The sequence below is a fragment of the Nonomuraea sp. CX421 genome (genome assembly GCF_059358955.1).
Genome location: NZ_JCADBK010000008.1, coordinates 112,406 through 226,450 on the forward strand (window position 1 = coordinate 112,406; position 114,045 = coordinate 226,450).

General features: G+C 72.3%; 101 protein-coding genes and 1 riboswitch (1 of these 102 running past the window's edge). Of the genes, 57 read left to right on the top strand and 44 right to left on the bottom strand.

All coding sequences use genetic code 11. The annotated features are described in order from the left end of the window. Window positions 1–145: 145 nt before the first annotated feature. The gene (locus AC5L3X_RS17105; protein ID WP_189126915.1) at window positions 146–460 is read right to left on the bottom strand and encodes a DUF3099 domain-containing protein; all 315 of its coding nucleotides are present in this window, start codon (window positions 458–460) and stop codon (window positions 146–148) included. Window positions 461–558: 98 nt separating this feature from the next. Here AC5L3X_RS17105 and AC5L3X_RS17110 point away from each other — a divergent pair, with 98 nt between their 5' ends. Continuing rightward, window positions 559–771, top strand: a complete 213-nt coding sequence (locus AC5L3X_RS17110; protein ID WP_189126916.1) for a dodecin — start codon at window positions 559–561, stop codon at window positions 769–771. A 67-nt stretch (window positions 772–838) separates the two neighbouring features. Beyond that, a complete protein-coding gene (locus AC5L3X_RS17115; RefSeq protein WP_494857935.1) occupies window positions 839–1,861 on the top strand; it encodes a linear amide C-N hydrolase in 1,023 nt (340 codons plus the stop codon). On the opposite strand, the gene AC5L3X_RS17120 is transcribed toward AC5L3X_RS17115, so the two are convergent. Then, the gene (locus AC5L3X_RS17120; RefSeq protein WP_494858203.1) at window positions 1,845–3,200 is read right to left on the bottom strand and encodes a metallopeptidase TldD-related protein; all 1,356 of its coding nucleotides are present in this window, start codon (window positions 3,198–3,200) and stop codon (window positions 1,845–1,847) included. The two genes, AC5L3X_RS17115 and AC5L3X_RS17120, sit on opposite strands and share 17 nt — an antisense overlap. 44 nt (window positions 3,201–3,244) lie before the next feature. Further along, window positions 3,245–4,738: a TldD/PmbA family protein gene (locus AC5L3X_RS17125; protein ID WP_494857936.1), complete on the bottom strand. Its 1,494-nt coding sequence runs from the start codon at window positions 4,736–4,738 to the stop codon at window positions 3,245–3,247. Between the two features lie 77 nt (window positions 4,739–4,815). On the opposite strand from AC5L3X_RS17125, the gene fabG reads away from it, so the two are divergent. Together fabG and fabI are read left to right on the top strand one after the other, a co-directional pair. After that, window positions 4,816–5,511, top strand: coding sequence for a 3-oxoacyl-ACP reductase FabG (fabG, locus tag AC5L3X_RS17130; RefSeq protein WP_189126919.1), 696 nt, complete (start codon window positions 4,816–4,818; stop codon window positions 5,509–5,511). 1 nt (window position 5,512) lies between these two features. Beyond that, a complete protein-coding gene (gene fabI, locus AC5L3X_RS17135) occupies window positions 5,513–6,277 on the top strand; it encodes an enoyl-ACP reductase FabI (RefSeq protein ID WP_189126920.1) in 765 nt (254 codons plus the stop codon). A gap of 69 nt (window positions 6,278–6,346) precedes the next feature. Here fabI and AC5L3X_RS17140 read toward each other — a convergent pair whose 3' ends face one another. Together AC5L3X_RS17140 and AC5L3X_RS17145 are read right to left on the bottom strand one after the other, a co-directional pair. Next, entirely contained in the window at window positions 6,347–7,195 is an 849-nt protein-coding gene (locus AC5L3X_RS17140) for a hypothetical protein (protein WP_494857938.1), read from the bottom strand. Between the two features lie 129 nt (window positions 7,196–7,324). Beyond that, complete coding sequence (locus tag AC5L3X_RS17145; RefSeq protein WP_494857939.1) at window positions 7,325–8,272, bottom strand: aldo/keto reductase; 948 nt, start codon at window positions 8,270–8,272, stop codon at window positions 7,325–7,327. Between the two features lie 64 nt (window positions 8,273–8,336). Between AC5L3X_RS17145 and AC5L3X_RS17150 the strand changes: the two genes are divergently transcribed. Genes AC5L3X_RS17150 through mshC form a run of 5 tightly spaced genes read left to right on the top strand, consistent with a single transcriptional unit; the run spans window position 8,337 to window position 12,250 of the window. Continuing rightward, entirely contained in the window at window positions 8,337–9,023 is a 687-nt protein-coding gene (locus AC5L3X_RS17150; protein WP_494857940.1) for a histidine phosphatase family protein, read from the top strand. Between the two features lie 9 nt (window positions 9,024–9,032). Then, entirely contained in the window at window positions 9,033–9,581 is a 549-nt protein-coding gene (locus tag AC5L3X_RS17155; RefSeq protein WP_189126924.1) for a DUF3090 domain-containing protein, read from the top strand. Further along, window positions 9,578–10,342 carry an SCO1664 family protein gene (locus AC5L3X_RS17160; RefSeq protein WP_189126925.1) on the top strand — a complete coding sequence of 255 codons (765 nt, stop codon included), beginning with the start codon at window positions 9,578–9,580 and terminating at the stop codon, window positions 10,340–10,342. Before AC5L3X_RS17155 ends, AC5L3X_RS17160 begins: the two co-directional genes overlap by 4 nt. 23 nt (window positions 10,343–10,365) lie before the next feature. Beyond that, window positions 10,366–11,016 (top strand): NRDE family protein, encoded by a 651-nt coding sequence (locus AC5L3X_RS17165; RefSeq protein ID WP_494857942.1) that lies wholly within the window; start codon window positions 10,366–10,368, stop codon window positions 11,014–11,016. A gap of 10 nt (window positions 11,017–11,026) precedes the next feature. Next, on the top strand, window positions 11,027–12,250 hold the full coding sequence (gene mshC / locus AC5L3X_RS17170; protein WP_494857943.1) for a cysteine--1-D-myo-inosityl 2-amino-2-deoxy-alpha-D-glucopyranoside ligase: 1,224 nt from the start codon (window positions 11,027–11,029) through the stop codon (window positions 12,248–12,250). A gap of 22 nt (window positions 12,251–12,272) precedes the next feature. Here mshC and AC5L3X_RS17175 read toward each other — a convergent pair whose 3' ends face one another. From AC5L3X_RS17175 to AC5L3X_RS17220, 10 genes are read right to left on the bottom strand one after another with little or no spacing between them, the layout of a single operon-like run. After that, on the bottom strand, window positions 12,273–12,812 hold the full coding sequence (locus AC5L3X_RS17175) for a cysteine hydrolase family protein (protein WP_494857944.1): 540 nt from the start codon (window positions 12,810–12,812) through the stop codon (window positions 12,273–12,275). A gap of 23 nt (window positions 12,813–12,835) precedes the next feature. Then, complete coding sequence (locus AC5L3X_RS17180) at window positions 12,836–13,798, bottom strand: UDP-glucuronic acid decarboxylase family protein (RefSeq protein ID WP_494857945.1); 963 nt, start codon at window positions 13,796–13,798, stop codon at window positions 12,836–12,838. Continuing rightward, window positions 13,795–14,667, bottom strand: a complete 873-nt coding sequence (locus AC5L3X_RS17185; protein WP_494857946.1) for a glycosyltransferase family 9 protein — start codon at window positions 14,665–14,667, stop codon at window positions 13,795–13,797. The genes AC5L3X_RS17180 and AC5L3X_RS17185 overlap by 4 nt, the downstream gene beginning before the upstream one ends. Next, the gene (locus tag AC5L3X_RS17190; protein ID WP_494857947.1) at window positions 14,658–15,332 is read right to left on the bottom strand and encodes an SDR family oxidoreductase; all 675 of its coding nucleotides are present in this window, start codon (window positions 15,330–15,332) and stop codon (window positions 14,658–14,660) included. The genes AC5L3X_RS17185 and AC5L3X_RS17190 overlap by 10 nt, the downstream gene beginning before the upstream one ends. A 47-nt stretch (window positions 15,333–15,379) precedes the next feature. Next, the gene (locus AC5L3X_RS17195; protein ID WP_494857949.1) at window positions 15,380–16,711 is read right to left on the bottom strand and encodes a PfkB family carbohydrate kinase; all 1,332 of its coding nucleotides are present in this window, start codon (window positions 16,709–16,711) and stop codon (window positions 15,380–15,382) included. Next, window positions 16,711–17,259 (bottom strand): D-sedoheptulose-7-phosphate isomerase, encoded by a 549-nt coding sequence (locus AC5L3X_RS17200; RefSeq protein ID WP_494857951.1) that lies wholly within the window; start codon window positions 17,257–17,259, stop codon window positions 16,711–16,713. The genes AC5L3X_RS17195 and AC5L3X_RS17200 overlap by 1 nt, the downstream gene beginning before the upstream one ends. Before the next feature lies 1 nt (window position 17,260). Then, a complete protein-coding gene (locus AC5L3X_RS17205) occupies window positions 17,261–18,448 on the bottom strand; it encodes a glycosyltransferase (RefSeq protein ID WP_494857952.1) in 1,188 nt (395 codons plus the stop codon). Then, entirely contained in the window at window positions 18,445–19,545 is a 1,101-nt protein-coding gene (locus AC5L3X_RS17210) for a glycosyltransferase family 9 protein (RefSeq protein ID WP_494857954.1), read from the bottom strand. The genes AC5L3X_RS17205 and AC5L3X_RS17210 overlap by 4 nt, the downstream gene beginning before the upstream one ends. Then, on the bottom strand, window positions 19,542–20,570 hold the full coding sequence (locus AC5L3X_RS17215; RefSeq protein ID WP_494858204.1) for a glycosyltransferase family 2 protein: 1,029 nt from the start codon (window positions 20,568–20,570) through the stop codon (window positions 19,542–19,544). The genes AC5L3X_RS17210 and AC5L3X_RS17215 overlap by 4 nt, the downstream gene beginning before the upstream one ends. A gap of 5 nt (window positions 20,571–20,575) precedes the next feature. Then, on the bottom strand, window positions 20,576–22,207 hold the full coding sequence (locus AC5L3X_RS17220) for a carbamoyltransferase family protein (protein WP_494857956.1): 1,632 nt from the start codon (window positions 22,205–22,207) through the stop codon (window positions 20,576–20,578). Window positions 22,208–22,378: 171 nt separating this feature from the next. On the opposite strand from AC5L3X_RS17220, the gene AC5L3X_RS17225 reads away from it, so the two are divergent. From AC5L3X_RS17225 to AC5L3X_RS17235, 3 genes are read left to right on the top strand one after another with little or no spacing between them, the layout of a single operon-like run. Next, complete coding sequence (locus AC5L3X_RS17225; RefSeq protein ID WP_494857957.1) at window positions 22,379–22,987, top strand: D-glycero-alpha-D-manno-heptose-1,7-bisphosphate 7-phosphatase; 609 nt, start codon at window positions 22,379–22,381, stop codon at window positions 22,985–22,987. Then, on the top strand, window positions 22,984–23,904 hold the full coding sequence (locus AC5L3X_RS17230) for a glycosyltransferase (protein ID WP_494857959.1): 921 nt from the start codon (window positions 22,984–22,986) through the stop codon (window positions 23,902–23,904). The genes AC5L3X_RS17225 and AC5L3X_RS17230 overlap by 4 nt, the downstream gene beginning before the upstream one ends. Window positions 23,905–23,934: 30 nt before the next feature. Further along, window positions 23,935–24,243 (top strand): WhiB family transcriptional regulator, encoded by a 309-nt coding sequence (locus tag AC5L3X_RS17235; RefSeq protein ID WP_308016003.1) that lies wholly within the window; start codon window positions 23,935–23,937, stop codon window positions 24,241–24,243. On the opposite strand, the gene AC5L3X_RS17240 is transcribed toward AC5L3X_RS17235, so the two are convergent. Further along, complete coding sequence (locus AC5L3X_RS17240; protein ID WP_494857961.1) at window positions 24,186–24,671, bottom strand: peptide deformylase; 486 nt, start codon at window positions 24,669–24,671, stop codon at window positions 24,186–24,188. The genes AC5L3X_RS17235 and AC5L3X_RS17240 overlap by 58 nt on opposite strands. Window positions 24,672–24,912: 241 nt before the next feature. Between AC5L3X_RS17240 and AC5L3X_RS17245 the strand changes: the two genes are divergently transcribed. Both AC5L3X_RS17245 and AC5L3X_RS17250 read left to right on the top strand, forming a co-directional pair. Next, window positions 24,913–26,124 carry a uroporphyrinogen-III synthase gene (locus AC5L3X_RS17245; RefSeq protein WP_494858205.1) on the top strand — a complete coding sequence of 404 codons (1,212 nt, stop codon included), beginning with the start codon at window positions 24,913–24,915 and terminating at the stop codon, window positions 26,122–26,124. Continuing rightward, window positions 26,121–26,861, top strand: coding sequence for a sirohydrochlorin chelatase (locus AC5L3X_RS17250; protein WP_494857963.1), 741 nt, complete (start codon window positions 26,121–26,123; stop codon window positions 26,859–26,861). Before AC5L3X_RS17245 ends, AC5L3X_RS17250 begins: the two co-directional genes overlap by 4 nt. Before the next feature lie 137 nt (window positions 26,862–26,998). Here AC5L3X_RS17250 and AC5L3X_RS17255 read toward each other — a convergent pair whose 3' ends face one another. From AC5L3X_RS17255 to AC5L3X_RS17265, 3 genes are all read right to left on the bottom strand, one after another. Next, window positions 26,999–27,559: a hypothetical protein gene (locus AC5L3X_RS17255; protein ID WP_494857965.1), complete on the bottom strand. Its 561-nt coding sequence runs from the start codon at window positions 27,557–27,559 to the stop codon at window positions 26,999–27,001. A gap of 158 nt (window positions 27,560–27,717) precedes the next feature. Beyond that, on the bottom strand, window positions 27,718–28,572 hold the full coding sequence (locus AC5L3X_RS17260) for a PAC2 family protein (RefSeq protein WP_189126941.1): 855 nt from the start codon (window positions 28,570–28,572) through the stop codon (window positions 27,718–27,720). Window positions 28,573–28,646: 74 nt separating this feature from the next. Continuing rightward, window positions 28,647–29,108, bottom strand: coding sequence for a universal stress protein (locus AC5L3X_RS17265; protein ID WP_263648561.1), 462 nt, complete (start codon window positions 29,106–29,108; stop codon window positions 28,647–28,649). Between the two features lie 76 nt (window positions 29,109–29,184). On the opposite strand from AC5L3X_RS17265, the gene metH reads away from it, so the two are divergent. The 8 genes from metH to AC5L3X_RS17305 all read left to right on the top strand — a co-directional run bounded on the left by metH (window position 29,185) and on the right by AC5L3X_RS17305 (window position 40,120). Beyond that, the gene (gene metH, locus AC5L3X_RS17270) at window positions 29,185–32,649 is read left to right on the top strand and encodes a methionine synthase (protein WP_189126942.1); all 3,465 of its coding nucleotides are present in this window, start codon (window positions 29,185–29,187) and stop codon (window positions 32,647–32,649) included. A 74-nt stretch (window positions 32,650–32,723) separates the two neighbouring features. Beyond that, window positions 32,724–33,371 (top strand): HAD family hydrolase, encoded by a 648-nt coding sequence (locus AC5L3X_RS17275; protein ID WP_494857967.1) that lies wholly within the window; start codon window positions 32,724–32,726, stop codon window positions 33,369–33,371. A 98-nt stretch (window positions 33,372–33,469) separates the two neighbouring features. Continuing rightward, window positions 33,470–33,949 (top strand): cellulose synthase, encoded by a 480-nt coding sequence (locus AC5L3X_RS17280; RefSeq protein ID WP_494857969.1) that lies wholly within the window; start codon window positions 33,470–33,472, stop codon window positions 33,947–33,949. Between the two features lie 222 nt (window positions 33,950–34,171). Then, complete coding sequence (locus tag AC5L3X_RS17285; protein WP_189128374.1) at window positions 34,172–35,164, top strand: ABC transporter permease; 993 nt, start codon at window positions 34,172–34,174, stop codon at window positions 35,162–35,164. Window positions 35,165–35,213: 49 nt separating this feature from the next. Continuing rightward, window positions 35,214–36,977, top strand: a complete 1,764-nt coding sequence (locus tag AC5L3X_RS17290) for an ABC transporter substrate-binding protein (RefSeq protein WP_494857970.1) — start codon at window positions 35,214–35,216, stop codon at window positions 36,975–36,977. 85 nt (window positions 36,978–37,062) lie between these two features. After that, the gene (locus AC5L3X_RS17295) at window positions 37,063–38,076 is read left to right on the top strand and encodes an ABC transporter permease (protein ID WP_189128376.1); all 1,014 of its coding nucleotides are present in this window, start codon (window positions 37,063–37,065) and stop codon (window positions 38,074–38,076) included. After that, complete coding sequence (locus AC5L3X_RS17300; protein WP_494857972.1) at window positions 38,073–39,098, top strand: ABC transporter ATP-binding protein; 1,026 nt, start codon at window positions 38,073–38,075, stop codon at window positions 39,096–39,098. The genes AC5L3X_RS17295 and AC5L3X_RS17300 overlap by 4 nt, the downstream gene beginning before the upstream one ends. Then, window positions 39,095–40,120: an ABC transporter ATP-binding protein gene (locus tag AC5L3X_RS17305; protein WP_494857974.1), complete on the top strand. Its 1,026-nt coding sequence runs from the start codon at window positions 39,095–39,097 to the stop codon at window positions 40,118–40,120. The genes AC5L3X_RS17300 and AC5L3X_RS17305 overlap by 4 nt, the downstream gene beginning before the upstream one ends. Window positions 40,121–40,163: 43 nt before the next feature. On the opposite strand, the gene AC5L3X_RS17310 is transcribed toward AC5L3X_RS17305, so the two are convergent. The 3 genes from AC5L3X_RS17310 to AC5L3X_RS17320 are packed head-to-tail and all read right to left on the bottom strand — an operon-like array spanning window position 40,164 to window position 42,945. Next, window positions 40,164–40,856, bottom strand: coding sequence for a response regulator (locus tag AC5L3X_RS17310; RefSeq protein ID WP_494857975.1), 693 nt, complete (start codon window positions 40,854–40,856; stop codon window positions 40,164–40,166). After that, window positions 40,853–42,025, bottom strand: coding sequence for a sensor histidine kinase (locus AC5L3X_RS17315; RefSeq protein WP_494857976.1), 1,173 nt, complete (start codon window positions 42,023–42,025; stop codon window positions 40,853–40,855). Before AC5L3X_RS17315 ends, AC5L3X_RS17310 begins: the two co-directional genes overlap by 4 nt. A gap of 59 nt (window positions 42,026–42,084) precedes the next feature. Continuing rightward, entirely contained in the window at window positions 42,085–42,945 is an 861-nt protein-coding gene (locus AC5L3X_RS17320; protein WP_189128381.1) for a RecB family exonuclease, read from the bottom strand. A gap of 114 nt (window positions 42,946–43,059) precedes the next feature. On the opposite strand from AC5L3X_RS17320, the gene AC5L3X_RS17325 reads away from it, so the two are divergent. Further along, the gene (locus tag AC5L3X_RS17325; protein ID WP_225263645.1) at window positions 43,060–44,196 is read left to right on the top strand and encodes a site-2 protease family protein; all 1,137 of its coding nucleotides are present in this window, start codon (window positions 43,060–43,062) and stop codon (window positions 44,194–44,196) included. 363 nt (window positions 44,197–44,559) lie between these two features. Continuing rightward, window positions 44,560–46,035, top strand: a complete 1,476-nt coding sequence (locus tag AC5L3X_RS17330) for an FHA domain-containing protein (protein ID WP_494857978.1) — start codon at window positions 44,560–44,562, stop codon at window positions 46,033–46,035. 697 nt (window positions 46,036–46,732) lie between these two features. Here the strand turns inward: AC5L3X_RS17330 and AC5L3X_RS17335 are convergent. Both AC5L3X_RS17335 and AC5L3X_RS17340 read right to left on the bottom strand, forming a co-directional pair. Next, a complete protein-coding gene (locus AC5L3X_RS17335) occupies window positions 46,733–47,230 on the bottom strand; it encodes a hypothetical protein (protein ID WP_189128383.1) in 498 nt (165 codons plus the stop codon). Between the two features lie 150 nt (window positions 47,231–47,380). Beyond that, on the bottom strand, window positions 47,381–48,472 hold the full coding sequence (locus tag AC5L3X_RS17340; RefSeq protein ID WP_494857980.1) for a GNAT family N-acetyltransferase: 1,092 nt from the start codon (window positions 48,470–48,472) through the stop codon (window positions 47,381–47,383). A gap of 55 nt (window positions 48,473–48,527) precedes the next feature. On the opposite strand from AC5L3X_RS17340, the gene AC5L3X_RS17345 reads away from it, so the two are divergent. Further along, entirely contained in the window at window positions 48,528–49,388 is an 861-nt protein-coding gene (locus tag AC5L3X_RS17345; RefSeq protein WP_189128385.1) for a tRNA (adenine-N1)-methyltransferase, read from the top strand. Between the two features lie 204 nt (window positions 49,389–49,592). After that, complete coding sequence (arc, locus tag AC5L3X_RS17350) at window positions 49,593–51,356, top strand: proteasome ATPase (RefSeq protein WP_189128386.1); 1,764 nt, start codon at window positions 49,593–49,595, stop codon at window positions 51,354–51,356. Window positions 51,357–51,476: 120 nt separating this feature from the next. On the opposite strand, the gene AC5L3X_RS17355 is transcribed toward arc, so the two are convergent. Next, a complete protein-coding gene (locus AC5L3X_RS17355; protein ID WP_494857982.1) occupies window positions 51,477–52,256 on the bottom strand; it encodes a serine hydrolase in 780 nt (259 codons plus the stop codon). Window positions 52,257–52,371: 115 nt separating this feature from the next. Between AC5L3X_RS17355 and AC5L3X_RS17360 the strand changes: the two genes are divergently transcribed. Together AC5L3X_RS17360 and dop are read left to right on the top strand one after the other, a co-directional pair. Then, window positions 52,372–53,490: an acyltransferase family protein gene (locus AC5L3X_RS17360; RefSeq protein ID WP_189128388.1), complete on the top strand. Its 1,119-nt coding sequence runs from the start codon at window positions 52,372–52,374 to the stop codon at window positions 53,488–53,490. Window positions 53,491–53,690: 200 nt separating this feature from the next. Next, window positions 53,691–55,205, top strand: coding sequence for a depupylase/deamidase Dop (gene dop / locus AC5L3X_RS17365; protein WP_263648477.1), 1,515 nt, complete (start codon window positions 53,691–53,693; stop codon window positions 55,203–55,205). Between the two features lie 68 nt (window positions 55,206–55,273). Here dop and AC5L3X_RS17370 read toward each other — a convergent pair whose 3' ends face one another. Beyond that, complete coding sequence (locus AC5L3X_RS17370) at window positions 55,274–55,678, bottom strand: hypothetical protein (protein WP_189128389.1); 405 nt, start codon at window positions 55,676–55,678, stop codon at window positions 55,274–55,276. Between the two features lie 148 nt (window positions 55,679–55,826). On the opposite strand from AC5L3X_RS17370, the gene AC5L3X_RS17375 reads away from it, so the two are divergent. Further along, a complete protein-coding gene (locus AC5L3X_RS17375; RefSeq protein WP_189128390.1) occupies window positions 55,827–56,036 on the top strand; it encodes a ubiquitin-like protein Pup in 210 nt (69 codons plus the stop codon). An 89-nt stretch (window positions 56,037–56,125) separates the two neighbouring features. Here AC5L3X_RS17375 and AC5L3X_RS17380 read toward each other — a convergent pair whose 3' ends face one another. The 5 genes from AC5L3X_RS17380 to AC5L3X_RS17400 are packed head-to-tail and all read right to left on the bottom strand — an operon-like array spanning window position 56,126 to window position 61,324. Continuing rightward, window positions 56,126–57,184 (bottom strand): DNA polymerase IV, encoded by a 1,059-nt coding sequence (locus AC5L3X_RS17380; protein WP_494857985.1) that lies wholly within the window; start codon window positions 57,182–57,184, stop codon window positions 56,126–56,128. A 16-nt stretch (window positions 57,185–57,200) separates the two neighbouring features. Next, on the bottom strand, window positions 57,201–58,247 hold the full coding sequence (locus AC5L3X_RS17385; protein ID WP_494857987.1) for an ABC transporter ATP-binding protein: 1,047 nt from the start codon (window positions 58,245–58,247) through the stop codon (window positions 57,201–57,203). Further along, window positions 58,244–59,062: a carbohydrate ABC transporter permease gene (locus tag AC5L3X_RS17390; RefSeq protein WP_494857989.1), complete on the bottom strand. Its 819-nt coding sequence runs from the start codon at window positions 59,060–59,062 to the stop codon at window positions 58,244–58,246. Before AC5L3X_RS17390 ends, AC5L3X_RS17385 begins: the two co-directional genes overlap by 4 nt. Next, window positions 59,059–59,970 carry a carbohydrate ABC transporter permease gene (locus tag AC5L3X_RS17395; protein WP_494857991.1) on the bottom strand — a complete coding sequence of 304 codons (912 nt, stop codon included), beginning with the start codon at window positions 59,968–59,970 and terminating at the stop codon, window positions 59,059–59,061. Before AC5L3X_RS17395 ends, AC5L3X_RS17390 begins: the two co-directional genes overlap by 4 nt. Continuing rightward, complete coding sequence (locus AC5L3X_RS17400) at window positions 59,957–61,324, bottom strand: extracellular solute-binding protein (protein ID WP_494857993.1); 1,368 nt, start codon at window positions 61,322–61,324, stop codon at window positions 59,957–59,959. Before AC5L3X_RS17400 ends, AC5L3X_RS17395 begins: the two co-directional genes overlap by 14 nt. Window positions 61,325–61,542: 218 nt before the next feature. Between AC5L3X_RS17400 and prcB the strand changes: the two genes are divergently transcribed. The 8 genes from prcB to AC5L3X_RS17440 all read left to right on the top strand — a co-directional run bounded on the left by prcB (window position 61,543) and on the right by AC5L3X_RS17440 (window position 68,779). Next, window positions 61,543–62,391, top strand: a complete 849-nt coding sequence (gene prcB, locus AC5L3X_RS17405) for a proteasome subunit beta (protein WP_189128396.1) — start codon at window positions 61,543–61,545, stop codon at window positions 62,389–62,391. Between the two features lie 20 nt (window positions 62,392–62,411). Beyond that, window positions 62,412–63,251: a proteasome subunit alpha gene (prcA, locus tag AC5L3X_RS17410; RefSeq protein ID WP_494857995.1), complete on the top strand. Its 840-nt coding sequence runs from the start codon at window positions 62,412–62,414 to the stop codon at window positions 63,249–63,251. A gap of 220 nt (window positions 63,252–63,471) precedes the next feature. Continuing rightward, a complete protein-coding gene (locus AC5L3X_RS17415; protein ID WP_225263691.1) occupies window positions 63,472–63,990 on the top strand; it encodes a hypothetical protein in 519 nt (172 codons plus the stop codon). A 154-nt stretch (window positions 63,991–64,144) separates the two neighbouring features. Then, entirely contained in the window at window positions 64,145–65,503 is a 1,359-nt protein-coding gene (gene pafA / locus AC5L3X_RS17420; RefSeq protein WP_189128398.1) for a Pup--protein ligase, read from the top strand. A 74-nt stretch (window positions 65,504–65,577) separates the two neighbouring features. Further along, window positions 65,578–66,510 (top strand): FKBP-type peptidyl-prolyl cis-trans isomerase, encoded by a 933-nt coding sequence (locus AC5L3X_RS17425; protein ID WP_189128399.1) that lies wholly within the window; start codon window positions 65,578–65,580, stop codon window positions 66,508–66,510. 175 nt (window positions 66,511–66,685) lie between these two features. Further along, a complete protein-coding gene (locus AC5L3X_RS17430; RefSeq protein WP_494857998.1) occupies window positions 66,686–67,582 on the top strand; it encodes an FKBP-type peptidyl-prolyl cis-trans isomerase in 897 nt (298 codons plus the stop codon). A gap of 39 nt (window positions 67,583–67,621) precedes the next feature. Next, a complete protein-coding gene (locus AC5L3X_RS17435; protein ID WP_494857999.1) occupies window positions 67,622–68,266 on the top strand; it encodes a helix-turn-helix transcriptional regulator in 645 nt (214 codons plus the stop codon). A 21-nt stretch (window positions 68,267–68,287) separates the two neighbouring features. After that, window positions 68,288–68,779, top strand: a complete 492-nt coding sequence (locus AC5L3X_RS17440; RefSeq protein WP_494858001.1) for a DUF3291 domain-containing protein — start codon at window positions 68,288–68,290, stop codon at window positions 68,777–68,779. On the opposite strand, the gene AC5L3X_RS17445 is transcribed toward AC5L3X_RS17440, so the two are convergent. Continuing rightward, a complete protein-coding gene (locus AC5L3X_RS17445) occupies window positions 68,725–69,807 on the bottom strand; it encodes a DUF3866 family protein (RefSeq protein ID WP_494858002.1) in 1,083 nt (360 codons plus the stop codon). The genes AC5L3X_RS17440 and AC5L3X_RS17445 overlap by 55 nt on opposite strands. Before the next feature lie 37 nt (window positions 69,808–69,844). Here AC5L3X_RS17445 and AC5L3X_RS17450 point away from each other — a divergent pair, with 37 nt between their 5' ends. The 8 genes from AC5L3X_RS17450 to AC5L3X_RS17485 all read left to right on the top strand — a co-directional run bounded on the left by AC5L3X_RS17450 (window position 69,845) and on the right by AC5L3X_RS17485 (window position 77,306). Beyond that, on the top strand, window positions 69,845–70,792 hold the full coding sequence (locus AC5L3X_RS17450; protein WP_189128402.1) for a helix-turn-helix transcriptional regulator: 948 nt from the start codon (window positions 69,845–69,847) through the stop codon (window positions 70,790–70,792). After that, entirely contained in the window at window positions 70,789–71,754 is a 966-nt protein-coding gene (locus tag AC5L3X_RS17455) for a helix-turn-helix transcriptional regulator (RefSeq protein WP_494858004.1), read from the top strand. Before AC5L3X_RS17450 ends, AC5L3X_RS17455 begins: the two co-directional genes overlap by 4 nt. Next, window positions 71,751–71,918: a hypothetical protein gene (locus AC5L3X_RS17460; protein WP_494858006.1), complete on the top strand. Its 168-nt coding sequence runs from the start codon at window positions 71,751–71,753 to the stop codon at window positions 71,916–71,918. The genes AC5L3X_RS17455 and AC5L3X_RS17460 overlap by 4 nt, the downstream gene beginning before the upstream one ends. A gap of 63 nt (window positions 71,919–71,981) precedes the next feature. Beyond that, a complete protein-coding gene (gene tatA, locus AC5L3X_RS17465; protein ID WP_189128405.1) occupies window positions 71,982–72,329 on the top strand; it encodes a Sec-independent protein translocase subunit TatA in 348 nt (115 codons plus the stop codon). A gap of 31 nt (window positions 72,330–72,360) precedes the next feature. Then, window positions 72,361–73,218, top strand: a complete 858-nt coding sequence (gene tatC / locus AC5L3X_RS17470; RefSeq protein WP_494858008.1) for a twin-arginine translocase subunit TatC — start codon at window positions 72,361–72,363, stop codon at window positions 73,216–73,218. A 17-nt stretch (window positions 73,219–73,235) separates the two neighbouring features. Then, a complete protein-coding gene (locus tag AC5L3X_RS17475) occupies window positions 73,236–74,120 on the top strand; it encodes a YegS/Rv2252/BmrU family lipid kinase (RefSeq protein ID WP_494858010.1) in 885 nt (294 codons plus the stop codon). Between the two features lie 96 nt (window positions 74,121–74,216). Continuing rightward, complete coding sequence (locus AC5L3X_RS17480) at window positions 74,217–76,940, top strand: DEAD/DEAH box helicase (RefSeq protein ID WP_189128408.1); 2,724 nt, start codon at window positions 74,217–74,219, stop codon at window positions 76,938–76,940. Between the two features lie 195 nt (window positions 76,941–77,135). Continuing rightward, window positions 77,136–77,306, top strand: coding sequence for a hypothetical protein (locus AC5L3X_RS17485; protein WP_189128409.1), 171 nt, complete (start codon window positions 77,136–77,138; stop codon window positions 77,304–77,306). Between the two features lie 61 nt (window positions 77,307–77,367). Here AC5L3X_RS17485 and AC5L3X_RS17490 read toward each other — a convergent pair whose 3' ends face one another. The 3 genes from AC5L3X_RS17490 to AC5L3X_RS17500 are packed head-to-tail and all read right to left on the bottom strand — an operon-like array spanning window position 77,368 to window position 80,927. Next, window positions 77,368–78,792: an RNB domain-containing ribonuclease gene (locus AC5L3X_RS17490; RefSeq protein WP_494858012.1), complete on the bottom strand. Its 1,425-nt coding sequence runs from the start codon at window positions 78,790–78,792 to the stop codon at window positions 77,368–77,370. Between the two features lie 21 nt (window positions 78,793–78,813). Further along, window positions 78,814–79,707, bottom strand: coding sequence for a 5'-3' exonuclease (locus AC5L3X_RS17495; protein ID WP_494858206.1), 894 nt, complete (start codon window positions 79,705–79,707; stop codon window positions 78,814–78,816). A gap of 47 nt (window positions 79,708–79,754) precedes the next feature. Then, entirely contained in the window at window positions 79,755–80,927 is a 1,173-nt protein-coding gene (locus AC5L3X_RS17500; protein WP_494858014.1) for a PP2C family protein-serine/threonine phosphatase, read from the bottom strand. Window positions 80,928–81,148: 221 nt separating this feature from the next. Here AC5L3X_RS17500 and AC5L3X_RS17505 point away from each other — a divergent pair, with 221 nt between their 5' ends. Continuing rightward, complete coding sequence (locus tag AC5L3X_RS17505) at window positions 81,149–82,258, top strand: M24 family metallopeptidase (RefSeq protein ID WP_494858016.1); 1,110 nt, start codon at window positions 81,149–81,151, stop codon at window positions 82,256–82,258. A gap of 44 nt (window positions 82,259–82,302) precedes the next feature. After that, on the top strand, window positions 82,303–83,448 hold the full coding sequence (locus tag AC5L3X_RS17510) for an acyl-CoA dehydrogenase family protein (RefSeq protein ID WP_494858018.1): 1,146 nt from the start codon (window positions 82,303–82,305) through the stop codon (window positions 83,446–83,448). A 9-nt stretch (window positions 83,449–83,457) separates the two neighbouring features. Here the strand turns inward: AC5L3X_RS17510 and AC5L3X_RS17515 are convergent, their stop codons facing one another. Together AC5L3X_RS17515 and AC5L3X_RS17520 are read right to left on the bottom strand one after the other, a co-directional pair. Next, window positions 83,458–83,994, bottom strand: coding sequence for an O-acetyl-ADP-ribose deacetylase (locus AC5L3X_RS17515; protein ID WP_494858020.1), 537 nt, complete (start codon window positions 83,992–83,994; stop codon window positions 83,458–83,460). Further along, window positions 83,991–84,857: a tetratricopeptide repeat protein gene (locus AC5L3X_RS17520; protein ID WP_494858022.1), complete on the bottom strand. Its 867-nt coding sequence runs from the start codon at window positions 84,855–84,857 to the stop codon at window positions 83,991–83,993. The genes AC5L3X_RS17515 and AC5L3X_RS17520 overlap by 4 nt, the downstream gene beginning before the upstream one ends. Before the next feature lie 414 nt (window positions 84,858–85,271). On the opposite strand from AC5L3X_RS17520, the gene fxsT reads away from it, so the two are divergent. Next, window positions 85,272–87,815, top strand: coding sequence for an FxSxx-COOH system tetratricopeptide repeat protein (fxsT, locus tag AC5L3X_RS17525; protein WP_494858023.1), 2,544 nt, complete (start codon window positions 85,272–85,274; stop codon window positions 87,813–87,815). On the opposite strand, the gene AC5L3X_RS17530 is transcribed toward fxsT, so the two are convergent. The 4 genes from AC5L3X_RS17530 to AC5L3X_RS17545 form a co-directional block, all read right to left on the bottom strand. Then, on the bottom strand, window positions 87,807–88,766 hold the full coding sequence (locus AC5L3X_RS17530; RefSeq protein WP_494858025.1) for an aKG-HExxH-type peptide beta-hydroxylase: 960 nt from the start codon (window positions 88,764–88,766) through the stop codon (window positions 87,807–87,809). The two genes, fxsT and AC5L3X_RS17530, sit on opposite strands and share 9 nt — an antisense overlap. A gap of 241 nt (window positions 88,767–89,007) precedes the next feature. Next, the gene (locus AC5L3X_RS17535; protein WP_494858027.1) at window positions 89,008–93,192 is read right to left on the bottom strand and encodes an AAA family ATPase; all 4,185 of its coding nucleotides are present in this window, start codon (window positions 93,190–93,192) and stop codon (window positions 89,008–89,010) included. A gap of 8 nt (window positions 93,193–93,200) precedes the next feature. Next, on the bottom strand, window positions 93,201–94,016 hold the full coding sequence (locus tag AC5L3X_RS17540; RefSeq protein WP_494858028.1) for a lipase family protein: 816 nt from the start codon (window positions 94,014–94,016) through the stop codon (window positions 93,201–93,203). A gap of 59 nt (window positions 94,017–94,075) precedes the next feature. Further along, window positions 94,076–94,435 (bottom strand): hypothetical protein, encoded by a 360-nt coding sequence (locus tag AC5L3X_RS17545; RefSeq protein ID WP_494858030.1) that lies wholly within the window; start codon window positions 94,433–94,435, stop codon window positions 94,076–94,078. Window positions 94,436–94,724: 289 nt separating this feature from the next. Between AC5L3X_RS17545 and AC5L3X_RS17550 the strand changes: the two genes are divergently transcribed. Next, on the top strand, window positions 94,725–97,631 hold the full coding sequence (locus AC5L3X_RS17550) for a helix-turn-helix transcriptional regulator (protein WP_494858032.1): 2,907 nt from the start codon (window positions 94,725–94,727) through the stop codon (window positions 97,629–97,631). An 81-nt stretch (window positions 97,632–97,712) separates the two neighbouring features. Here the strand turns inward: AC5L3X_RS17550 and AC5L3X_RS17555 are convergent, their stop codons facing one another. From AC5L3X_RS17555 to AC5L3X_RS17565, 3 genes are all read right to left on the bottom strand, one after another. Then, window positions 97,713–98,153, bottom strand: a complete 441-nt coding sequence (locus tag AC5L3X_RS17555) for a hypothetical protein (protein ID WP_494858034.1) — start codon at window positions 98,151–98,153, stop codon at window positions 97,713–97,715. A gap of 5 nt (window positions 98,154–98,158) precedes the next feature. Continuing rightward, window positions 98,159–98,740, bottom strand: coding sequence for an RNA polymerase sigma factor (locus AC5L3X_RS17560; RefSeq protein ID WP_189128423.1), 582 nt, complete (start codon window positions 98,738–98,740; stop codon window positions 98,159–98,161). Window positions 98,741–98,817: 77 nt separating this feature from the next. Further along, entirely contained in the window at window positions 98,818–100,170 is a 1,353-nt protein-coding gene (locus AC5L3X_RS17565; protein ID WP_494858036.1) for a S8/S53 family peptidase, read from the bottom strand. A 189-nt stretch (window positions 100,171–100,359) separates the two neighbouring features. On the opposite strand from AC5L3X_RS17565, the gene AC5L3X_RS17570 reads away from it, so the two are divergent. The 8 genes from AC5L3X_RS17570 to lnt form a co-directional block, all read left to right on the top strand. Next, the gene (locus AC5L3X_RS17570) at window positions 100,360–102,969 is read left to right on the top strand and encodes a CHAT domain-containing protein (protein WP_494858038.1); all 2,610 of its coding nucleotides are present in this window, start codon (window positions 100,360–100,362) and stop codon (window positions 102,967–102,969) included. A 175-nt stretch (window positions 102,970–103,144) separates the two neighbouring features. Further along, a complete protein-coding gene (locus AC5L3X_RS17575) occupies window positions 103,145–103,996 on the top strand; it encodes a terpene synthase family protein (protein WP_494858040.1) in 852 nt (283 codons plus the stop codon). A gap of 124 nt (window positions 103,997–104,120) precedes the next feature. After that, window positions 104,121–104,326: riboswitch (cobalamin riboswitch) on the top strand. A 128-nt stretch (window positions 104,327–104,454) separates the two neighbouring features. Further along, a complete protein-coding gene (locus tag AC5L3X_RS17580; RefSeq protein WP_494858042.1) occupies window positions 104,455–106,848 on the top strand; it encodes a ribonucleoside-diphosphate reductase subunit alpha in 2,394 nt (797 codons plus the stop codon). Next, a complete protein-coding gene (locus tag AC5L3X_RS17585) occupies window positions 106,845–107,870 on the top strand; it encodes a ribonucleotide-diphosphate reductase subunit beta (protein WP_494858044.1) in 1,026 nt (341 codons plus the stop codon). The genes AC5L3X_RS17580 and AC5L3X_RS17585 overlap by 4 nt, the downstream gene beginning before the upstream one ends. Before the next feature lie 307 nt (window positions 107,871–108,177). Beyond that, a complete protein-coding gene (locus tag AC5L3X_RS17590) occupies window positions 108,178–108,774 on the top strand; it encodes a GTP-binding protein (RefSeq protein ID WP_494858046.1) in 597 nt (198 codons plus the stop codon). Window positions 108,775–108,797: 23 nt separating this feature from the next. Further along, window positions 108,798–109,274: an Lrp/AsnC family transcriptional regulator gene (locus AC5L3X_RS17595; RefSeq protein ID WP_494858048.1), complete on the top strand. Its 477-nt coding sequence runs from the start codon at window positions 108,798–108,800 to the stop codon at window positions 109,272–109,274. 249 nt (window positions 109,275–109,523) lie between these two features. Further along, the gene (locus tag AC5L3X_RS17600) at window positions 109,524–111,833 is read left to right on the top strand and encodes a HelD family protein (protein ID WP_494858050.1); all 2,310 of its coding nucleotides are present in this window, start codon (window positions 109,524–109,526) and stop codon (window positions 111,831–111,833) included. A gap of 664 nt (window positions 111,834–112,497) precedes the next feature. Next, window positions 112,498–114,045, top strand: the 5' portion of a protein-coding gene (gene lnt, locus AC5L3X_RS17605) for an apolipoprotein N-acyltransferase (RefSeq protein ID WP_494858052.1). The gene runs 141 nt beyond the window's last position; only the first 1,548 of its 1,689 coding nucleotides appear in the window; its start codon is at window positions 112,498–112,500; its stop codon lies beyond the right edge, outside the window.

Genomic DNA, 114,045 nt, shown 5'->3' on the forward strand with positions numbered 1-114,045 from the left:
GGGTGGTTACGGGGGCAAACCACCCGGCGTCGCTTCATCGGCGTTCCGACGGGGGCCCGGAACGCCGGCACCAGCACTCCGACGGGGGACCGGAGCGCTTGGCTAAAGCGTACACCTACAACCCATGGGATGCGTCAAGACTTAGTCACGACCCGATCTCGCGTCGGTGCCTTGGTATCTCGCTTTGGTTAGCTTCGGGTGTCTGAAAGGTGGGAGGTGGCACGTCCGCGCCCCTCTCATTGGCCCCGATTACGGCTATGTATGGCAAAAAGACGGCGCCCGCGATGAACAGCAGCCGATAGGGCCACGGCACCGGCACCACCACCGCCAGGATCAGGCAGAGCGTGCGGATCCCCATCTTGATGAGGTAGCTGATCTCTCGACGGTGGATGTCCGCAGTCAGCGAGGGTCTGGCGTCGGTGACCTGGTGGACGTCCTTCTTGCTGTGCCACCACTTCATACCCTTCACGCTAGACCTCCGACGGGCGTGCTGTGACCGCCTGCCGGACGGGCGGCGCGAGTCATGCGATCATGGCCTTCTAGTAAGGAGATGGGGAGATGACGGATCGAACGTACCGGGTCACCGAGATAGTCGGGACGTCGGGGGAGAGCGTTGACCAGGCCATCCGCAACGGCATCAGGCGCGCCTCCGAGACGCTGCGTCACCTCGACTGGTTCGAGGTGACCGAGGTTCGCGGGCACATCGACGCGGGCGAGGTCGCCCACTTCCAGGTGGGCATGAAGGTGGGCTTCCGCCTCGAGGACTCCTGAGCTTCCCGTTCCGTCACGATTGCGTGCGCCCCATGACAAGCCCGGAGCGGCACGCCACACTGCGCCTATGCGCAGCCGTACCGCGGGGATCCTGTCGGCGCTCGTCCTGACCCTGCTCGCCGCCTGCACGGCCGCCCCGCCGCCCCGGCCGGCGTCAGGGCCGTCGGGATCGGCGTCGGGATCGGCGGCAGAGCCGGAGCCGCGCCCCATCCTGCGTCAGAGCGCCGCGGAGGCGGCCGGCACGGTGGCGAGCCTGCGCCGGCTCGACGGCCTGCCGCTGTACGAGATGACCTTCCACGGCGGCTACGACGCCGAGGCGCCGCTCACCGAGCAGGAGCTGGCCCGCCGCGACGACGCCTTCGCCTGCTCGCTGTTCCTGCGCGGCACCGAGTTCGGCCGCAACTTCGACTGGGACCCCAACCCGGCCATGGTGGTGCACGCCCGCCCGCCGGGCGGCCACGCCTCCCTGTCGATCTCCGACGTCTCCTACGTCCTCGGCGGTCAGCGGACTCCGGACCTCGACGATCCCGGCGACCGGCGACGGCTGGCGCACGCCGTGCTGGTCCCGTTCGACGGCATGAACGACAAGGGCCTGGCGGTCGGCCTGGCCCAGACGCCCGACGCTCAGCTGCCCGCCCAGGCACCCGGCCGTCCCGTCGTCGGCAGCGCGCGGATCATGCGGCTCCTGCTCGACCGGGCCGCCACCGTGGAGGAGGCCGTCGCCCTCATGCGCCGCTACGACGTCGACTTCTCCGGCGGGCCGCAGGTCCACTACCTGATCGGCGACCGCTCGGGACGGTCGGTCGTCGTCGAGTACGGCGACGGCCGGCTGAACGTCATCGACGACCGCGTGCTCACCAACATCACGATGACCGGCGCTAGCCGCGACACCCGCCTGGCCGACCCCCGCTACCGCGCGCTGACCGAGGGCATCGGCACCGAAGCCGACGCCCTCGGCCTGCTGCGCCAGGTGGCGCAGCCGCACACCCGCTGGTCGGTCGTCTACGACCTGAGGGCCGGCACCGCGAAGCTCGTCCCCGGCCAGCGCTGGGACCGGGTGATCAAGCTGGCGATCAGCTCGCCTGGCTGACCGTCGACATGTTGAAGTCGGGCACCCGCACGGGCGGCATGACCGCACGGGTCCAGTAGTCGTTCCACTCGCGAGGCAGCGTCTGCCCGGCGGCGCCGACCTCGGTCAGCCGGCCGAGCAGGTCGACCGGGCTCTCGTTGAACCTGAAGTTGTTGACCTCGCCCACCACCTCGCCGTGCTCGACCAGGTAGACGCCGTCGCGGGTGAGACCGGTCAGCAGCAGGGTCTGCGGGTCGACCTCGCGGATGTACCACAGGCAGGTCAGCAGCAGGCCGCGCTCGGTGGAGGCGATCATCTCCTCCAGCGTCCGGCCGTCGCCGGGCCCCCGCATGATCAGGTTGTCGATCGACGGCGTCACGGGCAGCCCGCTGAGCTCGGCCGAGTAGCGGGTCTGCAGCAGCGCCTCCAGCCTGCCGTCCCTGACCCAGTCGGTCGGGGTCAGCGGCAACCCGTTGTCGAACACGGAGGTCTCGCGGCCGGAGGCGTGCGCGATCACGAACGGCGCGCACTCGATGCCCGGCGCGGACGGGTCGCCGGACAGCGTCACCGGCAGATCGCCCAGTTGCTCGCCCACCCGGGTGCCGCCGCCCGGCCTGGCGAACACCGAGCGGCCGTCGAGCGCGTCACGGGCCCCCGACGACCAGAACAGGTAGATCATCAGGTCGGCCATCGCGCTCGGCGGCAGCAGCGTCTCGTAACGGCCGGCCGGCAGGTCGACGCGGTTCTTGGCCCAGTCGAGCCGCTGCGCCAGCGACGAGTCGAGCGCCGCCACGTCGACGTCGGCGAAGTCGCGCGTCGCCACGCCCGTCCAGGCCGAGCGCTTCAGGTCGGCCGACTTGGCGTTGAGCTCCAGCCGCCCGGTCGGCTGGTCGTGACGCAGCCGCAGCCCGGCGGACGTGCCGAGGAAGGTCGTCGTGCGCGAGTGCTCGGCGAAGCCGTAGAGCTTGCGCCCGCCCGCCTCGGCGGCGGCGAACGCGTCGCCCAGCGCGGGCGCGAAGCGCTCGAACACGCCGATGTCGGTGGGCGTCACCCGCTCGCCCCACGAAGGGCTCGCCGGCACCCCCTCGACCAGGGGCCGGGCGTCCTCGGCGGGCTGAGCCTCACGCGCGGCCCGATCGGCCGTGGCGACCACGTCGGCGAGCCCGCCGGGTCGTACGGAGGCGCGGGAGACCACGCCGACCCCCTCGCCCACGATCGAGATCACGGTCAGCTGCGAGGACCGGGCGACACCGTTGGTGGTGAGCGTGTTGCCCGCGAACCGCAGGTTGGCCGTGGACCCCTCGTCGGCGAGCACCACACACCCGTCGGCCGTGGAGAGCTCCAGGGCCCGCTCCACCATCTCCTGGGGGGAGGCCTCGGCGCCCCCCGTCAATCCGCGCTCGCTCACTTGCCGCCCTCCTGCACCGTGTTGAGGATCCGGACGTCGCGGAACAGCCCCGAGGGGCAGCCGTGGCTGACCGGCGCGATCTGGCCGGGCTGGCCCTTGCCGCAGTTGAAGGCCCCGCCGAGGACGTAGGTCTGCGGCCCGCCGACCGCCTCCATGGACTGCCAGAAGTCCGTCGTGGTCGCCTGGTAGGCGAAGTCGCGCACCTGCCCGGCCAGCCGGCCGTGTGAGATGCGGTAGGCCCGCTGGCCGGTGAACTGGAAGTTGTGGCGCTGCATGTCGATCGACCAGCTCTTGTCGCCGACGATGTAGAGGCCCCGCTCGACGCGTGAGATCAGCTCCTCGGTGGACGGCCCGCCGGGCGCCGCGGCCAGCGAGACGTTGGCCATGCGCTGGATCGGCATGTGGCCGGGGGAGTCGGCGAACGCGCAGCCGTTGGACCGGCCGAACCCCTTCATCAGCGCCATCCGCCGGTCGAGCTGGTAGCCGGTCAGGACGCCGTCGCGGACGATGTCGAAGCTCTGCCCCCGCACGCCCTCGTCGTCGAACCCGACCGTCGCCAGGCCGTGCTCGACCGTGCGGTCACCGGTCACGTTCATCACCGGCGAGCCGTAGACGAGCTCGCCCAGCTGGTCGAAGGTGGCGAAGCTGGTGCCGGCGTAGGCGGCCTCGTAGCCGAGGGCCCGGTCGAGTTCGGTGGCGTGGCCGATCGACTCGTGGATGGTCAGCCACAGGTTGGACGGGTGGATCACCAGGTCGTGGTCGCCCGCCTCGACCGACGGCGCCGCCAGCTTCTCCGCCAGCAGCTCGGGCAGCTGGGCCAGCTCGGCCTGCCAGTCCCAGCCCGTGCCGGTCAGGTACTCGTACCCCCGGCCCACCGGCGGCGCGATCGTCGACATGTCGTCGAAGCCGCCGTCGGTCGCCTTCATCGCGTTGAGCGTCGGGTGCACCCGCACCCGCTGCTGGGTGGTGACCGTGCCGGCCGTGTCGGCGTAGAACTTCTGCTCCTTGACCTGGAGCAGCCGCGCCGAGACGTGGTCGGCGCCCTTGAGCAGCCCGGCCGACCAGTCGGCCAGCAGCGTCACCTTGTCGGCCGACGGCACCGAGAACGGGTCGACGTCGTAGGAGGAGACCCACGTGACGTCGGCGTGCACCGGCTCGGGCGCCAGCTCGATCGGCTCCCGGTTGATGGGAGCGCTCACCTCCGCCACCCGCACCGCCTGAGCGGCCACCTCCGCGGCGGCCTCCGGGGTTAGGTGGATGCCCGCGGCGAACCCCCAGGTGCCGTTCTTGACGACACGCACCGCGTAGCCCAGGTCGTCGGCGTCCATGGCGCCTTCGAGCCGGGTGTCGTAGAGGCTGAGCGTCTCGGCTCTGACGCGTTCCAGCCGGAAGTCGGCATGCCCGGCGCCCAGGTCACGAGCTCTTTGCAGGGCGGCGTCCGCCAGCTGCCGCAGCGGCAGCTCCAGGAATTCGGGATCGATCTGGCGCATGTCCACGATCCTAACCCTGTGATCTTGTATCACCCGGATAAGCGGATACTCACCGGTAGGGGATAGCGTCATGTGTCATGGCACGCTCAGTACTCGTCACCGGGGGCAATCGCGGCATAGGCCTCGCGATCGCCCGTGAACTCGCCGCGAACGGCGACGCCGTCGCGGTCACCTACCGATCCGGAGAGCCTCCCGAGGGGTTGTTCGGCGTCCGGTGCGACGTGACCAGCATGGCCGACGTCGAGGCCGCGTTCGACAAGGTCGAGGCGGAGCAGGGTCCGGTCGAGGTCCTCGTCTCCAACGCCGGCATCACCAAGGACACCCTGCTGGCGATGATGAAGGAAGAGACCTTCACCGACGTCGTCGACGCCAACCTGACCGGCGCCTACCGAGTCGCCAAGCGGGCCATCAGGCCCATGATGAAGCTCAAGCGCGGGCGGGTCATCCTGGTGTCCTCCGTCATCGCGATGCTCGGCCAGGCGGGCCAGACCAACTACGCCGCCTCCAAGGCCGGGCTGATCGGCTTCGCCCGCTCCATGGCCCGCGAGTACGGCTCGCGCGGCATCACCGTCAACGTCGTCTCACCCGGGTTCGTGGCCACCGACATGACGGCCGACCTCGACACCGAGGCGATCACGAAGAACATCCCGCTGGGGCGGCAGGCGTCGCCGAGCGAGGTCGCGCGCGTCGTACGCTTCCTGGCGAGCGACGACGCCTCCTACATCACCGGGGCCGTGATCCCCGTCGACGGCGGACTTGGAATGGGGCACTGACGTGGGCATTCTCGAAGGCAAGCGGATCCTGGTGACCGGCGTGCTGACCGACGCCTCGATCGCGTTCTCGGTCGCCAGGCTGGCCCAGGAGGAGGGCGCCACCGTGGTGCTCACCGGGTTCGGCCGGCTGAGCCTGGTCGAGCGCATCGCCAAGCGGCTGCCCGAGCCGGCGCCGGTGCTGGAGCTCGACGTCCAGGACACCGACCAGCTCGACACCCTGGCCTCCCGGGTCGGCGAGCACGTCGGGGGCCTCGACGGCGTCGTCCACTCGATCGGGTTCGCCCCGCAGACCGCCCTCGGCGGCAACTTCCTCAACACCTCGTGGGACGACGTCGCGACCGCCCTGCACGTGTCCACCTTCTCCTTCAAGTCACTGGCCGTCGCCTGCCTGCCGCTGATGAAGGAGGGGGGCGCGGTCGTCGGCCTCGACTTCGACGCCAGCAAGGCATGGCCGGTCTACGACTGGATGGGCGTGGCCAAGGCCGGCCTGGAGTCGGCGTCCCGCTACCTCGCGCGCGATCTCGGCAAGCAGGGCATCAGGGTCAACCTGGTGGCCGCGGGGCCGCTGCGCACGATGGCGGCCAAGTCGATCCCGGGCTTCAAGGAGTTCGAGGAGAGCTGGCCGTCCAGGGCCCCGCTCGGCTGGGACCTGGCCGACACGGTCCCGGCCGCGAAGGCGTGCGTGGCGTTGATGTCCGACTGGTTCCCGGCCACCACGGGCGAGATCGTCCACGTCGACGGCGGCGTGCACGCGATCGGCGGCTGATCTCCGCGGCCCTGCCGTGCCGTTCGCCTGCGCGCGGGGCGCCTCGGGTCAGCGCCTGAGGCCGGTCCGTCAGGCCAGGCGGTGCCGGCCACCGGCCGTGTGGGCCGGTTCGAACGGGATCGAGGCGGGCCGGGCGCCGCGCTGGCGGCGCTGCTGCACGATGCGGGTGGCGGCGATGGCCGAGAGCAGGAGCGCGATCGTCAGCCCGGTGCCGGCCACGTCGGAGGCCGGGCTGCTCGGCCGCACCACCCGCTGGCGCAGCGGCTCCGACAGCTCCCGCGCGAACGGATGCGGCCACAGCAGGTCGATGCGCGCGTCGTCGGTGTCGACTGTCGGCTCGTCGGCGACCGGATCCTCACGCTCCGGCAAGCTGGTGTCCATCAGGTAGGGCTCGCTCTGCGGCGGCGTGGGCCCCGTGGTGGGCGCCGGAGTCGGCGCCGCGGCGTCGTCCCGGTCCTGCTCGCGCGCCCGCTTGTCGGCGCTCTCGGTGGGCTCCGGAGCCGGCTCGGACTCTTTTGGCGTCGCCTTCGGGGCCTCGGCTTCGTCGGCCTGCCCGTCGCAGGCCAGCACCGGCAGGCAGACCTCGCCCAGCGTCTCGGGCAGCAGTGTGCCGCGCTGCGACGGCTCGGGCGTGCTCTCGCGCGACGGGGCGGTGGTGGGCGCCACCTCGCCCACGGTGCCGAGCACCTTGCCGGTGGTGTCGTTGAGGCCCTTGGTGACCGGTTTGAGCGTGTCGCCGGTGAGGGTGTCGACGGTGCCGGTCACGACGCCGACGACGTCGCACAGGCCGTCGGTCACGCCGCCGAGCAGGCCGCCTCCGCTTGGGCAGTCGGCGGCCGTGGCCGCCGGGGCCGTCAGCGGGATCGCCGCCAGCGTCATCACCAGAACGCCGGCCGAGATCGCGGTCCTGCTCCCCATCAGTCCCCTTCCGCTTCACGCCTCGAGGGAAATCTTTACGGACATCGGCGACGAGAGGCAGGTGTTTCCCGCGAAAGTTGCGATTTGGTATCGACTAGTGATACGCGAGCGCCCCTCTCGTTCCACCCCTCAGTCGATCGAGGAGACGTCGTCCAGCGCCTCGCGGATCTCCCTGGGCAGCACGACGTCCTCGGCGGGCAGCGCTCCGGCCAGCTGGGCGTGGGTGCGGGCACCGACGATCGCCGAGGTCACGCCCGGCTGGTCGCGCACCCACGACAGGGCGACCGCCATCGGCGACACCCCGAGCCCGTCGGCGGCCGTCACGACGGACTCGACCACCCGGCGGCTGCGCTCGTCGAGGTAGGGCCGGACGAACTCGGCGAAGTGCGGCGTCGCGGCCCGCGAGTCGGCCGGGATGCCCGTACGGTACTTGCCGGTCAGCACGCCCCGGCCCAGCGGCGACCAGGCCAGCACGCCCGCGCCCACGTGCTGGGCGGCCGGCAGCAGCTCGCGCTCGGGCTCGCGGGCCAGCAGCGAGTATTCGACCTGGGCGGAGGTGATCGGGATCCGGCCGGGGATCGCCCGCTGGGAGACGCCGGCGGCGGCCAGCTGCCAGCCGGTGTAGTCGCAGACGCCCGCGTAGACGGCGCGGCCGGAGGAGACGATCGCGTCGAGCGCGGCCAGCGTCTCCTCCAGGGGCACCTCGTCGTCATAGGTGTGCAGCTGCCACAGGTCGACGTAGTCGAGGCCGAGCCGGTTGAGGGAGTCGTCGACCGCGGCGATCAGGTGGCGCCGGGAGGCGTCGCGGGGCCTGCGGGCGGCCGGCGTCACCACCGCCTTGGTGGAGATCACCAGCTCCGAGCGGGGGAACGAGTCGCGCAGCATCCGGCCGAGCACCCGCTCGGCGTCGCCGCCGGTGTAGACGTCGGCCGTGTCGACGAGGGTGCCGCCGGCGTCCATGAACGCCCGGAGCTGAGCCGACGCCTCGTCGGCGTCGGTATCACGCCCCCAGGTCATCGTGCCGAGCCCGAGACGTGACACCGACAGGCCGCTACGGCCGACATAGCGTTGCTGCATGATCCGGCCAGGTTACCGCCCGGGCCGCTGGAACGCCGTGATCCACGCCTGCGACACTTGGTGCGTGACCACCCTCCTGCTCGCCCGCCACGGGCTCACCGCGCTCACCGGACCCGTCCTGGCCGGCCGTACCCCGGGGGTGCACCTCAACGACGCCGGCCGGGCGCAGGCCGAGGCGCTGGCCCGGCGCATCGCGGGAGTCCGGCTCGACGCCGTCGTCTCCAGCCCGCTCGAACGCTGCCAGGAGACCGCGCGGCCCATCGCCGCCGGGCGTGGGATGGAGGTGCTGACCGACGAGCGGTTCGTCGAGTGCGGCTACGGCGACTGGACCGGACGGCCGCTGGCCGAGCTGGCCAAGGAGCCGCTGTGGCAGGTGGTGCAGGCGCACCCGAGCGCGGCGACCTTCCCGGCGGGGGAGTCGCTGGCCGCCATGCAGCAGCGGGCGGTCGCCGCGGTGCGTGACTGGAACGAGCGCGTGGGGGAGAAGGGTGTCTACCTGGCCTGCAGTCACGGTGATGTGATCAAGGCGATCGTCGCCGATGCCCTGGGTCTCCATCTCGATCAGTTTCAGCGGATAACCGCCGATCCTGCGGCTCTCACTGTGATTCGCTATAGCCCCTTGCGTCCCTTTGTTCACCGACTTAACGATATGGGGGAATTGCGGCTCCCCGAGGATTCGGAGGAGAAAGACGGGGGAGAAAACATCACCGGGAGCGATGCCGCCGTCGGCGGCGGGCCCGGAACCACGTAAGGTCAGGCTATGCCGGTCTTCGACTACGACCCACCAGAGAGGTTCGTGGCCGGTGCCCTGGGGCAACCGGGCGCACGGGCGTTCTTTCTGCAGGCCAGAGCCGAGGGCAGACTGACCACGGTCGCGCTGGAGAAGCTTCAGGTCGCCGCGCTGGCGGGCAGGCTCGACGAGCTGCTCGACGAGGTCCTGCGGCGCAGCGGCGGCACCGCGCACGTGCCCGCCCTCGCGCCCGCCGACCTGTCCGACGACGCCCCCCTCGACGTGCCGCTCGCCGAGGACTTCCGGGTCGGCACCATGGCGCTGGCCTGGGACCCCGAGACGTCCCAGGTGGTCATCGAGGCGCAGGAGATCATCGACGAGGACGACGTGGAGCCGGAGGAGCCGGCGGTGCTCCGGGTGCGCATCAGCGCCGGGGCCGCGCGGGCGTTCACCCGGCGGGCCCTCGACCTCGTCGCCGCCGGCCGGCCGCCCTGCCCCCTGTGCGCGCAGCCGCTCGACGCCGAGGGCCACGTGTGCGTCCGGCTCAACGGCTACCGCGGGGGTGAGGTGGCATCATGAGCGCCTCGGAGAGCGAGCCCGCCGTCCGGCCGTCATCCCCGTCGGCCATGGAGGCCGACGGGGCCCTCACGCTGCTCCGCGACGGCCGCCTGGAGGTGGCCGGCCGGCTGGTCGAGGCCACCAATATGACCCTCTACTGCTCGGTCACGCTGGCCGGGCGCACGGCCGCCTGCGTCTACAAGCCCGTACGTGGCGAGCGCCCCCTGTGGGACTTCCCCGACGGCACCCTGGCCGCCCGTGAGGTGGCGGCGTTCGAGGTGTCCCAGGCGACCGGCTGGCAGATCGTGCCGCCGACGGTCTACCGTGACGGCCCGTTCGGGCCCGGCATGTGCCAGCTGTGGATCGACACCCAGCGCGAGATCGACCTGACCCGGCTGATCCGCAGCCGCAACCCGGTGGTGCGCCGGATGGCGGTCTTCGACGCCGTGGTCAACAACGCCGACCGCAAGGGCGGTCACCTGCTGCCGCTGCCCACCGGCCATGTCTACGGGGTCGACCACGGCGTCTGCTTCGCCGTCGAGGACAAACTCCGCACCGTGCTCTGGCAGTGGCGGGGCAAGCCGCTGGCGCGTGAGGCCGTGGCCGTGCTCGCCAAGCTGGAGCGCGACATCGAGTCGGGCGCGCTGGGGCGCAGGCTGCGCGAGCTGCTGTCGCTCGCCGAGGTCGAGGCCACCTGGCACCGGGTCAGGCGGTTGATCAACACCGGGGTGCATCCGTCCCCGTCCGAGGACTGGCCTGCCATCCCCTGGCCGCCCATCTGAGTCGGTTTACTACTCTTTGGCATATGTGCACGCTGATCGTGAAGACGGGGCGACCGCTGACCCTGATGGGCGTACGTGATGAGTTCACCGACCGGCCATGGGAGGGTCCGGGCGAGCACTGGCCCGAGTATCCCGGCGTGATCGGCGGCCGCGACCTCAAGGCGGGCGGCACCTGGCTGGCCGTCCACCCGGCGGCCCGCCGCGCCGCCGCACTGCTCAACGGGCGGGGCCAGGCCGCTCCCGAGACCACCAAGATCTCCCGGGGCGACCTGGCGCTCCGAGCCGTCACGACCGGCGACATGCCGCGCGTGGAGCTCGCCAGCTACGACCCCTTCCACCTGGTGCTCGCCGAGCCGTCCGGGGCCCGGGTGTTCAGCTGGGACGGCGTCCGGCTCAGCGTGGCCGGCCTGGCGGAGGGCACCAGCATGGTGGTCAACACCGGGGTCGACCCCTCCAGCGAGCGGGTGGCCGGGTTCCTGCCCAGGTTCGAGAGCAGCTCCGACTGGCGCGAGCTGCTCGCCGGCGACCCCTCCGACGACCCCGGCGCGCTCCTCGTCCGGCACGAACTACCCGACGGCCGGGTCTTCGCGTCCCTGTCGGTCATGACGGTCGAGCTGGACCCGGGCGGGGTGACGTACGACTTCACGGACTTGACCGCTGATCCGGACAGATAGGCTCAAAGCTATGAGATCGTGGTCTGCCCCGAAGGTTCCCAGGCTTCCCGGCGAGAGCGTCCCGCTGCGACTCCACGACACCGCTGCGCGACAGGTACGGCAGACCGATCCCGGGCCCACCGCCAGGATGTACGTCTGCGGCATCACCCCCTACGACGCCACCCACCTCGGCCACGCCAACACCTACCTCGCCTTCGACCTGGTCGGCAGGGTCTGGCGCGACGCCGGGCACGACGTGCACTACACGCAGAACACCACCGACGTCGACGACCCGCTGCTGGAGCGGGCCCAGCGGACCGGGGTCGACTGGCGCGAGCTGGCCGAGCGGGAGACCGAGCTGTTCCGCGCCGACATGGAGGCGCTGCGCGTCCTGCCCCCGCGCGAGTACATCGGCGTCACCGAGGTCGTCGGCCAGATCGCCGGCCTGATCGAGAAGCTGGCGGCCAAGGGCGTCACCTACGCGCTCGACGGCGACGTCTACTTCAGCTCGGCCGACGCGCCCAAGTTCGGCCAGGTGTCCGGCTACGACGAGGAGCTGATGCTCACCCTGTTCGCCGAGCGAGGGGGCGACCCCGACCGGCCGGGCAAGCGCAACCCGCTCGACTGGCTGCTGTGGCGGGCCGAACGACCGGGGGAGCCGGCCTGGGAGTCGCCGTTCGGCAGAGGGCGGCCCGGCTGGCACATCGAGTGCACCGGGATCGCGCTCGAGCAGCTGGGCCCCGGGTTCGACGTCGCGGGGGGCGGCTCCGACCTGATCTTCCCCCACCACGAGTGCGGCGCGTCCGAAGGGCACGCCGCCACCGGCGAATGGCCGTTCGCCAAGTTCTACACGCACGCCGGCATGGTCGCGCTCGACGGCGAGAAGATGTCGAAGTCCAAGGGCAACCTGGTGTTCGTGTCCAGGCTGCGGGTCGAGCACGACCCGATGGCGGTCCGGCTCGTGCTGCTGGCCCACCACTACCGCGCCGACTGGGAGTACTTTCCCGGGCAGCTGACCGAGGCCGAGCAGCGGCTGGGCCGCTGGCGCGCGGCCGTGGCGCTGCCCGCCGCCCCGCCCGCCGGCGACCTGCTGGCGGCGGTGCGCGAAAGGCTGGCCGACGACCTCGACGCGCCCGGCGCGCTGGCCGCGATCGACGCCTGGGCCGAACGGGCGCTCGGCCAGGGCGGCGATGACGCGAGCGCGCCCGGCCTGGTCCGCGACCTGGCCGACGCCCTGCTCGGCGTCGCGCTCTGACCCGGCTCCCGCGGCCCTGCCGCTAGATCAGGCAGCGGCGGGCGGGGACGATCTCGGCCGACATGTTGCGCTCCATCATGCGCAGCGCGGCCCGGCCGAGATCGCCGTGGATGGGCGCGACACAGTCCGGCGGCACCATGATGCCGAACTGCCGGACGTAGGCGTCGAGCGCGCTGTAGAACACGCACTGCTCGGTCACCTGCCCGGTCAGGAGCACGGTGCCGACGTCCATCTGGCGCAGCAGATACTCCAGGGCCGTGCCGTAGAACGCGCTGTGGCGCACCTTCGGCAGGAACGCGCAGTCGTCCGGCGGCGCGACCGGCTCGACCAGGTCGGGGCGGCGCCCCTTCATGGCCCTGGACACCAGGTCCTCGCGGGTGGCCGCGAAGTCGCCGTGGTTGTCGTTGACGTAGATCAGCTCCACGTCGTCGCGCCGGTGGGCCCGGCCGATCAGCTCGGCGAGCCGCGGGACGATCGGCTCGACCCCCTGTTCGAGCTGCTCGGCGTCCTCGTGCTGGTACGGATTGAGCATGTCGATCACGATCATGGCGATCTTCGGCATGACGGTAACCCCCGGCTCCGGGCTCAGGCGCCCATCCGTTCCAGCCGGTCGTACCCGGACAGCTCCGTCGAGAACCAGTCGATGGTACGGCGCAGCCCCTCGGCGACCGGGACCTCGGCCCGCCAGCCCAGCCGCTCGGCGGCCAGCGTGGTGTCGGGCCTGCGCACCATGGGGTCGTCGGCGGGGCGGCCGACGAACTCGATCCGCGAGGACGACCCGGTCAGCTCCTTGATCAGCCTGGCCAGCTCCAGCATGGTCAGCTCGTCCGGGTTGCCGATGTTGACCGGGCCGGCGAAGTCGCTGCGGGCCATGGCGAGGATCCCCGACACCGTGTCGTCCACGTAGCAGACGGACCGGGTCTGCGAGCCGTCGCCGGTGACCGTGATCGGCTCGCCCGTCAGCGCCTGCCTGATGAAGGTGGGGATCGCGCGGCCGTCGTAGGGCCGCATGCGCGGGCCGTAGGTGTTGAAGATCCGCACGATGCCCGTGTCGGTGGCGCGCGAGTGGCGGTAGGCCGTGGTCAGCGACTCGGCGAAGCGCTTGGCCTCGTCGTACACGCTGCGCGGGCCGACCGGGTTGACGTTGCCCCAGTACGACTCCCGCTGCGGGTGTTCCAGCGGGTCGCCGTACACCTCGCTGGTGGAGGCCAGGACGAACCGGGCGCCCTTCTCCCTGGCCAAACCCAGCGCGTGCAGCGTGCCGACGCTGCCCACCCGGAGCGTCTCGATCGGATAGCGCAGGTAGTCGGTGGGCGAGGCGGCCGAGGCGAAGTGCAACACCAGGTCGAGCCGGTCGGGCACGTGCACGTAGCCGGTCAGGTCGCACTCGATGATCCGGAACGCCGGCCGGTCGATCAGATGCTCCACATTACGTGGCCCGCCGGTGAGGAAGCTGTCCATGCAGACCACGTCCATCCCGGCGTCCAGCAGGCGTTCACACAGGTAGGAGCCGAGGAATCCGGCTCCTCCGGTAACCAGCGCCTTCATGTGATGACCTCCAGTGCGGCGTCGACGACTTCGGAGACTTCGATCTTCAGCAGGCCCGGGTCGGGCCGGTCGCCGTGCGGGTCGCCGCTGGACCCGGCCCACAGCGCGACGTGCCGCCGATCCGGCGGCGGCCCCCAGAGCGCGGGGGAGACCGGGCCGAACAGCACCACCGACGGGACGCGGAAGGCGGTGGCCAGGTGCGCGACGCCGGTGTCGCCGCATACCACCAGTCTGGCCCCGCTGACCAGGTCGATCAGCCCGGCCAGGTCGGTGCGCCCGGCCAGCGCCCGGCCGGCGGGCAGCCCCGCCAGCTCGGCGACCTCCCGGGCCAGCGGCACCTCGCCGGGGCCACCGGTGACGACTACGTCGTCCAGCGCGGCCGCGACCCGTGCGAACCGGCCGGGAGGCCAGCGGCGCGCGGCGCGGGAGGCGCCGGGGTGAACGATCACCGGGCCCTTCCGGTCGGACTCGCCCAGCGTCAGGTCGGCCGGGTCGGCCTCGATGCCGTACCACCCGAGCAGGTCGCACCAGCGCCGCACCTCGTGCACGTCGTCCCGCCACGGCGGGCCGGGACCGTGGCTGAGCAGCCGCGCGGGACGGGTCCGGCGCAGCGCCTCGACGCTCTGCGGGCCACGGCCGTGCAGGTTGACCGCGATGTCCGGCCGGTCGAACGGGACGGGCCCCGGCCCCGATACGTCGAGCTGCTCGTCCACCGCCCCGATCAGCGGCAGCAGCGCGCCGAGCGAGGCGGGGGCGGCGAGGGTGATCCGGTGACGCGGGAAGGCCCGCCTCAGCGCCCGCAGCGCGGGCACGGCCGTGAGCAGGTCGCCGAGGCCCAGCCCGCGCAGCGCCACCAGCTCTAGGGCCATGACGTCTCCGTCGACGGGCAGACGACGAGCTCCCTGACCTCGCAGCCGGCGGGCTGGCCGAGCGCGAACAGCACGGTCCGGGCCACGTCGGCCGGATCGTTCAGCCCCGCCTCGGGGCCCGGCCGGTACTGCTCGGCCCGGCCGTCGAAGAACGCCGTCCGCATGCCGCCGGGGATCAGCAGGGTCACGCCGACCTGCCCGCGCAGCTCGATCGCCAGCGCCCGGGTGAAGCCGACGACACCGGACTTGGACGCGCTGTAGGCGGTGGCGTCGCTGAGCGGACGCAGCCCGAGGGTCGAGGCGCAGGTGACCACCTTGCCGCGCGAACTCCTCAGGTACGGCAGGGCCGCCCGGACGACCGAGGCGGTGCCGAGCAGGTTGACCAGGACGACGCGGTCCCAGTCGGCGGCGGGCACGTCCTCCAGCCGTCCGCAGGCGTCGATGCCGGCGGCGGTCACCACGGCGTCCAGCCCTCCGGCCCGCTCGGCCAGGTCACGGACGGCCCGTTCGGCCTGCGCCCGGTCGGCCAGGTCCGCGATCGCGTGCTCGAAGCCCTGGCCGGGCTCGCGCACGTCGACGACGAGCGGCCGCCAGCCTTCCTTCTGCACCGCCTCGGCCGTGGCCAGGCCGAGTCCGGAGGCCCCGCCGGTGATCAGTACGTTCATCGGATGTCCTTTACTGGAGTCCCCCGCCTTCGGGCGTGGGGAGGAAGTCAACGGATCTCTCTGATCAGGTTGGTCGTGGATCGTCCCGGCAGGCTGCTCAGCACGACGGTCTCCGCGCCCAGCCTGCCGAGGACCTCGGATTCGGGCAGCGAGCAGGCCGCGTAGTCGCCGCCCTTGACCCACACGTCGGGGCGGAGCCGTTCGATGGCCGCGGCGGGGGTGTCCTCGTCGAACACCAGCACCGCGTCCACGCAGCCGAGCGCGGAGAGCACCTCGACCCGGTCGCGCACGTCCACGACCGGCCTGCTCGGGCCCTTGAGCCTGCGCACGGACTCGTCGGAGTTGACGCACACGACGAGCGCGTCGCCCAGTGCCCTGGCCCGCCGCAGCAGGCTCACGTGCCCCGCGTGCAGCAGGTCGAAGCAGCCCCCGGTGGCGATCAGCCGCCCGCCGTACGCGCGGGTGAGCTCGGCCACCTCGAACGCGGTGCGCGGCCGGTCGCCCAGCTCCTGCTCGGTGATCTTGACGCCGGCCGCGCCGCCGCGTTCGACGAACCTCGACGCCTCGCCCACGCCGACGGTCACCGCCTGCTCGACATCGGCGCCGTCGCGCAGCGCCAGCGCCGCGGCACCGGCCAGCCGGTCGCCGGCGCCGCACACGTCCTGGCCGCAGGACAGCACCGGCGCGGGCACCCTGGTGAGCGGGCCACCCTGCCGGGCCAGGGCGGCGCCGCGCACCCCGAGGGTGACGGCCACCGCCTCGGCGCGCAGGGACCGCAGCAGCCGGCGGGCCGCCTGGTCGGGGCTTTCGTGCGGGTCGGCGCACAGCCGCCGCGCCTCCGCCTCGCTCGGCGTCACCAGGGCGCACCCGGGCACCGGCTTCTCGCCCCGGGGATGCGGGTCCCACACGATCGGGACCCGCACGTCGCGCAGCAGGTCGCGCAGCACCCAGGCGGTGCCCCTGCCGTAGTCGGAGACCAGCACCGCGCCCGCCCGGCGGATCGCCTCGGCCGCGTCCGTTCCCGGGGCGTGCCCGGCCCTGCCGTCGCCGCTGTCGATCCTGACCAGCGTCTGGCCCCGCGCCCGGACCCGGGTCTTGCGCACCGTGTCGCCGCACAGCGGCAGCCGGACCAGGGCGGCCTCGCCCGACAGCAGCCCGCACAGGCGGCGGCCCGGCTCGTCGTCGCCGATGGCGGTGATCAGCACCACCTCGGCGCCGTCGCGGGCCGCCAGCAGCGCCGCCAGGCCGGCGCCTCCGGGACGGGCCTGCTCGGCGCAGACGTCCACGACCGGGACCGGCGCGTCCGGGCACAGGCGTTCGGTCTCGCCCTCGACGTCCACGTCCAGCAAGGTGTCGCCGATGACGACGAGCGGTCCCATCAGAGCGCCTCCTCGACGGCGTCGCACAGCAGGTGGACCATCGCGAGGTGCACCTCCTGGACGGTGGCGGCGTCGGCGGCCGGCACGGCCACCGCCTCGTCGCAGAGCCCGGCCAGCCGGTTGGGCGCGGGGCCGGTCAGCCCCCAGGCGAGCAGCCCGCCCTCCCGCGCGGCCCACGCCGCGGCGAGCACGTTGGCACTGCGGCCGCTGGTCGACAGGCAGACCAGCACGTCACCGGCGCGGCCGTGCGCGCGCACCTGCCGGGCGTAGACCTCCTCGGCGCCGTAGTCGTTGGCGATCGCCGTCATGGACGAGGTGTCGGCGTGCAGCGCGATCGCGGCATACGGCCGCCGATCGGCCCGGAACCTGCCGACGAGCTCGGCCGTCAGATGCTGGGCCTCCGCCGCGGAACCGCCGTTGCCGCAGGCCAGCAGCCTGCCTCCGGCGTTCAGGATCCCCGCGAGCTTGGCGCCCCACGCGCGCACGACGGCCGAGTGGTCGTCCACCTGCGAAAGGGCGGTCCACAGCTTCTCCAGATGGGCGTCCACGTCAACCTCCCAGTGCGGCGAGCCGGCAGAGCCTGCCGTCGATCACCCGCGTGTACACGGACTCGGTCTGCTCGGCCACGCTCGGCCAGCCGTACCTCTCGCGGGCCCGGCGCAGGCCCGCGGCGCCGAGCGCCCGGCGCCGATCCGGGTGACCGAGCACGTCCTCCAGCGCCCTGGCCAGCGCCCGCGGGCGGCGAGCCGGCACCAGCAGCCCGCAGCCCGCCACCGTGTCCAGATGGCCGCCGACGGCGGAGGCCACGACCGGCACCCCGCACGCCATCGCCTCGATCGCGACCATGCCGAACGGCTCGTACCAGGGCACCGTGACGACGACGTCGGCCGACCGCAGCAGGGCCGGCACCTGCTCGCGCGGCACGCTGCCCATCAGGCGCACCCGGTCGCCGAGCCCGAGGCGGGCGGCCAGCTCGCGCAGCCGCGCCGCCTCCTCGCCGTCGCGCCGGCCGCCCGCGATCAGCAGCTCGGCCGCGGGCAGCCGGCGCATGGCCTGCACGATCGTGTCGACGCCCTTGCGCGGCACCTGGCGGCCGATGCTGAGCACCCGAGGGCGCGAGGAGCGCGCCGCCACCGGGCCGTCCGGGCGGAAGGTGTCCAGGTCGACGCCGCACGGCACCACCATGATCCGCTGCTCGGGCACGCCGATCGCGCGCAGTTCCCCGACCTCGTCACCACACGTGGCCAGCACCGCGTCGGCCCGCCGGCCGATCTCCCGCTCGGTGTCCAGGCGGTGCGGCGGGCTCGTGTCGGCGCCGCCCTGCCAGCGCCGCTTGACGGTGCCGAGCGCGTGGTACGTCAGCACCACGGGCACGTCCCCGGCGGCGAGCAGCGCCGCCTGCCCGCTCATCCAGAAGTGCGCGTGCACGATGTCCGGCCGGTCGGCCGCCCACCGCCCGGCCAGGCGCTCGGCGAACTCCGGCATGTACGGCGACAGCTCGTCCTTGGGAACGGGCGCGGCCGGCCCTGCCTTGACGTACTCGACGGTCACGCCCGGGGCCATGGCGACCTCGTCGGGCCGGTCCGGATCGGAGCGGCGGGTGTGCACGACGACCCGGTGCCCGCGCCCGGCCAGCGCCACGGCCAGCGCCGCGACGTGGACGTTCTGGCCGCCCGCGTCGACGCCGCCGATCGCGGCGAGGGGGTCCGCGTGTTCCGATACCAGAGCGATCTTCACTGGCTCAGCTCCCTTACCGCCTTGACGACCTCTTCACTGGTCACTCGGGTCAGACATGGGTGCCCCGGCACCGGGCACACGCGTGCCCTGGATCCCCGGCAGGGCGCGTCCTGGTCGCCCAGCAGCACGCTCGGCACGCCGTACGGAGCCCACCGGGCGGCGGGGACGACCGGCGCGAACAGGCTCACCACCGGTGTCCCCACGGCGGCGGCCAGGTGCGCGGGACCGGTGTTCCCGGCCACCAGCACGGCGGCGCCGTCGATCACGGCGGCGAGCTCGGCCAGCGTGGTCCGCCCGCCCAGGTCCAGGGCCGCGCCGCCGGCGACGTGGGCGGTGAGGGCCCGCTCGGTGCCGGTCACGACGACCCGGTGGCCGTCGGCGGCCAGCTCCCGGACCGCCTGCCGGGCCCGGCCGGCGGGCCACGTCCTGGCGGGCGCGGACGCCCCGGGATGTACGACGACGTAGTCTCCGCCGCCGATCCCGAACCGGCCCGCGTCCGGCAGCGGGCGCCGGACGGCGAGCCTCCCGTCGTCCCTGGCGGGCAGGACGAACCCCGCGGCCCGGGCCAGGCCCAGCATCCGCTCGGCCTCCGGCACGTCGCGGCTCTCGTCGACCAGGTGCCGGACGTCCAGCAGCGAGCCCGGGTAGTCTTCGCTGATCGCGGCGATCCGCCGCACCCCGGCCAGGCGCAGCAGCATCGCCAGGGGCAGCGCCGACTGGTGGAACGAGGTCAGGATCACCGCCTCGTCCGTCCCCCTGACCAGCCGGACCAGTTCGGTGACGCTCTTTGCGGAGACGGGCGGCGGCCGGTGGTCGATCCACGGCGCCCGCCACTCGATCACCCGGTCGACGCCGGGCAGCAACTCGGCGGCGGGCCTGCCGTTGGGCCCGGCCAGCATCGTCACCTCGCGCGCGTGCGCCCGCACGGCCCGTACGGCCGGCCCGGCGAGCAGCACGTCGCCCACGTCGTCCAGCCGGGCCACCAGCACCCGCCCCCGGCCGTCGCCCGGGAGCCGTCCGGCCGGACCCGGCGCCGGCGCGCCGCACCCGGCCGCCGGTAGGGAGCCGGGTATCACCGCCCGCGTGTCCTCGGTCATCGGCGAGCCCTCCATTCGCCCCGCAACCGGTGCGCGCACGCGACCGGCGGGATCAGCGCGCTGGTGACCGCCATGCGCAGCACCTCTCGCGGCGTGCGCGGCCCCGGCGCGATCCGGGCCCAGGCGAACTCGGCGGTCAGCGCCGCCCACCCGGCCAGCGCTCCCGCCGCCGCCCGCCTCAGGGGCCCCGTCCGTCCCCGCGGTCCCGGGCGTCCGGGCCGTGACGGCCGGGGCGCGACGACGCCCGCGCGGGACCGTACGACGGGATCCGGCCGGTGAACGGCGGCCAGGGCGAGGGCGGTGGCGGCGAGTCCGAGGGCGGCGAGCCCGAGAGCGGTGGTGAGCGCGTGACGGCGCAGGCGGCCCCGCGCGCCGCCGATCGCCTCGCGCCAGGCCGGGCCGTGCAGCCGCCGCATCAGCGCGTCGTCGGCGTTGCCGCGCTGGAACCGCACGCTCGCCCAGAACCCGTCGTTCCGCACCGGGTGCACCGTCACCCGGCGGCCCCGGACCAGCCGATGCCCCGCCCGGGTCAGCCGCAGGGCCAGGTCGGAGTCCTCCCGGTAGGCCCGGGGGAACCGCTCGTCGAACCCGCCGGCCCGGTCCAGCGCGTCCCGGCGGTAAGCCATGTCGGCGGTGATCCACGCGGCGCCCGCGAGCCCGGCGGTGTTGCGCTCGGCGTCCGTCGGCCGCCGGTCGCCGGGCAGCGGCACCTCGATCCGGCCCTGGCTGCCCGCCACGTCGGCGGGCAGGCCGCCGAGATCCTGCAGCGCGGTCTCGTACCAGCCAGGCCGGGGGACCACGTCGTCGTCGAGGAAGGCCACCCACGGCGTGCGGGCCGCCCGCCAGCCGGCGTTGCGCGCGGCGGCGGGACCGCGGCCCCCCGACCGGACGACCCGCACGCGCGCGGGCAGCGGGAGCGCCGCCCCGCCGGCCGGACGGTCGTCCACCACGATGACCGGGACGTCCGGCGGCAGCGCGGCGAGCGTGGCGCCCAGGCTGCGGCGGCCTATCGTGGGAACCACCACGGTGATCAAGAGGCGAACACCTCGCCGCGCCGCACCAGGTAGGGCCCCAGTGCCAGCACCTCCACGGGGGAGGAGCCGAAGCACTCCAGCGCGTCGCGGGGATCGTCCACGATGGGACGCCCCGCGGTGTTGAGGCTGGTGTTGACCAGCACGGGCAGCCCGGTCCTCGCCTCGAACGCCGCCAGCACGCGCGCCAGCAGGGGATCCGTCCCGGCCGACACCGTCTGGACGCGCGCCGTCCCGTCGACGTGCACCACCGCCGGGATGCGGTCGCGCCACTCGGGGTGCACGTCGTGCACGAACAGCATGTACGGCGAGGGCAGCGGCCCCCGGCCGAAGATCCCGGCGGCGCGCGTGTCGAGCACCATCGGCGCGATCGGCCTGAACTGCTCGCGCCCCTTCACGTCGTTGAGCCGTTCGGTGTTGCGCGCGTGCCCCGGATGCGCCAGGAGCGACCGGCGCCCCAGGGCCCGGGGGCCGTACTCGGAACGCCCCTGGAACCAGGCCACGATGCGGTCGGCGGCCAGCTCGGCGGCCACGGCGGCGGCCAGGTCGGGCGGCCGTGTGTACGGCACCCGCGCCACGTCCAGCCAGGCGCCGAGCTCCTCGTCGGTGAACCCGCGGCCCAGGTCGGCGCCCGGCATGGGCGCGGCCCGCTCCCCCCAGGCCTGCGCGAGGTGCAGCGCCCCGCCCAGCGCGGTGCCCGAGTCGCCCGCGGCCGGTTGCACCCAGACCTCGTCGAACGGCCCCTCGTCGATCAGCCGGGTGTTGGCCACGCAGTTGAGCGCCACCCCGCCGGCCAGCGCCAGCCGGCGCTCGCCGGTGCGCTCGTGCAGCCAGCGGACCAGGTCCAGCAGCACCTCCTCCAGCCGCGCCTGCACGCTCGCGGCGAGGTCGGCGTGGTCGGCGGTCCACGGCGTGCCCGGGGGCAGCGCCTTGGCGAAGCCGTTCCAGTCGATCGGCTCGACCCGGAAGCCGCCGTCACCGGTCGCGCGGACGAGCTCGCGGAGCGCTTCGAGATGCCGCGGCCTGCCGTAGGAGGCCATCGCCATCACCTTGTACTCGTCGCTCGACCGCAGAAATCCCAGGTGTTCGGTCACCTCCTCGTACATCAGGCCCAGCGAGTGCGGCAGCTCCTGCGCGGCCAGCACCTCCAGCTCGCCGTCGCGGTAGCGCCCGGCCAGGTGCGACACGTTCTCGCCGCGCCCGTCGCAGACGAGCACCGCGCAGTCCCGGTACGGCGAGGCGAGCCCGGCCGAGGCGGCGTGCGCCACGTGGTGCGGCACGAACCGCACCCGGGCTGGATCCAGCCCGGGCAGCGCCGTGGCCAGGAAGTTCGGCGCCCGCAGCGCGTACGTGGTGCGCAGGTCCTCCCAGACGCCCTCGTGCCGGCCGGTCACCAGGGCCGGGTCGTAGGAGTAGGCCACCGCGTCGAGGTCCTCGGGAGCCAGACCGGCCTCGCGCAGGCACCAGGCCGCGGCCTGCTCGGGCAGCTCCCACGCGGCGAAGGCGAGCGGCCGCTTGCCGTGCTTGCGGCGGCTGAAGCGCTCCTCCTCCGCGGCGGCGACCACCCGGCCGTCGGCCACCAGGGCCGCGGCAGGGTCGTGGAAGATCGCGTTGATACCGAGAAATCTCATCTTCAGCCCCCCAAGTATCTGAGAGAACGGCTACCTAGAGAAGCGGCCTCCAAACATCAAGGGGTATCTGAGCTGCGCAAACAGGCTGCTGTGGCGAGGCTGGTCACCGTACGTGGCTGTTTGCCGGTCCGGCCCCCGGGTAGCTGGCGGGCAGCTCGACGGAGGTGAGAGGTGTTCGAACAACGACGTCCCGGGGCCGTGCTCTTCGATCGTGACGGGACCTTGATCAGGGACGTCCCGTACAACGGAGATCCGGACCGGGTGGAGCCCATGCCAGGGGCGATCGACGCGCTGGTGCGGCTGCGCCGGGCCGACGTGCCGGTCGCCGTGGTCACCAACCAGTCCGGCGTGGCCAGGGGACTGCTCACGCCGGACGAGATGGACCAGGTCAACGCCAAGGTGGAGGAACTGCTCGGCCCGTTCGACGCGTGGGCGATCTGCGTTCACGACGACGGCGACGGCTGCACCTGTCGCAAACCCGCGCCCGGCCTGCTGATCAGGGCGGCCGCCGTGCTGGACGTCAGCCCGCGCGACTGCGTGGTCGTGGGCGACATCGGCAGGGACATGGAGGCCGCCAGGGCCGCCGGCGCGCGCGGGATCCTGGTGCCCACTCGGCAGACGCTGCCAGAGGAGATCCAGGACGCGCCGGAGGTGGCCGAGGATCTGACGGAAGCCGTGGACCGGGTGCTGAAGGACGCCCGCCACGAGGGCGGCGCCTTCCAGGGAGCCGTGGCCGGCTCGGCGCTCCGCGTCGGGGGGGCCGACTGGAGCCGCTGGTGAGGATCCTGCTCTGGCACGTGCACGGCTCCTGGACCGACGCGTTCGTGCGCGGCGGCCATGAGTACGTCCTGCCGCTCGTGCCCGGCCGGGGGCCCGACGGGCGCGGCAGGGCCCGGACCTACGACTGGCCCGCGAACGCCCGCGAGGTGCCCTGGGACCGGCTGCGCGGCGAGCCGCTCGACGTCGTCGTCTACCAGCGGCCTGAGGAACTGGAGCTGGCCCGCGGCTGGCTCGGCCGCGACCTGCCGGGCGTCTACGTGGAGCACAACACCCCGGCCGGCGACGTGCCCCGGACCCGGCATCCGCTCGCCGGCCGCGACGACATCACGCTGGTGCACGTCACCCACTTCAACGAGCTGTTCTACGACAACGGCCGGGCACCCACCCGGGTGATCGAGCACGGCGTCCCCGACCCCGGCCCCCTCTACACCGGCGAGCTGCCCCGGGCGGGGGTCGTGGTCAACGAACCGGTCCGGCGGGCCCGGGTGGCGGGGACCGACCTGCTGCCGCGGTTCGCCGCCGAGGTGCCGCTCGACGTGTTCGGCATGCGGGTGACCGGCCTGCCGTACGGCACGTACGAGGATCCGCCGCGGCACGTCATGCACGCGGAGCTGGCCCGGCGGCGCGTCTACCTGCACCCTTACCGATGGACGTCGCTCGGGCTGGCGCTCGTCGAAGCGATGACGCTCGGCATGCCGGTGGTCGCGCTGGCGGCCACGGAGGCCGTCGAGGCGGTCCCGCCGGAGGCGGGCGTGCTCTCGACCAGGGTGGACACGCTGGTCCGCGCGCTCGGCGAGTTCGCCGGAGATCCGGAGCACGCCGCGCGGGCGGGCAAGGCGGCCCGGACCGCCGCGCTGGCCCGTTACGGGCTGGACAGGTTTCTGGCCGACTGGGATCGGCTGTTCGACCAGGTATGACCACGTATCGCGTGGGTAGGCGTGGTGAGCATGATGATGTTCGACTGGTCACGCGCGGCCGCCTGCCTGACCCTGGACCCGGAGCTGTTCTTCCCGATCTCGACGGAAGGCCTGGGCCACGAGCAGGTGGAACGCGCCAAGACGATATGCCAGGGCTGCCCGGTGCGACAGCCCTGCCTCGACTACGCCATCAGCACCGGCCAGGCGTACGGCGTCTGGGGCGGCACCGATCCGTCACAGCGCCGCGCGCTCGCCGCGAATCCGGCCGCGCGGGGTCACGGTCAGCCCGGAGGCAGGGCGGCGGCCAGGAAACGCTCGCGTTCGCCCGCCTCGAGGTGATCGCTGAACAGCACGCCGTCGAGGTGGTCGTTCTCGTGCTGCAGCACCCTGGCGAGCACGCCCATCGCGCGCACGACCACGGGTTTGCCGAACATGTCGCGGCCACGCGCCGTGACCAGGTAGGAGCGTTCCAGTGGCCACCACACGCCCGGAGCCGACAGACAGGCCTCGTCGGCGGTGACGCGCCGCTCCGACAGCTCCAGTCTCGGGTTGACCAGGTGACCCGACCTGCCCTCGTAGGAGTAGGCGAGCACGCGCAGCGGCACCCCGATCTGCGGGGCGGCCAGGCCGGCGCGGCCGGCCCCGGCGCGGATGGTCGCGGTCAGGGCCTTCACCAGCCCCCGCAGCTCACGGTCGAAGTCACGCACCGGCTCGGACACCGAGCGGAGCACAGGGTCGTCGAACATACGGATGGGCCGGACTGCCACCGCAACTCCCCGATTCGTCACGCCGTCCTCCGCAGGATTCCCGCCCCTCCGATGATCAATCCCATGGGCTGGGCGATGTAGCACAGCGGTAACAGGAGAGACCCGTCGGCGAAACGGCGTGAAAGCACTATCTCAGGGTGATCTCACTTCGGATTCACGTGCGTGTGATGCCTGGCCGGGTGCTCGGGGCCCGGCCGGACGCACCGGCCCAGCCGATCCACCTGGAGGTGTCCGCGTGAGCGTGCTCCCCCCTGAGGACTTCACCCCGCCGTACGATCCCGCCGGCACGGGGCCGCGAGATCCCGCCGCCGAACGCCGGCACGAGACCGCGCCCGACGCGCTGTCCGGGTTCACCATCGGCGTCACCGCGACCCGCAGGCGCGAGGAGTTCGGCGCGCTCCTCGAACGGCGCGGCGCCCGCGTCGTGAGCGCTCCGGCGATCCGGCTGGTGCCGCTCGCCGAGGACTCCGGCCTGCTGGCCGCCACCCAGGCCACCCTGTCGGGGCCCGTCGACGACGTGGTGGTCACCACGGGCGTGGGCTTTCGCGGCTGGATGGCCGCCGCCGAGGGCTGGGGCCTGTCCGCCGACCTCGGCGTCCATCTGTCGCGAGCCCGCATCCTCACCCGGGGTCCCAAGGCCAGGGGCGCGGTGCGCGCCGCCGGGCTGGACGACCACTGGACCCCGGCCACCGACTCGTGCCTGGAGGTCAAGCAGCACCTGCTGGCCCAGGACCTGCGCGGCCGTCGCATCGCGGTGCAACTGCACGGTGAGCCGCTGACCGAGTTCGTCGGCGACCTGCGGGAGGCCGGCGCCGAGGTGATCGAGATCCCGGTCTACCGGTGGCTGCCCTACCGCGACATCGCGCCGCTGCGCCGCCTCATCACCCAGACGATCTCCGGAGCCGTCGACGCCGTCGCCTTCACCAGCGCGCCCGCCGTGCACGCCATGCTCGGCGCCGCCCGCGCCGAGAACCTGGAGGAGCCGCTCCTGGCCGCGTTCGGCGGCCGGGTGGTGGCCGCCTGCGTCGGCCCGGTCACGGCCGACCCGCTGACCTCGCGCGGCGTACGGACCCTGCAGCCCGAACGGGCCAGGCTCGGCGCGCTGGCCCGCGCGCTGGCCAGACACCTGCCCGAGCACGGCGTGACCCGGGTGGTCGCGGGCGGGCACCGGCTGGAGATCCGCGGCCACGCGGTGGTGGTCGACGGCGAGCTCCGGCCGCTGCCGCCCGCGCCGATGTCGGTGCTCAAGCGGCTGGCCGACAAGCCCGGTCACGTGGTGTCCAGAGCCGAGCTGCGTACCGTCCTGCCGGGCAGCCTGGCCAGGGACTCCGCCGAGCACGCGGTCGAGATGGCCATCACCCGGCTGCGCCGCGCCCTCGGCGCCGGGGGAGTCGTCGAGACGGTCGTCAAGCGCGGCTACCGGCTCGCCTGCTCGCACGAGGCGGGCCTGTGACGCCGGCGCTCGTCCTGGCCGCCCACGGCACGCGCAGCGAGGCGGGGGAGCGGGCCCTGTCAGACCTGGCCGGCGCGGTGCGCGCGGTCCGCCCGCGGCAGCGCGTCGAGCTGGCTTACTTGGAGATCAGCAGGCCGCTGCTCGCCGACGTCCTGTCCGCCACGCCCGGCCGCGCCGTCCTCGGCTCGACCGTCTGCGCCGTGCCCGGTCCGGTCGTCGTGGTGCCCCTCCTCCTCACGGGCGGCTACCACGTGCACGCCGACCTGCCCGGCGTGATCGCCGAGCACCGCCCCGACGCGCTCGTCGCCCCGCCACTGGGGCCGCACCGGCTGCTCACCACGGCGCTGGCCCGGGGGCTGGCCCGCGCCGGGCTGCGGTCCACGGACGCGGTCGTCCTCGGCGCGGCGGGCTCGTCCAACCCCTCGGCGCTGGCCGACGTGCGGGCGGCGGCCCACCGGCTGGCCGTACGGCTGGCGCGGCCGGTCACGGCGGCGTTCGCCTCGGCGGGCGCCCCCTCGCTGGACGAGGCGCTGGAGCGGGTCAGGCAGGGCCCGGCCGGCCGGGTGGCCGTCGCCTCCTACCTGCTGGCCCCCGGCTTCTTCCACGACCGGCTCGTCGCGGCCGGCGCAGACCTGGTGAGCGAACCCCTGGGCACGGACCCGGACGTGGCGGCCCTGGTCTGGAGGCGCTTCGACGAGACGGCGGCGGCCCTGGCCGGACGGGCGGTGAGCGCCTGACGGGCCGGTCGGCGGGCCTGGCGGCGCCGTCGTGACCGGCCGCCCGGCGAGCCCGGCGGCGCCGCAGTGACCGGCCGCCCGGCGGCGTCGCCCGGGACCGGTGCGCGGACGGGCCGCGCGGGAGCCGTACGGGAGGGTCAGGCCGGTTGCCCGCCGGGCTCCAGGCGCAGCTCGCGGACGATCTGCTCCGCCGCCGCGTCGGGCGGCGGGACCGCCTCGTCGCCCACGAACATCGCGATGTAGGCGTGGTGGAAGCAGCCCGCGAGCAGCAGCCGGGCGGTCGCCACCGGGTCCACGCCGGCCACCACCCGGCCGGCGCGCTGCTCCGCCTCCAAGTAGGAGGCCAGCGGGACGATCTCCGCCATCGGCCCGAGCCCGTGGTCGCGCAGCGCCTCACGGAACCGCACGGTCACGTTGGGCGAGGTGAAGGCGGGCAGCGCGGCCGACTGCACCTCCCCGTAGTAGTCGATGCCCGCCCGCACGATGGGGATCAGGTTGTCGGCCACCCGGTCCTGGCCCACCCGGTGGGTCAGGTCGTGCAGGACGCTGAGCCAGAAGGGGAGGCGATACTGCAGGAGCGCGAGGAAGTGGTCCACCGACCCGCCCGGGCGCTCGTTCCTGACGGACAGAGCCATCTCCAGGACACGCCGCCTGGCGTCCTGGCTTCGCTGGTGCGGATCTACGTGGGAGGTCGCCATGAGTTGGCCTAACGGTGCGCAGTCACACGGGCAGGGGCGTCACGGGGTCGGCGAAGGTCCGCCTTCAGGAGGCGGATAGGGGTCCCAACTTGGTGCAAGTTTGTACGGTCCCCGATTATTACCCTTAACTCGTGAAAAATCCGTCAATTGGCGGCAAGTCAGCTGTCAGTGTCGGTGTCCCGGTGCCTCAGGTAGCGCTCGAACTCGGCCGCGATCGCGTCGCCACTGGCCTCGGGCAGCTCGGCGGCGTCCTTGCGTTCCTCGAGCTCCTTGACGTACTCGGCCACCTCGCTGTCCTGCGAGGCGAGCTCGTCGACGCCGCGCTCCCACGCGCGGGCCTCCTCGTCGAGATCGCCGAGCGGCATCGGGATCTCCAGCACGTCCTCCAGGCGGCGCAGCAGGGCCACCGTGGCCTTGGGGTTGGGCGGCTGCGCCACGTAGTGGGGGACCGAGGCCCACAGCGAGATCGCGCTGAGGCCGGCCTCGCCGAAGGCGTGCTGCAGCACGCCCACGATGCCCGTCGGGCCCTCGTAGCGGCTGAGCTCCAGGTTGGTCGAGCGGGCCAGGCCCTCGTCGGTGGCGCCGCCGATGACCGGCACCGGACGGGTGTGCGGGGAGTCGTTGAGCAGGGCGCCCAGCATGACCGCGAACTCGACGCCCAGCTCGCGGCAGACCTCGATGATGTCGGCGCAGAACGAGCGCCAGCGCATGTTGGGCTCGATGCCGCGCAGCAGCACCACGTCGTGATCGAGGCCGGGCGGGCGGGCGCGCAGCAGCCGCGTGGTCGGCCAGATGATCGACCTCGTCAGCCCGTCGCCCATCTCCACGACCGGGCGGGTGACCTGGAAGTCGTAGTAGTCGTCCGGATCGAGTGCCACCAGGGGCTCGGCCTTCCAGGCGGACTCGAGATGGGCGATCACACCGCTCGAAGCCTCGCCCGCGTCGTTCCACCCCTCGAACGCGGCAATCAGCACCGGATCGACGAGCTCGGGGAGCCCTTCGAGCTCGATCACGTGTCGCCTCCTGTCTCCTCCGTCGCGCTAAGCCTATGCGGTGAGGAGGCGCTCATGTCACGCGGTGACGACGATCAGTGGCGCCCGCCGGACGTGGTGTGGACGATCAGCACGTCACAGGCCGCGCGGTGGGTCACCGCGGACGGCACCGAGCCGATCAGCCGGCCCGCCAGGCTGTTGAGCCCGCGGTTGCCGACGACGAGCAGATCCGCGTGCCGGCGGCCGGCCAGCGAGATCAGCACGTCGACCGGATCGCCCTCCTCGGCCGCGAGGACGATGTCGGTCGCTCCGGCCGCCACGGCGTGTTCGCGGGCCGCGCGCAGCGCGTCGTCGGCCGGTGTGGAGCCGTTGATCTTGTAGGCGAGCTCGCCGAGCCGTTCGGCCGCGGCCGAACGCTCGCTCTCCCTCATCGGAAGGTACGCGCAGGCCAGGACGAGGGTGGCGCCGGTCGCCCCGGCCAGGGACGCGGCGGCGCGGACGGCGCGGAAGGAGGAGGCGGAACCGTCGGTGCCGACCAGGACGGTGCGATAGGCCATCAGAACCCCAATTGGACGTGATGTTCAATTGACTGTCGGCAGAATAGCGTTCCCGGGCAGCCGTTAGGCTTGGCGCATGAGCAGCCGTCCCTCGTTCCGCGAAGTCCTGTCCCAGCGCGTGGTTGTCGCCGACGGGGCCATGGGGACGATGTTGCAGGCCCAGGACCCCACCATGGACGACTTCCAGGGGCACGAGGGCTGCAACGAGGTGCTCAACGTCACCCGGCCCGACATCGTGGGCGGCGTCCACGACGCCTACTTCGCGGTGGGCGTCGACTGCGTGGAGACCAACACCTTCGGCGCCAACCTCGCCGCGCTCGCCGAATACGACATCGGCGAGCGGGTCTTCGAATACTCCGAGGCCGGCGCCCGCATCGCCCGGGAGCGCGCCGACCACTGGTCGACCCCCGACCGGCCGCGCTTCGTGCTCGGCTCGATGGGCCCCGGCACCAAGCTGCCCACCCTGGGCCACCTGCCCTACGTCAGCCTGCGCGACGCCTACCGCGACAACGCGGCCGGCCTGATCGCGGGCGGCGCCGACGCACTGATCATCGAGACCTGCCAGGACCTGCTCCAGGTCAAGGCCGCCGTCATCGGCGCCAAGCGGGCCATCGAGGCGGCCGGCCGCGACGTGCCGATCATCGCCCAGGTGACCATCGAGACCAACGGCGCGATGCTGCTCGGCTCCGAGATCGGCGCCGCGCTCACCGCGATCGAGCCGCTCGGCGTCGACCTGATCGGCCTCAACTGCGCCACCGGCCCCGCCGAGATGAGCGAGCACCTGCGCTATCTGGCGCGCCACTCCAGGCTGGGGCTGTCCTGCATGCCCAACGCCGGTCTGCCGGTGCTGACCTCCGACGGCGCCTACTACCCGCTCAGCCCCGGTGAGCTGGCCGGCGCCCACGAGACCTTCACCCGCGACTACGGCCTGTCCCTGGTCGGCGGCTGCTGCGGCACCACGCCCGAGCACCTGCGCCAGGTCGTCGAGCGGGTGCACGGCAAGGAGCCCGTGGCCCGCCGCCCGCACCCCGAGCCGGGCGCCTCCTCGCTCTACCAGACCGTCCCGTTCCGCCAGGACACCTCCTACCTGGCGATCGGTGAGCGCTGCAACACCAACGGCTCCAAGGCCTTCCGCGAGGCCATGCTCGAAGGCCGCTGGGACGACTGCGTCGAGATGGCCCGCGAGCAGGCGCGCGGCGGCGCGCACCTGCTCGACCTGTGCGTCGACTACGTCGGCCGTGACGGCGTGGCCGACATGAAGGAGCTGGCATTCCGCCTGGCCACCGCCTCCACCCTGCCGATCATGCTCGACTCGACCGAGTCCGAGGTGCTGCGGGCCGGCCTGGAGATGCTCGGCGGACGCGCGGTGGTCAACTCGGTCAACTTCGAGGACGGCCGAGGTCCGGGGTCCCGCTTCCACAAGACGATGACCGCCGTCCGCGAGCACGGCGCCGCGGTCGTCGTCATGTGCATCGACGAGGACGGCCAGGCCCGCACGGCCGAGGAGAAGGTCCGCATCGCCGGCGAGACCATCGACGCCCTGGTGGCCGACTGGGGCATGAAGGTGCCCGACATCATCGTCGACTGCCTCACCTTCACCATCGCCACCGGCATGGAGGAGAGCCGCCGCGACGGCCTGGAGACCATCGAGGGCATCCGCCGGCTCAAGCGGCGCTATCCCGAGGTGCAGACCACGCTCGGCCTGTCCAACATCTCCTTCGGCATCAGCCCGGCCGCGCGCATCGTGCTCAACTCGGTGTTCCTCAACGAGTGCGTCAACGCCGGGCTCGACTCGGCCATCGTGCACGCCTCCAAGATCCTGCCGATGTCGCGCATCCCCGACGAGCAGCGCCAGGTCGCGCTCGACATGATCTACGACCGGCGGCGCGAGGGCTACGACCCGCTGCAGCGCTTCATCGACCTGTTCGAGGGCGTCGACGTCGCCGCCCTGCGCGGCGGCAAGGCCGCGGAGCTGGCGGCGCTGCCGCTGTGGGAGCGGCTCAAGCGGCGCGTCATCGACGGCGAGAAGAAGGGCCTGGAGGCCGACCTCGACGCCGCGCTGGAGCAGCGGCCCGCCCTTGAGATCATCAACGACGTGCTGCTCGACGGCATGAAGACCGTGGGCGAGCTGTTCGGCTCCGGGCAGATGCAGTTGCCGTTCGTGCTGCAGTCGGCCGAGGTGATGAAGACCGCGGTCGCCTACCTCGAGCCCCACATGGACCGGGTCGAGGGCGAGACCAAGGGCCGCATCGTGCTGGCCACGGTCAAGGGCGACGTGCACGACATCGGCAAGAACCTCGTCGACATCATCCTGTCCAACAACGGCTACGACGTCGTCAACCTCGGCATCAAGCAGCCGGTCTCGGCCATCCTGGAGGCGGCCGACGACCAGAAGGCCGACGTCATCGGCATGTCCGGGCTGCTGGTCAAGTCGACGGTCGTCATGAAGGAGAACCTCGAGGAGATGAACTCCCGGGGCATCGCCGAGCACTACCCCGTGCTGCTCGGCGGCGCCGCGCTCACCCGCGCCTACGTCGAGCAGGACCTGGCCGAGCTGTTCCGGGGCGAGGTCCGCTACGCCCGGGACGCGTTCGAGGGCCTGCGGCTGATGGACTCGTTCATGGCGGTCAAGCGCGGCGTCGAGGGGGCGACGCTGCCGCCGCTGCGCGAGCGCCGCGTCAAGCCGGGCGCGGTGCTGCGGCGCACCCCGGTCGAGGAGTTGCCGGCCCGTTCCGACGTGGCCGCCGACAACCCGGTGCCGGTGGCGCCGTTCCACGGTGACCGCATCGTCAAGGGCATCTCGCTCAACGAGTACGCCGCCTTCCTCGACGAGCGCGCCCTGTTCCTCGGCCAGTGGGGGCTCAAGCCGACCAGGGGCGGCAGCGGGCCCGACTACGACGAGCTGGTCGAGACCGAGGGCCGGCCGCGGCTGCGGATGTGGCTCGACCGCATCCAGACCGAGGGCCTGCTGGAGGCGGCCGTCGTCTACGGCTACTTCCCGTGTGTCAGCGACGGCGACTCGCTCGTCATCCTCGACGAGGCGGGCGGCGAGCGCACCCGCTTCACCTTCCCGCGTCAGCGGCGTGACCGCCACCTGTGCCTGTCCGACTTCTTCCGGGCCAAGGACTCCGGCGAGGTCGATGTGGTCGGCTTCCAGGTGGCCACGATGGGCGGCAAGGTCGCCGAGGCCACGGCCGAGCTGTTCGCCAAGGACGCCTACCGCGACTATCTCGAGCTCCACGGCCTGTCGGTGCAGCTGACCGAGGCGCTGGCCGAATACTGGCACGCCCGGGTCCGCTCCGAGTGGGGGATCGGCGGCGACGAGTCGCTCGACGACATGCTCAAGGTCAACGTCCGAGGCTGCCGCTACTCCTTCGGCTACCCTGCCTGCCCCAACCTCGAGGACCAGGTCCAGCTGTTCCAGCTGCTGGAGCCCGAGCGCATCGGGGTCACCCTGTCGGAGGAGTTCCAGCTGCACCCCGAGCAGGCGACCTCCGCCCTGGTCGCGCACCATCCTGAGGCCAAGTACTTCAACGTCTGACCGCCTCGACGGCCCCCGGCTCCCGGCCGGGGGCTTTCGCGACGGCGCTCACGGGACAACCGATCGGGGGATGCATGGAAGCGGTCTTCTTCGACATGGACGGGCTGCTGGTCGACACCGAGAAGGTGTGGCTGGAGATCGAGACCGCCGTGATGGGGCGGCTCGGGAGCGAGTGGACCCCCGAGCACCAGGTCCAGCTCGTCGGCGGCTCGATGGAGCGCACGGTCGCGTACATGCTGGCCGTGTCCGGCTCGTCGGTCGCCCCCGAGACGCTGCGCGAATGGATGATCGAGGGCATGGTGGAGCGGTTGTCCGGCGGTGTGAGGATCATGCCGGGCGCGGCCGAGCTGCTCGACGCCCTGCGCGACGACGGCGTCCCGGTCGCGCTGGTCACCTCGTCGCTCCGGGAGATCGCCGACGCCGTGCTCAAGGACGTCGGCCGTGACCGCTTCGACCTCGTCGTCACGGCCGACGACGTCACCCGCACCAAGCCGCACCCCGAGCCCTACCTGACCGCCGCGGGGCTGCTGGACGTGCGGCCGGCCCGCTGCGTGGTGCTGGAGGATTCACCCAACGGCGTCGCCGCGGCCACGGCGGCGGGCTGCGCGGTGGTCGCGGTGCCCAGCCTGCTGCCGATCGACCCGGCGCCGGGGCGGCTGGTCGTCTCCTCGCTCGCGTCCGTCGGGATCCCTCACCTGCGCACCCTGATCGGCGGCGCCTGAACGCGTCCCCTAGGGGACAAGTGGTCCCAGCGGAGGAGCTGCCCGGCCGGCCACGCGTGCCAGGATGGAGGCGTAGTCGAAACGAGGGACGTGCCGGAATGACTTTCGATCAGATCGCGTGGTTGCCGCTGTGCATCGGTGTGACCATCGCGGGGTTGGCGCTCAGCTTCCTGGCGTTCCGGCGCAGGGGAGCGGCGGCGGGGCTGAGGACGACGGCGTGGGCGCTGCTGCCGCTGGCCGCCTATCTCACCGGGGCCTTGAGCAGCCTGTGGACCGTGGGCGCCACTCTCGTCGGGTTCGTCACGGGTCTCGTCTTCAATCCGCTCGTGTGGTCGGGCGTCGCGCTGACGGGGCTGTCGGTGGTGCTGTTCGTGGTGTCCGGGGTGCTGCGCGGCAGGAGCGCGGCCAAGGGCGCCGGGCCGGCCAAGGCCAAGGAGGCCCCGCGCGCGCCCGAGGGCGCGGCGGCTCCGAAGGGGACCGCGACGGGCAAGCCTGCGGTGGAAGCCCCCAAGAAGCGAACGAATGATGATGACTTCTCCGACATCGAGGAGATCCTTCGACGCCGAGGTATCGGTTGAATGGGCTTGTGTCACGATTCTGGGACATAACCGGAACTGGTCGTAGACATTCACATCAAGATCGATACGAATGAGTTTCGCGTCAATCACGTTTGAGCCACATAGCGGTCTGAGGGGCTAGTCAGCGCAGCTCAGGCCATACATCCTGCCTCCTGGGGTCGCGATCCGCGGCCCACTCAGACGACCCGGCCAACGTCGTCCGCAATCAGGGGGCAATCAGGCATGACCGCACCGCTAGACGTATCCGGCTCCGCGGCTGAAGCACATCCGGAAGCCGTGCTCGTGGGAGCGGGCAAGGCCATCCAGGGGCGCTCGCTCACCCGGATCGCCTGGATGCGGTTGCGGCGAGACAAGCTCGCGATGGCGGGCGGGATCACCGTGATCCTGCTGATCCTCGTGGCGATTTTCTCCACGCCGATCATCGCCGCCTTCGGGCACCCGCCGCTGGAGTTCCACCAGGACCAGATCGACCAGAGCACGCTCCTGCCCAAGGGCGCCTTCGGCGCCATGGGCGGAGAGTTCCTGCTCGGCATCGAGCCGGTCAACGGACGCGACGTGTTCAGCCGCATCGTGGCCGGCGCCGGCATCTCGCTGCTGATCGGCTTCCTGGCGACGATCCTGTCGGTGGTCATCGGCACCACGCTCGGCGTGATCGCCGGCTACTTCGGTGGCTGGGTCGACCAGCTGATCGGCCGGATCATGGACGTCTTCCTCGCCTTCCCGCTGCTGGTCTTCGCCATCGCGCTGGCGGGAGTCATCCCCGACAAGGGGTTCGGGTTGGAGGGCAACTCCCTGCGGATCGCGATGCTGATCTTCATCATCGGATTCTTCAGCTGGCCCTACATCGGCCGCATCGTCCGTGGCCAGACACTCTCGTTGCGCGAGCGCGAGTTCGTCGACGCCGCGCGGAGCCTCGGCGCCCGCAACGGCTACATCCTGTTCCGTGAGATCCTGCCCAACCTGATGGCGCCCATCCTCGTCTACGCGACGTTGCTGATCCCCACCAACATCCTGTTCGAGGCCGGACTCTCCTTCCTGGGCGTCGGCATCAACCCGCCGACCCCCACCTGGGGCGGCATGCTCTCGGAGGCGGTGCGCTTCTACACCCTGCCGCACTTCGTGATCTTCCCTGGTCTGGCGATCTTCATCACCGTTCTCGCCTTCAACCTGTTCGGCGACGGGTTGAGGGACGCCTTCGACCCTCGGGCGCACTGACCTTCGCCAACGCTCCATCCCCCAACTCCACTGATCAAGGGGTTAGTAAATGAGAAGGAAATCCGCACTGGCGGCGGCCGCGACCGCGGCCCTCGCCCTGGTGCTCTCCGCCTGCGGCGGAGGTGGCGGCACAACTCAGCAACCCGCCCAATCCGCGTCGGGCGGTGCCGCCGAACCGGCGTTCAACGCCGGTCTGACCTCGGTGTTCAACCCTTCGACCAAGAAGGGAGGCACGCTGAAGGCGGCCCACTCCGCCGACTGGGACAGCCTCGACCCGGGCGACACCTACTACGGCTACTCGTTCAACTTCGGCCGGTTCTACTGGCGGACGCTGACGACGTACAAGACCGGTCCCGGCCCCGAGGGCAACACGGTCGTGCCCGACCTCGCCGAAGGACTGGGCGAGGCCAGCGACGGCGGCAAGACCTGGACGTACAAGCTCAGGAGCGGCCTGAAGTTCGAGGACGGCACGCCGATCACGGCCAAGGACGTGGCCTACGCGGTGGCGCGCAGCTTCGACAAGGAGACCTTCCCGCACGGCCCGTCCTACCTCAACGAGCTGCTGGCCTGGCCGAAGGACTTCAAGGGCGTCTACAAGACCCCCGACGTCGACTACAGCGCGGCCGTCGAGGCGAAGGACGACCTGACGGTCGTCTTCCACCTGAACAAGGCGTTCTCGTCGATGGACTACGTCGTCCAGATGCCGATGACCGCTCCGGTGCCCAAGGACAAGGACACGGGCGCCAAGTACAAGGAGAAGGTCGTCTCCTCCGGCCCGTACAAGTTCGAGTCGAACGAGATCGGCAAGAAGTTCGCGCTGGTCCGCAACGACCAGTGGGACCCGGCCACCGACCCCAACCGGCCCGCGCTGCCGGACCGGATCGAGGTCCAGCTCAACGTCAACGCCGATGACCTGGACAACCAGCTCATCGCGGGCAACATCCACCTGGACATCCCCGGCACCGGCATGCAGCCGGCGGCCCTGGGCAAGGTCCTGCCCGACCCCGCCCTGAAGGCGCGGACGGACAACCCGATCATCCCCAGGCTCTGGTACGTCTCGGTCATCCCGGACAACCCGCCGCTGGACAACATCGAGTGCCGCAAGGCCGTGATGTACGCCGCGGACCGGGTCGCCAACCAGACCGCCTACGGAGGCGAGCTGGCCGGTGGCGAGATCGCGACCAACGTGATGCCGCCGCCCATCGTCGGCCAGGAGAAGTTCGACCTGTACGCCTCCGAGGGCAACAAGGGCGACGTGGCCAAGGCCAAGGAGGCGCTCGCCGCCTGTGGCCAGCCGAACGGTTTCTCCACCACGATGACCTTCCGTGCCGACCGTCCGCGTGAGAAGGCGCTGGCCGAGGCGATGGAGCAGGCGCTGGCCAAGGTCGGCATCAAGCTGACGCTCAAGGGCTTCCCGGGATCCAGCTACTTCTCCGACTACGCCGGCAACACCGCGTACGTGAAGAAGAACGGTGTCGGCCTGGCCGCCCACGGCTGGGGCTCGGACTGGCCCGACGGATACGGCTTCATGCAGGCCATCGTCGACAGCCGCACCATCCGCCCCGCCGGCAACTACAACCTCAGCGTCAAGAACCCCGAGGTCGACAAGCTCATCGACCAGGCCTCGGCCGAGCTCGACGCCACCGCCCGCGCCAAGCTGTGGGTCGACGTCGACAAGAAGGTCATGGAGGACGCCTCCATCCTGCCGGTCGTGTGGGCCAAGTCGCTGCTCATGCGCGGCAAGGGCGTGACGAACGTCGCCTACAACGAGGGCCAGAGCATGTTCGACTACGTGCTGCTCGGCGTCGAGTGACCAGGCGAGGGTCGGGGATCTAGCGAAGGCAGGTGAAGGCAGGGATGGCCTGCCCGGCGACGGGCAGGCCATCCGGCCGGAAGCGGTGTTCACATACATCATCAGGCGTCTGATAGGCGCGGTCGCGATGCTGATCGTCGTCAGCATGGTCACCTTCGGCATCTTCTTCGTCGTCCCCCAGTGGGCCGGCGCCACGCCGGAGGCCATGGCCTCGCGCTACGTCGGCCGCGCGGCCACTCCGGAGACCGTGCACCTGGTCGCCGAGCGGCTGGGCTTCAACGATCCGGTGGTCGTGCAGTACGGCCGGTTCCTCAAGGGTCTGTTCACCGGCGCGGAGTACGACTACGGAGCCGGGGTCGAGCAGTGCCCGGCGCCGTGTTTCGGCTACTCCTTCATCAGCGGCCAGCCGGTATGGCCGGACCTGGTCGACCGCATCCCGGTGACCTTCGCTCTGGCCCTCGGCGCGGCCTTCATCTGGGTGGTGGCCGGCGTGAGCGTGGGCGTGGTGTCCGCGTTGCGCCGGGGCAGCTTCTTCGACCGGGTGGCGATGGGCACCGCGCTGGCCGGCGTGTCACTGCCCATCTTCTTCACCGGCATGGTCTCGCTGGTGGTCTTCAGCTACGGCCTGGGCTGGACACCACCAGGCGGCGCGTGGACCGACCTGTCGGAGAATCCCGCCCAGTGGGCCTACAACCTGCTGCTTCCCTGGATCACACTGGCGTTCCTGTTCGCGGCCGGCTATGCGCGGCTGACCCGAGCCGGGATGCTGGAGACCATGGGCGAGGACTACATCCGCACCGCCCGGGCCAAGGGCATGCGGGAGCGTGACGTCGTGGTCAAGCACGGCCTGCGGGCGGCGCTGACTCCGATCCTCACCCTGTTCGGCATCGACTTCGGCCTGCTGATCGGCGGCGCCGTGCTCACCGAGACGACCTACACTCTGCCAGGGCTCGGCCAGTTCGCCATCCTGGCCATCAGAAACCAGGACCTGCCCCAGGTCATGGGTGTGGTCCTGATCGCCGCCTGTTTCGTGGTGCTGGCGAATCTGATCGTCGACCTCCTGTACGCGTGGGTCGACCCGAGGGTGAGGTTGTCGTGAGCTTTCTGGACGTCAAGGACCTGAAGATCCACTTCCCCACCGACGACGGGCTGGTCAGGGCCGTCGACGGCCTGTCGTTCAGCCTCGAACGCGGTGAGACCCTGGGCATCGTGGGCGAGTCGGGCTCGGGCAAGAGCGTGACCAGCCTCGGCCTGCTCGGCCTGCACAAGGGCGGCCGGGCGAAGATCTCCGGGGAGATCTGGCTCGACGGCGACGAACTGGTCGGCGCCACGGCCGAGCACGTGCGCACGCTGCGCGGCCGGAAGATGGCGATGATCTTCCAGGATCCGCTGTCGTCGATGCACCCCTTCTACACGGTGGGTCAGCAGATCATCGAGGCCTACCGGATCCACAACCAGGTCTCCAAGGCGGTGGCCAAGAAGCACGCCATCGACATGCTCGGGCGCGTGGGCATCCCCGAGCCCGACAGGCGCGTCGACGCCTATCCGCACGAGTTCTCCGGCGGCATGCGCCAGCGCGCCATGATCGCGATGGCGCTCTCGTGCGACCCCGAGCTGCTCATCGCCGACGAGCCGACCACCGCGCTCGACGTGACCGTGCAGGCCCAGATCCTCGACCTGATGCGCGACCTGCAGCGAGAGTTCAACTCCGCGCTGATCATCATCACCCACGACCTGGGCGTGGTGGCCGAGCTGTCCAACGACATCCTGGTCATGTACGGCGGCAAGTGCGTCGAGTACGGCTCGACCGACGACATCTTCTACCGTCCCGAGCACCCCTACACGTGGGGTCTGCTGGGATCGATGCCCCGGCTCGACCGGGAGCCCACCGAGCGGCTCCTGCCGATCAAGGGCAGCCCGCCGTCCCTGATCAACGTCCCGTCCGGCTGCGCCTTCCACCCTCGCTGCCCCTACGCGGAGCTGACGCAAGGCAAGGCCGACACCGCGGTGCCGGCGCTCGCCGAGACCGAGGGCGGCCACCTGGTGCGCTGCCACCTGGACAAGTCCGAGCGGCGGAGGCTGTGGGAGACCGAGATCAAGCCAGTGCTGGAGACTCAGTGAGTGACAACGAGCCGCTTCTGTCCGTCCAGGGCCTGCAGAAGCACTTCCCGGTGACGAAGGGCCTGCTGAAGCGGCAGGTCGGAGCCGTCAAGGCGGTCGACGGGATCAGCTTCGAGGTGTTCAAGGGCGAGACGCTCGGCCTGGTGGGGGAGTCGGGCTGCGGCAAGTCGACCACGGGCCGCCTGGTGACCAGGCTGCTGGAGCCCACGGGCGGCAAGATCGTCTTCGAGGGCAACGACATCACCCACCTGAGCCAGGGCAAGCTCCGCCCGCTCCGCCGCGACATGCAGATGATCTTCCAGGATCCCTACTCGTCGCTCAACCCGCGTCACACGGTCGGCGCCATCGTCGGCGCCCCGTTCCGCATCCAGGGCGTACGGACCGAGCACGGCGTCAAGAAGGCCGTCCAGGACATCCTCGCCCTCGTCGGCCTCAACCCCGAGCACTACAACCGCTACCCGCACGAGTTCTCGGGCGGACAGCGGCAGCGCATCGGCATCGCCCGCACGCTGGCGCTCAAGCCCAAGCTGATCATCGCCGACGAGCCGGTCTCCGCGCTCGACGTGTCCATCCAGGCCCAGGTGGTCAACCTGCTGGAGGACCTGCAGCAGGAGATGGACCTCACCTACGTGGTGATCGCGCACGACCTGTCGGTGGTGCGCCACATCAGCGACCGGGTGGCGGTCATGTACCTCGGCAAGATCGTCGAGGTGGCCGACCGCAAGCGGCTCTACAGCGCGCCCATGCACCCCTATACCAACGCCCTGCTGTCGGCGGTGCCGGTGCCCGACCCCAGGGCGCGGGCCGGACGCGAGCGCATCCGCCTCACCGGCGACGTGCCGAGCCCGCTCAACCCGCCGCCCGCCTGCCGCTTCCACACCCGTTGCTGGAAGGCGCAGGACATCTGCAAGACGGTCGAGCCGCCGCTGGAGCAGCTGGCCGACGGCCACCAGGTCGCCTGCCACTTCCCGGAGAACACCGCCGAGGTGCCCGCCGCCGCGGCGAAGCCGGCCGAGGCCTGAGCCGCCCTCCCGCCTCGCCGTGGCGAAACGGCGGGGCGGGCGCTCAGGACAGGGCGCCCGGCGTGATCAGGCCCGTCTCGTACGCCAGCACCACGGCCTGCACACGGTCGCGCAGCCCCAGCTTGGTCAGCACGTTGCCGACGTGCGTCTTGACCGTCGTCTCGCTCACCACGAGCTTGGCCGCGATCTCCGCGTTGGACATCCCCTTGGCGATCAGCCGCAGCACCTCGAGCTCTCGCTCGGTGAGCCGGTCGACCCGCGCCGGCGCGGGCTGCTCGTGGGCCGACGGCAGCCGGGCCGCGAACCGGTCGAGCAGCCGGCGCGTCACGCTCGGCGCCACGATCGCGTCGCCCGCCGCCACCACCCGGATCGCCTGCACCAGCTCCTCGGGCGGCACGTCCTTCAGCAGGAACCCCGACGCCCCCGAGCGCAGCGCCTCCACGATGTATTCGTCGAGGTCGAACGTGGTCAGCACCAGCACCTTCGGCACGTGCGCCGCCGGGGTCGTCCGGGCCCCGTCGCGCACGATCCGTCGCGTGGCCTCGATGCCGTCGACCCCGGGCATCCGGATGTCCATCAGCACCACGTCGGGCAGCAGCGCCCTCGTCTGCTCCTGCGCGTCCTGGCCGTCGCCCGCCTGCCCGACCACCGTGATGTCCGGCTCGGCCTCCAGGATCAGCCGGAAACCGGTGCGCAGCAGCGGCTGGTCGTCCACCAGCAGCACTCTGATCGTCATTGTCCGTCCTTCAAGGGGAATCTCGCCCGAACCTCGAAACCGCCCCCGGACCGCGGACCGATGCTCAGAACCCCACCATAGAGGGCGACGCGCTCACGAATCCCCACCAAACCATGCCCTGGCTCCCCGGACAGGAGCCCGCCCCGCCCGTCGTCCTCCACCCTGACGTCCAGCTCGTGCGGCTCGTGCCGTACGGTGACGACCGCGCTCGCCCCGGCTCCCGCGTGCCGCAGGCTGTTCGTGAGCCCCTCCTGAACCAGCCGGTAGGCGGCCAGGTCGACTCCGGCGGGAACAGGGCCCGGCTCGCCGGCGACGCGCAGCAGCGTCTCCAGGCCGGCCTCCCGCATCTGCTCCACCAGGGCGGGCAGGTCCCGCATGCCCGGCTGCGGGCCCAGCTCGGCGCGGGCGTCGGTGCGCAGCACACCGACGATGTCGCGCATCTCGGTCAGCGCCATGCGGCCCGTGTGCTCGATCGCCGACAACGCCTCGTGCGCCAGCTCGGGGTCGGAGCCGAGCACCCGGCGCGCGGCCGAGGCCTGCACGGTCATCACGGTGACATGGTGGGCCACCACGTCGTGCAGCTCCCGGGCGATCCTGGAACGCTCCTCGGCCCGCGCCGCCCGCGTGTCGGCCGCGTGCGCCCGCTCCAGCCGGGCCGCCCGGTCCTTCAGCTCCTCCAGGTACGCGCGGCGAAGCCGCAGGCTCCGTCCCGCGCCCCAGACCGCCACGAGCACCACGGCGACCACCAGATGGTCGCTCCACCGCAGCGCGGCGACCGGGCCGGCCACCGCGCTCACGACGTAGAGGACGACGGACAGCGTCAGCCCGCACAGCGCCATCGCCAGGCCGCGGTAGGACGCCACCGAGTAGAGCAGCACCAGCCCCGCCACCCCTGCCAGGCCCGTGCCGTAGCCGAGACCGGTCATCAGCGTCTCGGGCACCAGCGCCGCGCACATGGCGCCGAGCGGCCAGCGCCTGCGCACCGCCACCGGCGCGCACGCCAGCAGCACCAAGGTCACTCCCAACGCGTCGGGCGCGCGCATCCCGTCGACGAGCACGCCCTGCGCGCGTAACTGCTCCGGGTCGTAGAGGACGAACAACGCCACCGAGGCAGCGGCCACCGCCACGGCGAGGACCGTGTCGTGGAACAGGGGTCGGCCGACTCGCATCGCTTCACTGTAGGTCCAGGTGAGAGCCCGGAACCTCCTCCCAAGGGAGGAGACGGGTCTTACAACTCGTCGGTGGCCGACCGGCGGTTGCTCCTGACCGTGTCGCCCGGCTGACGGTCGGGCACCGGCGGCGGAGTGCCGCCGAACTCGGGGCACAGCGCCTGGTGGTCGCACCAGTCGCACAGCCTGCTGCGCCGGGCCCGCCACTCGCCCGACTCCAGCGCCCGCTCGATCGCCGCCCACAGCGCCCGCACCTTGCGCTCGGTGGCCAGCAGGTCGGCCTCGTCGGGCGCGTAACGCAGCACCTCACCACCGCCGCCCAGATAGACGAGCTGCAGCAGCCGCGGCACCCGGCCGCGCAGCCGCCACAGCACCAGCGCGTAGAACTTCATCTGGAACAGCGCCTTGGCCTCGAAGTCGGGCCCCGGCGCGCTGCCCGTCTTGTAGTCGACCACGCGGACCTCCCCCGACGGGGCCACGTCGAGCCGGTCGACGTAGCCGCGCAGCATCAGGCCGTCGTCGAGCACCGCCTCGACGTAGAGCTCGCGCTCGGCCGGCTCCAGCCGCGTCGGGTCCTCCAGGGTGAAGTAGCGCTCCAGCATGGCCCGCGCCTGGGCCAGCCACTCGGCCTGCTCGCCCTCATCGGCGAACATCCGCGCGTAGGCCGGGTCGTCGTCGAGCAGCCGCCGCCACTGCGGCTCCAGGAGCTCCAGCGCCGCCTCGACCGACCGCCTGGGGGCGGGCAGGTCGTAGAGCCGCTCCAGCACCGCGTGGACCACCGTGCCGCGCACCGCCGCCTGCGACGGTCTCTCCGGCAACTGGTCGATCACGCGGAAGCGGTAGAGGAGAGGACAGGTCATGAAGTCGCCCGCCCGGGACGGGGAGAGAGCTCCGATGATCACCGGATCGGTCAACGTCATGCACCGCACTCTAGGTGAAGTCCCCGACAGATTAGGGCCCGCGAAACCAGGATCACCTGATCGGGCGCGTAGCATCAAGGCAGCGAGAGCTTGTTACGAACGTCAAGGAGTGCGGTGAGCGAGCAGAGCCCGCGGCAGGAGTTCTCCGGCCTTCGGATGGGGAAGCCGTTCGGCATTCCGGTCTACGTCTCATGGACCTGGTTCGTCGTCGCCGCCTTCATCACCTGGATCTTCGGCGAGCGGGTGCGCGACATGCTGCCCGAGCTCGACGCCACCGCCGCCTACGCCGTCGCCTTCGTCTTCGCCGTGCTGCTCTACGTCTCGGTGCTGCTGCACGAGCTGGCGCACAGCGTGCTGGCCAAGTCCTACGGCCTGCCGGTGCGCCGGATCACCCTCTACCTTCTCGGCGGCGTGTCGGAGATCGAGAAGGAGCCGCCCACGCCGGGCAAGGAGTTCATGGTCGCCGCGGCCGGCCCGGCGCTCTCGCTCGGCCTGGCGGCCGCCGGCCTGCTCGCCGACGTCTACCTGGTCAACGGCGGCGGCATCCCCGAGGTGCTGATCTGGCAGCTGTGGGTGGCCAACCTCATCGTGGGCGTCTTCAACCTGCTGCCCGGGCTGCCGCTCGACGGCGGCCGGATGCTGCGCGCCGGGGTCTGGAAGCTCACCCGCAACCCCGGCACCGGCACCGTCGCCGCCGCCTGGGGCGGGCGGGCGCTGGCCGTGCTGCTGGTCCTGTCGCCGTTCGCCATGTCGATGATGAGCGGTCAGGAGCTCGACTACCGCGACCTGCTGTGGCCGACGGTGCTGGCCTCCTTCATCTGGCTGGGCGCCTCACAGTCGCTGCGGGTGGCGCGCATCCGCGCCCGGATCCCGCAGGTCAACGCCCGCAGCCTGGCCCGCAGGGCGATCCCGGTCACGGCCGAGACGCCGCTGTCGGAGGCGCTGCGCCAGGCGGGCGAGAAACGGGCGGGCGCCGTCGTCGTGGTCGACCACGAGGGCCGGCCGCTGGCGATCGTCAACGAGGCGGCCGTCCAGGCCACCCCCGACCACCGCCGCCCGTGGGTCACCTCCGGGTCCATGGCCAAGTCGCTGGAGCCGTCCATGGTGCTGGCCGCCGACCTGGAGGGCGAGGCGCTCATCGAGGCCATGCGCGAGACCCCGGCGGGCGAATACCTGCTCGTGGAGCGGGGCGGCGAGATCTACGGCGTGCTCGCCACCGCCGACGTCAACCGGATCTTCACCGGCGTCTGATTTGTCCCACTCGAATATGCGGCAGCCCCCGGCTAGTGTCATAGCCAGTGATCAGGCCGGTGCGGCGGGGCCGGGTCGCGCCCCGGCGGTGCAAGGATGCGACGACTGGCCGATAGTGTTCGTTTTGGCCAAACTTGCACACTAAAGGGGTTTGTTGCGGTCCACCGTTTCGCTGAACGGCGACGGGCCGGCCGCGACATCACCTCGTCGTCTGGGTATGCGTATGGCTGGTGGCCGTCACGGCAGTGCGGGTGCCGTGACATCGCCGGCTTCCGGGGAGGAGAGTTGAGTGACCGAGCGCAGCGAGGGCACCCATGAGCGCGGCACGGTGGTCATGAAGACGTTGGTCATGAAGGAGGGCTCATGACCGGCCGGGGTTTCGGGGCGGTCCGTCCGCTCCCCGGCGACGGGCTGGTCGCCTGCCTGGGCGGGCTGCTGCTGGTGTGCGACGCGTCCGAGGCGGCGGCCGACAACCTGCTCCAGGCGCTGCGCGAGACGGCCGCCTCCGGCGGAGACGGCCGGGCCCTGGCCCGCCGCGCCGCCCAGGTCCTCGCCGCCAACATGACCGGCGACCCCGCCACGTGCGCGGTCGCGGGCCCGGTCGGCGACGGCGTGGCCGTCCTGGTCAGCGGCTCGGCCGCGGCCACGATCACGACCGCCGCAGGTGAGACGCGGCTGGCCGGCAGCGACTCCCTGACCTGGGCCGACCGACTCATCAGCGGCCCCGTCGAGCGCGTCCGGCTCACCCTGCCCGGCGCCGGTGAGCCGCACCCCGCGGTCGGCTTCGACGGCGGCGTGGTGCACGGCGGCGGTCTCGCGGGCGACTTCAGCGACCGGGCTCCCGCCCCGTCCAGGCCGCTCACCAGCGAGATGCCCAACACCGCGCTGCACATGGAGCCCGACCTGATCCAGGCGCCGGAGCGCCCGGCGGTGCAGATGGCCCCCTACCCGATGTCCGGCGACCAGCCGTCCGCCCCGCAGAGCCCGCCTCCGGGCCTTCCGTCGGGCCCCCAGGCGGCGCCGTCCCTCGCGGACCAGTCGCCCTACCGGCCGCCGCAGGAGCAGCCTCAGCAGAGCGCGTTCCCCTCCTACGACGAGCCCGCCCCCTCCGGCAACGGCACCGTCCCCGAGCACTTCGAGCAGCCCGCCCCGCCGGAGCGGTTCGCCCCGCCGGAGCGGTTCGACCAGCCCGAGCGCCACTTCGAGCCCGGCCCGCCGCTCATGGGCCCGCCCGACCACTTCGAGCCGGGCCCGCCGCCGATGGGTCCCCCCGATCACTTCGACCAGCCGGGCCCGCCGCCGATGGGCCAGCCCGACCACTTCGACCAGCCCGGGCCGCCGCAGGAGCAGGCCGACCACGGCGACCGCCCCCTGGTCTACGGCGTCGACTGCAAGAACGACCACTTCAACGACCCGCGCGTGCCCTACTGCGCGGTGTGCGGCATCGCGCTCGTCCAGCGCACGCTCGTCCCCTACAAGGGCCCGCGCCCCCCGCTCGGCGTGCTCGTCCTCGACGACGGCACGGCGCTGCCGCTGGAGAGCGACTACCTCCTCGGCCGCGACCCGGAGCGCGCCCCCGAGGTGGCCGGCGGCACCGCGAGGCCCGCCAAGGTCACCAGCCCCGACGGCTCCGTCTCCCGCCGCCACCTCCGGGTGGCCCTCGACGGCTGGGACGTCAACCTGGTCGACCTCGGCTCGGTCAACGGCACCCAGATCCAGCCGCCCGGCGATCCCAACTTCTACGACATCCCGCCCAACGAGCCGGTCACCATCGTCCCCGGCACCACCGTTCGCGTCGGCGTCTCCCGCACGCTGCGCTTCGAGCCCCACCGGGGGTGACCGTCGCGCGGGCACCGCGGCGGTGGTGCCCGTCAGCGTCGCGCCGAGCGTGATCGCGACGGCCTCCGCGGGTCAGGAGTGGTCCGCCTGGTTTCGGCGGCGAAGGTCGGCGGCGAAGGTCGGTGGCCAAGGTCGGTGGCCAAGGTCGGCGGCCTTGGTTCGGAGGCGAAGGCGCCTGAGCCACCACCCGGGGACCGTGACCTGAGACGCGCGGACAGCCCCGGCGAGGTGACCGGACTCCGTCCCGTGCCTGACGATCGCCGATAACCGATCGACTGTCCGCGTCAATCAATGCTTGAGCGAAATATGTCGAGTTATGGCGTCGTGGGGTTTCTCGTCCACGCTGGCCGTTCCCCGGGGGACCGTGCCGCGGCGTGCGGGCAGGACGGCGGCCGGACCTGCCACTTGACCGTCCGCCGGCCGGGTCCGTCGTGCGTCCGGTCCCGTTGATCGTGCCGGCCCGAGCCGGCCCGAGCCGGCCCGGCCGGTCGTCCGGACGATTCGCCGCGGCCTGAGAGGGAGGCGGCGTCGCGCCATTCCTCTTGCTATTCCTGGTAATTCTTTGGAAGGTCGTACGCTAATAGAGAAAATCTCCGGTTCATGAAGAAATGGCCTTCGAGGGCATTTCTCGGGATCCGTGGCCCGTCCGTTTCCGGTGACCGGCCGGTGTGAGACGCGTACGGAGGAGAGCCGGGCTTCAGGCGCGGATGAAGGCGTGGACGCCGCGTAGCTGGCGCACGGCGGCCTCCAGCCCGCTGGCCGCCTCCAGGGCCCGGCCGGCGGCGGTGGCGAAGCGGCTCAGCAGCTCCTCGTCGCGGTCGCTGAAGAGCCGTCCCGCGACCCAGAGGAGCGCGTGCTCGCGGGTGGCGACGGGCACCGGCGTCGCCAGGAAGCCCGGCTCGCCCACCGACGGGTCGCGGGCCAGGAGCACGGGCGCCGGAGACGCCGCCAGCGTCTTGAACACCCCCGACTCGGCCAGCCAGGGGCGCACCCGGAGCGGGTCGCCCGGCGGCGCGTGCACGTGGACGCTGTGGGCGGCCTCACACAGCGCGTCCACGCGCACGAAGCCCGCGTAGGCGGCGCCCGTGACCGCCGCGGCGGCGCGGGCCAGCCGGTCGATGAGTTTCGCGGCGTCGAGGCAGGAGAACGAGACGATGAGCTCGTGCACGGCCACGTCGGTACGGTTGCTCGGCATCGCGGTGTCCCGGAGGAGGGGTGAGGACGCGCACCCCGATCACGCGAATCTCAAGGGCGGAGACCCGGAGTATTGCTCGCGGGGGAGCGCTTGACCAGACCTCATCCGGAAATCGGAATTATTACCGTATTTCGGACAGGTCGCGGGTCTCTAACGCGGGCGCAGCAGTACCCACTCCACGTCGTCGCTCCGCGTCCCGTCCGCCTGGGGGAACAACTCCCGGTGCACGGACTCACGGCTGAACCCCGCGCGCTCCAGCACCCCGTGGGAGGCGGTGTTGGAGATGTCGGTGCCCGCCACGATCCGGTGCAGCGTCGTACGGGCGAACGCCCAGTCGGTCAGCAGGCGTACCGCCCGGGTCATGAACCCCCGGCCGCGGAAGGCGGATCGCAGGGAATAGCCGATCATGGCCTGCCCCAGCACCGGCGTCACCTGCATCAGCTGCAGGTGCCCGGCGAACGCCCCGGAGGCGGCGTCGCGGACCGCCAGCTCGATCCGCTGCCCCGACACCCACCAGTAGCCGGTGTAGCGGCAGCGGCGCCGGTCGTCGTCCAGAGTGCTGGGCGGCCCCAGGTTGTAGGCCGCCACGCTGGGCTCGGCCAGCATGCGGTGGAAGTCTCCGGCGTCCTCGGGCGCCATCTGCACGAGGCGGACCACCCCGTCGGTGAGCTCGCCCCCCTCGAACGGCGGCAGGTAGGGCGGCACGCACGCGCCGGAGTCGTAGGCGAGACGGGCGAAGCAGATGAAGTCGGTGCGACGGCCGTCGCGCAGCATTTTGGCGTCCCGCCTGCGCCCCTCCTCGGTGAAGCCGGCCTTGCCGGCGACCCGCAGGCTGGCGATGTTCTCCACGATCGCCTGGATCTCGACCCGGTGGACGCCATGGTCGAACAGCCATTCCGCGACCGCCCGCGCGGCGGTGCTCGCCACTCCCTTGCCGCGCGCCCACGGCGCGACCAGATAGCCCATCTCCACCGTGGCCTGCTCGTCGGGCGCCGAGACGCCCACGGATCCCACGTAGCGGCCGTTCTCGGTGATCGCGAACTCCGCGCCGCCGCACTCCCACTTCGCCGCGGCGGCCGTCAGGTAGGCGCGGGCGTCGCGTGGCGTGTAGGGCGCCGGCAGGGCAGGCAGGAACTCGGCCGTCACCGGGTCGTCGCAGGCGGCGACGATCGACTCGGCGTCCGCCCCGGCCGGGGCGCGCAGCACCAGCGAGCCCGAGGAGATCATTTCACGCGGGAACATCCCTCATAGATATCGCGCGTCTGGACGCGCCCGAAAGCCCTATAACCTTGCCGACATGGGTTTCCGCAGGCATGGGCCGTTCCAGGCGGGGGATCAGGTGCAGCTCACCGACCCCAAGAACAAGCGTCACACGATCACGCTCAAGCAGGACGGCGTCTTCCACACGCACAAGGGCGCCATCCCGCACAGCGACCTGATCGGCCAGCCCGAAGGCTCCGTGGTGCGCTCCTCGGGCGGCACCCAGTACCTCGCCTTCCGCCATCTGCTGCAGGACTACACCCTCGCCATGCCGCGCGGCGCCGCCGTGATCTATCCGAAGGACGCCGCGCAGATCGTCGGCATGGCCGACATCTTCCCGGGCGCCCGGGTGATCGAGGCCGGCGTCGGCTCCGGCGCGCTGACCTGCTTCCTGCTGCGCGCCGTCGGCCCCGAGGGCCGCGTCACGTCGTACGAGCGCCGCCAGGACTTCGCCGACGTCGCCCGCACGAACGTGGAGCGGTTCTTCGGCACCGAGCCGGGCGGCCCGGCCGACAACTGGCGGCTGGTCGTGGGCGACCTGGTGGCCTCGATCGACGAGATCGACGTCGACCGCGTCATCCTCGACATGCTCGCTCCCTGGGAGTGCGTCGACGCGGTCGCCAAGGCCCTCACGCCGGGCGGTGTGATCTGCTGTTACGTGGCGACGACCACCCAGCTGTCGAAGACCGTGGAGGTCATTCGCGATCACGGGAGTTTCACCGAGCCCCATGCGTGGGAGACCCTGGTTCGCGACTGGCATGTCGAAGGCCTCGCCGTACGACCCGACCATCGGATGATCGGGCACACGGGGTTCCTCGTCACCGCCCGCCGCATGGCGGACGGTGTGGCGCCCCCGCCGCGACGCCGACGACCGAAGGGAACCACCGAGGAACTATGACGATTTGGCCACGAGGCTGCGTTGGTACGTGACACGGGAACAGACGGCGGTGTTCATGTGCTGGCAGTATCAAACGCGCTATTAGGGATTAATCACCGAATACTGCATGCCACTCGACGAACACTGCCCGGCCAGGTTACGGAGGGGCCCGAGATAGGTAAGGTCCTTAGTAGTCGCCCTCGACTGGGAAGGAGGTGACGGGGCGTGGCAGCTCGCGATGATGCTGAGGCTCGAGCCGCGCAGCGCGAACGGGAGGTCGCTGATCTTTCAACACAGGTCTCCTTCCTCCAAGAGGAGATCACCGCGCTGAGGCGGAAGCTGGCCGAGTCACCCCGTCAGGCCAGAGTCCTCGAAGAGCGCCTTCATGAGGCACAGGCAAACCTCGCGGCCGTTACCGGCCAGAACGAACGCCTGGTGGCCACACTCAAGGAGGCCAGGGACCAGATCGTTGCTCTCAAGGAGGAGGTCGACCGGCTGGCGCAGCCGCCATCCGGGTTCGGCACCTTCCTCGAGGCCCGAGAAGACGGCACGATCGAGGTGTTCACCGGCGGTCGCAAGCTGCGGGTCAACGTCAGCCCGGCCGTCGACGTCGACTCGCTGCGGCGTGGCCAGGAGGTCATGCTCAACGAGGCCCTCAACGTGGTCGAAGCCCTCGGCTACGAAGAGATCGGCGAGATCGTGATGCTCAAGGAGTTGCTCGACGAGGGCCGGCGCGCCCTGGTCATCTCGCACGCCGACGAGGAGCGCGTCGTGCGGCTGGCCGAGTCGCTGGTCGGCCAGCCCATCAGGGCGGGTGACTCGCTCCTTCTGGAGCCCCGGTCGGGCTACGTCTACGAGCGCATTCCCAAGTCCGAAGTCGAAGAGCTCGTCCTCGAAGAGGTCCCCGACATCTCCTACGAGGAGATCGGCGGCCTGATGCGGCAGATCGAGCAGATCAGGGACGCCATCGAGCTGCCCTACCTGCACGCCGACCTGTTCCGCGAGCACAAGCTGCGTCCGCCCAAGGGCGTGCTGCTCTACGGCCCTCCCGGCTGTGGCAAGACGCTCATCGCCAAGGCCGTCGCCAACTCCCTGGCCAAGCAGGTCGCGGAGAAGACCGGCCAGTCCGGCAAGAGCTTCTTCCTCAACATCAAGGGCCCCGAGCTGCTCAACAAGTACGTCGGCGAGACCGAGCGGCACATCCGCCTGGTCTTCCAGCGGGCCCGCGAGAAGGCCTCCGAGGGCACCCCGGTGATCGTGTTCTTCGACGAGATGGACTCGATCTTCCGGACCCGTGGCTCGGGCGTGTCGTCCGACGTGGAGAACACCATCGTGCCCCAGCTGCTGTCGGAGATCGACGGTGTCGAGGGCCTGGAGAACGTCATCGTCATCGGCGCCTCCAACCGCGAGGACATGATCGACCCGGCGATCCTGCGGCCCGGCCGCCTGGACGTCAAGATCAAGATCGAGCGGCCGGACGCCGAGGCGGCCAAGGACATCTTCTCGAAGTACCTCATCCCGGATCTGCCGCTGCACCCGGACGACCTGTCCGAGCACAGCGACTCCCGCGAGGCCACCATCCACGGCATGATCCAGAGCGTCGTCGAGCGCATGTACACCGAGAGCGAGGAGAACCGCTTCCTCGAGGTGACCTACGCCAACGGCGACAAGGAAGTCCTCTACTTCAAGGACTTCAACTCCGGCGCGATGATCCAGAACATCGTCGACCGCGGCAAGAAGATGGCGATCAAGCAGTTCCTGGAGAGCGGCCAGAAGGGCCTGCGGGTGCAGCACCTGCTCACGGCCTGCGTGGACGAGTTCTCCGAGAACGAAGACCTGCCCAACACCACCAACCCCGACGACTGGGCCCGCATCTCCGGTAAGAAGGGCGAGCGGATCGTCTACATCCGCACCCTCGTCTCCGGCAAGCAGGGCGCCGAAGCCGGCCGTTCCATCGACACGGTGGCCAACACCGGCCAGTACCTGTAGGCACAGGCCGGTCACACGGCACAGAGGGGCCGCGCGGAACACCGCGCGGCCCCTTCCGCGTCCGCCGGACCACCGCCCGGCCCGGCCGCCCACCAGCGCGCCCGGGCCGCCCGGGCGGCGCTACGCGTTCGCCGCCCGCGGCAGGGCGCCGGGGACGGCCGCGATCAGCCTGCCCGCCCGCCGTACGGCGGGCACGAGGCCCGCGCCGGAGCCGGGCGGGCCGGCGGCGAGCACGGCGTAGGCGATCGTGCCCATGAGCCCCACGTCCGACCGGACACCGTCGTCGGTGCCGGTCTTGTTCGCGATCCACGACCCCTCCGGATCGTGCGCGACCAGCCCCGGCACGAGACCGTGATCGGTGTTGGCCAGCATCCAGCCGCGCAGCCGTGCCCGCCAGCCGCCCCCGGAGGCGATGCGCTCCGCCAGGCCCGACAGCTCCCCGGCGGTGCCCACGGCGAACGTCGGAGGGTGCCCGGGTCCGCGCGGCTCCCTGATCCGGTCCAGCAACCGGGTGCGCGCCAGGCCCAGCCCGGCCGCCGCCTCGTTCACCCGGTCGAGGCCCACCCGGCGCAGCAGCACGTTCGTCGCCGTGTTGTCGCTCACCGACGCCGTGAGCAGGGCCAGGTCGGCCACCGTCCACGTACGCGCCGCCAGGCCCGTCAGCAGCCCCGACCCGGCGCACAGGTCGTCCTCGCGCACCGCCAGCGGCTCCGCCGGGTCGAGCCGCCCGTCCTCCACGCCCATCGCCACCTCGGCCAGCAGCAGCAGCTTGCCCACGCTGGCCAGCGGGAGCTCCACATCCTCGTTCAACGCCGCGGCGAACCCGGGACGGCCCGGCACGCGTACGGCCACCGCCAGCGTGCCCGGACAGTCCGCGGCGATCCTCTCGAAATCGGTCACGGAGCACACGATTTCACGGACCGCTCACCGGCCCCCGAACCGCCTCCCACGCGGGAAAACAGGGAAAGCCGGGGCTGATGGAACCAAAGTGATCAATGTGATCGTCTAAGGGGGCGTGCATCAACCCAACCGGCCGAGGCATGCTCGCGGGGACGGCCGGCTGGCCGAACTCGACCTGCTGCGGTTCATCGCCGCGCTGGCCGTGCTCGCCTTCCACTACCTCGTCGCGTACGCCTCCGTGTGGGGCGACCGGCCCGCCGAGCTCTTTCCCGCCCTCGCCCCGTTCGCCGGGCTGGGCATCCTCGGCGTCGAGCTGTTCTTCGTCATCAGCGGCTTCGTCATCCTGATGAGCGCCTGGGGGCGCGGAGTCGGCGCGTTCGCCAGGTCCAGGCTGGTCAGGCTCTATCCGGCCTACTGGCTCAGCCTGCTGGCCGTCGCCGGTCTCTACGCGTTCACCGGCGCCAAGGCGCTCGACCCGAAGCTCTCGGCCGGCGAGTACCTGGTCAACGCCACGATGTTCCAGCGGCTGTTCGGCGTCACCGACGCGGCCGGCGTCTACTGGTCGCTCTGGGCCGAGCTCCGCTTCTACCTGCTCATGGCGATCCTGGTGATCATCGGCATCACCTTCGGCCGGGTGCTGGCCTTCTGCGGGATCTGGCTGGTGGCCGCGTTAGGCGCCGAGTTACTCGGCAACGATCTCGTCAACCAGATCGTGATGCCCCGCTACGCCCCCTACTTCGTCGCCGGCATGGCGCTCTACCTGATCCACAAGCACGGGAGCGCCTGGCTGCCCTGGTTGTACGTGGTCGCCGGCTGGGCCATGTCGCTGCACTCCGCGCTCGAACGCGTGCACGGCCGGATCAAGGTCGCCGGGTTCAAGAACATGCCGGTCAGCGACGTCAGCGTCATCATCACGATCACGGTCGTCTTCGCCGCGATGGCGCTCGTGGCGCTCGGGGTGCTCAGGCTCAGGCCGTCCAGGGTGCTCACCGCGCTCGGCGGCACGACCTACCCGTTGTACCTGTTCCACTCCGTGGTCGCGGTGGCTCTCGTCCCGCCGCTGGTGAGCCGGCTGGATCCGTGGCTGGTCGCCACGATCACCACGCTCGCCGCCGTGCTCCTGTCGTATCTGGTGTACGCCTTCGCCGAACGTCCCGTCCAGCGCCTGTTCAGACCCCGGGGGCGCGCGGCCCCGGCGCCCGTCGCGCCCAGGGAGCGGGTGCCGTCGGGCTGAGCGGCCGAAGGGACGCCGGGCCGTGGCACGGGAGCGAAACGCCCTGCCCCGCGCGTGGACGGCGGTCGCGGGAGGCCCGGCCGTACAGGTTCTGAAGGCGTCGGTGCCATAACTCTGTGACCCTGGGGCACTGTGAAGGGCATAGGCTCAGGCATATAAACGGCGGATAGAACTGACCCCAGACGAACAGAGGGTGTTGCATGACGGTGCGTCGGGTGATGGGCATCGAGACCGAGTACGGCATCTCCGTCCCCGGTCAGCCAGGCGCCAATGCGATGGTGACCTCCTCGCAGGTGGTGAACGCCTACCTGGCCGCCTCGGCGGCCCGCGCCCGCAGGGCGCGGTGGGACTTCGAGGAGGAGAACCCACTGCGCGACGCGCGGGGGTTCGACCTGGCCCGGGAGGTCGCCGATCCCACCCAGCTGACGGACGAGGACCTGGGCCTGGCCAACGTCATCCTGACCAACGGCGCCCGCCTCTACGTCGACCACGCCCATCCCGAATACTCCACGCCCGAGTGCACCAACCCGCGCGCGGCGGTCATCTGGGACAAGGCGGGCGAGCGGGTCATGTACGACGCCGCCCAGCGGGCCTCGGCCATCCCGTCCAACGCGCCGATCCAGCTGTACAAGAACAACACCGACGCCAAGGGCGCCTCCTACGGCTGCCACGAGAACTACCTGATGCGGCGCGCCACCCCGTTCGCCGACATCGTGCGCCACCTGACCCCGTTCTTCGTCTCCCGTCAGGTCGTCGTCGGCGCCGGCAAGGTCGGCATCGGCCAGGACTCCCGCGGCGAGGGCTTCCAGATCAGCCAGCGGGCCGACTTCTTCGAGGTCGAGGTGGGCCTGGAGACGACGCTCAAGCGGCCGATCATCAACACCCGCGACGAGCCGCACGCCGATCCCGAGAAGTACCGTCGCCTGCACGTGATCATCGGCGACGCCAACATGTCGGAGATCTCCACCTATCTGAAGCTCGGCACGACCGCGCTCGTCCTGGCCATGATCGAGGACGGGTTCCTGACCCGTGACCTCGCCGTGGAGAATCCCGTCCAGGCGCTGCGCGCGGTCTCTCACGACCCGGCGTGCCGCTACGAGATCCCGATGCGCGACGGCCGCAAGCTGACCGCGATCCAACTGCAGATGGAATACCTGGAGCAGGCCCGCAAATACGTCGAGGAGCGGGGCATCGCCCAGGAGGAGATGAACAAGGACGTCCTTGACCGCTGGGAGTCCGTCCTCACCCGCCTGGCCGAGGACCCCATGCAGCTGTCCCGCGAGCTCGACTGGGTCGCCAAGCTCGAGCTCCTCGAGGGCTACCGCACGCGCGACGACCTGCCCTGGTCGCATCCCCGGCTGCAGCTCGTCGACCTGCAATACTCCGACATCCGGCCCGACCGGGGTCTCTACAACCGCCTGGTGGCCCGTGGCCGCATGCAGCGTCTGGTCACCGAGGACGAGGTTCAGCGGGCGGTCGAGAGCCCTCCGAACGACACCCGCGCCTACTTCCGCGGCCGCTGCCTGCGGCAGTACAGCGAGTCGGTCGCCGCGGCCTCCTGGGACTCCGTCATCTTCGACATCCCCGGCCGCGAGTCGCTGCAGCGGGTGCCCACCTTGGAGCCGCTGCGCGGCACCAAGGCCCATGTCGGGGAGCTGTTCGACCGCTGCCGCACCGCCGCCGACCTCGTCGCGGCGCTGACCGGCGGCGACTGACACACCGCGCAACCCGGTCCCGGCGCACTCCACCAAGGAATCTACATCGTAAAGGCGCCGGGGCCGGATCAGATCAGTCCGATGCCCAGGGTCAGCGTGCCCGCGGCCAGGCATGCCCCGCCCAGCGTCGTCAGCCAGATCAGCCGGTTCGGCCGGGTGTCCGTCGGCCGGACCACCGACAGGAAGAACCCGAGCGGCATCAGGATCGGCGCGGCCACGATCAGCAGCCGCACCATGTCCTTCAGGCCGGCGGACAGGTCGGCCTGGTCGACGTACACCATCGCGACCAGGGCGAACAGAACCAGCACACCCGCGTGGGCATGACCCGCGCGCCACAGGCCGCGGCGCACCGGGTTGTCCAGGTAGCCGGGCGTGTTGCGCATGAGGAACGAGAGCAGTGAGACGCCGCCGAAGGCGACCGTCGGCACTGTGATGAGCAGCACACCTGCCGTGCTGAGGGATGAAGGGGACATCGCGGACCTCCGATGGGAACGTGGACCCAGTATTGGATAGGACTGCTATCTAGTCAACCCGGCAAGATCGCCGGGCGATCGACGCGCATTGTGGTCCGGTTCGGGGAAGATATGGGGGAGAGGGAGTCCCCCACCATGGAGGTAGGACATGGCCAGCAAGGACACCGGCGGGCAGAAGCAGACCGGCCGGCGCGAGTCCGAGGTCGAGGAGACCGAGGCCTCGGCGGCACCCGATGTGCAGGAGCGCCAGGAGAAGCTCACCGACGACGTGGACGCGATCCTGGACGAGATCGACGAGGTTCTCGAAGAGAACGCTGAGGAGTTCGTGCGCTCGTACGTGCAGAAGGGCGGAGAGTAACCGGCAGGCGCGAGAGAGCCTACGGGGAGACCTCGTTCGAGGACTGCGAGGGCGCCGAGGGCGTCCGATGAGGAGGCGCGCTCGGCGTTCTACGGGAGGGCCGTGCGGCTCTGATCCGGCATCGCGTAGTCGACCGCCACGCCGAGCAGGCGGACGGGGCGATCGAGATCGAAGCGGCCGAGCACGGCCAGCGCGGCGCGGGTCAGCTCCGCCGCGTCGGTGGTCGGCACGGGGAGTGTGGACTGCCGGGTACGCGTGAGGAAGGGCGCGAACCGTACCTTGACCGCGACCCTGACGATCACCCGGTTCCCGGCGGCGGCGTCGGCGGCGACCCGCCCGGCCAGTGCCGCGACGTGGGAGGCGATCTCCGTGCCGTCGGTGAGGTCCGCGGCGAAGGTGGTCTCGCGGCTGTGGCCGCGCGGCACCCACGGGGTGGTGACGATCTCCGCCTCGCCCTTGCCCAGCGCGAGCCAGTGATACCAGGGTCCATTGGTGGGGCCGAAGTGACGCGCGAGCTCGGCGGGGTCGGCGGCGGCCAGCTCGGCGACCGTGCGCAGGCCGAGACCGGCGAGCCTCCTGGAGATTTTCGCCCCGATGCCCCAGAGGGCGTCGGTGGGGCGCCGGTACATGACCTCAGCCCAGTTCTCGCCCGTGAGCCGGAAGACTCCGGCCGGTTTGGCCAACCCGGACGCCAGCTTGGCCTGATGTTTGTTGTCGCCGATGCCCACCGAGCACGACAGCCCGGTCTCGGCGAGCACCGCCCGCCGGATGGCGGCGGCGAGTGCCTCGGGGTCGTCGGTGCGGGCGCCGACGAACGCCTCGTCCCATCCCCAGACCTCTACCTCCGCCGGGAACGCGCGCAACGTGGCCATGACGCGCTCCGAGGCCGCCTCGTAGGCGGGCGGGTCGGTGGGCAGGAAGACGGCGTCGGGGCACAGCCTGAGCGCCGTCCGCAACGGCATCCCGGAGCGCACCCCGTGGGCACGGGCCTCGTAGGTGGCGGTGGCGGCCACGGTGCGCGGCCGCGTGGGATCACCCGAGCCGCCCACGACGACGGGCCTGCCACGCAGCTCGGGACGGCGCAGGAGCTCGACCGCGGCGATGAACTGGTCGAGGTCCACGTGCAGGATCCAGTCCCTGGTGGACATGACGTCCAGTATGCCGTCAGGGGGCCAGCAGCTCTCCGTCGCGGTAGACCAGGGCGCGGCGCGGGACGGCCCAGGCGTGATCCCCGAGCCGCGGCTCGTCGCCCTCGTCGACCACGGCCTGGATGAAGGTGCCGGCCTCTTCGAGGGTGACCAGGGTGCTCGTGCCGAGGTTCTCCAGGACCGAGACGGTGCCGGGGAAGGCGTCGGGGCGTTCGGCGGGGGACAGGTCCATGTACTCGGGGCGCACGCCGTACACGAGGTCGTCGCCGTCGTTGAGGCCGGCCGGGGCCGACAGGACGGCGCCGGCCGCGTACAGCGAGCCGCCCGCGGCCCTGGCCGGCAGCAGGTTCATCGGCGTGGAGCCGATGAAGGAGGCGACGAACGTGGTGGCGGGGCGCTGGAAGACCTCGGCGGGCGTGCCGACCTGGATCATCCGTCCCCGCGACATGACGGCGATGCGGTCGGCGAGCGCGAGGGCCTCGGCCTGGTCGTGGGTGACGAAGACGGTGGTGACGGCGAGCTCACGCTGCAGGCGTTTGAGGAACGTACGCGCCTCGAGGCGCAGGCGGGCGTCGAGGTTGGACAGCGGCTCGTCGAACAGGAAGGCGGTGGGGTGGCAGGCGATGGCGCGGGCGAGGGCGACGCGCTGCTGCTGGCCGCCGGAGAGCTGGGCCGGGCGGCGGCGCAGGAGCTCCGACAGGCTGAGCCGCCGGGCGACGTCGGCGGCCTTGGCGAGGCGCTCGGCCCGGGGCACCTTGCGGATGCGCAGGGGGTAGGCGATGTTCTCGGTGACGTCCATGTGAGGGAAGAGCGCGTAGTCCTGGAAGACCATGGCGACGTTCCTGCGGCCGGGCGGCAGGGACGTGACGTCCCTCTGGTTGATGGAGATGGTTCCGGAGCCGGCGGTCTCCAGGCCCGCGATGGTCCGCAGCAGCGTCGTCTTGCCGCAGCCCGACGGGCCGAGCAGGGCGAAGAACTCGCCGTCTCCGATCGTGAGGTCGATGCCGTCGAGGGCGCGCACGCCGCCGGGGAACACCTTGGTCAGGCCGTGCAGGGAGATCACCGCTTGATCCCTCCGTGGAAGCGGAAACCGTATCGCTGCGAGACGAACAGGTACATGGCCACCACCGGCAGCGAGTAGAGCAGCGAGAAGGTGGAGATGAGGTCGAGCTTGGGCGCGCCGCCCTCGGTGTAGAGGGTGTAGAGGATGACCGAGCCGGGCGCCTTGTCCGGGTCGCGCAACAGGATGAACTGGAACAGGAACCCGCCCCACACGCTGGCCAGCGCCCACACGGCGATGGTGGCCAGGCCCGGCCGCACCAGCGGCACCACGATGTGCCGCAGGATCTGCAGCGAGGAGGCGCCGAAGACCCGGGCCGACTCCTCGTACGAGGTCGGCGTCTCGTCCATGAAGTCCTTCAGAATGAAGATCGCCGCGGGCAGCAGGCCGCCGGAGACGACGAGGATGACGCCGAGATGGGTGTCGATCAGGTCGAGCCGGGTGGCCAGCTCGAAGATGGGCACCATGGCCGCGGTGCCGGTGACCACCGATGACAGCAGCAGGAGCAGGTAGAGCAGCACGTCGCGGCCGGGCACCCGGACCCGCGAGAGCGCGTAGGCGGCCAGCGCGGCCAGCACGACGACCAGCGCCGCCGCGCCGCCGCCCTGGATGAGCGAGTTGCGGATCGAGCCCAGCGCGTACGGGTTGTCGAGGATGACGGCGAAGTTGTTCAGCGTGAACTCGGGGACGGACGTGGTGATCGCGGGGCTGTCGTCGAACGGCGCGCTGGCCAGCCAGAGCATCGGCAGCGCGAAGAAGGCGAGCACGACCGCGAGGAACACGGTGGACACCAGCCGTCCGACGGTGTGCCTGATCATGCCGGGGGACCTCCCGTCAGCGCGGCCTCCCGCCTGCGCCGGTCCCGCAGCAACCGCAGGTAGACCAGGGCGAAGGCCAGGTTGATCAGCAGGATGAGGAAGGAGACGGCGGCGCCCGCCCCGAGCTCCCCGCCCCGCAGCGCCACGTTGTAGACGTAGATCGGCAGGATCTCCGAGCGTCCCTCCGGCCCGCCGCCGGTCAGCACGAACGGGGTGAAGTCGTTGAACGTCCACAGGCTGATGAGCAGCAGGTTGGTCAGGACGTGCCGTCTGATGAGCGGCAGGACGACGTCACGGAGCTGCTGGAAGACGCTCGCCCCGGCCAGCCGGGCGGTCTCGAGGTGGGAGGGCGGCACGTTCTCCAGGGCGGCCGAGTAGAGCATCATCGAGAAGGCGGTGCCGCGCCAGACGTTGAAGACGATGATCGACAGCAGCGGGTGGTCGAGCAGCCAGGCGAACCCCGGGGTGTTCAGAAGCGCGTTGAGGGTGCCGTCGTCGCGGTCGAGCAGCGCGAACCAGAGAAACCCGACGACGGTGCTGGGCAGGATCCACGACAGCAGCACGACGCCCTCGACGAGCCGCCGCAGCCGGCCCGTGCGCGTCCGCAGCACCCAGGCCAGCGCGAACCCGAGCCCGGCCTGGCCGAGGACGGCCGAGCCGCCGACGTAGCCGACGGTCAGCCAGAGCGAGCCGAGAAACCGCGGGTCCCGCAGCGCGTCGGTGTAGTTGTCCAGGCCGACGACCCGCGGGTTCGCGGCTGCCAGGCCGGTCAGCCGGTAGTCGGTGAGCCCGAGGTAGATCGTCCAGAGCGCGGGGAAGACGAGGAAGACACCGATCAGGACGAGCGCGGGCAGGACGAATCCGACCGCCCTGCCCCTGCCCAGTCCCGCGGCGTCAACCGCTGACATTGGCCGCGCCACCGACCAGTCCCTCCAGCTTGGTCCGGTAGGCGGCGGCGGCCTCCTCGGCGCTCTTGCCGCTGACCACGTCGGCGGTCGCCTCCTGCAGGATGACGGAGACCTGCGGGTAGACGGCGACGCCCGGCCGGTAGGCGGTGACGGGCAGCACCTCGTCGGCGACGAACTTCAGCATCGGGTCGCCGGTGAGCACCTCGTCGTTGACGTCGCTGCGGGAGCTGATCCGCGCCTGCCCGGCCAGCTGCGCCTTGGTGGCGGCCGCCCCGTGGATGAAGGCGAGCAGCTCCCAGGCCTGCTTCGGGTTCTTGGAGAACGGGTTGAGCACGCGTACGGCGCCGCCCGACATGCTGACGTGGTCCTGGCCCCGGATGCCGGCACCAGGCCGGATGGCGGGGATCTTGGCGTAGCCGACGGCGGTGTCGCGGTCCTTCATGGCGGCGACCCCGGCCTCGGGCTCGACCACGGACCGCCAGAAGTAGTCGCTCTCGGCCAGGATGGCGATCCTGCCCGCGGCGAACTGGGCGAACGACTTGTCGCGGCCCTTGGCCTCCTGCTGCAACCTGGGGTCGCCCAGCCCGCTGCCGCCGTAGATCTGCCGGTAGAAGCCGAGCACGTCCTTCATGGCCTGGGAGGCGCCCGTCCACCTCCCGTCGCTGTAGATCTCGGCGCCCGCGCCGGCCAGCAGCGGCAGCACGCCCTGCATGGTCGTCGCCTCGCCCATGGCGGTGCCGGCGTTGATCTGGATGGGCGTGGGGACACCGGCGGCCTTGAGCCTGGTCCCGGCGTCGATGATCTCCTGCCAGCTCGCGGGCCGCCACGGGTCTGGCAGGCCGGCCTTCTTGAACAGCGTCCGGTTGTAGAACAGCACGCGGCCGTCGGTGCCCTGCGGCAGCCCGTACTTCTTGCCGTCGAAGATGCCGAGCCCCTGCACGGCCTGCGGGATCTGCGACCAGCCCTCCCACGCGTCGACGGCGTCGCCGCCGACCTCGGCGAGCGGCTTGATGTAGCCGGCCTGGGCGAACTCACCCACCCAGATGCCGTCCACGTCGATGACGTCGGCGCCGGTCCTCGACTTGAGGTCGAGCGCGATCTTCGTCTTGTACTGCTCGTCGTCCACGCCGCTCGGCTGGAACAGCACCTTGACGCCCGGGTGGGTCTTCTCGAACTCCGGGATCACCCACTGCTTGATCCAGTCGGCGGAGTCGGAGTTCTTGCCGCCCGAGATCGAGTTGGCGGCGATGGTGAGGGTGACGCTCTCCCCTCCGGACGGTGTTCCGGTGCCGCAGGAGCTGAGCGCCAGGATGGTCAGTGCCGCGATCACCGCAGGTCGGCTGGGGAGTCGCATGTCGGCCTCCTGTTCAGGACGTGCAGACATACCGACAATCGCACGCACCCCGGCGGCCGTAAAGAAACGATCTGAACACGGACTGGGGGCGCAGCCCGGTGTCGCATGGGGGCGGAGCCCTCCCGAGGGGTTCGCCGTGAGCTGATCGTGGGAAGTGCAGACAGCGACGCAACATGAGTAGGGTCGCCCTAGGAACACTGACCTTTGGAGGGAGTCGCGTGGCATCGCACAGGGATCTGCCTGTCGGCTTGGTGAACCAGCTTTTCCACAACACCGGAAGTTCGTCGTTCACCGAGTTCGTCGGCTCATATGCGCCCGAGTTGCTGCCGCAGCGGGACAAAATTCTCGCCACACCGATCGGCGACCAGGTTCCCCACGCGACCACGATCGTCGCCGCCACGTTCGCGGGCGGGGTGGTGATGGCGGGCGACCGGCGGGCGACGTCAGGCAACATCATCTCGCAGCGTGACGTCGAGAAGGTGTTCCGCACCGACGACTACTCCTGCATGGGCATCGCGGGCACGGCCAGCACCGGCATCGAGATGGCCCGCCTCTACCGGGTGGAGCTGGAGCATTACGAGAAGCTCGAAGGCCGGACCATGTCGGTCAACGGCAAGGCCAACCGGCTGGCCACGATGATTCGCGGCAACCTGGCCATGGCGATGCAGGGGCTGGTGGTGGTGCCGCTGTTCGCCGCCTACGACGCCGACCGCGACGAGGGCCGGATCTTCAGCTACGACGTGGCCGGCGGGCCCTACGAGCGAGAGCGGTTCGACGCGATCGGCTCGGGCTCGATCTTCGCGCGGGGTTCGCTGAAGAAGCTCTACCGTGATGGCGCCTCCGCCGACGACATGGCGATGACGCTGATCCAGGCGCTGTACGACGCGGCCGACGACGACTCGGCGACCGGTGGCCCCGACGTCACCCGCAAGATCTGGCCGATCGTGTCCGTCATCGACGCCGACGGTTTCCGCCGGCTGACCGAGGAGCAGGTGTCCGGCTACGTCGAGCAGATGCTCGAAGCCCGCCTGATCTCGCCTGACGGCCCCATCGCCCCGCTGCGCTAGAAAGGACCATCACGGTGTCCATGCCTTTCGGATATGCGTCCCCTGAGCAGATCATGCGGGACAAGGCGGACTACGCGCGCAAGGGCATAGCGCGGGGCCGCTCCGTCGTCGTGCTGCAGTACGCCGACGGCATCCTGTTCGTCGCGCCCAACCCGTCCCGGGCGCTGCACAAGATCAGCGAGATCTACGACCGCATCGGCTTCGCCGCGGTCGGCCGCTACAACGAGTTCGAGGAGCTGCGGCTCGGCGGCATCCGCTACGCCGACATCAACGGCTACACCTACGACCGCTCCGACGTGACCGGCCGCGGTCTGGCCAACCTCTACGCCTCCAATCTGGGCCGCATCTTCACCGAGTCGATCAAGTCGCTGGAGGTGGAGGTGGTCGTGGCCGAGGTGGGCGACACCCCCGACGGTGACGCCATCTACCGGCTGACCTTCGACGGCTCGGTCTTCGACGAGCACGGCTTCGCCGCGATGGGCGGCCAGGCCGAGGCGGTGTCGACGCGGGTCAAGGAGCGCTACCGCGAGGCGATGCCGCTGGCCGAGGCGCTGGAGACGGCGGTGGTGGCACTGACCGAGCCGGGCGGCGAGCGGCCGCCGGTCGGGCAGCTCGAGGTGGCGGTGCTCGACCGCAACCGTGAGCACCGCAAGTTCCTCCGGATCACCGGTGCGCGCCTCGAACGCCTGCTCGCCCAGACGACCGGGCCCGTCGAGCCGGCCGAGCCGGAGTCCGGTTCCGGTTCCGGCGATGCGACCACCGGCCCCGAGAGCGGGTCCGGCGACGCGCCCCAAGCCCCGCCGACCGGGCCGCCGACCGGCCCCGACGGCGACGTGGACGACGGGTCCTCCCCGCTGTAGGGCTCGGCGTCCGCCCGTGGTGCCAGGCGGGGGCGACGCCCCCGCCTTCCGCGTTCCGGTGTTCGTGTGGGAAAGCCCGGTGCGTGGTGTTCCGGTCTCGCGCGGGAGCGACCCGATACGCGGTGTTCCGGTGGTCGGTCGGCTGGGCGTCGGTGTGACGCGGCTCACCCTTTTCGCGGCGAACCGGGGGAGATGATCCGACATCGTATGGTCCGTGAAGATGATGACGCGCTCCCTCCTCGCCGGCGCCACCGCCGCGGCCGTCCTGCTGACCTCCACCGTGGCCGCCGAGGCCGCCACCGGGATTCCCAGGTACAAGGCGCCCAAGATCTTCGGCACCACCTTCCAGGCGGACCCGAAGCACGACTTCACCAAGCGCATCCACTCCCGCCACGACGGCATCCTGCGCGGCCGGATCACCGGCGTGTACGGCGGCTCCGCCGAGTACGAGCCGATCAAGTGGAAGAAGGACACCCACACCGAGGGCTACTTCGTCGGCCCGCCCGAGGGTGACGTGCGGGCCTACTCCTCGCCCGTCGCCAAGAACGTCGTCTACCTGTCGGCCTTCGGCTGTGGCCGGTCCATGAGCGGCATGACGGTCAGCCGGGCCACCGGGCTCGGAAACAAGCGCTGCTCCCGCGCCGTCCTGCTCAAGCGGGTCAGGAACGAGGGCCGTCCGTCCCTCATCACCGTCCACAAGAGCAAGATCGTCCGTGTTCAGGAGATCTACACCCCGTAGCCGTACGGGCCGCGTCGGGGGCTCGCCTCGCGAGGGCGTGCGGAAGCCGCGAGGCGAGGTCGCGGGGCCGTGACGGGAGGCCGGATCTCGCGCGGCGGTAAAACACCCCGCAAGATCTCTCCCGCGCGCCCATCCGTGGGCATAGTGTGAGGTGATGGATCGTCGCATCTTCGGGCTGGAGAACGAGTACGGCGTGACCTGCACGTTCAGGGGGCAGCGCAGGCTGTCTCCCGACGAGGTCGCGCGCTACCTGTTCCGGCGAGTGGTGTCCTGGGGCCGATCGAGCAACGTCTTCCTCCGCAACGGCGCACGTCTCTACCTCGACGTGGGCAGCCATCCTGAATACGCAACACCCGAGTGTGACAACGTCATCGAGCTCGTCACACACGACAAGGCCGGCGAGCGCATCCTCGAAGGACTCCTCGTCGACGCCGAGAAGCGACTGCGCGAAGAAGGCATCGCCGGCGACATCTACCTGTTCAAGAACAACACCGACTCCGCCGGCAACTCCTACGGCTGCCACGAGAACTACCTGGTCGGGCGGCACGGCGAGTTCGGCCGGCTGGCCGACGTGCTGATCCCGTTCCTGGTCACGCGGCAGATCATCTGCGGCGCCGGCAAGGTGCTGCAGACTCCCCGCGGCGCCGTCTACTGCGTGTCCCAGCGGGCCGAGCACATCTGGGAGGGCGTGTCCAGCGCCACCACGCGCAGCAGGCCGATCATCAACACCCGCGACGAGCCGCACGCCGACGCCGAGCGGTTCCGCCGCCTGCACGTCATCGTCGGCGACTCCAACATGAGCGAGACGACCATGCTGCTCAAGGTCGGCGCCACCGACCTGGTGCTGCGCATGATCGAGGCGGGCACGGTGATGCGCGACCTGTCGCTCGAGAACCCGATCCGGGCGATCCGCGAGGTCTCCCACGACATGACCGGCCGCAGGCGGGTCCGGCTGGCCAACGGGCGCGAGGCGTCCAGCCTGGAGATCCAGCAGGAATACCTGTCCAAGGCCAAGGACTTCGTCGACCGCCGCGGTGGCGACGCGATCGCCCGGCGGGTGCTGGAGCTGTGGGAGCGCACCCTCACCGCGGTCGAGACCGGCAACCTCGACCTGGTCTCGCGCGAGATCGACTGGGTGACCAAATACCAGCTGATCGAGCGCTACCGCAAGAAGTACGACCTGCCGTTGTCCTCGCCCCGGGTGGCGCAGCTCGACCTCGCCTACCACGACGTGCACCGCAAGCGCGGCCTGTTCTATCTGCTGCAGAAGCGCGGCTCGGTGGAGCGGGTGGCCTCCGACCTGAAGATCTTCGAGGCCAAGTCCGTGCCGCCGCAGACCACCAGGGCGCGGCTGCGGGGCGAGTTCATCCGCAAGGCGCAGGAGAAGCGGCGCGACTTCACCGTCGACTGGGTGCACCTCAAGCTCAACGACCAGGCGCAGCGCACGGTGCTCTGCAAGGACCCGTTCCGCAGCGTCGACGAGCGGGTGGACAAGCTGATCGCGGGCATGTAGGAGGCGGTTTACCTCGGCAATACCTGGATGTCAGATACAGTGACGCGAATCTGACGTCTTTCCGAGGGAAATCCATGCGCCGCGCATTGGCCGTTCTGGCCGCCGTGCCTCTGATCTTGTTCGCCGCCGCGTGCGGCGAGTCCGACTCCGGCGCCACCGGGGGCGGCAACGCGTCGGCCGGGGTGAAGGTCACCGGCAACGTGGGCGCCAAGCCCACGGTGACCTTCCCCACCGGCAGTCCCGCCAGCAAGTCGTCTTACGAGGTGGTGTCCGAGGGCACCGGTCCGGCGGTCAAGAGCGGCGACAAGGTGATCGTCAACCTCACGGTCTACAACTGGGACGGCAAGGCCAACGCCTTCCAGGGCTCCTCCTACGACACCAAGACGCCCGAGACGATCGGCGTCGACCAGCAGCTGCCGGAGGTGCTGCAGGAGGGCTTCACCAAGGTCAAGCACGGCGGCCGGCTGCTGGCCGTGATGGCCGCGGACCCGGCCGCCCAGCAGACGCAGCAGCAGACGGAGGCCACGCCGACCAAGGTGTTCGTGCTCGACGTCGTCGGCGCGCCGCCCGCGGCGCTGAAGGCGGCCACCGGCAAGGAGACCGGCGAGACCCTCAAGGGCGTCAAGGTCGTCAACCCGGGCGGCGACAAGGCCCCCACCCTGACCACCAAGACCAAGGACAAGCCCGGCAAGAAGCTCGTCGTGAAGACGCTGATCGAGGGCACCGGCGCCAAGGTGACGGCGGCCAACACGCTCACCGTCCACTACACGGGCAAGATCTGGGGCACCGACAAGGAGTTCGACTCCAGCTGGGGCAAGAGCGAGCCCGCCTCGTTCCCGCTCGGCAACGTCATCCAGGGCTGGCAGCAGGGCCTGGCCGGTGTGCCGGTCGGCAGCCGGGTCGTGATGAGCATCCCGCCGGACCTCGGCTACGGCGCCCAGGAGCAGCAGGGCATTCCGGCCAACAGCACGCTGGTCTTCGTCGTGGACATCCTCGCGGCGTACTGACGAGCGGGCCTACTGACGAGCGGGCGTACGGTCGAGCAGGCTTACGGTCGAGCGGGCCCGCTGACGGGCCCGCGTACGGTCGGGCAGGCTTACTGACGGACGGTCTGATACCGCGGTAGCATCGTGCGGCCCGGCGGCACCACGCCGCCGGGCCGCCGCGTCGTGGGAGGCGCCGATGCTCCGCAGGGTCGTGCCACTGCTGCTGTCGCTGGTGGTGCTGGCCGCCTGCACCGGCGAGGAGGCGGCCGATCCCGGCCTCAAGGTGGGCGGCGCGTTCGGCGTCAGGCCCACGGTCGTCTTCCCCGAGGGCAGGCCGTCGGCCGGTCTGCGGATCGACCAGCTCGCCGCGGGCAGGGGCGAGCCGCTGCGCTCGGGCGACCTGGCGATCGCGCACTACACCGCGCACGTCTGGGACGGGCGCGAGAACCGGCTCGTCGATTCCAGCTTCACCCGCGGCGCCCCCGTGGCCTTTCCGGTGGGGCGGCTGCTGCCCGGCCTGGACAAGGCCCTGCTGGGGCGCCGGGTGGGCAGCAGGGTGATCGCCACCATCCCGCCCGGTGAGGGCTTCGGCGCCAACCCGCCGCAGGGCATCGCCCCCGGCGACGACCTGGTCTACGTGATCGACATTCTCGGCGCGCACCCCGAGGGGGCCTCGGTCAAGGCGCGCGGCGGGTCGCTGGCGGGCGTGCGGGCCGGTGGCGGGACCCGCCCCCGGCTCTCGGTGCCCAAGTCGGCGCCGCCCGCCCGGTTCGCCGCGAAGGTCCTGTCCAAGGGCAAGGGGCCGCGCGCCCGGACGGGGCAGCTGCTGGTCCTGCAGTACCAGGGGGCCGTGTGGGAGCGGCGCCGGGTGTTCGACTCCACCTGGAGCACGGGCCTGCCCAAGGCGTTCACGATCGGCGACGGCAGCGTGATCAAGGGGTGGGACCGCGCGCTCGCCGGTGTCCGCGTCGGCAGCCGGGTGCTGATGGTCGTCCCGCCGGCCCAGGGCTACGGTCCGTCCGGGCAGCCGGCCTTCGGCATCGGGCCGGACGACACGCTCGTCTTCCTGGTCGACGTGCTGGCCGCGTACTGATCGGCCGTTGCGCGCGGGCGTACGTCCTAGACTCCGGCTGTGAGCGAAGACCACCTCGACGCGCTGGCCCTGCTGCACGATCCCGTACGACGCAGCCTGTACGACGTCGTGGCGGCCAGCGGCGGCGAGGTGGGCCGGGGGGAGGCGGCCGAGTCGGCCGGGATCTCGCGGACCCTCGCCGGACACCACCTCGACAAGCTGGTGGAGGCGGGCCTGCTGGAGAGCGGCCTGCGCCCTCAGGAGCGCAGGGGGCCGGGCAGCGGGCGGCCCGCGAAGGTCTACCGCAGGGCCGGCGGCGAGCGGTCGGTGAGCCTGCCGCCGCGCGACTACCAGACGCTGGCCTCGGTGCTGGCCGGCGTGGTCGAGTTGCTCGGCGCCGACGAGGAGGCCGAGCGGGCGGCGCGCCGGGCGGGACGGCGGCTGGCGGGGCCACGCGGCGACGAGCCCGTGGAGGCCGTGCTGCGCGAGCGCGGCTACGAGCCGTACGCCGAGGGTGACCGGCTGCGGATGCGCAACTGCCCCTTCCACGCGCTGTCGCGCGAGCAGCCGGTGCTGGTCTGCTCGATGAACCTGGCGCTGTGCCAGGGCCTGCTGGAGGGGCTCGGCGACGATCCGGAGCGTGCGCGGCTCGATCCGCGGCCGGGGGAGTGCTGCGTCTCCTTTTCTAAAACAAACGAAGATTGACATAGAAGCGGCGGAGGTGATGTGCTGGGCGTCATGCATCTCGCCCAGCTCAACGTCGCCCACCTGCGCGCGCCGATCGACGCCCCCGAGCTCGCCGCCTTCGTCGAGCTCCTCGAACCCGTCAACACGCTCGCCGACACCTCGCCCGGCTTCGTGTGGCGGATGAAGGAGAGCGAGGACGACCCCACGGCCACCCTCACGCACGCCTACGGCGACCACCTGCTGGTCAACCTCTCGGTGTGGGAGTCGCTGGAGTCGCTGTGGGACTATGCCTACCGCAGCGCCCACCTGGGCGTGCTGCGCCGCCGCAGGGAGTGGTTCCTGCGGACGGCGGAGCCGTACCTGGTGATGTGGTGGATCCCGGAGGGCCGGCTGCCGACGGTCGCCGAGGGCATGCGGCGCCTCGAACGCCTCAGGGACGAGGGGCCGAGCCCAGAAGCGTTCACCTTCAAGGACTCCTACGACAGCAGCGAGGCCGCGTCCCGGCCCGCCGCGGCCGACGCCAGGAAGTAGGCCAGGTCCTCCTCCAGCCCCCGGCCCATCGTCGACAGCCGCACCGGCGAGGCCCGCAGCGCCTCGTGCAGCCCGTCGATCGGCACCGGCACCAGCTCGTGCCGGACGGCCAGCAGCTCGGCCTGGTCCCTGACCCGCTCGCCGAACTCACCGGGCAGCAGCGGCACCGGCACCCGGGCGGGTGACAGGGCGACCCGGCCGTAGGCGGTCAGCGAGTGGTGGGACACCCCGAGATGCCGCTCGCGCAGGTCGCCCTCGCTGACCCGCAGCGCCGCCACCGGCCGGCCGAGCAGCACGGCCGCGGCGTTGACCGCCTCACCCGCCGAGACGCCCGAGAACCCCCACCGGGTGCCGGTGCCCAGGTTGCCCGGGCCCTGGGCGACGATCGCGACGTCCGCCTCCAGGACGTGCCTGGCGGCCAGCAGCCCCGTGTGGGTGGTGACGGCCTCGACGTCGCCGCCGAACGCCTGCCCGACCGTGACCACCCCGGCCAGCCAGCCGACCTCGCGCAACCGGGCGCACGCCATCGAGAACCACGCGGGCAGCGCCCCGCCGTCCAGCATCACGTACGCGACCCGCGCGTCCTGCGCCGAGTCGTACAGGCCGCACAGGATCGGCGGCAGCGCCGAGTGCAGGTCGGCCACCACCACCGGCATGCCGTCCACGGAGTCGGCCTCGCGCAGCGCCTCGTGGAAGGGGGAGTCCTGCTCGTCGGCGCCGAGCACGGTGGCCTGCAGCGGGGTGTAGCGTGCCTTCACCAGGTGCCCCGGGCCGTCGGGATCTTCCGGCAAACGGTTCGGCACGGCCACCACCATGGCGTAACCTCCCGTACCGAGACCCATCGCGAGTGCCGTCGTGTTGAGCAGCACCTCGTCGCCGGGTTCCGGGCGGCCCACCAGCGGGGGATAGGCTAGCGCCCGGCACGATCCAGGGGGCCCCGTGCCCTCGGAGACGGCGACCTCCAGTTCCATCGCTCCCGGCCACTCGCGCCGGATCCGTACGACCTCGCCCTTGCGCCATCTGATCACGGGGGCAGGGTAGCGTTCATGAAGGAGGAGTGAGCGGATGTCGCGCCGTAAGACCGAGCGGTTGCTGAACCTCGTGATCTGCCTGCTCGCGACCAGGCGCCCGCTGTCGGCCGAGCAGATCCGCCACGCCGTCCCCGGCTACGACCGCGAGGGCGACGAGGCGTTCCAGCGCATGTTCGAGCGTGACAAGAACGAGCTGCGCGAGATCGGCATCCCCATCGACGTGGTGCGCGACCCGTGGGAGGACGAACCCGGCTACCGCATCGAGCGCGCCTCCTACGAGCTGCCGGAGATCACCCTCGAACCCGACGAGGCGGCCGTGCTCGGCCTGGCCGCCCAGGTGTGGCAGCGGGCCAGCCTCGCCGAGGCCGCCTCCGGCGCGCTGCTCAAGCTGCGCGCGGGCGGCGTGGCCACCGACGACCCGGCCGGCGGCGCGCTGGAGCTCCGGGTCGACACCCGCGACCCGGCCTTCCCGGCCCTGTGGAACGCCGTCCGCGACCGGCGGGCGGTGCGCTTCGACTACCGCGGCGCCGGCAGCGAGAGCGTACGCGGCCGCACGGTCGAGCCCTGGGGCGTGGTCAGCCGGCGCGGCCGCTGGTACCTCGCCGGCTTCGACCGCGACCGCGCCGCGCCCCGCGCCTTCCGGCTCAGCCGCATCACCGGGCAGGTCACGACCGTGGGCCGGCCGGGAGCCGTCGAGGTGCCGGCCGGGGTCGACCTGCGCGACATGGTGGGCTTCCCCGACGAGGCGATGGAGGAGCGCGTGGCCGTGATCCGGGTCCGCCAGGGCACCTGTGAGGGGCTGCGCCAGCTGGCCAGGGCCGTCTATCCGGGCACCGACGGCTGGGACGAGGCCGAGCTGACCTTCGCCGACCCCGAGCGGCTGGCCGGATGGATGGCCAGCCTGGGCTCCGACGTCGAGGTGGCCGGGCCGCCCGACGCCCGCGAGGCCGTCATCCGGCGACTGAAAGGGGCACTGGCGTGAGCGGATCCGCCGACCGGCTGCCGAGACTGCTGGCGCTCGTCCCCTACCTGATGTCGCATCCGGGCGCGCAGGTCGGCGAGGTGGCCGAGGTGTTCGGGCTGAGCGAGAAGCAGCTCATCGACGACCTGCAGCTGGTGTGGATGTGCGGGCTGCCGGGGCACACGCCCGGCGACCTGATCGACGTGTCCTGGGACGGCGGCGAGATCCTCATCGACAACGCCGACACCATCGCCAGGCCGCTGCGGCTCGGCATCGACGAGGCCAGCGCGCTGCTGGTGGCGCTGCGCATGCTGGCCGCGATGCCCGAGCTGGCCGAGGTGCCGGGCGACGCGTTGCCCCGGGTGGTGGCCAAGCTGGAGCGGGCCGCCGGCGAGGGCGCCGCCGCCGTGAGCAGCCAGGTCGCCGTCGACGTCGACGCCGCCCCCGACGCGCTGCCCCGGGTCCGTGAGGGGCTCACCAGGCGGCGCAGGCTGTCGCTGCGCTACTACGTGCCCGGCCGCGACGAGGTGACGCCGCGTGAGGTCGACCCGATGCGGGTGGTGATCGTCGACGGCCGCACCTACCTGGAGGGCTGGTGCTACCGGGCCGAGGCCATGCGGTTGTTCCGGCTCGACCGGATGCTCGGCGTGGAGGTGCTCGACGTGCCCGCCGACCCGCCCGCCGAGGCCGAGCCGATCGACGTCGCCCAGGGCGTCTTCCGGCCGTCGCCCACCGACGAGCTGGTCGAGCTGGAGGTGACCGCCGCCGGGCGCTGGGTGGCCGAGTACTACCCGTGCGAGAAGGTCACCGAGCTGGGCGAGGGGCGGCTGCGGGTGGCGCTGCGCGCCCGTGACGAGGACTGGATCCTCAAGCTGGCGCTGCGGCTGGGCGACACCGGGCGGGTGGTGGCGCCGCCCGCCATGGCCGAGCGGGTGCGCGAGGAGGCCGAGCGGGCCCTGACGCTGTACTCTCAGCGGTCATGACCTGGATCTTCCTGGCCACCGGGCTCGGCGTCGCCGGCGTGGCCGTGCTGGCCGTCTCGGGTGCGCGGGTCATCACCGCGGCACGTAGTCTGAACAGGGAAGTCGCCGCGGCCCACGCCCAGATGGAGCCGAGGCGAGTCAGATTGAGGCCGCCTGAGGGATGAGACTTATCGTCCGGCGGCGTACGATCGTGGCTGAAAACGCACTTAGCTTGGTGAGGATGTCACATGGGGCAACTCGGAGTTCCCGAACTTCTGATCATCGCAGTCGTGCTCATCATGCTCTTCGGCGCCAAGAAGCTGCCGGAGATGGCGCGAGGGGTGGGCAGGTCGCTGCGCATCTTCAAGTCGGAGACGGCGAAGCTGCGCGACGACGACGAGGACGGCCAGACCACGGTTCAGGCGCAGGCCCAGACGCAGCCACAGGCGCAGCCGGTCACGCCGCAGCAGATTCCCGCCGCTCCTCCGGTGGCGGCCCCCGCGCTCTCGGCCGAGGAGCAGGCACGCCAGCTTGAGGAGCAGGCGGCCAGGCTTCGCGCGTCCGCCGCCGCGGGCAAGGCCGACAAGCAAGTCTGACCCGATCCCTCCTCGTCACCTGGACTGCTGAATGGCGCTGCTCAGACGGTCGAGCCGCAAGGTCCCGCCCCCGGCCGTGGACGCCGAGGGGCGCATGCCGCTGATGGAGCACCTGCGCGAGTTGCGCAACCGGCTGCTCATCGCGGTCCTCGCGGTCGGTGTGGGCATCATCATCGGCTGGATCCTGTTCGATCCGGTGTGGGAGTTCCTCAAGGCCCCCTACTGTGAGACGGTCCAGTCCCGCCAGCTCAACGGGCGATGCAGCCTCACCTACGGCGGCATCTTCCAGTCCTTCTTCATCACCCTCAAGGTCTCGGCGATGGTCGGCCTCATCGTGGCCTCGCCCGTCTGGCTCTACCAGATCTGGGCGTTCGTCACGCCGGCCCTCTACCGCAACGAGAAGCGCTACTCCATGGGCTTCCTCGCCCTGGCGATCCCGCTCTTCCTCCTCGGCGCGGTCCTGGCCTACGTCATCATCGACACCAGCCTGTCCTTCCTGCTGAGCTTCTCGCTCGAGGACACGGTCGCCACCATCCAGATCGACGACTACCTCGACTACATCCTGATCATGTTGCTGATCTTCGGGGTGTCGTTCGAGCTACCGCTCCTGCTGGTGTTCCTCAACATCATCGGGGTGCTGCCGCACGCCACGGTCAAGAAGCACCGCCGGATGGTCATCTTCCTGATGTTCGTGTTCGGCGCGGTCATCACGCCCGGCGGCGAGCCCATCGCGATGATGGCGCTGGCCCTGCCGATGATCCTCCTGTTCGCGGCGGCCGAGCTGTTCATGTTCCTGCGCGAGAAGCGCCGGCCCGCCGGTGAGGACTTCTCGCACCTGGACGACGACGAGGCCTCGCCGCTGGAAGAGGATTCCGATCGCGCCACTTAGACGATAAGTTCCGGGGCGTGCCCCCTCAACTCGCCCTGCTCGTCAATCCGGCCGCACGCGGCGGCCGGGCGCTGCGCCTGCTCGAACCCGTGGTCCGCCGGCTGCGCGCGGGCGGAGCCGACGTGTCGGTGATCGCCGGCCGCGACGCCACGGACGCCCTCGAACGAGCCTGCACCGCCGTGGCCGAACGCCCCGACGCCCTGGTCGCCTTCGGCGGCGACGGCCTGGTGCACCTGGCCGTCCAGGCCGTGGCGGGCACCGACGTGCCGCTCGGGATCATCCCGGCCGGGACGGGCAACGACATCGCCGCCGCCCTGGGCCTGCCGCGCGGGGACGCGATGGCCGCCGCGCGCACCGTGCTGCGGATGAAGTCGCGGCTGATCGACGCCGTCCGGGTCCGGGCCGGCGACGCCGACGAGCTGTACGCCGGGGTGATGTGTTGCGGGTTCGACTCGCGGGTCAACGAGCGGGCCAACCGGCTCACCTGGCCGCCCGGCATGGCCCGCTACCTGGTGGCCATGGCCGAGGAGCTGCGCCGGTTCCGGCCCATCCCGTTCCGGATCACGCTCGACGGTGAGACGGTCGAGCGGGAGGCCATGCTGGTCGCGGTGGGCAACACCCGCTCCTACGGCGCGGGCATGCGGGTGTGCCCCGACGCGCTGCCCGACGACGGGCTGCTCGACGTGATGGTGCTGGGAGCGGTCGGCAAGGGCGAGTTCCTGCGGGTCTTCCCCAGCGTCTACCGGGGGACCCATGTGGCCCACCCCGCCGTGTCGATCAGGCGGGCCAGGAGTGTCCGGCTGGAGGCGTACGACGTGGTGGCCTACGCCGACGGCGAACGCGTGGGGCCGGTGCCCGTCACCTGCGACGTGCGGCCGGGAGCGCTCCGCGTCATCGCCTGAGGTCTACAGCGCGCCGCGTCATCGCTTGAGATCTACCTTGTAAAGGCGTCAGCCGGGCAGGACGGACCGGAAAGACGATTTCGGTAGGCTGGCGTCATGACAACGCCAGCGGAACGCTACGCGGCCTTCCGTGAAAAGTACGGTGACGACGGGCCCGCTCTCAGATCGTTCCGCGATCTGTACGAGTTCGAGCTCGACGACTTCCAGATCGACGCCTGCCGCGCCCTCGAAGCGGGCGACGGGGTCCTGGTGGCCGCCCCCACCGGCTCCGGCAAGACGGTCGTCGGAGAGTTCGCCGTCCACCTGGCCCTGGAGCAGGGGCGCAAGTGCTTCTACACCACCCCGATCAAGGCGCTGTCCAACCAGAAGTACAACGACCTGGTCAAACGCTACGGCACCGCCAAGGTGGGCCTGCTGACCGGCGACAACAGCGTCAACGGCGAGGCTCCGATCGTGGTCATGACCACCGAGGTGCTGCGCAACATGCTCTATGCCGGGTCGGCGACGCTGGCCGGGCTGGGGTTCGCCGTGATGGACGAGGTCCACTACCTGGCCGACCGGTTCCGTGGGGCGGTGTGGGAGGAGGTCATCATCCACCTGCCCGAGTCGGTCCGGCTGGCGGCGCTGTCGGCCACGGTCAGCAACGCCGAGGAGTTCGGCGAGTGGCTCGGCGAGGTGCGCGGTGACACCACGGTCATCGTCGACGAGCACCGGCCGGTGCCGCTGTGGCAGCACATGATGGTCGGCAACCTCATCTACGACCTGTTCATGCCCGACGACGAGACGCCCCGCATCAACCCCACCCTGATGCGGGTCACGCGGGACGCCGAGCGGCTCACCGCCGGCCGCGGCCGGCGCGGCAACGGCCGGCCGTCGCGCTCGCGCCCGCCGGACCGCACCCAGGTGATCGAGAAGCTCGACGCCGAGGGGCTGCTGCCCGCGATCACGTTCATCTTCTCCCGGGCCGGCTGCGACGCGGCCGTTCAGCAGTGCCTCAACGCCGGGATCCGGCTCACCACCGAGCGGGAGCGTCACGAGATCCGCCAGCTCGTCGACGAGCGGACCGCGCACCTGCCCGACGAGGACCTGGCGGTGCTCGGCTACCTGGAGTGGCGCGACGGCCTGGAGCGAGGGCTCGCCGCCCACCACGCGGGCATGCTGCCGGCGTTCAAGGAAGTGGTCGAGGAGCTGTTCACCCGCGGGCTGGTCAAGGCGGTGTTCGCCACCGAGACGCTGGCGCTCGGCATCAACATGCCCGCGCGCAGCGTCGTGATCGAGAAGCTCGACAAGTGGAACGGCGAGACCCACGCCGACCTCACACCGGGCGAATACACGCAGCTGACCGGCCGGGCCGGGCGGCGCGGCATCGACATCGAGGGTCACGCCGTGGTGCTCTGGCAGCTCGGCATGGACCCCCTGTCGGTGGCCGGGCTGGCCGGCACCCGCACCTACCCGCTGCGCTCCAGCTTCCAGCCGTCCTACAACATGGCCGTCAACCTGGTCGGCCAGTTCGGCCGCGAGCGCGCCCGCACCCTGCTGGAGGAGTCGTTCGCGCAGTTCCAGGCCGACCGGGCGGTCGTCGGGCTGGCCAAGCAGCTGCGCAAGCACGAGGAGGCGCTCGAGGGCTACCAGGAGGCGATGACCTGCCACCTGGGCGACTTCACCGAGTACGCCGGGCTGCGCCGCCGCCTGTCCGACCGCGAGGCGCAGCTGGCCAAGCAGCGTGGCGCCGCACGGCGGGCGGCGGCCGTACGGTCGCTGGAGGCGCTGCAGCCGGGCGACGTCATCCGGGTGCCCGGCGGGCGCCGAGCGGGGCTGGCGATCGTGCTCGACCCGGGCCGCAACCCGCGCGGCTACGGCCCCAGCCCGCTGGTGCTGACGATCGGCAAGCAGGTCAAGAAGCTCGACCCGGCCGACTTCCCGGTGCCCGTCGAGCCGATCGAGAAGCTGCGCATCCCGAAGAACTTCAACGGCCGCTCGCCCAAGGAGCGGGCCAACCTCGTCTCGACGCTGCTCGCCAAGCTCGGCGACCGTGATCTGGGCAAGCCGCCCAGGGCGCGCGACCACGCGGTCGAGGACGACGAGATCAACGAGCTGCGCCGCCGCATTCGCCAGCACCCCTGCCACGGCTGCGACGAGCGCGAGGACCACGCCCGCTGGGCAGAGCGCTATCACAAGCTGCTGCGCGAGACCGAGGGGCTGCGCCGGCGCGTCGAGGGCCGCTCCCACGTCATCTCCCGCACCTTCGACCGCATCTGCTCGGTGCTGGAGCAGCTCGGCTACCTGCGCGGCGAGACCGTCACCGAGGAGGGCCGCCGCCTTGGCCGCCTCTACACCGAGCTCGACCTGCTCACCGCCGAGTGCCTGCGCAGCGGGCTGTGGGAGGAGCTCGACCCGGCGGAGCTCGCGGCGTGCGTGTCGGCGCTGGTGTTCGAGTCGCGACAGGCCGACGACGCCCGCCGTCCCAAGATCCCGGCGGGGCGCACACAGGACGCGCTCACCTCGATGGTCCGGCTCTGGGGCGAGCTGGAGGGCATCGAGTCCGACCACGGCCTGGAGACCATCCGCGAGCCCGACCTGGGCTTCGCCTGGGCGGCGTTCCGGTGGACCAAGGGCCACAGCCTCGACGCGGTCCTCATGGACGGCGTCAACGGAAGCGAGCTGGCCGCGGGCGACTTCGTCCGGTGGATCAAGCAGCTGATGGACCTGCTCGGCCAGCTGGGCAACGCCGTGCCGGAGGGCAGCAAGATCAAGCAGACGGCGACCAAGGCCATGGACGCCATGCGCCGCGGGGTGGTGGCCTACTCCTCGCTCACCTGACGTCCGCAGGCGGCCGGGCGGCGTACTGACCGCCCGGTCAAGGTGATGTCATCGTGGGTCTACGCAACGTCACCGTTCGGGCGGTTTTCCGGCTGGGAGCGGCGGAAATCCCCATGTCGCAAGCTCGGCCCAGTCCTCTCGGATCCGCCGCGAAGCCCGCCCACGCGGCGTCCGGCCATCCCCCAGGAGGTTGCCATGTTCGCCCTCGTCGCCGCCCTGCTGTTCGTGCTCGCCCTCATCTTCGAGATCGCCGACGTCGCCGTGGGCGGCGTGCTCACCGTCACCACGCTCGCCCTCGCGGGCCTGGTCTGCGTCGCCCTCCATCTGATGGGCCTCGGAGCGGGATGGCGGCCGCTCCGTAAGTGACCGCCTCACCTGGCCGCGTCCGGACCCCGGGCGCGGCCTCGTCTCGCGCCGGGCAGGCGCGTCAGGCGGGGGTGAAGCGGACCTGGCGGGTGGCCGGGTCGGCCCGGGTGAGTCGTACGGTGATGTGCTCGCCGAGGGGGAGAGGGCCGTCACAGGGGGCGATCACGGCGGGGTCCGCGAGCTGGACCTGGCCGTCGCCGCGGCGCTCGTCCACATCGATCACCATGGCCTCGAACGCCTGGCCGACCCGGTCGCGTAACAGGAACGCCTCCACCAGATCGACACAGGCGCGCTCCACCGCCGAGGAGCGGCGAGCCGCGGCCGACATCAGGCCGGGCAGCTCGTCCAGGGCCCGGGCGACGTCGGAGGGGATCGGCTCGCCCGCCGCGATCGCCAGGCACACCTCGGTGGCGTAGCGGTCGACCAGGCGGCGCAGCGGGGCCGTCACGTGCGTGTAGGGCGCGGCCACGGCGGCGTGGTCGGCCAGCGGGGGCGGCTCGCCGTTGAAGGACACGTAGCCGGAGCCGCGCAGCAGCACCCTCGACTCGTGCAGGAACGCCGCCTGCCGTGCGTTGGCCGGGTCGAGGTCGTGCACCACCTGGCCGTAGCCGGCGCCGTCGGGCCACGGGACGTCCAGCGCGGCCGCCACCCGGCGCACCTTGTCCAGGTCGCGCGGCTGCGGCGCGGGCAGCACGCGCAGCACGCCGATCTCGGCGTCGAGCATCATGGAGGCCGCCGCCATGCCGGTGAGCAGGGAGAGCTGCGCGTTCCACGCCTCGGCGGGCAGCGGCAGCCGGTAGGTGAGCCGGTAGCCGCCGTCGGTGGTCACCACGTCCTGCTCGGGGGTGGGCAGCGTGACGCCGCCGCGCTCGCGCTCCAGCGCCAGCCGGAGCGCGCCGATCTCGGCCAGCAGGCCGAGGGTGCCGTCGGCGGTGCCGGTCTCGACGGCCGCCTGCACGTAGGCGTAGTCGAGCCGCTCCCGGCTGCGGATCAACGCCCGCCGGACGTCGGCGCCCACCGTGCGGCCGTCGGCGTCGAGATCGACGCACCACACCGCGGCCGGTCGGGTGACGCCGGGCAGCAGGCTGGCACCGCCCTCGGACAGCACCCGCGGGTGCAGCGGCACGCTGCCGGTGGGCAGGTAGACGGTGGCGCCCCGGGAGCGGGCCTCGGTGTCGATGACCCCGCCCGGCCGTACGAACGCGCCGACGTCGGCGATCGCGTACCAGACACGGTAGCCGCCGCGCAGCCGTTCGAGGTGGACGGCCTGGTCGAGGTCCATCGAGCCGGGCGGGTCGATGGTGACGAACGGCAGGTCGGTCAGGTCCTTGCCGTCGAGCCTGGGCACCTCGGCCACCCACTCGGCCTCGTCGAGCACCCGCGAGGGGAAGGCGTCGGGCAGCCCGGACTCGCGCCGGATGCGCGCGAACCCGTCCTCCAGCCTGGCGGGGACCTCGCCGGGGATCTGAACGCTCGTCTTCGACACGCGGTCAACCTACCGTGGCGGTTATCGGGGCAGCGCGTCGAGCAGGCGGTTGAGCGGGCTGTCCAGGCCGTAGCGGTCGGCGAGCCGGACGAGGGCCTCGGGGTCGCGGGGCTTGGCCGGGAGCGTCAGGTCGGCGTCGGGCAGGGGCGCGTCGGGGGCGACCCGTACGACGTCGGGCGCGACCCGGAGGTAGTCGCGGGCGGCGGCCAGGCGGGTGCGGCTGCCCGCCGGGAAGCCCTCCGTGACGCCCGCGTCGAGGGCGGACAGCAGCGCGTCGAGCGAGCCGAAGCGGGTGATGAGGGAGGCGGCCGTCTTCTCGCCCACGCCCGCGACCCCCGGCAGGCCGTCGCTGGGGTCGCCGCGCAGCGTGGCGAAGTCGGCGTAGGCGCGCCCGGGGATGCCGTACTTGGCCGTCACGAACGCCTCGTCCACCGTCTGCAGGTTGCGGATGCCGCGCACGGTGTAGAGGACCCGCACCGGACGCGAGTCGTCGACCAGCTGGAACAGGTCGCGGTCGCCCGTCACGATGTCGACCGCCCCGCCTGCCCGGTGGGTGAGGGTGCCGATCACGTCGTCGGCCTCGTAGCCGGGGGCCTCCAGCCGGGCGATGCCCACGGCGTCGAGGACCTCCTCGATGACCGGGATCTGGGGCACCAGCGTGTCGGGCACCTCCTCGGCGTCGCCGTGGGCGACCCGGTGCGCCTTGTACGTGGGGATGGCCGCGACGCGGAAGGCGGGCCGCCAGTCGGCGTCCATGGTGGCCGCCATCCCGGTGGGGGAGTGGGCGCGCACCAGGGTGGCGATCATGTCGATCAGCCCGCGCACCGCGTTGACCGGCATGCCGTCGGGCGCCGTGATCGAGTCGGGGATGCCGTAGAAGGCCCGGAAGTAGAGCGAGGGAGTGTCCAGAAGCATGAGCACGGGTCCATGGTCGCACTCCTGGCGGCCCCTCGCGGATCCTCCTACGGGCCGCCCGGTCCCAGGATGCCCACCGCGAGGAGGCAGGCGTCGTCCTCCGGGTTGGGGCCGCCGATGTCGTCGAGGACGCGGTCCAGGCCCGCGTCGAGGTCGCCGCCCCGCAGCTGCGAGGCGGCCTTCAGCACCAGGTCGAGACCTTCGTCGATGTCGCGGGTGCGCCGCTCCACCAGCCCGTCGGTGAACATCAGCAGCAGGTCGCCGCCGCGCAGCTCGGTCCGGGCCGGCTGGTACGGCTGGCCGCACGCGGCGCCCAGCAGCACGCCCTTCGGCTGGTCGAGCGGCCGGGCGGTGCCGTCGCGCACCAGGATGGGCGCCAGGTTGCCCGCCCTGGCCCAGCTGAAGACCCGCGCCGAGGTGTCGAGGTGGCCGATCACCGCGGTGGCCGTGGTCTCCTCCAGCCGATGGATGACCAGCTCGTTCAGCCAGGTGAGCAGCACTTCGGCGGGCTCGCCGGTCATCGTCAGCCCGATCAGGGCGTGCCGCAGCTGCGCCATGCGCGCGATCGCGGGCAGGCCGTGTCCCGAGACGTCCCCGATCGCGAGCAGCACCCGGCCGTCGGGCAGCGGCGCGGCCTCGAACCAGTCGCCGCCCAGGCTCGCCGTCTTCTCGGCCGGCACGTAGCGCACCGCGATCCTGGTCTCCGGCAGGTCGAGGCAGCCGACGGGCTCGGGCAGGATGGCCTCGCGCAGCGCCAGCATCACGTGGCGCTCCTCGGCCGCCTTCTCCCTGGCCTCCAGCAGCTGGCGGCGCGACTCCGACATGATCCGCTCGGCCCGGCGGCGGCCGGTGATGTCCTGGACGACGCCGTGCACGCGGGCCGGCCCGCCGGGCGACGCGAGCGGCTCCAGCACGACGCGCAGGTCGCGCAGCTCGCCGCCGCGCCGGATGCGGAACTCCGCCTGCGCCGGCCGTCCGTCCCGCAGCACCTCCGCCAGCAGCCGGGCCAGCGCCTTGCGGTCGGCCGGCTCCACGTGCGCGGTCAGGTCCGCGAGCCGGACCGGGCCGGCGTCGCGATGCCTGCCGAAGATCGTGAAGACCTGGTCGGACCAGGTCGCCTCACCGGTGCGCAGGTCCCACTCGGCCCAGCCCATGTTGCCCAGCCGCTGGGCGTGGGCGAGCCGTGCGGCCAGCAACTCGCAGTCGCCTGGGGCGCTCACGAAGCCTCACACTCGCATGCAGTGGAACGGGACATTCGGCTCACAGTACGTCATCGAAGAAGTGCGTACGGTGGGGATGGCTTGTGCTGTGGTGAGAGCTTTCCGGGATTTTAGGCGGCGGGATCCGAGCGGATTCGGCCGGGAACCGGACGGCCGGATGGCTCCCGCCCGCGCTACCCGGCAGGGCTTCAGGGCCGGGCGGTCCGAGTAGATTTGTCACTGTGACGTCTTCAGAGCTGTATCCCGTTTCCCGCCTGGCCGCCGTCCAGGAGGCCACCGCCAAGTCCGGCATCGACGCGCTGCTGCTCACCCCCGGGCCCGATCTGCGTTACGTGACCGGCTACGACGCCAAGCCGCTGGAGCGGCTGACGTGCCTGGTGGTGCCGGCCGCGGGCGAGCCGTACATGATGGTGCCGCGCCTGGAGCTGCCCGCCGCGCAGGCGTCGCCGGCCTCGCGGCTGGGGCTGGAGTTCGTCGCGTGGGACGAGACCGATGATCCCTACCGGATCGCGGCGGCGCGGCTGGGGCGGCCGGGCGTCGTGGGGCTGGCCGACCGGATGTGGGCGATGTCGTCGCTGCGCTTCCGTGACGTGCTGCCCGGCGCCGAGCAGGTGCTGGCCGGCGGCGTGCTGGGTGAGCTGCGGAAGCGCAAGTCCCCCGCCGAGGTGGCCGCGCTGCGCGAGGCGGGGGAGGCGATCGACGCGGTGCACCGGCAGGTGCCCGGCTTCCTGCGGGCCGGCCGTACCGAGCGGGAGGTGGCCCGCGACATCGTCGAGGCGATCCTGGCCGCGGGTCACGACACGGTCGACTTCGTGATCGTCGGCTCCGGCCCCAACGGCGCCAGCCCGCACCACGAGGTGTCCGACCGGGTGATCCAGGCGGGCGAGCCGGTCGTGGTCGACATCGGCGGTCAGCTGCACAACGGCTACTGCTCCGACTCCACCCGCACCTACTCCGTGGGCGAGCCGCCGGCCGACTTCGCCGCCTACTACGAGGTGCTGCGCCGGGCCCAGGACGCCGCCTGCGCCGCCGTACGGCCGGGCGTGCCGTGCGAGTCGATCGACGCGGCGGCCCGTGACCTCATCGCCGAGGCCGGTTTCGGCGACCACTTCATCCACCGCACCGGGCACGGCATCGGCATCGAGACGCACGAGGAGCCGTACATCGTCACGGGCAACGCCGAGCCGATGGAGCCGGGCTTCGCGTTCTCCGTCGAGCCGGGCATCTACCTGGCCGGCAGGCACGGCGCCCGGATCGAGGACATCGTGGTCTGCGGCGAGTCCGGAGGGGAGCGGCTCAACAACACGTCTCGTGAATTGGTGATCGTTTAGGCAGAATCGGGGGGACATGTACCTTTCCGAGGAGTTCTGTGCCGATGACTGTTGACCGGGCCCTGCCGACCGACGAGGCGCGCGATTTGATCGAGCTGACGCGTGATCTGGTCGCCAAGGAGGTCGCGCCCCGCGCGGCGGCCGACGAGGCGGCCGGGAGGTTCCCGCGCGAGGTGTTCGCCACGCTGGGCGCCTCCGGGCTGCTCGGCCTGCCCTACCCCGAGGAGCACGGCGGCGGGGCCCAGCCGCAGGAGGTCTATCTGCAGGTCGTGGAGGAGCTCGCGGCCGGCTGGCTGACCGTCGGGCTGGGCACCTCGGTGCACACGCTCTCCTGCTTCCCCGTGGCGGCGTACGGCGACGAGGAGCAGAAGGCCTCGCTGCTGCCCGCCATGCTCGGCGGCGACCTGCTGGGCGCCTACTGCCTGTCGGAGCCCCAGTCGGGCTCCGACGCCGCGGCGCTGACCACCAGGGCGGTGCCCGGCCCCGACGGCTACGCGGTCGACGGCGTCAAGGCGTGGATCACCCACGGCGGCGTCGCCGACTTCTACCTGCTGATGGCCCGCACCGGCGAGCCGGGCGCGCGCGGCATCTCCTGCCTGCACGTCCCCGCCGGGCTCGACGGCCTCTCCTACGGCGAGCCCGAGCACAAGATGGGCATGCGCTCCTCGCCGACCGCCCAGGTCCGCTTCGACGGTGTACGCCTGCCGCGCGAGGCCCTGGTCGGAGCCGAGGGCGAGGGCTTCCGCATCGCCATGGCGGCCCTCGACGGCGGCCGGCTCGGCATCGCGGCCTGCGCGGTCGGCGTGGCGCAGGCGGCCCTCGACGCGGCGCTGTCCTACGCCAGGCAGCGCCGCCAGTTCGGCAGCCGGATCGCCGACTTCCAGGGCGTCTCGTTCATGCTGGCCGACATGGCCACGCAGGTCGCCGCCGCCCGGGCGCTCTACCTCGACGCCGCCCGGCTGCGTGACGCGGGCCGTCCCTACGGAACGCGGGCGGCGATGGCCAAGTTGTTCGCCACCGACATGTGCATGAAGGTCACCACCGACGCGGTGCAGGTGTTCGGCGGCTACGGCTACGTCGAGGACTTCCCGGTGGAGCGCTACATGCGCGAGGCCAAGGTGCTGCAGATCGTCGAGGGCACCAACCAGATCCAGCGCGTGGTCATCGGCCGGGCCCTGACCCGGGACTGACCGCCCGCCTCAGCGGGGCTCGCCGCCGGTGCGGCCGGTCTCGCGCAGGGCCTGCTCGAAGGCGGCGAGGACGTCGGGTGTGAGCAGCGTGAACCGCGCCTCGGCCACCCGGGCAGGGGTGGCGCGGACGGTGCCGACCGCGATGCGGGCGGCGTCGAGGGCCGGCCAGCCGTAGATCCCGGCCGACACCGCCGGCAGGGCGACGGTGACGGCGCCCAGCTCGTCGGCGACCCGCAGCGCCTCGCGGTAGCAGGAGGCGAGCAGGTGCGAGCGGTCCTCGGCGCGGGAGTGGACCGGGCCCACGGTGTGGATGACCCACCGGGCGGGCAGGTCGCCCGCGGTCGTGGCCACCGCCTGGCCGACGGGCAGGCCCCCGCCGTAGCGTGAGGCGCGCAGCTCGCGGCACTCGGCGAGGATCGCCGGGCCGCCGCGCCGGTGGATGGCCCCGTCGACCCCGCCGCCTCCCAGCAGGCTGGAGTTGGCGGCGTTGACGACGGCGTCGACCTGCTGCTCGGTGATGTCGCCCGCGACGATCGTGATCCTCACGGTGACAGAGTCCGCCTCAGCCCGGCCAGGGCGCGGCGCGCCGTGGCCTGTTCGACGGGCGCCGTGTCGGTGAAGCGGATCTCCTCCAGGTCGCGCAGGGCCTGCTCGGTGTCGCCGGTCACCGCCCGGATGCGGGCCCTCCGCAGCCGGGTGCGGACCCGGTCGGGGGCCAGGGCGAGCGCATGAGCCAGCTCGGCCTCGGCGGCGTCGAGCTCGCCCCGCCCGGCGAGCGCCAGCGCGCGGGCCGATCGCACGTCGGCCTCGTCGCTCGGCGAGAGGCCGAGCGCCAGGGCACGGCCGAGGTCGGCCAGGGCGCCGTGGTGGTCGCCCAGGTCGGCGCGGATCTGCCCGCGCCCGGCGAGGGCGGACGCGGCGTCGCGGTTGATGTGCAGCGCCTGCTCAAAGGCGCTCGCCCCGTCGGCGGGCGAGCCGCTGAGCCACTGCGCGTAGCCGAGCACGGTGAGGGCCCGCACGTCGCCAGGGGCCCGCTGCACCGCCTGGCGGGACAGGTCGGTGGCGGCGCCGAAGTGGCCCGCGCCCAGCCGGGTCTGCGCCATCTCGGCCAGCACGTGGGCCGCCGCGCAGCCGTCCTCCAGCAGGGTGTAGGTCAGCAACGCGGTGCGGAAGGCCCGCTCGGCCGACTCCACGTCGCCGTCGGCCCGGGCGATGCGGCCGAGCAGCCGGTAGGCGCCGCCGAAGCGGCGCTGCAGCCCGCGGCGGCGGGACTTCTCGGCGATGCTGGTGGCGTGGAAGCGGGCGGTGGCGAGGTCTCCGGCCCGCAGGGCGGCCTCGGCGGCGGCCCAGACGGAGGCGAGCTCCTGAGCGGACGGTCCGGACAGCGGAGAGGCGTCCGCTCCGCTCATCGAGGCCTCCTCATCCGTGGCCGGATAAGTCGAGACTCGCTGATCACCGGCCTCCTCGTCAATCAGCCACCAGCGGAAATGTGGTGCGCGGCCGGTGAGCCGTTGATCCTGCGGGGGCACCTTACCAAAGGTGTGCCCGGCTGTGCGGGTGAAACGAATGTCCAATTCGCCCCATAATGACGATTTAGCTGTTATGTGGCGAATTGAATTGGGAGAAAAGGTGTAAAGGGAGCAGTCGGTGGATCGCCGATTCGGTGTGGCCGATATCGTGCCATCGGCCGGCACCGGAATGACCGAGGCGCGCGGCCACGCCATTGACGCGGGGTTACTATGAACCCCGTAAAGCGTCTCAGGCGCTCGAAATCCGGCGAGGTAATCGTGACCCAGCATCATGCCGCAGCACCGGTTTCGCCCGTGGAGCCCATCTGGGGACGCGAGATCCCGTTCCGCAACCCGCACTTCACCGGACGTGACCGCGAGCTCGACATGCTGCGCGCGAGTCTCGGCGCCACCTCGCAGGCCGTCCTCGGCCATCCGTTGCAGCCCCTCTACGGCATGGGCGGAGTCGGCAAGACGGAGATCGCCGCCGAATACTGCCACCGCCACGCCGCCGACTACGACCTGGTGTGGTGGGTCAGGTCGGAGCAGGAGGACACCGTCCGCAACGCGCTCATCGCGCTCGGCCGGCGGATGGGCCTGGCGGAGTTCTCCGACACCGAGCGCGACTACTCCTCCCAGATCGTGCTCGACGCGCTGCGCACCGGGAAGAAGTACTCCCGCTGGCTGCTGGTCTTCGACAACGTGACCGACCCCGACATGATCCGCTCCTACATCCCGCGCGGCGCCGGGCACGTCATCATCACCTCCCGCATCGCGCAGTGGCGCCGCGAGCTCAACTCCGAGGGCATCGAGGTGGGCGCGTTCAAGGCGGAGGAGAGCATCGACTTCCTGCGCCGGCGGATCCCCGGCCTCGGGCCGGGCGGCACCCGGGAGGCCGACGCGGAGCGGGTGGCCGAGGCGGCGCGGCTAGCCGACGCGCTCGGCCACCTGCCGCTGGCCAGCGAGCACGCCGCCGCCTACCTCATCGAGACCCGCATGGCGGTGGGCGACTATCTCGCCCTCTACCGGCGCAACGCCCACGAGATGCTCGGCCAGCCCGTCGACATCTACTACCCCGAGCCGGTCGCCACCACCTGGAGCGTGTCGCACGGCACGATCTCCGACGAGGCGCGCAGCCTGTTCAAGCTGCTCTGCTTCTTCTCGCCGGAGCCGATCTCCGAGGAGCTGATCGTACGGCCCACGCTCACGGCCGGCGGGAGCCTGCCGGAGGAGCTCGGGCGGGTGCTGGGCGACCAGGCGACGTTCCGGCGGGCGGTGCGCGAGCTGGCCCGGTTCTCGTTGCTGAAGATCTTCGGGGTGCGCAACGTCGTCCAGGTGCACCGGGTCGTGCAGGACGTCACCCGGGGCAAGATGCAGCGCGAGGAGCCCGAGCAGGTCGCCGAATACCGGCGGATCGCGCACGAGCTCCTGGCCGCCTCCGACCCCGGCGTGCCCGACAAGGAGGCCAACGACCCGCAGTACGAGCTGTCCAAGCAGCACCTCATCCCGTCCGGCGGCCACGAGTCGGCCAACCCCAGGGTCCGGGCGCTGATCATCAACCAGGTGCGCCGGATGCGCCTGCGCGGCGGCAACCGCGAGGGCCTCAACCTCGGCCAGCTGGTGTTCGACAGCTGGCGGGAGCGGTTCGGTCCCGACGACCTGCAGACGCTGATGCTGGCGCTGGAGGTGTCGATCTGCCTGTTCCAGCTGGGCGAGGTCGAGCGGGCCGGCCAGCTCACCATCGACACCCAGACCCGGCTCGCGCGCACCCACGGCCGCGACAACGAGGCCTACCTCAAGACCGCGGGCACCTACTCACGCCTGCAGCGCCACCAGGGCAACTACGCCGAGGCCTACAAACAGGACATGGAGCTGCTCCCGCTGTACGAAGGGGTGTTCCGGTCCGAGCACCTGCAGACCCTCAACCTGCTCAACAACATCGCGCTCGACCTGCGCTGCCTGGGCCGCTACGAGGAGGCGCTGTCCTACGACCGGCGCGCCCACGACGAGCGGCGCCGCATGTTCGGCGACGCCGCCGACTACACCCTCAGCTCCAAGTTCGCCATCGCCCGCGACCTGCGCAACCTCGGCCGGGTCGAGGAGTCGCTCGACCTGATCCGCGAGGTCTGCCGGCTGGCCGAACGCAAGAACCACCCCTGGCACGCGGTCAGGCTGCAGTGGGAGACCGAGCTGTCGGCGGCGCTGCGCTGGGTCGGCCTCTACGAGGAGGCCAGGCAGCTCGGCGAGGAGAATTTCGAGCGCCACGCGCGCATCCTCGGCCCGGCCCACCGCCAGACCCTCAACTGCGCGGTCACCCTCGTCTTCAGCCGCACACTCGACCGTGACCTGGTGGCGGCGGCCCGGCTGGGCGAGGAGACGCTGCTGGCCTGGGAGAAGGTCACCGGCGACCGCACCCACCCCAACACCCAGGCGGCGGCCGTCAACCTGGCCGTCGTCCAGCGGCTCCTCGGCAACCCGCTCGGCGCCAGCCGGATCGACCAGGAGGCGCTTGACCACCACACCAGCCGGCTCGGCGCCGAGCATCCCGGCACCGCCACGGTGATGACCAACCTGGCCAGCGACCTGGCCGCGCTCGGCAACGTGCAGCGGGCCCGCGAGCTGGGCGAGACCGCCCTGAAGATCTTCAGCGAGACGCTCGGCGAGAGTCACCCGCGCGCGCTGGCCGCCGCGAGCAACCTGGTGCTCGACCGGCGCGCCTCGGGCGAGACCGACAAGGCGCAGGCGCTGTGCGAGCAGACCCTGGCGCGTTACGCCGAGGTGCTGCCCGACCACCCGCACGCGCTGCTCACCCAGCAGGGCGGCCGGATCGACCTCGACATCGAGCCCATGTCACAGTGAGCGCCGCATCTCGGCCACGAAGCGCTCGCCCTCCGCGGTCAGCGCTCCCGACCCGGCGAGCTCGCCGATCGCCTTGCGGGTCGGCTCCTCCCAGGCGCGGATCCCGGCCAGGGCCCGGTCGTGGTGCGGGGTGTCCAGCAGCAGCCGCCAGAAGGCGATGAGCCCGGCGTAGGCGTAGCAGCCCTGCAGCAGGTTCTCGGCCGGGCGGGGGTCGTCGCGCCACGGCGCCCGGCCGGTCCAGCCGGTGTCCGGCCGCACCAGCGGCACATGGTTGGTGACCGCGCCGAGCAGCACGTGCCTGAACTCGTGCAGCAGGGTCTCGGCGCACTCCACGTCGTCGGCGGGCATCGACATCGCGATCGCGCCGAACGCCCAGCCGGAGGTGGAGCTGCGCAGGACGCCCGGCACGGCGGGCAACAGGGGGACGAGCACGCGCAGGGTCTCGGCCATCGCCGCCGCCGTGCCGGGCAGGTGACCGCCGAGCAGCCGCCAGCCCGCGTCGAGCACGTCTCGCCAGGCGGGCAGGAGGGGGGCGGGGTCGCGTTCGCCGTACAGGTCGAGGTAGGGGTCGTCGTTGACCAGACAGAGCCGCAGGACGAGACCGTGGCTGGCGATCCGCAGGTCGGGCGGGCGGGGTGGGCCGGCCACCGCCGCGGCCACCTCGGCGAGATAGCGGGTGTCGGGCCGGGCTGTCGCGCGGAGGCTGCGCGCCGCCCAGACGCCGACCTGCGGCGCCGCCAGCAGTTCGCGCACCCGGCACGGATCCTCGTGCTCGGCCTTGGCCAGCTGACGGTGCGCCGCGGCGAATTCCGGAGCCGGGTCCCCGGACAGGAGCCGGCGCCGCAGCGCCTCGATCAGGATGAGATGACGGCGTGATTCGGCCAGCCGCCAAGGGGCCACCGCGGCGGGCTGGATACGGCCCGCCGCGAGGTCAGCCAGTGGGAGTTTCATCGCCGGGACATCCGCTTCTCCCGCTCGGTTGGTCCCATACTCGAGAAGCTTCGCTCCGCATGTTTCCTATGGTGCCGGCCAGAGCCGCGAACGATTCGTCAGTGAGTTGGGCCAGTTGGTCCAGGGTGAGTGGGTCGATACTCAGTTCCGGACCTCCCATTCGGGCCTCCTTCATGGGGATCATCGCGATGATACGTCATAAAGCATTCATTTCTCTTTACCGAATTACCCGGATAGGTGGTCAAAATCGGTAATGGAGTACGACGAGTTCGGCGCGCATGGCGACGGCGACGTTGCCGTCCGGGGTGACGATCACCCGCTGCGCCGCCTCGGGCAGCGCGTAGCAGCCGGTGCGCCGCCAGGTCCGCAGATCCCAGAACGCCAGCGTGGCGTCCTCGGAGCCGGTGATCGCCACCGGCCGGCCGCCGAACGCGGCGCACGCCAGGCCGGTGGCGGCCGACTCGTGCCGTTCGGCGGCCCGGTACAGCGGGGCGGCGTTGCGCAGGTCCCAGCCGCGGACCGACCCGTCGTCGGCGACGGTGACCACGAGATGCCGGTCGTCCACCCGCACGCCCCGCGCCGCGCGCACCCCGCCGGCCCCGCTCAGCCGGTGCGGCACCGGGTTGCCGCTGGCCAGGTCGACGACCCAGGCCGTGCCCGACTCGTCCACCACGATCAGGCAGGTCCGGTTGCCCATCGTGTGGACGTCGAGATCCCGGATGGGCGCCCGGCCGATCTCGTGCGTGGACAGGCGGAGCCCGGTCGCCACGCTGACGATCCGCACGACGCCGCGCGTGCGCGACCCGCAGGCCAGGACACCGGTCTCGCCGAGCCGGCCGGAGGCCAGGATCTCCGGGCCTCCGGCCGGCTCGGGGGCCGGCTCGGCGGTCGGCTCGGTGCGCTGGAAGCCGGTCCGTCCGGCCCCGGTCCACAGCGTCAGGGGGCCCGGGGGAGCGTACGAGATCACGTGCCGGCCGTCCGCCGCCGAGGCCAGCCCGGACCGGGGGCGCACGGCGTGCCGGCCGAGCGGCATCCCGGTCGCGGAGGCGTACAGGTGCAGCACGCCGCCGGTGAGCGCGGCGAGCACGCCTTCGCCGGTCGCCAGCCCCGTGATGGGCGCCCAGCCGCGGTCCGGCGACGCGGACGCCACGTCGGCGTTCCACAGGCGGACCCGCCCGTCGCGGCCGGCGCTGACGATCACCGGCCGGGCCGCGATCCGGGTGCGGGCCAGCGCGGTCACCGGGCCCGCGTGCGCGGCCACGTTCCAGGCCGGCCGGCCCAGCCCCAGGTCCACCGAGTGGAGCGCGCCCGTGTCGTCGCCCGCGAAGTCGGCCTCGGGGCCGGGCGCGGGCAGCGCGGCGCAGGCGCCGGGCCCCGGCAGCGCCCGCTGGTCGCCGTCGACCAGGTTCCACGCCCACAGGCGGCCGTCGCGCGTCCGCAGCACCGCGTGCGCCGCACCGGCCGCGCCGACACAGGTGACCTCCGCGAACGGCGCGCCGGCCACCCGCAGGATGCCCAGTGACCGCCCCGTCTCCAGCGACCAGAGCCGGGCCGTGCCCTCGCTGTCCGTCGTGACGGCGACCGGGCCGTTGACCGTGGCGCAGGCCACCGAGCCCCGGGGGCCGAGAGCGCCGGTCAGCGGCGGGCCGGCCTCCGGCGCCCCGACCCGGCGGTGGTCGTCCGCTCCCGCGCTCACCTCGCCGATCTCCGCGCCCGGCGTCCAGAGCCGGCAGTGGCCGTCCGTCCCCACGCTCACCACGGCGCTCACCACCCGGCTCACCGCAGCGCTTACCACCGGGCTCACGTCGCCGATCTCGGCGACGGCCAGCGCGGAGATCCGCCCGGCGTGGCGGGGCGCGGACGCCTTGATCCGCTCGCCGGTCGCCGGTTCCCAGACCCGGATCGCGCCGTCGCCGTGCCCGGTCACCAGGGTCGTGCGGCCCGCCCACGGGACGGCCCGCACGACGGTCACCTCGTCGCCGAAGCCGTCCGGCGGGCCCGTCGGGTGGCCGGTCTCCAGATCCCACAGCCGGACCGGCCCCTCGTCGCAGCTGATCGCCAGGACGGGGCGGCCGTCCAGCACGAAGGTGTCGAGGGTGTGCCGGGTGCCCCCGGCCGCGATGGTCATCCGCAGCGCCGGGCTCACCGCGATGCCGGTGGCCCAGGCCGGCGCCCAGCCGCTGCCCCGGGTCAGCTCGGCCGCCATCGCGTGCTCGCCGAACCGGGCGGCGTCCACGGCCAGGATCTGACGCCGGACACCCGGCCCGGCCACCGCGTGGCGGGCCGCCGAGGCGCGGTAGACGTGCGCGCCGACCGGCGGGTCCGGCAGCGCCGCCAGCACCGGCAGCGTCGTCACCGGGTCGGTGTGCACCAGGAACTCCGGCCGGGCCAGCAGCTCGGCGATCCGCGAGGCGCCGTCGGCGTGGTGGACGGCGTGCCGCCGCACGTACGCCGGGGCCGCCGCCCAGTCCATCTCCGGCCCGGCCGGCGCGAGCAGATCCAGGATCTCCGCGTCGCGGCCCGAGGCCCGCAGGTGATCGATGAGACCCTGGTGGAACAGCCGGTACAGGACGGTCGTGCCGTCCTCCTCGACGCTCTGCCGCAGGTAGAAGCGCGCGGCCGACAGGGCGGCCCGTACCTCCGCCTCGGCCATGGCCGGGCCGGACAGCGGGCCCAGGGCGCGTACGACCTCCACCGGCATGCCGTCGCCCCGGGCGTGGGCCACGGCGGTGAGGACGGCGCCCACCTCCGGCCGGTCGGTCAGGTCGAGGTCCATCACCTCGGGCAGGGTGCGCGGCGTGCCGAGGCCGAGCGACCGGGCCACGACCGCGTCCGCGACCGGCACCCGCCGCGCCGCGAACCGGTGCGTGCACAGCCCCGCGACCAGGAACTCGCCCCACCGGTCGGCGTCCTTCGGCGGGTCGGCCGCCAGGGTCTCGGCGACGGCCCGTGCGTAGGCGCGGCGCGCGGGCACGTACCGGACCGAGTTGTACGGCTCCGTCAGCTCCAGGACCGCCTCGACGTACTGGCGGATGTTCCGCTGGACCTCGGCCCGGTCCTCGTCGTCGAGGTCCACGAGCCCGCCCGCGTCCTCGGCCGCCCGTCGCAGCGCCGCGAACTCCGGCCACGGCCGCATTCCCGCCAGCAGCCGGCACCGCCCCCGCCGCACCAGGTCCAGCAGGTCGGCGGCGAGCTCGGCCGGGCGGCTCGCCTCGTCCAGCGCGTCCACCAGGAGGGTGGGCCGGTCCTCCAGCGCCTCGCCGAACGACTCGCGGGTCCAGGGGGTCCGCGGCGTGGGCAGCCGGAGCTGGGCCGCGAGGGCGGCGAGGATCTCACCGGTGCCCAGCTGCCGGGCGTGCGCGATGGCCAGCCGGGCGTTCTCCGCCGGACGGTGGGCGGCCCGCGTCCAGATCCGCTCCGTACGGCGGCGCAGCTCCGGATGCGCGGCGCAGGCCAGCACGCCGAGCAGCGCCGACTTGCCGGTGCCGGGGCTGCCGGTCACCACGCGCAGCGGCCCGTCGCCCGCCCCGTCGAGCCACGCCGCCAGCGCGGCCAGCTCCTCGGCCCGGCCGGTGAAGCAGCCCGCCTGCGCCGACCGGTCGTGGCCGGCGGCCCGCCGCTCGTAGTGTCTGGGGTCGATGGCCGCGACCTCGGCGAGGAACCCGCCGAACGCGCGGTCGGCCGCCTGCTCGGTCGCCGCGGCCCGGTCGGGGTCGTAGTCGGGGTTGCGGAAGAACGGCGGCACATCGGCGGCCGACCTGAACTCCACCAGGCTGGACATCATCTCCTGCGGGGCGGCGTCCAGCTCCGTGATCAGCCGGTCGAGCTGGTCCCGGATGTCGGCGTGCAGGGTGGACAGCGAGATGTACTCGTTGGCGGGCGGGATGTGCCGCAGCCCGCGGCTCATCTCGTCCAGGACGCTCGCGGCGGCCCGGGTGAACAGGCCGTCGAACGCGGCGTTGCGGGGGGCGCAGGCGGCGAGCACGGTCGTGCGGGCCGGCGTCTCCAGGGTCAGCTGGTGCGGGGACCGGGCGGCCGTCCCGGCGTGGCACACGTCGACCAGGAACAGCACCCGGGGCCCGTCCGCCGGGTTCTCCGCCTCCTTGACCCAGTCCACCACCCGCGTTTGGCGGGGCGCCGCGCCGTCGGGACCCACCACGTGCAGGTCGCCCGTCCGGGTCAGCTCCCCGTGACCGACGATCGCCACGACCAGCAGGTCGTCCGGCCCGCAGGCCTCGATCTCCGCGAAGACCGCCTCACCCAGCTCAGCCGCCGTGGCGGGGGCCGGGGTCGCGCAGTCGAAGCCGAAGCGCCGCAGCACGCCGGCCATCCGGGCCGCGAGCGTGCCGGCGAACTCCAGCGGCTCCCGGCCCCGCGCCTCCGGGACGCTCAGGCACAGCGCGCGGCGCCGGATGGTCTGAGGCACCGTGCCGCCTACAGGCCGAGGTGCCGGGTGACGTCGGGACAGCGTAAGTAGCTCTGCGCCGTGTGGAAGTCCCAGCCCGCGATCCGCAGGTCGGTCACCTCGGCGTCCACGCCGTCGAAGCTGCCGCCGAGGCCCGTCCGGGGCACCGCCACCAGATCGCCCACATCGGACAGATTGACCCAGCGCCGCACCCCCGGCGGCCGCGCGCCCCGGTCGTCCGGCGGGGGATCCAGCCGGTCGAACACCACGCCGGGCATGCCGAGCGGACTCCCCAGGGTGACGAGCAGGTCCACGCGCAGCTCGGGCGCGGCCCACAGCGCCTCGTAGGTCACCACGCTGCCCAGCGAGTGGGCCACCACGACGACCCGCTCGTGCCCGGAGCCCGCCGCGATGGCCGCGCCCACCGCGTTGCGGGCCGCCAGCCGCCGCTTCCCGCCGGGACTCTTCAGGTAGACGCCGACCTCCCGGACGAACGCGGTGGCGAACGCGCGGACCGTCCTGCCGTACCTGCGGGTGAGCCAGTCGGCCGCGGCGCGGGCCCTGGCCGTACGGTCGCCCTGCGCGGTCTGCGGCGCGGGGCGCAGCCGGTCCACCCAGTCGATCAGCAGACCGGCGGCGAAGTCGTCGAGCGTGTCGACGTCGTCGGCGCCCTGGTGGGCGCCCCGGCGCAGGTGGTGGGCGTAGTAGCCGACGGTGACGGGCGTCCCGCCCAGCCAGCACGTCCAGTCGCGGCCGGCCGACGCCGCGGCCTCGGCCGCCGACCCTGTCCGGCGGAAGTACGAGTAGTTGCGGACCCCGTGGACTCCGACGAGATATGGGAGCACATGTTCATAGGTCCCCATTTTTGTTCGTACTTCAACCGCCCTTGACCGTGTGGACAGGTCTATTCGCGGGGCCGGTCGGCGGTGGCCCTGATGACGTCGATCCAGATCCGGGTCAGCAGTGTGCCCAGCACCAGCAGCAGCCCGGCCGCGACCAGGGCGCGGAGCGCGACCGAGTCCGGCACCAGGCCGCCGAGCACGAGCAGGCACAGGCCCACGTCGAGCATCACGATCGTGGCCACGGACAGCGAGTAGACGCGCACCCTCGGCCGGGTCCAGAACCGCACGCCCCCCACCGGATCCAGCCTGCGCGACACGCGCGGCCGGTCGGCCAGCCCTTCGAGGAAGCGCGACTCCCACAGCATGGCCAGCAACAGCACCGGCAGAACCTGGGCGACGGTGGCGTAGTAGTCGCGCGGCATGAGCCCTCACAGCTAGCGGTCACTCGCATTCTGCCGTAGATCACCATGTTTGTACGGTCTCTGTGACTAGGGACATCACCGATGCGGACCCTGAGGCCATGCCCGGGCCGGTGGTCTACCGTCTCGGGACACGCCTTCGGCGCCGAACCAGGCCGGGGGCGCGCCTTCTGATCTCCGAGGACGTCGCGAGGGCCGCCCTCGGAGCGTGCGGCCCGCCATCTGGTCGGCGAGGTGTATCAAATTTCCCCTTTCGTGCTCTGGGAAGTCGAGGGCGACGGAGGGAGAGGCGATGTTCGTCGGAAGGGCGGTGGAGCTGGCCCTGGTGCGGGGGGCGCTGCGCGCCGCCGGGGGCGGCCTCGCGCGCACGATCGCGATCGAGGGGCCGGAGGGGATCGGCAAGACGGCGCTGCTGCGTCACGCGCTCGCGGAGGCTGCGGGCGACCGGGCGGTCTGCGGGGGCACGGCCGGGAGGAACATGGGCTGCGGGGACGCGGGTTGCGGGAGTTGCGGGAGTGCGGCGGACGGCTCGACCGAGGAGAGCGCGGGGCGGCGGGAATTCGGGGAGACCGTGGGGGTCCAGGTGCTCGCCGCCAGCGGGGACGAAGAGGAGCGGCGGCTCCGCTTCGGGGTGGTGCGGCAACTCCTGGGGGAGGTCGCGCAGGATGATCCGTGGAGTGTCGGCCAAGCCGTGTTCGACGAGCTCGAACGGCTCCAGGCCGCGCGGCCCGTGGTCGTCGTGCTGGACGACGCCCAGTGGGCCGACCGTCCCTCCCTGCAGGCGCTCGCCTTCGCGCTGCGCCGCCTGCGCGCCGGACGCGTGCTCGCCCTGGTCTCCTGCCGCGACCTCGCGGACGAGTGGCTGCCGCAGGGGCTGCGGCGGCTCCTGACCGGCGGCGAGGCCCTGCGCCTCACCCTGGCCGGCCTGACGGCCGCGGACCTGGCCCGACTGGCAGACCAGGTCCCGGCCGGCGCCGGGGAGCCGGCGGCCGGGCCGCTGACCGAGCGGGCCGCCGCACGGCTGCGCGAGCACACCTCGGGCAACCCGCTGCACGCCCGCGCCCTGCTCGCCACCCACACGGCGCGGCGGCTGGCGGATCCGGGCGTACGGCTGCCGGCCCCTGGCACCTTCGCCCGCCCCTTCGCCCGCCGCCTGCGCGCCGGCGACGCTCGCACCAGGGCGCTGATCGCCGCCTGCGCCGTGCTCGGCGACCCCTGCGACCTCCACGTCGCCGCCGCCGTCGCCGCCGCCCTGGACAGCCGGCTCCCCGCCTACGAGGCCGAAACGCCGCCGGCGGGTGACCCGGCGACGGCTTCCTCGGGCGCCGCCGCCTGGCCGGCGACGGCTCCCGAGGCCGGAGGAGGCGTCGCCCGGGTGGAGGCGCTGGACGCGCTCGAAGGCGGGGTGAACGCCGGGGTGCTGGAGGAGCGGCCCGGCCGGACGGTCGCGTTCCGCGATCCACTCGCCAGGGCGGCCGCGTACGGGATGCTCGGCGCGGGGGCCCGCGCACGCCTGCACCTGGCCGCCGCCCGGGTCGTCGAGGACACCGGCACGGCCCTGCGCCACCGGGCGGCCGCCGCTGACGGCCCCGACGAGACGCTGGCCGAGGAGCTCGTGGGGTTCGCGGCCAAGGAGGCTCAGCACGGCCTGTGGCTGGAGGCGGCGGCCCACCTGGAGCTGGCGGCCGGGCTGTCGGAGCCGGCCACCACCCGGGACGAGCTGCGCACCGCGGTGCTGGAGCACGTGCTGCTCGGCGGCGACGTCGTCCGCGCCGACGAGCTGGCCGCGGCGGCCGGCCCCGACCCCCGGCCAGAGCGCCGCTACGTGCTGGGGCGGCTCGCCCTGGCCGCCGGCCGCTTCGACGAGGCGGCCGAGTCGCTGGCCGAGGCGTGGCGTGACCGGGCTCCCGGCTTCGCCGCCGACACCGCCGAGCAGCTGGCCTGGCTGCACCTGGTCCGGGGAGATCGGCAGGCCGCGGCGAGCTGGGCCCGGCTGGCGATCGAGCAGCCCATCCAGGGGCCGGCCGGCCGGCCGTACGACGTGCTGGCGCTGAGCGGGGAGCCCCTCCAGGGGCGGCCCCACGACGCGCCGGCCCTGCCGGCCCCGCCGGTCGCGGCGGGCAGGTCGCGGGACGTGCCGGCGGCCCAGGGCGGGCCGTCCGGCGGGCTCGCCGGGGCGGTCCGGTGCCTGCGAGGCGACGACGCGGGGGCCGCGTCCGCCCTGCTGGCCCGGGCCGTCACGGCGGAGGAGCGGGCCGGGTTGCCGCACCACCGGCTGCTGGCCGGCGCGCTGCTGGCCGTCGCCGAGTACCGCGACGGGCGGTGGGCGGACGCGGTCGCGCGGGGGGAGCGGGTGCTGGCCGAGGCGAGGGAACTCGGCCAGCGCTGGCTGCTGCCCTGCCTGGAGGCGGTGTGCGTGGCGCCGCTGGTCGCGCGGGGTGAGCACGAGCGGGCCCTGGCCCACGCGACCGCCGCCCGCGCCGCCGCCCGCGAGATGCGGCACGCCATGGGAGAGGCGGCGGCGGACGTCGCGATGGCGCTGCTGGAAGGCGGGGACGAGCCGGCGGTGACGCCGCACGCGGCCGCCGCGACCGGCGACCCGTTCGTGCCCGACCCGCGGCCGCGGCTCGTCGAGCTGCTGGTCGCCGAGGGCCGCCTGGGCGAGGCGGAGCAGGAGCTGGCCGGGCTCGCCGGCGTGGCCGGGCAGGCGCGCCAGGCCCGGTTGCGGGGGCTGCTGCTGGCGGCGCGGAACGCGCCGGCCGAGGCCGAGGCGAGTTTCGAGCACGCGCTCGGGCTCGCCGCCGAGGGCCGCGACCCGCTGGAGGAGGGGCGCGTTCTGCTCGACCTCGGCAGGCTGCTGCGCCGCACCGGGCGGCGGCGCGCGGCGGCGGAGCGGTTACGCGCCGCGCGGGAGGTCTTCGTCCGGCTCGGCGCCCACCCGCTGGTGGCGGGCTGCGCGCAGGAGCTGGAGGCGTGCGGCCTGGAGCCGTCGGGCACCGTGCGGCTGGGGCTGACGCCCCAGGAGTTCAGCACGGCCAGGCTGGTGGCCGACGGCCGGACCAACCGGCAGATCGCCCGCGAACTGCTCATCAGCGTCAAGACCGTCGAATACCACATCGGCAAGATCTACACGAAACTCGGCATCGGCTCCCGGGTCGCGCTCGCCTCCAGGCTGGCCGCCCTGGGAGACGCCCCCTGACCTCGTACGGTCAGGACCGCGAGCCGGCGCCGCGCCGGAGGAGGGGACCGGCGCGGCGTCCTCGCACGCGGGCCGGTCCGGTCAGACGCGGATCCACGACGTGGTCACGGTGGACCCCTCCTCGCAGATGACGCGCAGCCGCAGCGGGCCGGTGCCCGGCGACTCGGCGGTGAAGCGGCCGAGGTCGTCGGAGCGCACCCGGGTCTCGCCCTCGGGCCGCTGGACCCCGATCTCCACCGACGTGCCGCGCAGCACCCGGCCCACCAGCCGCGAGCCCGAGATCTCCACCTCCACGACCACCCCGCCGGTCTCGAAGGTGAGCAGCCGGGGACGGTCGCCGCCCCGCACCCGGGTCGCGGTCAGCTCATCCCAGGAGTCGAACGTCAGCTCGGCCAGCTCGCCCTCAAGGGTCCGGAGCGTGAACGCCCGCATGGCGTCGTCGAACAGCTCGGCGGGCACCGGATCCAGCAGCAGGGCGATCTCGCGCAGCTCTTCTTCCAGCTCGAAACCGTCGTCGTCCATGGCCCTCACCTGGGAATCCCGGTCACTCCGCGGCGCGCGATCAGCTCGCCCAGCTTCTTGAGGCAGCGCGCCCTGATCGGGCCCACGCTGCCCACGGCGAGGTCCAGCCCCGCCGCGATCTCCTGGTAGGAGGGCCGAGGAGAGGAGATGAGCACCCGCAGCAGCCGCCGGCAGCGATCCGGCAGCTCCTGGAAGGCGTCCCACACCTGCTGGGCGCGCTGCCGTTCGGCGCCCGCCTCCTCGGCCTCCAGCACCAGCAGCTCGGGGCTGCGCTCGTCGATGTCGAGCCCCAGCAGTGCCACGTCGCTCACCGGCATGGACCGGCCGCTGGTGCGGACGACGCGCAGCGCCTCGTGGCGGGCCGTGCTCGCCAGCCAGGAGCCGACCTTCTCCGGCTCTCTCAGCCGGGTGAGGTGCTCGGCGAGCCGGAACCACGTCGTCTGGCAGACGTCCTGGGCGTCGGAGTCGTTCGGCAGGTAGGAGCGGGCCACCGACCACACCAGCCCGGTGTGCCGGTGGTAGAGCTCTTTCCAGGCTCCGGCGTCGCCATCCGCGGCTGCCCTGACGAGGGCTCCGGTGTCGTCCACGGCGATCCTTCCCTCTGCTGGAGCGAAGTGCTCATGATATTTCGTGAGACGCTCCAGGACAGGGGATGGGTGACTCATCACAGCAGGCCGCTCAGATCGGGCACGGCGAGCACGCCGTCCACCAGATCCCGGGCCGCCTGCCGGGAGGTCACCTGGGCCTGCGACATGCGGGCCGCGAGGACGCCGGCGATGATCGGCGTGGCGAACGACGTGCCGCTCCACCGGGCCAGGCCGGTGAAGCTCTCCTTGTCGCCGACGGAGAAGGGCGCGAGGCAGGTGCAGCCCGGGTAGAGGGCGGGCGCGTGAAAGCGGCAGAGCGCGCTCGCCGGGTAGTCGTACAGGTAGTCGCCCGAGGTGTAGGCGTTGACCAGCCGCTCGCCGGGCGCGTAGACCTTCACCCAGCCGCCGTGGTTGCTGAAGCAGGCCCGGCCCTGCCCGTCCTCGCGCAGCGCCCCGACCGACACGACCACGTCGCCGCTCGCGTTCACCGGCTCGTCCGCGAGCGCCGCCGGCCAGAACGGGTCGGTCACGCCGTCGTTGCCCGCGGCGGCCACCAGGACCGTGCCGGGGTGGCCGGCCAGCTCGGTGACGAAGTCGGCGAGGCCGAGCAGCGCCTGGGTCCGCTCGGTCGACGCCCCGGCCGACAGCGAGATGATGTCCGGCCAGCCGTGGGTGTCGAGCGTGCGCAGGATGGCCAGGCCCAGCTCGTCCTCCGGCACCGCGCCGGCGTACGGGAAGGTGTTGTGGACGCGGACGTCTGTGGCCGGCGCCACGCGGCGCACGACGCCCGCGATGAACGTGCCGTGGCCCGTGTACGGCCTGATCGTGCCGTCCAGTTCGAGTTCCTGGGCGGGGGTGGTGACGTCGCCGTCGACCATGGGGATGTTCGGCGTGCCGGCGCTGGCGTCCAGCCAGGTGTGGGTCAGGTAGTCGTGGACGAGTCCGGTGTCCAGGACGGTGACGGTGACGCCGGCTCCGTGGGCACGCGGGCCGCTCGGCGGGGTGGGTGGAGCCGCGGCCGGCGTCGGCTCGTCGCCCGGGCAGAGGTTGACCCCGCTGACCGACACCAGGTGGACCAGGGTGGCGTGGACCTTCTCCCGCTCCAGCGCCTCCAGGGCACGGAAGACGTTCCGGCGGCCGAGGGCGAGCCGGCGGACGGTGACCCGGTCCTGGGCCTCCTCCGACGGCCAGGCGACGCGGACGTTCCCCTCCTGCGGCTGGCTCCGCTCGGCGATCTCGATGGCGCGGGACACGTCGGCCGCCCTGACCAGGATGTGGCCGGTGAGGTAGGCGTAGCGGGGCGCGACCGGGGAGCCCGGTTCGGCGCCCTCGGGGCCGGCCGCGGCGCGCGCTTCCTCCGGCAGCGCCTCGTTCACCAGCTCCAGCTGCTTCCAGAACCGGGGATCCGGGTGGGTGTCCGGTGTGCTCATCCGAGTCGTCCTCCTTGGGGAAGTGCGCGGGTCCTGCCTGTATGAGCCAGGTGGCGCCCGCCTGATACAGCCCGCCCGGTGCGGCCGGCCCGACCTCGGCCGGCCGCACCCCGCCTGGCCTGGCCCGCCGGTCCCTCCTGACAGGGCCGGCGCATGGACGCGGGCACCCCTCGCCTCTACGATCGGTCCGTGCCTGGGGGAACGGCGAGGGATTCCGGGATTCCGGGCGACCCGCACGATGTGCTGGCCATGGTGTTCGCACGCCCTCAGGAGGCTCTGCGCGCCGCGCGGGCCATGCTGGCCGACGGGCGCGGACCGTACGAGTCGTCGATCGCCCGGCAGGCGCTGGGCATCCTGCACCGGGAGTTCGGCGACCTGGACGCCGCGATCGGCGAGCTGCGGCAGGCGATCCGGCTGGCGCGGCAGGCCGGCTCGCCCGACCGCGAGGCCGACGTGCTGGCCACGCTCGGCATCGCGCTGCTGCACCGGGGGCGCACCCGGCGGGGGCTGGCGGCGCTCGACGACGCCGTCGCGACCTCCGGCGGCGCCACGCGGGCCCGGGTGTTGTTCCGGCGGGCGGGCGCGCGGTGGATCCTCGGCCGGCACCGCGACGCGCTCGACGACCTCCGGGTGGCGGTCCCCGCCCTGACGCGGGCGCGCGACACCGTCTGGGCGGCCCGCGCGCTCACCCTGCGCGGCCACGTCCACCTGGCCCTGGGCTCGGTACGCCTCGCCGACGCCGACTTCGGCACCGCGCAGGACATGTTCGCCACCACCGACCAGGAGCACGACTCGGTCGTCGCGGTGCAGAACCGCGGCGTGGCCGCCTTCAGGTCCGGAGACCTGCCCGCGGCGCTGGAGCTGCTCGACGAGGCGGACCGGCGCTTCCGTGAGCTCGGCACGCCCATGTTCGACCTGGCCGCCGACCGGTGCGCGGTGCTGATGGCCGCCGGGCTGGCCAGGGACGCGCTGGAGCGGGCCGACCAGGCGCTGCTGCGTCTGACGCGGCTGCGCGGCCAGGCCACGATGCGGGCCGAGCTGCTGCTCATCGCCGCCCGGGCCGCGCTGCTCGCCGGCGATCCGGGCGCCGCCCGGCAGCGCGCCGACGAGGCCCGCCGGCTGTTCGGCGGGCAGCGGCGCGCCTGGTGGACCGAGCACGCCCGGCTCATCCTGGTGCAGGCCGCGCTGGCCGAGGGCGCGGCGTCGCCGGCGTTGCTGACCGCGGCCCGCCGGTTGGCCGGCCGGCTGGCCGAGCTCGGCTCGCCCGAGGTGTGGCAGGCCCACCTGCTCGCCGGCCGCGCCGCGCTGGTGCTGGGCGACCGGCGCGCGGCCGACCACCACCTGGGCGTCGCCGCCAGGGCACGGCACCGCGGCCCCGCCGCGTCGCGGGCGGCCGGCTGGCTCGCCGAGGCGCTGCGCGCGCGGGCGGCGGGCCGGCCGCGGCGGCTGCTGCACGCCTGCCGCGCTGGGCTGGCGCTGATCGAGGAGCACTGGCTCACCTTTGGCTCCGCCGAGCTGCGGGCCCGGGCCACCGCGCAGGGCGCGGAGCTGGCCAGGCTCGCGCAGCGCCACTGGGTGCGCTCCGGCGGCGCCCGCGAGCTGCTCGCCTGGACCGAGCGGTGGCGGGCGACCGCGCTGGCGGTGCCGGCCGTCCGCCCGCCCGAGGATCCCGAACTGTTCGCCCGCCTGGCCGCGCTGCGCGAGACCGACCACCTGCTCGACCGGGCCCGCTCCGACGGCGCGGCGCCGGCGGCCACCCTCGAACGGGATCGCGAACGGCTGGAGGCGCAGGTCCGCGAGCTCACCCTGCGCGTGCGCGGCCCGTACGGCCGTGGCGCGGTCGCGCCGGACGCCGGCCTGATCCTGGCGGCGCTCGGCGACGACCCGCGCGCCGGGGCGCGGCTTGTGGAGCTGGTCGTGGTCGACGGCGTCCTGCACGCGCTGCTGTGCGGCGGCGGCCGGGTCCGCAGGTTCGAGGTGGGCCCGGTGGCGGCGGCCGTCGCCGAGATCGAGTTCGCCCGGTCGAGGCTGCGCCGCCTGGCCTACCAGCGTGAGCCGGACCGACAGGAGCTGGGCGAGCTGGGCCGCCGCCTCGATGCGAGCGTCCTGGGGCCGGTGGCCGCCCGGCTGGGCGACGGGCCGGTCGTCATCGTGCCGCCCGGCATCCTGCACGGCGCGCCCTGGGCGTTGCTGTCGTCCCTGCGCCGCCGGGTGTTCGACGTCGCGCCGTCGGCCGCCGCCTGGTTGCGCGCGCGTGCGGCGGTCCAGCCCGAGGACGGCGCCGTCGTGCTGGTGCGCGGTCCCGGCATGGCCGCCGCCGACGGCGAGGTGCGCGCCATCGCCGCCCTGTACGACGAGGCCACGGTGCTGGGCGGTGGCTCGGCGACGGCCCGCGCCGTGCTGTCGGCCGTCGACGGCTGCCGGCTGGCCCACCTGGCCGCGCACGGGACGTTCCGCGCCGACAGCCCGCTGTTCTCCTCCCTGCTGGTCGACGACGGGCCGCTGACCGCGCACGACCTGGAGGGCCTGGGCCGGGCGCCGCACCGGCTGGTGCTGTCGAGCTGCGACTCCGGGCAGATGGCCCCCGTCGGGGCCGACGAGGTGCTCGGCCTGGCCACCGCGCTGCTCCGGCTGGGCACGGCCGGCATCGTGGCGAGCGTCGTCCCGGTCAACGACGAGGCCGCGGTGCCGGTGATGGTGGGACTGCACGAGGGGCTGCGGCGGGGGCTCACCCTGGCCGAGGCGCTCGCGGCCGCCCGCGGAGACGACGTCTCCTTCGTCGCCATCGGGGCAGGCTGAGGTGTTCCCCTCCACCCCAGCAGGGGAGGTCTCCGGCCTCGGCAGATTTGACGATGAGGCCGTCCAGCGCCTTGATCGGACGCCGTTGATCATGTGAGACTTCCCTACAATGGGACACTCATCCGGACAGTGGGGGTCGTCGCCCATGATCCGCGTGCTGATCGAGCGGCTCTAGATGCCGGACGACGAGCTGGACGTGGCGTTCGAGCTCGGCAGGACCTGCGCGCTGGCCGCCGAATGCGGCAGAGATCTGCGGCGTTGCGCCCAGATGTACACCGGGCTGTTCCCGGCGGCGGCCTTCGACACCGACTTCTACACCGGGATGTCCCTGGCCGGCGCGTTCACCTCGCCGTGGACCAGCGCCGAGGGGCTCAAGGTGGCCAACAGGGCCGCGATCTGGGTGCTGGCCGTCGACCGGCTGATCGACCACACCTTCACCAGGCGCGGCGAGGTCAACGCCCTGGTGCGCGAGTGCCTGGCGGTCGCCGACGGGGCGGTGCCCAGGGCGGCGGTCACCAGGTTCCTCGCCGACCTGCGCGACGAGCTCGACCGGGTCAAGGAGTTCGAGGACCTGAAGGAGCTCTGGCGAGACCAGCTGGACGCCATGCTGAGCGCGATGACCCGGGCGTGGGTGTGGCGCGACACCCGGCGGGCGCCCTCGCTGGAGGGCTACCTGGACAACGCCGACAGCCGCGGGTCGTGCTTCGTGGACCTGTCGCACTGGATCTACGCGGGTGACGACTGGGCCAGGCGGCACCTGACCGAGCTGCGCCCGGTGAGCGCGCACGTGCAGCGCTACCTGCATCTCCTCGGTGACCTCGCCTCCTACCGCAGGGACGTCTCCTGGGGCGACCTCAACGTGCTCATGCTCGGCGTCGACCGCGCGGAGGTGACCGACGCGATGGCGCGCCTGGAGCGCGAGTCGGCCCAGCTGATCGGGCCGCTGCGCGAACGGAGCCCGAGGGCGGCCGCCTACCTGCGGCGGCAGATCGGCTTCCACGCGGGCTACAACGGCGTCTCGGGCTAGCGGCCCGCCGCGCGCGGCTCTGGCCGGGGCACCGGTCCGGCTTCGGCCTGGCGAGCCGGACGACCTCCCGCGGAGTCGGCCTCGGTACGACATGTTGGGTGTGACTTTTGATCGCCCCCTATATATGGTGTCTGCTGCAGCCGGTTCGGCCGCCTTTCCAGGCGGCCGAGGCAAGAGGGAACCTGGTGAGAATCCGGGACTGCCCCGCAGCGGTGAGTGGGAACGACCGCCGTCAGACGCACTGGGCCACGAGGCCCGGGAAGCGACGGCCAGTAGGCGTGAGGGACACGCCCACGAGTCCGAAGACCTGCCGGCGCGCCGTACACGATCATGCGTGTGCGGCTGCTCCGAGGCCGCGCGGGACGGCCGACGGCACCGGCGCCAGGGTTGTGCGGCGTCCCTGCCGCGGGCTCCCGCGCGTGTTCTCGGTTCATGACCGAGTTCGCGAGGAGAGAACAGTGACGGTCACCGGGGACGCATCGACCGACCTCACCGAGAGGGCGCCGGCGGACGGGGAGGGGCCCGCGCCGCGCAGTGTCCGGATGCGGGTGCGTAAACGCGATGGCAGGACCGAACCGGTCGATGTCAGCAAGATCGTGCGCGCGGTGGAGCGCTGGGCGGGCGATCTGACCGACGTCGACCCGCTGCGGGTCGCCACCAGGACCATCAGCGGTCTGTACGACGGTGCCACCACCGCAGAGCTGGACCGGCTGTCGATTCGGACCGCCGCCGAGATGATCGGGGAGGAGCCACAGTATTCACGCTTGGCCGCCCGGCTGCTGTCCGCCTACGTCGGCAAGGAGGTCCGTGGGCAGGGGGTGGCCTCCTTCAGCCAGGCGATCCGCCTGGCCCATGCCGAAGGGCTCATCGGCGACGCCACGCTGGAGTTCGTCGACGCCAACGCCCGCAAGCTCGACGACGCGATCGACCCGGGCGCGGACCTGAGGTTCGAGTACTTCGGGTTGCGCACGGTCTACGACCGCTACCTGCTGCGCCACCCGTCCACCCGGCTGACGCTGGAGACACCGCAGTACTGGCTGCTGCGCGTGGCGTGCGGACTGGCCCGGACGCCCGCCGAGGCGATCGGGTTCTACCGGCTCATGTCGTCGCTGGCCTACCTGCCGAGCTCGCCGACGCTGTTCAACTCCGGCACCCGCCACACCCAGATGTCGTCGTGCTATCTGGTCGACTCGCCCCGCGACGAGCTGGGCTCCATCTATGAGCGCTACGCCCAGGTCGCCCGGCTGTCGAAGTTCGCCGGCGGGATCGGCATCGCCTGGTCGCGGGTGCGCTCACGCGGCGCCCTGATCCGTGGCACCAACGGACATTCCAACGGCATCGTCCCCTGGCTGCGGACCCTTGACGCCTCCGTGGCGGCCGTCAACCAGGGCGGTCGCCGCAAGGGCGCGGCCTGTGTCTACCTGGAGCCGTGGCATCCGGACGTCGAGGAGTTCCTGGAGCTTCGCGACAACACCGGCGAGGACGCCCGCCGCACGCACAATCTCAACCTGGCCAACTGGATCCCCGACGAGTTCATGCGCCGGGTCGAGGCCGACGGGATGTGGTCGCTGTTCGACCCCGACGAGCTGCCCGAGCTGCCCGATCTGTGGGGGGAGGCGTTCGACGAGGTCTACCGCGCCGCCGAGCGGGCGGGCCGGTACGTGCGCCAGGTCAGGGCGCGCGACCTGTACGCCAGGATGATGCGTACGCTCGCGCAGACCGGCAACGGCTGGATGACCTTCAAGGACGCCGCCAACCGCCTGTGCAACCAGGCGGCCGAGCCCGGCAACGTGGTGCATCTGTCCAACCTGTGCACGGAGATCATCGAGGTGTCCAGCGACGCCGAGACCGCCGTCTGCAACCTCGGCTCCGTCAACCTGTCCGCGCATGTGGCCGACGGGGGCATCGACTGGGAGCGGCTGCGCGCGACCGTGCGCACCGCGGTCACCTTCCTGGATCGCGTGATCGACGTCAACTACTACCCGAGCGAACAGGCGGCGGCGAGCAACCCGCGCTGGCGGCCGGTCGGTCTGGGCGTGATGGGGCTGCAGGACGTGTTCTTCGCCCTGCGGCTGCCGTTCGACTCGGCCGAGGCCAAGGAGCTGTCCACCCGGATCGCCGAGGAGATCTACCTGTCGGCGCTGGAGACGTCGGCGGGTCTGGCCGAGCGCTTCGGCGCCCATCCCGCCTATGACCGGACCTGGGCGGCGCGGGGAAGGCTGCAGCACGACCTGTGGGGCGAGAACGGCACCCAGGGCGAGCGATGGGCCGAGCTGCGTGGGCGGATCGCGGCCCATGGCCTGCGCAACTCGCTGCTGATCGCGATCGCGCCCACCGCCACCATCGCGTCGATCGCCGGCTGCTACGAGTGCGTCGAGCCGCAGGTGTCCAACCTGTTCAAGCGCGAGACCCTCAGCGGCGAGTTCATGCAGGTCAACAGTGCGCTGGTGGCCGAGCTCAAGGCGCGCGGGCTGTGGACCGAGCACATCAGGGCCGCCGTCAAGCAGGCCGAGGGCTCGGTGCAGGGCATCGCCGAGCTGCCGGAGGACGCGCGGAGGCTGTTCCGCACGGCCTGGGAGCTGCCTCAGCGGGCGCTGATCGACATGGCGGCCGCGCGCTCGCCGTACGTCGACCAGAGCCAGTCGCTCAACCTGTTCATGAGCGCCCCGACCATCGACAAGCTCTCCTCGATGTACCTGTACGCCTGGAAGTCCGGGCTGAAGACCACCTACTACCTGCGCTCACGTCCGGCCACCCGCATCCAGCAGGCCACCGTCCCCGTCGTGAACACCTCCGAGGAGGCTCTCGCCTGCTCGCTGGAGAACCCCGAGTCCTGCGAGGCCTGCCAGTGAGCGGCACCGACCCCGAGGAGAACCTGATGTTGCTCGATCCGGGCATGAGCCTGACCCTGCGGCCCATGCGTTACCCGCTCTTCTTCGACCGCTACCGCGACGCGATCAAGAACACCTGGACCGTCGAGGAGGTGGACCTGCACTCCGACCTCAAGGACCTGCGGCGACTGTCGGAAGCCGAGCGCCATCTGATCAGCCGCCTGGTCGCCTTCTTCGCCACCGGCGACACGATCGTGGCCAACAACCTGGTGCTCAACCTCTACCTGCACGTCAACGCGCCCGAGGCGCGACTGTACCTGTCGCGGCAGCTGTTCGAGGAGGCCGTGCACGTCCAGTTCTACCTGAACCTGCTCGACACCTACGTGCCCGGCGAGCAGGAGCGCTTCGCGGCGTTCGCCGCGGTGGAGAACATCCCCTCCATCCGGCGCAAGGCGGAGTTCTGCTTCCGCTGGATCGACTCCCTGGGTGATCTTCGCCGGCTGGAGACCCGGGAGGACCGGCGGGCCTTCCTGCTCAACCTGATCTGCTTCGCCGCCTGCATCGAGGGCCTGTTCTTCTACGGCGCCTTCGCCTACGTCTACTTCCTGCGCTCGCGCGGCCTGCTCAACGGGCTGGCCTCGGGCACGAACTGGGTCTTCCGCGACGAGTCCATGCACATGGCCTTCGCCTTCGACGTGGTCGACGTCGTGCGGCAGGAGGAGCCGGACCTGTTCGACGAGGAGCTGGCCACCCAGGTCAGGGAGATGCTCGCCGAGGCCGTCGACTGTGAGGCGCGGTTCGCCGAGGACCTGCTCGGGCAGGGCGTGCCGGGCATGTCGATCGCGGACATGCGGACCTACCTGGAGCACGTGGCCGACCGGCGGCTGGCCCAGCTCGGCATCGAGCCGCTGTACGGAGCGAAGAACCCGTTCGCCTTCATGGACCTGCAGGACGTCCAGGAGCTGGCGAACTTCTTCGAACGCCGGGTCTCGGCCTATCAGGTGGGCGTGACCGGCTCGGTCAGCTTCGACGCCGACTTCTGATTCCCGTGGTGCCCCGGGCCGCGGGCCCGGGGCACCGGCGCGCGGTGGCCTGACAAGCCTCTTGACAGTCGGGTGGGCGACGGACGAACGGGAGGGGCGGAAGGCAACAATCGTGACATATTGAATCTTGTACTGCTTAGCGTCTTGAGTGGAAATTGTGGCATTGCTATGGTGTCTCGATGTCAGCCGTATAGATCGATCTCTTCCTGCGCCTTGACAGGTTCCGCTGACCAAGGCCCTCAGGGCGGATGTGTGCACGCGTACGGGGCCGACGCCTCGCCGCGAAGGGATGTACAGGCGGTGCTCGATGGACTTTGGTCGTACTGATCTTCGATGGAGACTGCCGACCGCGATCAAGATCCTGATCGCGGGCGGATTCGGCGCGGGCAAGACCACCATGGTCGGCGCGGTCTCCGAGACCCGGCCGCTGCGCACCGAAGAGGCTCTGACCCACATCGGCGCGCGCGTCGACGACCTGTCGGGCGTCGAGGCCAAACCCACCACGACCGTGGCCATGGACTTCGGCCGCATCACGATCCGCGACGACTACATGCTGTACCTGTTCGGCACGCCCGGCCAGGAGCGGTTCTGGTTCGTCTGGGACGACCTGACGCTGGGGGCCCTCGGCGCGGTCGTGCTGGCCGACAGCCGCCGCCTGGCCGACTGCTTTCCGGCCCTCGACTACTTCGAACGCCGCGACACGCCGTTCGTGGTGGCGCTCAACTGCTTCGACGGCGCGGGCCCCTTCACGGTCCGTGAGGTGCGGACGGCCCTCCAGTTGGAGCCCGAGATCCCGATCGTGCGCTGCGACGCGCGCAGGCGCGACTCGGGCAAGGAGGTGCTCATCACGCTCGTGGAGCATGCCATGCGCAGGGCCGCCACCCCGGTCGGGACCAGGTCGTGACCAAGAGCCGCTACTTTTGACCGATGGAGGAGATCGACCGCCGGATCGTGACACTGCTGGCCAGAGATGGCCGGATGAGCTTCACCGATCTGGCCAGGGAGACCGGGCTCTCGGTCTCGGCGGTGCACCAGCGGGTGCGCCGCCTGGAGAAGCGCGGAGTCATCCGGGGATACGCGGCGATCATCGACCACGACGCGGTCGGCCTGCCGCTCACCGCGTTCGTGTCGATCAAGCCGATCGACCCCGCCGCGCCCGACGACGCCCCTGACCGGCTGGCCCATCTGCGCGCGATCGAGGCGTGCCACAGCGTGGCGGGCGACGAGAGCTACATCCTCAAGGTGCGCGTCGCCTCACCGGTGGCGCTGGAGGACCTGCTGCAGCAGATCCGCGCCTCGGCCAACGTCTCGACCCGCACCACCGTGGTGCTGAGCACCCCCTACGAGCACCGTTCCCCCGACCTGGCCGGCGACGGCGACCTCGGCGGCCACACCCCCTCCTGACCGTCCCTCGGCAGGGCTCATGCCGCCGGCCGGCGCCCTGGCGCCGGCCGGTGAGCGGGCCGACGTGATCGCGCCTGCGCCTGACCCGGCCTTGACCGGACCACTGCCGCCGTAAGAGGGAGGACGGGATGCGGGCGGGGGCGGCAGGCGCGAGGATGTGTGTGACTCGACCGGCATGCTAATGTCGTCGTTTGTCGCAACAACAAACAGAATGGCCCGGAGTGTCCCATTAATAACAATAATGGTCTGGTGTCAACGCGTCAAACAGAGCTCGTAAGGGAGCAGGAGTACGTCACCCGCCTCTACGAACGCCTTGACGTGCTGCGCGACCGCACCCAGCGCAGCCTCAAGGACGTGCTGGCCACCGGCGCCGTCGGCACGCTGCAGAACCGGTCCGAGCGTGACACCTTCGCCGAGATGTACGCCTCGCGGCTGGCCCGGCTGTGGGCCGTGGAGCGGGGCCTGGTGTTCGGCCGCCTCGACCACGTCGACGAGGGCCGGCTCTACATCGGCAAGCTCGGCCTCACCGACGACGAGCAGGACCGCCTGCTCATCGACTGGCGCGCACCGGTCGCGCAGCCGTTCTACCGCGCCACCCCGGCCGCGCCGATGGGCGTCACCCGTCGCCGCCACCTGCAGACCAAGGGCCGCGCGGTCATCGGCGTCGAGGACGACCTGCTCGACCTCGACGCGCTGAGCGACGACGACCGCGCCACCCTCAACGGCGAGGCCGCGCTGCTGGCGGCGCTCGACGAGCACCGCACCGGCCGGATGCGCGACATCGTCGCCACCATCCAGGCCGAGCAGGACCGCGTCATCCGCGCCGACCTGAACGGCGTGCTCGTGGTCCAGGGCGGCCCCGGCACCGGCAAGACCGTCGTGGCCCTGCACCGCGCCGCCTACCTTCTCTACACCCACAGGCAGCGGCTGGAGCGCCGAGGGGTGCTCATCCTCGGCCCCAACCCCATGTTCCTGCGCTACATCGAGCAGGTGCTGCCCTCCCTCGGCGAGACCGACGTGCTGCTGTCCACGGTCGGCGAGCTCTACCCCGGAGTGACCGCGACCGCCCGCGACCGGCCCGAGGTGGCCGCGCTCAAGGGAGACCCGCGGATGGCCGAGGTGCTCGCCCGGGCCGTCCGCGACCGGCAGCGGGTGCCGCGCAAGCCCATCGAGCTCGACCTGGGCGGCCACACCCTCACCCTCGACCGCAACCTGCTCGAAGCGGCCCGCAACAAGGCCGTGCGCACCCGCCGCCCGCACAACCAGGCGCGCGCGGTGTTCGTCAGATCCCTGCTGAACGCGCTGGCCCGGCAGGCCGCCAAGCGGCTCGGCAAGGGGCTCGTCGACGACGACGAGCTGGCCGACCTGCGCGAGGAGCTGCGCACCGAGCCCGTCGTCAAGTCCGCGCTCAACCGCCTGTGGCCCTACCTCACCCCGCAGCGCCTGCTGCTCGGCCTGTACGGCTCGCCCGAACGCCTCGGCCACGCCGCCTCCGCCCTGACCCCCGCCGAACGCGCCCTGCTCCGCCGCGACCCGGCGGCCCGCGGCGGTGAGTGGACCGAGTCCGACGTGCCGCTCCTCGACGAGGCCGCCGAGCTGCTCGGCGAGATCGACGAGCAGGTGCTGCGCGCCACGGCGCTGCAGGCGGAGGAGGAGCTGGCCGCCGCCAGGCAGGCGGAGGAGCGCGAGCGCGAGTCCGAGGTGGCCTACGCCCGCGAGGTCCTGGAGCTGACCGGCCTGTCCGACGTCATGGAGGCCGAACGGCTGGCCGAGCGCCAGCGGGGCGAGGGCCCCTACCTGACGACCGCCGAGCGGGCCGCGGCCGACCGCACCTGGGCCTACGGCCACGTCATCGTGGACGAGGCGCAGGAGCTGTCACCGATGGCCTGGCGCGCGGTCATGCGGCGGGTGCCCACCCGGTCGATGACGATCGTCGGCGACATCGCGCAGACCGGCTCGGCGGCGGGGGCGCGCTCCTGGAAGGAGGTGCTCGACCCCTACGTGGCCGGGCGCTGGCGGCAGGAGCGGCTGACCGTCAACTACCGCACGCCGGTGGAGCTGATGGCGGTCGCGGCCCGCGTGCTGGCCACCATCGACCCGTCGCTCGAGGCGCCCGCCTCGGTCCGCGAGACCGGTGCCGAGCCCTGGTCGGCACCCATGGCCGCGCTGCCCGAGCTGGTCAAGGCCGAGATCGGGGAGGGCGGCAAGATCGCGGTCGTGGTGCCCGACGCGCTGCTGGAGCCGGTCGGCGAGACCGTCCGCGCCGCCGTGGCGGGCGCCGAGGTGATCGCGCCCGGCGCTGGCCGCGGCAGGAGCGCCGCGGCGCTCGACGCGCCCGTGGCGGTGCTGGGCGTCGCCGACGCCAAGGGGCTGGAGTTCGACTCGGTGATCGTCGCCCAGCCCGCCCTGATCGCCGCGCAGTCACCACGAGGCCGCAGCGACCTGTACGTCGCGCTGACCCGCGCCACCCAGCGGCTCGGCATCGTGTACGACCAGCCGCCGGGGGAGGCGCTGAGCGGCTTGCCAAGGCGCGGGCGGGAGGCGACTAATGGGCTATAACCGGCTTTGGGCGAGGCGGCCCCGGCATGTCCTACCTGCGAAAACTTGATGTTTCTGCTGATCGGGACACGGTTGACATCTGAGGTGGAGTCGGTAGTTTGCTGCGCAGTCCAGCACGGGACTTGGCCGGTTGGCCGTCTCTGACATCGTCGGATCCTGCGTCCGTGACGGAGCGTGACTCCGTCCACACAGCCAGGTGCAGGGCCGTCGGTCCGTCGAGTCGGGGCACCCCAACCGGGCGGGGGGTTGGACCCGGGACGGGCCCGGGAGCCCAGTAGACAACGGAATTCCGCGCTCGCCGCCGACGAGACGGGTCCGGTCCGAAGGGTTTCCGGGCCCTCTTCCCGCTCTCGTGCGCCGGATCGCCATCAAGCGCCGGGTGGTCCCACGGCCTCGTCTACCGCGGGATCACCCAGTCGCCGGCCCGTCCGCCGCCCTTCACCGCGCCGCCGGGCCCCTGCGAAGCCCCAGAGGGCCCCCAGGCCCCGCTCGGCCGCATCCGGTCCCTGAACGCTGACCCGGGCCCGCGAAGCCGTCAGAGACTCCTGTGAACGCCTGGGGCCCCTGTTTTCGATCTCGTCCCGCCGGGACGACCGATCGTCCGCCGGAGGGCGGTACCGTTTCGGCTAGCAGGCACGCGACGCGCTGAGGAGAGACCGGAGTGGTGCAGGACAGGACAGGCCTACCGTCGGGCGACGGTCGGCCTGCGCACGCCCCGGCCACTCCCGCCGCCCCCGGCCCCGCGCCGGACCCGGCCCGCCCCGGACACGGCGGACACGGCGAGCGTGGTGGCGGGGCGCGCACCGTGGAGTCCGGCCGGGCGCTCGCCGCGCGCGTGGCGGCCGCCGTGGCCGGCGGGGCGACGCTGTTCCTGGCCTTCCCGCCGCTCGACTGGTGGGGGTGCGCGCCGCTCGGCGTCGCGCTGATCGTCGCGGCCCTGCGCGGCTCCCGCCCGCGCCGTGCCGCCTGGCTCGGCTATCTGGCCGCCGCCGTGTTCCTGCTGCCCACGCTCGCCTGGGTGCGGACGATCGGCGTCGACGCCTGGCTCATGCTGGTAGGCGTCGAGAGCCTGTTCTACGCGGCGCTGGCCGTGCTCGCCGCGCCGGTGTTCCGGCTGCGGCCGTGGCCGCTGTGGTTCGCCGGGCTCTGGGTGGCCATGGAGTGGGCGCGCGGCCTGGTGCCCATCGGTGGCTTTCCCTGGGCGCGAGCCGCCTTCAGCCAGGGCGAGTCGCCGTTCACCGGATACGCGGCGCTGGGCGGCGCCCCGCTGGTGTCGTTCGCCGTCGCCCTGTGCGGCGCCCTGATCGCCCGCGCGCTGCCGTGGGGACGGGCGGCCCTGGCGCCTCCGGGGCGACGGGCGGGGCCGGTGCTGGCGCGCCGGCTGGTCCCGCTCGCGCTCGCGCTGGCCGTTCCAGTGCTGGGCCTGGCCGTGCCGAGGCCGGGCGACGAGGGCCGCACCGTCAACATCGGCGTCGTGCAGGGCAACGTGCCCGGCCGTGGCATGTACATCCTGGGCGACGAGCCGGCCGTCGTCCTGCGAAACCACGCCAACGAGACCAAGAGGCTGGCGCAGGCCGTACGAGAGGGCAGGCTGCCCAAGCCCGATCTCGTGGTGCTGCCGGAGAACTCCACCGACATCGACCCCTACCGCGACGCCGGCGCGCGGGAGATCATCCACGAGTCCGTCAAGGACGTAGGCGTGCCCACGCTCGTCGGCGCCGTCGTGGCCATCGGCGACGAGCACCGCGCCACCCGCAGCCTGGTGTGGGACCCGGTGACCGGGCCCGGCGCCTACTACGACAAGCGGCACCTGGTGCCGTTCGGCGAATACACCCCGTTCAAGGAGATCGTGCTGGCGCTGTGGGAGCGGGCCAACCTGGTCGGCAGGCAGTCCGTGGCGGGCACCAGGCCCGGCGACCTGAAGATGGGGCCCGTGACGATCGGCGCCGTCAACTGCTACGAGGTGGCCTACGACGGCACGGTGCGCGACACGGTGCGCACCGGCGCCACGCCGCTGGTGGTGCAGACCAACAACGCCAGCTACGCCGAGTCCAATCTGCCGCCGCAGCAACTGGCCATGTCCAAGCTGCGCGCGGTCGAGCACAACAGGGCGGTCGTGACGGCCGCCACCACGGGCATCTCCGCCTACGTCACGCCTGACGGTAAGGTCTCCTGGCAGACCCGCGAGCTCGTCGCGGACATGAACGTGGTC

Excerpts from the sequence above, each read along its gene's own strand:
- AC5L3X_RS17195 (WP_494857949.1), bottom strand. The coding sequence starts at position 16,711 with ATGGGACCGCTCGTCGTCATCGGCGACACCTTGCTGGACGTGGACGTC.
- AC5L3X_RS17510 (WP_494858018.1), top strand. The coding sequence starts at position 82,303 with ATGACTGTTGACCGGGCCCTGCCGACCGACGAGGCGCGCGATTTGATC.
- AC5L3X_RS17370 (WP_189128389.1), bottom strand. The coding sequence starts at position 55,678 with ATGTCCCCTTCATCCCTCAGCACGGCAGGTGTGCTGCTCATCACAGTG.
- AC5L3X_RS17390 (WP_494857989.1), bottom strand. The coding sequence starts at position 59,062 with ATGATCAGGCACACCGTCGGACGGCTGGTGTCCACCGTGTTCCTCGCG.
- AC5L3X_RS17485 (WP_189128409.1), top strand. The coding sequence starts at position 77,136 with ATGTTCGCCCTCGTCGCCGCCCTGCTGTTCGTGCTCGCCCTCATCTTC.
- fabG (WP_189126919.1), top strand. The coding sequence starts at position 4,816 with ATGGCACGCTCAGTACTCGTCACCGGGGGCAATCGCGGCATAGGCCTC.
- AC5L3X_RS17220 (WP_494857956.1), bottom strand. The coding sequence starts at position 22,207 with ATGAGATTTCTCGGTATCAACGCGATCTTCCACGACCCTGCCGCGGCC.
- AC5L3X_RS17285 (WP_189128374.1), top strand. The coding sequence starts at position 34,172 with ATGACCGCACCGCTAGACGTATCCGGCTCCGCGGCTGAAGCACATCCG.
- AC5L3X_RS17185 (WP_494857946.1), bottom strand. The coding sequence starts at position 14,667 with ATGGCCCTAGAGCTGGTGGCGCTGCGCGGGCTGGGCCTCGGCGACCTG.
- AC5L3X_RS17595 (WP_494858048.1), top strand. The coding sequence starts at position 108,798 with ATGGAGGAGATCGACCGCCGGATCGTGACACTGCTGGCCAGAGATGGC.
- tatC (WP_494858008.1), top strand. The coding sequence starts at position 72,361 with ATGGCGCTGCTCAGACGGTCGAGCCGCAAGGTCCCGCCCCCGGCCGTG.
- AC5L3X_RS17155 (WP_189126924.1), top strand. The coding sequence starts at position 9,033 with ATGCCGGTCTTCGACTACGACCCACCAGAGAGGTTCGTGGCCGGTGCC.
- AC5L3X_RS17190 (WP_494857947.1), bottom strand. The coding sequence starts at position 15,332 with ATGAACGTACTGATCACCGGCGGGGCCTCCGGACTCGGCCTGGCCACG.
- metH (WP_189126942.1), top strand. The coding sequence starts at position 29,185 with ATGAGCAGCCGTCCCTCGTTCCGCGAAGTCCTGTCCCAGCGCGTGGTT.
- AC5L3X_RS17575 (WP_494858040.1), top strand. The coding sequence starts at position 103,145 with ATGCCGGACGACGAGCTGGACGTGGCGTTCGAGCTCGGCAGGACCTGC.
- AC5L3X_RS17425 (WP_189128399.1), top strand. The coding sequence starts at position 65,578 with ATGCGCCGCGCATTGGCCGTTCTGGCCGCCGTGCCTCTGATCTTGTTC.
- AC5L3X_RS17555 (WP_494858034.1), bottom strand. The coding sequence starts at position 98,153 with ATGGACGACGACGGTTTCGAGCTGGAAGAAGAGCTGCGCGAGATCGCC.
- AC5L3X_RS17400 (WP_494857993.1), bottom strand. The coding sequence starts at position 61,324 with ATGCGACTCCCCAGCCGACCTGCGGTGATCGCGGCACTGACCATCCTG.
- AC5L3X_RS17545 (WP_494858030.1), bottom strand. The coding sequence starts at position 94,435 with ATGCCGCGCGACTACTACGCCACCGTCGCCCAGGTTCTGCCGGTGCTG.
- AC5L3X_RS17175 (WP_494857944.1), bottom strand. The coding sequence starts at position 12,812 with ATGCCGAAGATCGCCATGATCGTGATCGACATGCTCAATCCGTACCAG.
- AC5L3X_RS17160 (WP_189126925.1), top strand. The coding sequence starts at position 9,578 with ATGAGCGCCTCGGAGAGCGAGCCCGCCGTCCGGCCGTCATCCCCGTCG.
- AC5L3X_RS17395 (WP_494857991.1), bottom strand. The coding sequence starts at position 59,970 with ATGTCAGCGGTTGACGCCGCGGGACTGGGCAGGGGCAGGGCGGTCGGA.
- AC5L3X_RS17125 (WP_494857936.1), bottom strand. The coding sequence starts at position 4,738 with ATGCGCCAGATCGATCCCGAATTCCTGGAGCTGCCGCTGCGGCAGCTG.
- tatA (WP_189128405.1), top strand. The coding sequence starts at position 71,982 with ATGGGGCAACTCGGAGTTCCCGAACTTCTGATCATCGCAGTCGTGCTC.
- AC5L3X_RS17120 (WP_494858203.1), bottom strand. The coding sequence starts at position 3,200 with ATGGTGGAGCGGGCCCTGGAGCTCTCCACGGCCGACGGGTGTGTGGTG.
- AC5L3X_RS17590 (WP_494858046.1), top strand. The coding sequence starts at position 108,178 with ATGGACTTTGGTCGTACTGATCTTCGATGGAGACTGCCGACCGCGATC.
- AC5L3X_RS17145 (WP_494857939.1), bottom strand. The coding sequence starts at position 8,272 with ATGCAGCAACGCTATGTCGGCCGTAGCGGCCTGTCGGTGTCACGTCTC.
- pafA (WP_189128398.1), top strand. The coding sequence starts at position 64,145 with ATGGATCGTCGCATCTTCGGGCTGGAGAACGAGTACGGCGTGACCTGC.
- AC5L3X_RS17495 (WP_494858206.1), bottom strand. The coding sequence starts at position 79,707 with ATGCTTCTGGACACTCCCTCGCTCTACTTCCGGGCCTTCTACGGCATC.
- AC5L3X_RS17345 (WP_189128385.1), top strand. The coding sequence starts at position 48,528 with ATGGGTTTCCGCAGGCATGGGCCGTTCCAGGCGGGGGATCAGGTGCAG.
- AC5L3X_RS17110 (WP_189126916.1), top strand. The coding sequence starts at position 559 with ATGACGGATCGAACGTACCGGGTCACCGAGATAGTCGGGACGTCGGGG.
- AC5L3X_RS17550 (WP_494858032.1), top strand. The coding sequence starts at position 94,725 with ATGTTCGTCGGAAGGGCGGTGGAGCTGGCCCTGGTGCGGGGGGCGCTG.
- AC5L3X_RS17315 (WP_494857976.1), bottom strand. The coding sequence starts at position 42,025 with ATGCGAGTCGGCCGACCCCTGTTCCACGACACGGTCCTCGCCGTGGCG.
- AC5L3X_RS17335 (WP_189128383.1), bottom strand. The coding sequence starts at position 47,230 with ATGCCGAGCAACCGTACCGACGTGGCCGTGCACGAGCTCATCGTCTCG.
- AC5L3X_RS17275 (WP_494857967.1), top strand. The coding sequence starts at position 32,724 with ATGGAAGCGGTCTTCTTCGACATGGACGGGCTGCTGGTCGACACCGAG.
- AC5L3X_RS17210 (WP_494857954.1), bottom strand. The coding sequence starts at position 19,545 with ATGACCGAGGACACGCGGGCGGTGATACCCGGCTCCCTACCGGCGGCC.
- AC5L3X_RS17565 (WP_494858036.1), bottom strand. The coding sequence starts at position 100,170 with ATGAGCACACCGGACACCCACCCGGATCCCCGGTTCTGGAAGCAGCTG.
- AC5L3X_RS17180 (WP_494857945.1), bottom strand. The coding sequence starts at position 13,798 with ATGAAGGCGCTGGTTACCGGAGGAGCCGGATTCCTCGGCTCCTACCTG.
- AC5L3X_RS17255 (WP_494857965.1), bottom strand. The coding sequence starts at position 27,559 with ATGGCGACCTCCCACGTAGATCCGCACCAGCGAAGCCAGGACGCCAGG.
- AC5L3X_RS17415 (WP_225263691.1), top strand. The coding sequence starts at position 63,472 with ATGATGACGCGCTCCCTCCTCGCCGGCGCCACCGCCGCGGCCGTCCTG.
- AC5L3X_RS17450 (WP_189128402.1), top strand. The coding sequence starts at position 69,845 with ATGTCGCGCCGTAAGACCGAGCGGTTGCTGAACCTCGTGATCTGCCTG.
- AC5L3X_RS17430 (WP_494857998.1), top strand. The coding sequence starts at position 66,686 with ATGCTCCGCAGGGTCGTGCCACTGCTGCTGTCGCTGGTGGTGCTGGCC.
- AC5L3X_RS17520 (WP_494858022.1), bottom strand. The coding sequence starts at position 84,857 with ATGAGCGGAGCGGACGCCTCTCCGCTGTCCGGACCGTCCGCTCAGGAG.
- AC5L3X_RS17290 (WP_494857970.1), top strand. The coding sequence starts at position 35,214 with ATGAGAAGGAAATCCGCACTGGCGGCGGCCGCGACCGCGGCCCTCGCC.
- AC5L3X_RS17330 (WP_494857978.1), top strand. The coding sequence starts at position 44,560 with ATGACCGGCCGGGGTTTCGGGGCGGTCCGTCCGCTCCCCGGCGACGGG.
- prcA (WP_494857995.1), top strand. The coding sequence starts at position 62,412 with ATGCCTTTCGGATATGCGTCCCCTGAGCAGATCATGCGGGACAAGGCG.
- AC5L3X_RS17165 (WP_494857942.1), top strand. The coding sequence starts at position 10,366 with ATGTGCACGCTGATCGTGAAGACGGGGCGACCGCTGACCCTGATGGGC.
- AC5L3X_RS17140 (WP_494857938.1), bottom strand. The coding sequence starts at position 7,195 with ATGGGGAGCAGGACCGCGATCTCGGCCGGCGTTCTGGTGATGACGCTG.
- AC5L3X_RS17380 (WP_494857985.1), bottom strand. The coding sequence starts at position 57,184 with ATGTCCACCAGGGACTGGATCCTGCACGTGGACCTCGACCAGTTCATC.
- AC5L3X_RS17480 (WP_189128408.1), top strand. The coding sequence starts at position 74,217 with ATGACAACGCCAGCGGAACGCTACGCGGCCTTCCGTGAAAAGTACGGT.
- AC5L3X_RS17460 (WP_494858006.1), top strand. The coding sequence starts at position 71,751 with ATGACCTGGATCTTCCTGGCCACCGGGCTCGGCGTCGCCGGCGTGGCC.
- AC5L3X_RS17115 (WP_494857935.1), top strand. The coding sequence starts at position 839 with ATGCGCAGCCGTACCGCGGGGATCCTGTCGGCGCTCGTCCTGACCCTG.
- AC5L3X_RS17235 (WP_308016003.1), top strand. The coding sequence starts at position 23,935 with ATGATGATGTTCGACTGGTCACGCGCGGCCGCCTGCCTGACCCTGGAC.
- AC5L3X_RS17280 (WP_494857969.1), top strand. The coding sequence starts at position 33,470 with ATGACTTTCGATCAGATCGCGTGGTTGCCGCTGTGCATCGGTGTGACC.
- AC5L3X_RS17530 (WP_494858025.1), bottom strand. The coding sequence starts at position 88,766 with ATGAAACTCCCACTGGCTGACCTCGCGGCGGGCCGTATCCAGCCCGCC.
- AC5L3X_RS17340 (WP_494857980.1), bottom strand. The coding sequence starts at position 48,472 with ATGTTCCCGCGTGAAATGATCTCCTCGGGCTCGCTGGTGCTGCGCGCC.
- AC5L3X_RS17105 (WP_189126915.1), bottom strand. The coding sequence starts at position 460 with ATGAAGTGGTGGCACAGCAAGAAGGACGTCCACCAGGTCACCGACGCC.
- AC5L3X_RS17310 (WP_494857975.1), bottom strand. The coding sequence starts at position 40,856 with ATGACGATCAGAGTGCTGCTGGTGGACGACCAGCCGCTGCTGCGCACC.
- AC5L3X_RS17375 (WP_189128390.1), top strand. The coding sequence starts at position 55,827 with ATGGCCAGCAAGGACACCGGCGGGCAGAAGCAGACCGGCCGGCGCGAG.
- AC5L3X_RS17265 (WP_263648561.1), bottom strand. The coding sequence starts at position 29,108 with ATGGCCTATCGCACCGTCCTGGTCGGCACCGACGGTTCCGCCTCCTCC.
- dop (WP_263648477.1), top strand. The coding sequence starts at position 53,691 with ATGACGGTGCGTCGGGTGATGGGCATCGAGACCGAGTACGGCATCTCC.
- mshC (WP_494857943.1), top strand. The coding sequence starts at position 11,027 with ATGAGATCGTGGTCTGCCCCGAAGGTTCCCAGGCTTCCCGGCGAGAGC.
- AC5L3X_RS17320 (WP_189128381.1), bottom strand. The coding sequence starts at position 42,945 with ATGACGTTGACCGATCCGGTGATCATCGGAGCTCTCTCCCCGTCCCGG.